Origin of the sequence: Halorhabdus rudnickae (assembly GCF_900880625.1) — an archaeon.
In the GTDB taxonomy this organism is placed as follows: Archaea; Halobacteriota; Halobacteria; order Halobacteriales; family Haloarculaceae; genus Halorhabdus; species Halorhabdus rudnickae.
In genome coordinates this window covers 1,572,993-1,685,151 of the sequence record NZ_CAAHFB010000001.1, presented here as the reverse complement: position 1 = coordinate 1,685,151, position 112,159 = coordinate 1,572,993, and the positions used below count along the sequence as shown (strand labels likewise).

At 62.0% G+C, this 112,159-nt stretch carries 115 protein-coding genes, 1 tRNA gene and 7 pseudogenes (1 of these 123 running past the window's edge); 71 read left to right on the top strand and 52 right to left on the bottom strand.

From position 1 onward, the window contains the following. The 8 genes from BN2694_RS08450 to BN2694_RS08420 all read left to right on the top strand — a co-directional run. Window positions 1-1,971, top strand: the 3' portion of a protein-coding gene (locus BN2694_RS08450; protein ID WP_135663988.1) for a dipeptide ABC transporter ATP-binding protein. The gene continues 339 nt to the left of window position 1, outside the view; 1,971 of the gene's 2,310 nt are visible here — the last part of the coding sequence; its start codon lies off the left edge, out of view; its stop codon occupies window positions 1,969-1,971. Between the two features lie 5 nt (window positions 1,972-1,976). Further along, window positions 1,977-3,533 (top strand): ABC transporter substrate-binding protein, encoded by a 1,557-nt coding sequence (locus BN2694_RS08445; protein ID WP_135663987.1) that lies wholly within the window; start codon window positions 1,977-1,979, stop codon window positions 3,531-3,533. A gap of 271 nt (window positions 3,534-3,804) precedes the next feature. Further along, the gene (locus BN2694_RS08440; protein ID WP_135663986.1) at window positions 3,805-4,473 is read left to right on the top strand and encodes a class I SAM-dependent methyltransferase; all 669 of its coding nucleotides are present in this window, start codon (window positions 3,805-3,807) and stop codon (window positions 4,471-4,473) included. A gap of 493 nt (window positions 4,474-4,966) precedes the next feature. Further along, window positions 4,967-5,737 (top strand): basic amino acid ABC transporter substrate-binding protein, encoded by a 771-nt coding sequence (locus BN2694_RS08435; RefSeq protein ID WP_167879990.1) that lies wholly within the window; start codon window positions 4,967-4,969, stop codon window positions 5,735-5,737. A 9-nt stretch (window positions 5,738-5,746) separates the two neighbouring features. Then, window positions 5,747-6,466 carry an amino acid ABC transporter permease gene (locus BN2694_RS08430; RefSeq protein WP_135663985.1) on the top strand — a complete coding sequence of 240 codons (720 nt, stop codon included), beginning with the start codon at window positions 5,747-5,749 and terminating at the stop codon, window positions 6,464-6,466. After that, window positions 6,463-6,624 (top strand): hypothetical protein, encoded by a 162-nt coding sequence (locus BN2694_RS17070; RefSeq protein ID WP_167879989.1) that lies wholly within the window; start codon window positions 6,463-6,465, stop codon window positions 6,622-6,624. Before BN2694_RS08430 ends, BN2694_RS17070 begins: the two co-directional genes overlap by 4 nt. Next, entirely contained in the window at window positions 6,621-7,355 is a 735-nt protein-coding gene (locus BN2694_RS08425) for an amino acid ABC transporter ATP-binding protein (protein WP_135663984.1), read from the top strand. Before BN2694_RS17070 ends, BN2694_RS08425 begins: the two co-directional genes overlap by 4 nt. Further along, entirely contained in the window at window positions 7,352-8,398 is a 1,047-nt protein-coding gene (locus BN2694_RS08420) for an amino acid ABC transporter permease (RefSeq protein WP_135663983.1), read from the top strand. Before BN2694_RS08425 ends, BN2694_RS08420 begins: the two co-directional genes overlap by 4 nt. A gap of 13 nt (window positions 8,399-8,411) precedes the next feature. On the opposite strand, the gene BN2694_RS08415 is transcribed toward BN2694_RS08420, so the two are convergent. The 9 genes from BN2694_RS08415 to BN2694_RS08380 all read right to left on the bottom strand — a co-directional run bounded on the left by BN2694_RS08415 (window position 8,412) and on the right by BN2694_RS08380 (window position 14,894). Continuing rightward, a complete protein-coding gene (locus tag BN2694_RS08415; protein ID WP_135663982.1) occupies window positions 8,412-9,155 on the bottom strand; it encodes an SIMPL domain-containing protein in 744 nt (247 codons plus the stop codon). A 66-nt stretch (window positions 9,156-9,221) separates the two neighbouring features. Continuing rightward, window positions 9,222-10,505, bottom strand: coding sequence for a TIGR00341 family protein (locus BN2694_RS08410; RefSeq protein ID WP_135663981.1), 1,284 nt, complete (start codon window positions 10,503-10,505; stop codon window positions 9,222-9,224). 107 nt (window positions 10,506-10,612) lie between these two features. Further along, complete coding sequence (locus tag BN2694_RS17065; protein ID WP_167879988.1) at window positions 10,613-10,774, bottom strand: hypothetical protein; 162 nt, start codon at window positions 10,772-10,774, stop codon at window positions 10,613-10,615. Next, entirely contained in the window at window positions 10,774-10,992 is a 219-nt protein-coding gene (locus BN2694_RS08405) for a zinc ribbon domain-containing protein (protein ID WP_135663980.1), read from the bottom strand. The genes BN2694_RS17065 and BN2694_RS08405 overlap by 1 nt, the downstream gene beginning before the upstream one ends. A 110-nt stretch (window positions 10,993-11,102) precedes the next feature. Further along, window positions 11,103-11,564 (bottom strand): hypothetical protein, encoded by a 462-nt coding sequence (locus BN2694_RS08400; protein WP_135663979.1) that lies wholly within the window; start codon window positions 11,562-11,564, stop codon window positions 11,103-11,105. Window positions 11,565-11,918: 354 nt separating this feature from the next. Continuing rightward, a complete protein-coding gene (locus BN2694_RS08395) occupies window positions 11,919-12,293 on the bottom strand; it encodes a hypothetical protein (protein WP_135663978.1) in 375 nt (124 codons plus the stop codon). Window positions 12,294-12,433: 140 nt separating this feature from the next. Then, the gene (locus tag BN2694_RS08390) at window positions 12,434-12,811 is read right to left on the bottom strand and encodes a hypothetical protein (RefSeq protein ID WP_135663977.1); all 378 of its coding nucleotides are present in this window, start codon (window positions 12,809-12,811) and stop codon (window positions 12,434-12,436) included. A 104-nt stretch (window positions 12,812-12,915) separates the two neighbouring features. Beyond that, a complete protein-coding gene (locus BN2694_RS08385) occupies window positions 12,916-14,382 on the bottom strand; it encodes a hypothetical protein (protein WP_167879987.1) in 1,467 nt (488 codons plus the stop codon). Window positions 14,383-14,627: 245 nt separating this feature from the next. Then, window positions 14,628-14,894 carry a hypothetical protein gene (locus BN2694_RS08380; RefSeq protein ID WP_135663975.1) on the bottom strand — a complete coding sequence of 89 codons (267 nt, stop codon included), beginning with the start codon at window positions 14,892-14,894 and terminating at the stop codon, window positions 14,628-14,630. A gap of 82 nt (window positions 14,895-14,976) precedes the next feature. Between BN2694_RS08380 and engB the strand changes: the two genes are divergently transcribed. After that, window positions 14,977-15,603 (top strand): GTP-binding protein EngB, encoded by a 627-nt coding sequence (gene engB, locus BN2694_RS08375; protein WP_135663974.1) that lies wholly within the window; start codon window positions 14,977-14,979, stop codon window positions 15,601-15,603. Window positions 15,604-15,793: 190 nt separating this feature from the next. Beyond that, a complete protein-coding gene (locus tag BN2694_RS08370; RefSeq protein WP_135663973.1) occupies window positions 15,794-16,705 on the top strand; it encodes an NAD(P)/FAD-dependent oxidoreductase in 912 nt (303 codons plus the stop codon). Between the two features lie 24 nt (window positions 16,706-16,729). On the opposite strand, the gene hisG is transcribed toward BN2694_RS08370, so the two are convergent. Next, a complete protein-coding gene (gene hisG / locus BN2694_RS08365) occupies window positions 16,730-17,578 on the bottom strand; it encodes an ATP phosphoribosyltransferase (RefSeq protein WP_135663972.1) in 849 nt (282 codons plus the stop codon). A 153-nt stretch (window positions 17,579-17,731) separates the two neighbouring features. On the opposite strand from hisG, the gene BN2694_RS08360 reads away from it, so the two are divergent. After that, the gene (locus BN2694_RS08360) at window positions 17,732-19,363 is read left to right on the top strand and encodes a sensor histidine kinase (RefSeq protein ID WP_135663971.1); all 1,632 of its coding nucleotides are present in this window, start codon (window positions 17,732-17,734) and stop codon (window positions 19,361-19,363) included. An 84-nt stretch (window positions 19,364-19,447) separates the two neighbouring features. Then, on the top strand, window positions 19,448-19,606 hold the full coding sequence (locus tag BN2694_RS08355; RefSeq protein ID WP_135663970.1) for a ribbon-helix-helix protein, CopG family: 159 nt from the start codon (window positions 19,448-19,450) through the stop codon (window positions 19,604-19,606). Between the two features lie 217 nt (window positions 19,607-19,823). Here the strand turns inward: BN2694_RS08355 and BN2694_RS08350 are convergent, their stop codons facing one another. The 3 genes from BN2694_RS08350 to BN2694_RS08340 form a co-directional block, all read right to left on the bottom strand. Further along, entirely contained in the window at window positions 19,824-21,098 is a 1,275-nt protein-coding gene (locus BN2694_RS08350; protein ID WP_135663969.1) for an RNA-guided endonuclease InsQ/TnpB family protein, read from the bottom strand. Beyond that, window positions 21,095-21,475 carry an IS200/IS605 family transposase gene (gene tnpA / locus BN2694_RS08345; protein WP_135663968.1) on the bottom strand — a complete coding sequence of 127 codons (381 nt, stop codon included), beginning with the start codon at window positions 21,473-21,475 and terminating at the stop codon, window positions 21,095-21,097. Before tnpA ends, BN2694_RS08350 begins: the two co-directional genes overlap by 4 nt. An 89-nt stretch (window positions 21,476-21,564) precedes the next feature. Beyond that, window positions 21,565-21,924, bottom strand: a complete 360-nt coding sequence (locus BN2694_RS08340) for a hypothetical protein (protein WP_135663967.1) — start codon at window positions 21,922-21,924, stop codon at window positions 21,565-21,567. Window positions 21,925-22,138: 214 nt separating this feature from the next. Here BN2694_RS08340 and BN2694_RS08335 point away from each other — a divergent pair, with 214 nt between their 5' ends. The 3 genes from BN2694_RS08335 to BN2694_RS08325 all read left to right on the top strand — a co-directional run bounded on the left by BN2694_RS08335 (window position 22,139) and on the right by BN2694_RS08325 (window position 26,057). Next, complete coding sequence (locus BN2694_RS08335; RefSeq protein ID WP_135663966.1) at window positions 22,139-23,428, top strand: amidohydrolase; 1,290 nt, start codon at window positions 22,139-22,141, stop codon at window positions 23,426-23,428. A 154-nt stretch (window positions 23,429-23,582) separates the two neighbouring features. Further along, window positions 23,583-24,689: a hypothetical protein gene (locus BN2694_RS08330; RefSeq protein ID WP_210408927.1), complete on the top strand. Its 1,107-nt coding sequence runs from the start codon at window positions 23,583-23,585 to the stop codon at window positions 24,687-24,689. A 90-nt stretch (window positions 24,690-24,779) separates the two neighbouring features. Continuing rightward, entirely contained in the window at window positions 24,780-26,057 is a 1,278-nt protein-coding gene (locus BN2694_RS08325) for an adenosylhomocysteinase (RefSeq protein WP_135663965.1), read from the top strand. A gap of 14 nt (window positions 26,058-26,071) precedes the next feature. Here BN2694_RS08325 and rdgB read toward each other — a convergent pair whose 3' ends face one another. Beyond that, window positions 26,072-26,644 carry an RdgB/HAM1 family non-canonical purine NTP pyrophosphatase gene (gene rdgB, locus BN2694_RS08320; protein ID WP_135663964.1) on the bottom strand — a complete coding sequence of 191 codons (573 nt, stop codon included), beginning with the start codon at window positions 26,642-26,644 and terminating at the stop codon, window positions 26,072-26,074. A 49-nt stretch (window positions 26,645-26,693) separates the two neighbouring features. After that, complete coding sequence (locus BN2694_RS08315; RefSeq protein WP_135663963.1) at window positions 26,694-26,990, bottom strand: DUF5808 domain-containing protein; 297 nt, start codon at window positions 26,988-26,990, stop codon at window positions 26,694-26,696. Window positions 26,991-27,177: 187 nt separating this feature from the next. Here BN2694_RS08315 and BN2694_RS08310 point away from each other — a divergent pair, with 187 nt between their 5' ends. The 8 genes from BN2694_RS08310 to BN2694_RS08275 all read left to right on the top strand — a co-directional run bounded on the left by BN2694_RS08310 (window position 27,178) and on the right by BN2694_RS08275 (window position 36,915). Further along, entirely contained in the window at window positions 27,178-28,338 is a 1,161-nt protein-coding gene (locus tag BN2694_RS08310) for an extracellular solute-binding protein (RefSeq protein WP_135663962.1), read from the top strand. Continuing rightward, a complete protein-coding gene (locus tag BN2694_RS08305; protein WP_135663961.1) occupies window positions 28,335-29,972 on the top strand; it encodes an ABC transporter permease in 1,638 nt (545 codons plus the stop codon). The genes BN2694_RS08310 and BN2694_RS08305 overlap by 4 nt, the downstream gene beginning before the upstream one ends. After that, complete coding sequence (locus BN2694_RS08300) at window positions 29,969-31,108, top strand: ABC transporter ATP-binding protein (protein WP_135663960.1); 1,140 nt, start codon at window positions 29,969-29,971, stop codon at window positions 31,106-31,108. Before BN2694_RS08305 ends, BN2694_RS08300 begins: the two co-directional genes overlap by 4 nt. Beyond that, entirely contained in the window at window positions 31,108-33,126 is a 2,019-nt protein-coding gene (locus tag BN2694_RS08295; RefSeq protein ID WP_135663959.1) for an ArnT family glycosyltransferase, read from the top strand. The genes BN2694_RS08300 and BN2694_RS08295 overlap by 1 nt, the downstream gene beginning before the upstream one ends. After that, window positions 33,123-33,668: a gluconate 2-dehydrogenase subunit 3 family protein gene (locus BN2694_RS08290; protein ID WP_135663958.1), complete on the top strand. Its 546-nt coding sequence runs from the start codon at window positions 33,123-33,125 to the stop codon at window positions 33,666-33,668. The genes BN2694_RS08295 and BN2694_RS08290 overlap by 4 nt, the downstream gene beginning before the upstream one ends. Continuing rightward, complete coding sequence (locus tag BN2694_RS08285; protein WP_135663957.1) at window positions 33,665-35,302, top strand: GMC family oxidoreductase; 1,638 nt, start codon at window positions 33,665-33,667, stop codon at window positions 35,300-35,302. The genes BN2694_RS08290 and BN2694_RS08285 overlap by 4 nt, the downstream gene beginning before the upstream one ends. Window positions 35,303-35,344: 42 nt before the next feature. Beyond that, entirely contained in the window at window positions 35,345-36,082 is a 738-nt protein-coding gene (locus BN2694_RS08280; RefSeq protein ID WP_135663956.1) for a dolichyl-phosphate hexose transferase, read from the top strand. 80 nt (window positions 36,083-36,162) lie between these two features. Further along, entirely contained in the window at window positions 36,163-36,915 is a 753-nt protein-coding gene (locus BN2694_RS08275) for a helix-turn-helix domain-containing protein (protein WP_135663955.1), read from the top strand. Window positions 36,916-37,049: 134 nt separating this feature from the next. On the opposite strand, the gene BN2694_RS08270 is transcribed toward BN2694_RS08275, so the two are convergent. The 4 genes from BN2694_RS08270 to BN2694_RS08255 all read right to left on the bottom strand — a co-directional run bounded on the left by BN2694_RS08270 (window position 37,050) and on the right by BN2694_RS08255 (window position 39,187). Further along, window positions 37,050-37,427 (bottom strand): peptide ABC transporter ATP-binding protein, encoded by a 378-nt coding sequence (locus tag BN2694_RS08270; protein ID WP_135663954.1) that lies wholly within the window; start codon window positions 37,425-37,427, stop codon window positions 37,050-37,052. Between the two features lie 2 nt (window positions 37,428-37,429). After that, window positions 37,430-37,654, bottom strand: coding sequence for a hypothetical protein (locus BN2694_RS08265; protein ID WP_135663953.1), 225 nt, complete (start codon window positions 37,652-37,654; stop codon window positions 37,430-37,432). 56 nt (window positions 37,655-37,710) lie between these two features. Further along, window positions 37,711-38,346: an IS6 family transposase gene (locus tag BN2694_RS08260; protein ID WP_135663952.1), complete on the bottom strand. Its 636-nt coding sequence runs from the start codon at window positions 38,344-38,346 to the stop codon at window positions 37,711-37,713. A gap of 442 nt (window positions 38,347-38,788) precedes the next feature. Beyond that, entirely contained in the window at window positions 38,789-39,187 is a 399-nt protein-coding gene (locus tag BN2694_RS08255) for a hypothetical protein (protein WP_135663951.1), read from the bottom strand. A 413-nt stretch (window positions 39,188-39,600) separates the two neighbouring features. Here BN2694_RS08255 and BN2694_RS08250 point away from each other — a divergent pair, with 413 nt between their 5' ends. After that, window positions 39,601-41,988 (top strand): heavy metal translocating P-type ATPase, encoded by a 2,388-nt coding sequence (locus tag BN2694_RS08250; RefSeq protein ID WP_135663950.1) that lies wholly within the window; start codon window positions 39,601-39,603, stop codon window positions 41,986-41,988. Between the two features lie 124 nt (window positions 41,989-42,112). On the opposite strand, the gene BN2694_RS08245 is transcribed toward BN2694_RS08250, so the two are convergent. The 4 genes from BN2694_RS08245 to BN2694_RS08230 form a co-directional block, all read right to left on the bottom strand. Continuing rightward, window positions 42,113-43,747, bottom strand: a complete 1,635-nt coding sequence (locus tag BN2694_RS08245) for a potassium channel family protein (RefSeq protein ID WP_135663949.1) — start codon at window positions 43,745-43,747, stop codon at window positions 42,113-42,115. 100 nt (window positions 43,748-43,847) lie between these two features. Beyond that, window positions 43,848-45,854: a PAS domain S-box protein gene (locus tag BN2694_RS08240; protein ID WP_135663948.1), complete on the bottom strand. Its 2,007-nt coding sequence runs from the start codon at window positions 45,852-45,854 to the stop codon at window positions 43,848-43,850. Between the two features lie 129 nt (window positions 45,855-45,983). Further along, entirely contained in the window at window positions 45,984-46,619 is a 636-nt protein-coding gene (gene thiE / locus BN2694_RS08235; RefSeq protein ID WP_135663947.1) for a thiamine phosphate synthase, read from the bottom strand. 66 nt (window positions 46,620-46,685) lie between these two features. Beyond that, on the bottom strand, window positions 46,686-47,114 hold the full coding sequence (locus BN2694_RS08230; RefSeq protein WP_135663946.1) for a GIY-YIG nuclease family protein: 429 nt from the start codon (window positions 47,112-47,114) through the stop codon (window positions 46,686-46,688). 163 nt (window positions 47,115-47,277) lie between these two features. Between BN2694_RS08230 and BN2694_RS08225 the strand changes: the two genes are divergently transcribed. From BN2694_RS08225 to BN2694_RS08210, 4 genes are all read left to right on the top strand, one after another. Further along, the gene (locus tag BN2694_RS08225; protein WP_135663945.1) at window positions 47,278-47,517 is read left to right on the top strand and encodes a FeoA family protein; all 240 of its coding nucleotides are present in this window, start codon (window positions 47,278-47,280) and stop codon (window positions 47,515-47,517) included. Window positions 47,518-47,519: 2 nt separating this feature from the next. Continuing rightward, the gene (gene feoB, locus BN2694_RS08220; protein WP_135663944.1) at window positions 47,520-49,424 is read left to right on the top strand and encodes a ferrous iron transport protein B; all 1,905 of its coding nucleotides are present in this window, start codon (window positions 47,520-47,522) and stop codon (window positions 49,422-49,424) included. Continuing rightward, the gene (locus BN2694_RS08215) at window positions 49,421-49,603 is read left to right on the top strand and encodes a hypothetical protein (RefSeq protein WP_135663943.1); all 183 of its coding nucleotides are present in this window, start codon (window positions 49,421-49,423) and stop codon (window positions 49,601-49,603) included. The genes feoB and BN2694_RS08215 overlap by 4 nt, the downstream gene beginning before the upstream one ends. A 66-nt stretch (window positions 49,604-49,669) precedes the next feature. After that, entirely contained in the window at window positions 49,670-50,284 is a 615-nt protein-coding gene (locus tag BN2694_RS08210) for a rhomboid family intramembrane serine protease (protein ID WP_135663942.1), read from the top strand. Here the strand turns inward: BN2694_RS08210 and BN2694_RS08205 are convergent, their stop codons facing one another. Both BN2694_RS08205 and BN2694_RS08200 read right to left on the bottom strand, forming a co-directional pair. Further along, on the bottom strand, window positions 50,285-51,040 hold the full coding sequence (locus BN2694_RS08205) for a ribonuclease H-like domain-containing protein (protein ID WP_135663941.1): 756 nt from the start codon (window positions 51,038-51,040) through the stop codon (window positions 50,285-50,287). It abuts the gene before it with no gap. Between the two features lie 216 nt (window positions 51,041-51,256). Further along, window positions 51,257-52,183 (bottom strand): inositol monophosphatase family protein, encoded by a 927-nt coding sequence (locus BN2694_RS08200; RefSeq protein WP_244605389.1) that lies wholly within the window; start codon window positions 52,181-52,183, stop codon window positions 51,257-51,259. Window positions 52,184-52,404: 221 nt separating this feature from the next. Here BN2694_RS08200 and BN2694_RS08195 point away from each other — a divergent pair, with 221 nt between their 5' ends. Both BN2694_RS08195 and BN2694_RS08190 read left to right on the top strand, forming a co-directional pair. After that, window positions 52,405-53,922 (top strand): hypothetical protein, encoded by a 1,518-nt coding sequence (locus BN2694_RS08195; protein ID WP_135663940.1) that lies wholly within the window; start codon window positions 52,405-52,407, stop codon window positions 53,920-53,922. Window positions 53,923-53,961: 39 nt separating this feature from the next. Beyond that, window positions 53,962-54,330 carry a hypothetical protein gene (locus tag BN2694_RS08190; RefSeq protein ID WP_135663939.1) on the top strand — a complete coding sequence of 123 codons (369 nt, stop codon included), beginning with the start codon at window positions 53,962-53,964 and terminating at the stop codon, window positions 54,328-54,330. Window positions 54,331-54,363: 33 nt separating this feature from the next. On the opposite strand, the pseudogene BN2694_RS08185 reads toward BN2694_RS08190, so the two are convergent. The 3 genes and pseudogenes from BN2694_RS08185 to BN2694_RS08175 all read right to left on the bottom strand — a co-directional run bounded on the left by BN2694_RS08185 (window position 54,364) and on the right by BN2694_RS08175 (window position 58,368). After that, a pseudogene (locus BN2694_RS08185) lies at window positions 54,364-54,809 on the bottom strand (TIGR00725 family protein). Window positions 54,810-54,950: 141 nt separating this feature from the next. Continuing rightward, complete coding sequence (gene thsB, locus BN2694_RS08180) at window positions 54,951-56,600, bottom strand: thermosome subunit beta (protein WP_135663938.1); 1,650 nt, start codon at window positions 56,598-56,600, stop codon at window positions 54,951-54,953. 223 nt (window positions 56,601-56,823) lie between these two features. Then, window positions 56,824-58,368, bottom strand: coding sequence for an alkaline phosphatase family protein (locus tag BN2694_RS08175; protein WP_135663937.1), 1,545 nt, complete (start codon window positions 58,366-58,368; stop codon window positions 56,824-56,826). Between the two features lie 128 nt (window positions 58,369-58,496). On the opposite strand from BN2694_RS08175, the gene BN2694_RS08170 reads away from it, so the two are divergent. From BN2694_RS08170 to BN2694_RS17670, 14 genes and pseudogenes are all read left to right on the top strand, one after another. Then, window positions 58,497-59,171 (top strand): glycosyltransferase family 2 protein, encoded by a 675-nt coding sequence (locus BN2694_RS08170; RefSeq protein ID WP_135663936.1) that lies wholly within the window; start codon window positions 58,497-58,499, stop codon window positions 59,169-59,171. Between the two features lie 2 nt (window positions 59,172-59,173). After that, window positions 59,174-59,527 (top strand): DUF2304 domain-containing protein, encoded by a 354-nt coding sequence (locus BN2694_RS08165; protein WP_135663935.1) that lies wholly within the window; start codon window positions 59,174-59,176, stop codon window positions 59,525-59,527. After that, a complete protein-coding gene (locus BN2694_RS08160; protein ID WP_135663934.1) occupies window positions 59,520-60,380 on the top strand; it encodes a polysaccharide deacetylase family protein in 861 nt (286 codons plus the stop codon). Before BN2694_RS08165 ends, BN2694_RS08160 begins: the two co-directional genes overlap by 8 nt. Window position 60,381: 1 nt before the next feature. Then, the gene (locus BN2694_RS08155) at window positions 60,382-61,407 is read left to right on the top strand and encodes a lysylphosphatidylglycerol synthase transmembrane domain-containing protein (RefSeq protein ID WP_135663933.1); all 1,026 of its coding nucleotides are present in this window, start codon (window positions 60,382-60,384) and stop codon (window positions 61,405-61,407) included. Between the two features lie 329 nt (window positions 61,408-61,736). After that, window positions 61,737-62,459 carry a 1-(5-phosphoribosyl)-5-[(5-phosphoribosylamino)methylideneamino]imidazole-4-carboxamide isomerase gene (gene hisA / locus BN2694_RS08150; RefSeq protein WP_135663932.1) on the top strand — a complete coding sequence of 241 codons (723 nt, stop codon included), beginning with the start codon at window positions 61,737-61,739 and terminating at the stop codon, window positions 62,457-62,459. Then, window positions 62,456-63,379, top strand: a complete 924-nt coding sequence (locus tag BN2694_RS08145; protein WP_135663931.1) for an MFS transporter — start codon at window positions 62,456-62,458, stop codon at window positions 63,377-63,379. Before hisA ends, BN2694_RS08145 begins: the two co-directional genes overlap by 4 nt. Window positions 63,380-63,776: 397 nt before the next feature. Next, window positions 63,777-64,084, top strand: a pseudogene (locus tag BN2694_RS08140) (NADH-quinone oxidoreductase subunit D-related protein); the annotation flags it as partial. 72 nt (window positions 64,085-64,156) lie between these two features. After that, a complete protein-coding gene (locus BN2694_RS08135; RefSeq protein WP_135665514.1) occupies window positions 64,157-64,309 on the top strand; it encodes a 50S ribosomal protein L39e in 153 nt (50 codons plus the stop codon). Continuing rightward, window positions 64,306-64,584, top strand: a complete 279-nt coding sequence (locus tag BN2694_RS08130) for a 50S ribosomal protein L31e (RefSeq protein WP_135663930.1) — start codon at window positions 64,306-64,308, stop codon at window positions 64,582-64,584. The genes BN2694_RS08135 and BN2694_RS08130 overlap by 4 nt, the downstream gene beginning before the upstream one ends. A 2-nt stretch (window positions 64,585-64,586) precedes the next feature. After that, window positions 64,587-65,252 (top strand): translation initiation factor IF-6, encoded by a 666-nt coding sequence (locus BN2694_RS08125; protein WP_135663929.1) that lies wholly within the window; start codon window positions 64,587-64,589, stop codon window positions 65,250-65,252. 321 nt (window positions 65,253-65,573) lie between these two features. Then, a complete protein-coding gene (gene rpl18a, locus BN2694_RS08120; RefSeq protein WP_135663928.1) occupies window positions 65,574-65,747 on the top strand; it encodes a 50S ribosomal protein L18Ae in 174 nt (57 codons plus the stop codon). Further along, the gene (gene pfdA, locus BN2694_RS08115) at window positions 65,744-66,214 is read left to right on the top strand and encodes a prefoldin subunit alpha (RefSeq protein ID WP_135663927.1); all 471 of its coding nucleotides are present in this window, start codon (window positions 65,744-65,746) and stop codon (window positions 66,212-66,214) included. Before rpl18a ends, pfdA begins: the two co-directional genes overlap by 4 nt. A 3-nt stretch (window positions 66,215-66,217) precedes the next feature. Beyond that, window positions 66,218-67,351 (top strand): signal recognition particle-docking protein FtsY, encoded by a 1,134-nt coding sequence (ftsY, locus tag BN2694_RS08110; RefSeq protein WP_135663926.1) that lies wholly within the window; start codon window positions 66,218-66,220, stop codon window positions 67,349-67,351. A gap of 250 nt (window positions 67,352-67,601) precedes the next feature. Beyond that, window positions 67,602-68,259, top strand: a pseudogene (locus tag BN2694_RS17670) (Coenzyme F420 hydrogenase/dehydrogenase, beta subunit C-terminal domain). 71 nt (window positions 68,260-68,330) lie between these two features. Here the strand turns inward: BN2694_RS17670 and BN2694_RS17405 are convergent. Next, window positions 68,331-69,152 (bottom strand): DUF4870 domain-containing protein, encoded by an 822-nt coding sequence (locus BN2694_RS17405; RefSeq protein WP_210408926.1) that lies wholly within the window; start codon window positions 69,150-69,152, stop codon window positions 68,331-68,333. Window positions 69,153-69,551: 399 nt separating this feature from the next. Here BN2694_RS17405 and BN2694_RS08090 point away from each other — a divergent pair, with 399 nt between their 5' ends. Next, a complete protein-coding gene (locus tag BN2694_RS08090) occupies window positions 69,552-69,968 on the top strand; it encodes a hypothetical protein (protein WP_135663924.1) in 417 nt (138 codons plus the stop codon). Between the two features lie 4 nt (window positions 69,969-69,972). Here BN2694_RS08090 and BN2694_RS08085 read toward each other — a convergent pair whose 3' ends face one another. Both BN2694_RS08085 and BN2694_RS08080 read right to left on the bottom strand, forming a co-directional pair. Next, window positions 69,973-70,311, bottom strand: a complete 339-nt coding sequence (locus BN2694_RS08085; protein ID WP_135663923.1) for a nuclear transport factor 2 family protein — start codon at window positions 70,309-70,311, stop codon at window positions 69,973-69,975. A gap of 65 nt (window positions 70,312-70,376) precedes the next feature. Further along, a complete protein-coding gene (locus BN2694_RS08080; RefSeq protein ID WP_135663922.1) occupies window positions 70,377-71,816 on the bottom strand; it encodes a redoxin domain-containing protein in 1,440 nt (479 codons plus the stop codon). Between the two features lie 76 nt (window positions 71,817-71,892). Between BN2694_RS08080 and BN2694_RS08075 the strand changes: the two genes are divergently transcribed. Continuing rightward, entirely contained in the window at window positions 71,893-72,393 is a 501-nt protein-coding gene (locus BN2694_RS08075) for a DUF367 family protein (RefSeq protein ID WP_135663921.1), read from the top strand. Between the two features lie 55 nt (window positions 72,394-72,448). On the opposite strand, the gene BN2694_RS08070 is transcribed toward BN2694_RS08075, so the two are convergent. After that, window positions 72,449-73,495 carry a hypothetical protein gene (locus tag BN2694_RS08070; RefSeq protein ID WP_135663920.1) on the bottom strand — a complete coding sequence of 349 codons (1,047 nt, stop codon included), beginning with the start codon at window positions 73,493-73,495 and terminating at the stop codon, window positions 72,449-72,451. A 100-nt stretch (window positions 73,496-73,595) separates the two neighbouring features. Here BN2694_RS08070 and BN2694_RS08065 point away from each other — a divergent pair, with 100 nt between their 5' ends. The 4 genes from BN2694_RS08065 to BN2694_RS08050 all read left to right on the top strand — a co-directional run bounded on the left by BN2694_RS08065 (window position 73,596) and on the right by BN2694_RS08050 (window position 77,748). Next, window positions 73,596-73,745 (top strand): 50S ribosomal protein L40e, encoded by a 150-nt coding sequence (locus BN2694_RS08065; RefSeq protein WP_135663919.1) that lies wholly within the window; start codon window positions 73,596-73,598, stop codon window positions 73,743-73,745. 73 nt (window positions 73,746-73,818) lie between these two features. Beyond that, on the top strand, window positions 73,819-74,721 hold the full coding sequence (locus tag BN2694_RS08060) for an MBL fold metallo-hydrolase (protein WP_135663918.1): 903 nt from the start codon (window positions 73,819-73,821) through the stop codon (window positions 74,719-74,721). A gap of 117 nt (window positions 74,722-74,838) precedes the next feature. Continuing rightward, on the top strand, window positions 74,839-76,683 hold the full coding sequence (locus BN2694_RS08055) for an NAD-binding protein (RefSeq protein ID WP_135665511.1): 1,845 nt from the start codon (window positions 74,839-74,841) through the stop codon (window positions 76,681-76,683). Window positions 76,684-76,722: 39 nt separating this feature from the next. Further along, a complete protein-coding gene (locus BN2694_RS08050) occupies window positions 76,723-77,748 on the top strand; it encodes a sodium:calcium antiporter (RefSeq protein WP_135663917.1) in 1,026 nt (341 codons plus the stop codon). A 26-nt stretch (window positions 77,749-77,774) separates the two neighbouring features. Here BN2694_RS08050 and BN2694_RS08045 read toward each other — a convergent pair whose 3' ends face one another. Next, window positions 77,775-79,199: an MATE family efflux transporter gene (locus BN2694_RS08045; RefSeq protein WP_244605426.1), complete on the bottom strand. Its 1,425-nt coding sequence runs from the start codon at window positions 79,197-79,199 to the stop codon at window positions 77,775-77,777. Between the two features lie 289 nt (window positions 79,200-79,488). On the opposite strand from BN2694_RS08045, the gene cofH reads away from it, so the two are divergent. Next, complete coding sequence (cofH, locus tag BN2694_RS08040; RefSeq protein WP_135663915.1) at window positions 79,489-80,835, top strand: 7,8-didemethyl-8-hydroxy-5-deazariboflavin synthase subunit CofH; 1,347 nt, start codon at window positions 79,489-79,491, stop codon at window positions 80,833-80,835. A 169-nt stretch (window positions 80,836-81,004) separates the two neighbouring features. After that, window positions 81,005-81,376 carry a GH36-type glycosyl hydrolase domain-containing protein gene (locus tag BN2694_RS08035; protein WP_135663914.1) on the top strand — a complete coding sequence of 124 codons (372 nt, stop codon included), beginning with the start codon at window positions 81,005-81,007 and terminating at the stop codon, window positions 81,374-81,376. Between the two features lie 101 nt (window positions 81,377-81,477). On the opposite strand, the pseudogene BN2694_RS08030 reads toward BN2694_RS08035, so the two are convergent. The 4 genes and pseudogenes from BN2694_RS08030 to BN2694_RS17910 all read right to left on the bottom strand — a co-directional run. Continuing rightward, window positions 81,478-81,663, bottom strand: a pseudogene (locus BN2694_RS08030) (hypothetical protein); the annotation flags it as partial. Window positions 81,664-81,786: 123 nt separating this feature from the next. After that, window positions 81,787-83,118: a glutamate-5-semialdehyde dehydrogenase gene (locus tag BN2694_RS08025; RefSeq protein WP_135663913.1), complete on the bottom strand. Its 1,332-nt coding sequence runs from the start codon at window positions 83,116-83,118 to the stop codon at window positions 81,787-81,789. Then, window positions 83,111-83,950 carry a glutamate 5-kinase gene (gene proB, locus BN2694_RS08020; RefSeq protein ID WP_135663912.1) on the bottom strand — a complete coding sequence of 280 codons (840 nt, stop codon included), beginning with the start codon at window positions 83,948-83,950 and terminating at the stop codon, window positions 83,111-83,113. The genes BN2694_RS08025 and proB overlap by 8 nt, the downstream gene beginning before the upstream one ends. Continuing rightward, window positions 83,943-84,068, bottom strand: a complete 126-nt coding sequence (locus tag BN2694_RS17910) for a hypothetical protein (RefSeq protein WP_280176670.1) — start codon at window positions 84,066-84,068, stop codon at window positions 83,943-83,945. The genes proB and BN2694_RS17910 overlap by 8 nt, the downstream gene beginning before the upstream one ends. 559 nt (window positions 84,069-84,627) lie before the next feature. Here BN2694_RS17910 and BN2694_RS18135 point away from each other — a divergent pair. From BN2694_RS18135 to BN2694_RS08005, 3 genes and pseudogenes are all read left to right on the top strand, one after another. Continuing rightward, a complete protein-coding gene (locus BN2694_RS18135) occupies window positions 84,628-85,275 on the top strand; it encodes a halocin C8-like domain-containing protein (RefSeq protein WP_394346583.1) in 648 nt (215 codons plus the stop codon). A 256-nt stretch (window positions 85,276-85,531) separates the two neighbouring features. Then, a pseudogene (locus BN2694_RS08010) lies at window positions 85,532-85,693 on the top strand (IS6 family transposase); the annotation flags it as partial. Between the two features lie 753 nt (window positions 85,694-86,446). After that, window positions 86,447-87,610: pseudogene (locus BN2694_RS08005) on the top strand (ISH3 family transposase). Between the two features lie 506 nt (window positions 87,611-88,116). Here the strand turns inward: BN2694_RS08005 and BN2694_RS08000 are convergent. Further along, on the bottom strand, window positions 88,117-88,878 hold the full coding sequence (locus BN2694_RS08000) for a transcriptional regulator FilR1 domain-containing protein (protein WP_167879985.1): 762 nt from the start codon (window positions 88,876-88,878) through the stop codon (window positions 88,117-88,119). Between the two features lie 275 nt (window positions 88,879-89,153). Here BN2694_RS08000 and BN2694_RS07995 point away from each other — a divergent pair. Further along, window positions 89,154-89,648, top strand: a pseudogene (locus BN2694_RS07995) (IS6 family transposase); the annotation flags it as partial. A gap of 263 nt (window positions 89,649-89,911) precedes the next feature. After that, a complete protein-coding gene (locus BN2694_RS07990; protein ID WP_135663909.1) occupies window positions 89,912-90,949 on the top strand; it encodes a hypothetical protein in 1,038 nt (345 codons plus the stop codon). Between the two features lie 686 nt (window positions 90,950-91,635). On the opposite strand, the gene proC is transcribed toward BN2694_RS07990, so the two are convergent. Next, a complete protein-coding gene (gene proC, locus BN2694_RS07985) occupies window positions 91,636-92,406 on the bottom strand; it encodes a pyrroline-5-carboxylate reductase (protein ID WP_135663908.1) in 771 nt (256 codons plus the stop codon). A 672-nt stretch (window positions 92,407-93,078) separates the two neighbouring features. On the opposite strand from proC, the gene BN2694_RS07980 reads away from it, so the two are divergent. The 3 genes from BN2694_RS07980 (at window position 93,079) to BN2694_RS07970 (ending at window position 94,464) form a co-directional block, all read left to right on the top strand. Beyond that, on the top strand, window positions 93,079-93,420 hold the full coding sequence (locus BN2694_RS07980) for a hypothetical protein (protein ID WP_135663907.1): 342 nt from the start codon (window positions 93,079-93,081) through the stop codon (window positions 93,418-93,420). A gap of 194 nt (window positions 93,421-93,614) precedes the next feature. Beyond that, a complete protein-coding gene (locus BN2694_RS07975) occupies window positions 93,615-93,959 on the top strand; it encodes a halocin C8-like domain-containing protein (RefSeq protein WP_135663906.1) in 345 nt (114 codons plus the stop codon). 31 nt (window positions 93,960-93,990) lie between these two features. After that, window positions 93,991-94,464 carry a hypothetical protein gene (locus tag BN2694_RS07970; RefSeq protein WP_135663905.1) on the top strand — a complete coding sequence of 158 codons (474 nt, stop codon included), beginning with the start codon at window positions 93,991-93,993 and terminating at the stop codon, window positions 94,462-94,464. A gap of 395 nt (window positions 94,465-94,859) precedes the next feature. Here the strand turns inward: BN2694_RS07970 and BN2694_RS07965 are convergent, their stop codons facing one another. Then, a complete protein-coding gene (locus BN2694_RS07965; protein ID WP_135663904.1) occupies window positions 94,860-95,780 on the bottom strand; it encodes a hypothetical protein in 921 nt (306 codons plus the stop codon). A 127-nt stretch (window positions 95,781-95,907) separates the two neighbouring features. Here BN2694_RS07965 and BN2694_RS07960 point away from each other — a divergent pair, with 127 nt between their 5' ends. Together BN2694_RS07960 and BN2694_RS07955 are read left to right on the top strand one after the other, a co-directional pair. Beyond that, entirely contained in the window at window positions 95,908-96,201 is a 294-nt protein-coding gene (locus BN2694_RS07960) for a hypothetical protein (RefSeq protein WP_135663903.1), read from the top strand. After that, the gene (locus tag BN2694_RS07955; protein WP_135663902.1) at window positions 96,198-96,623 is read left to right on the top strand and encodes a type II toxin-antitoxin system VapC family toxin; all 426 of its coding nucleotides are present in this window, start codon (window positions 96,198-96,200) and stop codon (window positions 96,621-96,623) included. The genes BN2694_RS07960 and BN2694_RS07955 overlap by 4 nt, the downstream gene beginning before the upstream one ends. Before the next feature lie 8 nt (window positions 96,624-96,631). On the opposite strand, the gene BN2694_RS07950 is transcribed toward BN2694_RS07955, so the two are convergent. The 5 genes from BN2694_RS07950 to hisB form a co-directional block, all read right to left on the bottom strand. After that, a complete protein-coding gene (locus tag BN2694_RS07950) occupies window positions 96,632-97,924 on the bottom strand; it encodes a glucose-6-phosphate isomerase (protein WP_135663901.1) in 1,293 nt (430 codons plus the stop codon). 183 nt (window positions 97,925-98,107) lie between these two features. Further along, window positions 98,108-98,539 (bottom strand): TM2 domain-containing protein, encoded by a 432-nt coding sequence (locus tag BN2694_RS07945; RefSeq protein WP_135663900.1) that lies wholly within the window; start codon window positions 98,537-98,539, stop codon window positions 98,108-98,110. Window positions 98,540-98,575: 36 nt separating this feature from the next. After that, the gene (locus BN2694_RS07940) at window positions 98,576-99,028 is read right to left on the bottom strand and encodes a DUF2085 domain-containing protein (RefSeq protein WP_135663899.1); all 453 of its coding nucleotides are present in this window, start codon (window positions 99,026-99,028) and stop codon (window positions 98,576-98,578) included. Window positions 99,029-99,145: 117 nt separating this feature from the next. Further along, window positions 99,146-99,667 carry an amino acid-binding protein gene (locus BN2694_RS07935; RefSeq protein WP_135663898.1) on the bottom strand — a complete coding sequence of 174 codons (522 nt, stop codon included), beginning with the start codon at window positions 99,665-99,667 and terminating at the stop codon, window positions 99,146-99,148. After that, entirely contained in the window at window positions 99,664-100,251 is a 588-nt protein-coding gene (gene hisB / locus BN2694_RS07930) for an imidazoleglycerol-phosphate dehydratase HisB (RefSeq protein WP_135663897.1), read from the bottom strand. Before hisB ends, BN2694_RS07935 begins: the two co-directional genes overlap by 4 nt. A 371-nt stretch (window positions 100,252-100,622) precedes the next feature. On the opposite strand from hisB, the gene BN2694_RS17665 reads away from it, so the two are divergent. After that, window positions 100,623-100,754, top strand: a complete 132-nt coding sequence (locus tag BN2694_RS17665; RefSeq protein ID WP_244605387.1) for a helix-turn-helix domain-containing protein — start codon at window positions 100,623-100,625, stop codon at window positions 100,752-100,754. Between the two features lie 352 nt (window positions 100,755-101,106). On the opposite strand, the gene BN2694_RS07920 is transcribed toward BN2694_RS17665, so the two are convergent. Then, on the bottom strand, window positions 101,107-101,910 hold the full coding sequence (locus BN2694_RS07920) for a ZIP family metal transporter (protein ID WP_135663896.1): 804 nt from the start codon (window positions 101,908-101,910) through the stop codon (window positions 101,107-101,109). A gap of 129 nt (window positions 101,911-102,039) precedes the next feature. Next, window positions 102,040-102,597 carry an RNA 2',3'-cyclic phosphodiesterase gene (gene thpR / locus BN2694_RS07915; RefSeq protein ID WP_135663895.1) on the bottom strand — a complete coding sequence of 186 codons (558 nt, stop codon included), beginning with the start codon at window positions 102,595-102,597 and terminating at the stop codon, window positions 102,040-102,042. 54 nt (window positions 102,598-102,651) lie between these two features. Here thpR and BN2694_RS07910 point away from each other — a divergent pair, with 54 nt between their 5' ends. The 3 genes from BN2694_RS07910 to BN2694_RS07900 all read left to right on the top strand — a co-directional run bounded on the left by BN2694_RS07910 (window position 102,652) and on the right by BN2694_RS07900 (window position 104,508). Further along, window positions 102,652-103,404, top strand: coding sequence for a tetratricopeptide repeat protein (locus BN2694_RS07910; RefSeq protein WP_135663894.1), 753 nt, complete (start codon window positions 102,652-102,654; stop codon window positions 103,402-103,404). A gap of 25 nt (window positions 103,405-103,429) precedes the next feature. Beyond that, on the top strand, window positions 103,430-103,720 hold the full coding sequence (locus BN2694_RS07905; protein ID WP_135665509.1) for a DUF424 domain-containing protein: 291 nt from the start codon (window positions 103,430-103,432) through the stop codon (window positions 103,718-103,720). Between the two features lie 242 nt (window positions 103,721-103,962). Next, a complete protein-coding gene (locus BN2694_RS07900) occupies window positions 103,963-104,508 on the top strand; it encodes a type IV pilin (RefSeq protein ID WP_244605386.1) in 546 nt (181 codons plus the stop codon). Between the two features lie 273 nt (window positions 104,509-104,781). Here BN2694_RS07900 and BN2694_RS07895 read toward each other — a convergent pair. Next, a tRNA-Pro gene (locus BN2694_RS07895) sits at window positions 104,782-104,854 on the bottom strand. A 122-nt stretch (window positions 104,855-104,976) separates the two neighbouring features. Here BN2694_RS07895 and BN2694_RS07890 point away from each other — a divergent pair. After that, the gene (locus tag BN2694_RS07890; RefSeq protein ID WP_135663893.1) at window positions 104,977-105,255 is read left to right on the top strand and encodes an amphi-Trp domain-containing protein; all 279 of its coding nucleotides are present in this window, start codon (window positions 104,977-104,979) and stop codon (window positions 105,253-105,255) included. A gap of 18 nt (window positions 105,256-105,273) precedes the next feature. Here BN2694_RS07890 and trmY read toward each other — a convergent pair whose 3' ends face one another. From trmY to BN2694_RS07870, 4 genes are all read right to left on the bottom strand, one after another. Continuing rightward, window positions 105,274-105,870 (bottom strand): tRNA (pseudouridine(54)-N(1))-methyltransferase TrmY, encoded by a 597-nt coding sequence (trmY, locus tag BN2694_RS07885; protein WP_135663892.1) that lies wholly within the window; start codon window positions 105,868-105,870, stop codon window positions 105,274-105,276. An 81-nt stretch (window positions 105,871-105,951) separates the two neighbouring features. Then, window positions 105,952-106,401: an SHOCT domain-containing protein gene (locus tag BN2694_RS17660; protein ID WP_135663891.1), complete on the bottom strand. Its 450-nt coding sequence runs from the start codon at window positions 106,399-106,401 to the stop codon at window positions 105,952-105,954. Next, on the bottom strand, window positions 106,395-106,871 hold the full coding sequence (locus tag BN2694_RS07875) for a hypothetical protein (RefSeq protein WP_135663890.1): 477 nt from the start codon (window positions 106,869-106,871) through the stop codon (window positions 106,395-106,397). The genes BN2694_RS17660 and BN2694_RS07875 overlap by 7 nt, the downstream gene beginning before the upstream one ends. A gap of 166 nt (window positions 106,872-107,037) precedes the next feature. Beyond that, window positions 107,038-107,691 carry a DUF7343 domain-containing protein gene (locus BN2694_RS07870; protein ID WP_135663889.1) on the bottom strand — a complete coding sequence of 218 codons (654 nt, stop codon included), beginning with the start codon at window positions 107,689-107,691 and terminating at the stop codon, window positions 107,038-107,040. 268 nt (window positions 107,692-107,959) lie between these two features. Between BN2694_RS07870 and BN2694_RS07865 the strand changes: the two genes are divergently transcribed. The 4 genes from BN2694_RS07865 to BN2694_RS07850 all read left to right on the top strand — a co-directional run bounded on the left by BN2694_RS07865 (window position 107,960) and on the right by BN2694_RS07850 (window position 112,000). Beyond that, window positions 107,960-108,952, top strand: coding sequence for a rhomboid family intramembrane serine protease (locus tag BN2694_RS07865; RefSeq protein WP_135663888.1), 993 nt, complete (start codon window positions 107,960-107,962; stop codon window positions 108,950-108,952). A gap of 3 nt (window positions 108,953-108,955) precedes the next feature. Further along, window positions 108,956-109,786: an endonuclease V gene (locus BN2694_RS07860; protein WP_135663887.1), complete on the top strand. Its 831-nt coding sequence runs from the start codon at window positions 108,956-108,958 to the stop codon at window positions 109,784-109,786. Window positions 109,787-109,850: 64 nt separating this feature from the next. Further along, on the top strand, window positions 109,851-110,687 hold the full coding sequence (locus BN2694_RS07855; RefSeq protein ID WP_135663886.1) for an SDR family oxidoreductase: 837 nt from the start codon (window positions 109,851-109,853) through the stop codon (window positions 110,685-110,687). Continuing rightward, window positions 110,684-112,000, top strand: coding sequence for a glycerate kinase type-2 family protein (locus tag BN2694_RS07850; protein WP_135663885.1), 1,317 nt, complete (start codon window positions 110,684-110,686; stop codon window positions 111,998-112,000). Before BN2694_RS07855 ends, BN2694_RS07850 begins: the two co-directional genes overlap by 4 nt. The last annotated feature ends 159 nt before the right edge of the window (window positions 112,001-112,159 follow it).

The following is a 112,159-nucleotide window of genomic DNA, read 5'->3' as shown; positions in this document are numbered from 1 at the left end:
GAAGCCGTGCGGATCCGCAAGCAGCCACGCCAACAGTCCCTGCTCGGTGAGATCACGTCCCATCTGTGCCGGCACGGACAGACGAACAACCCCGCGAAGGTTCGACAGGCCATGCAGGCGGCGGGCATCCACCAGCCTGACGAATGGATCGATGCCTACCCACACCAGCTGAGTGACGGTCTCCGCCAGCGTGTCATGATCGCCATGGCGCTGGCACGTCGCCCGTCACTACTTATCGCCGACGAACCGACGACAGCCCTGGATACGACGACACAGGCGGCGATCCACGAGACCCTCCGGACGTTGAATCGCGAGTACGGCATGGGTATGTTGTTCATCACCCATGATCTGGGTCTCGTCTCGGAGCTATGTGATCGCGTCCTCGTCATGTACGACGGATCGATCGTCGAGCGTGGCCAGACCGACGCGGTACTGACGGCCCCGAGTCACCCATACACCAAGTCTCTGCTCGATTGTATTCCACGGCGTTCGGAACCCGGGACCACTCTACCGACGATCGACGGTGACGTCCCCGAGCGGACTACCGCGCCGTCAGGCTGTCCGTTTGCCCACCGCTGTCCGTCCGTGACTGCGGCCTGCCGTGATGGGCCACCTGAGACCGTCGAGGTCGCCCCCAGTCATACCGTCGAGTGTGCCGTTCCGAGCGCGCGAGAACCCCGGACTGTCCAACGAACGGCCCCGGCACTTATCGACGGACAGCACGCTGCTGACGGGGGGACAGCTTCGACGGATCGACAGTCCGCGGGGATCGACTCAGGTGCGCGCCGCGAGAACGACGTGAGCGGTACCCCGGCGGCCGCCGCGAGTGAGACCGACACTACGCCAGACGGATCGGACCCGATCCTCGCTCTGGACGGCCTGAGCAAAACCTTCCGAACGTCGGATGCGATCACGGACCGACTCGTCGGGGCGGCCGAGCGACGAACTGCCCTCGAAAACGTCTCGCTGTCGGTGCAAGCGGGGACGACGATGGGGCTGATTGGCGAGAGCGGGTGTGGGAAATCGACCCTGCTTAAGCTGATCGCCGGGTTGGAGACGCCGACCGCGGGGACCGTTCGCTTACACGGCGAGGCTGTCGGTAGCGTCGACGGACGAACGGCCGACCAGCGTTCGGAGATCGGTGTCGTCTTCCAGAACCCACAGCGCAGTATCAATCCGAAACAGACCGTCCGGGAAGTCATCGCCGAGCCGCTGTACGAAGCCGGATGGGGGCGACAGCGGCGGGACGAACGTGTCGAATCCTTGCTCGACTCGGTCGGGCTACCGGTCGAATACGCCGAGCGACAGCCCCGACAACTCTCGGGCGGACAGATCCAGCGAGTGGCGATCGCTCGGGCCCTCGCGTTGGGTCCGTCGATCGTGTTGCTCGACGAACCGACGGCATCACTGGACGTCTCAGCCCAGGCAACGATTCTCAATCTGCTCGCCTCGCTGCAACGCGACCTCGGACTGACGTATCTTCTGGTCTCACACGATCTGGAAGTCGTCCACCACATGGCTGACCGACTGGCAGTCATGTACTTCGGCCAGCTCGTCGAAGTCGGCCCGGCAACGGCGGTCTTTACCGACCCATCTCATCCCTATACACGGACATTGCTGGACGCGATTCCGGGAATCGATGCCGAGACGGACACAGATACCGGGATGGCACAGACACCGCAACCAGCAACGTCCGGGTGTGCCTTTCGCTCGCGATGTCCGGCTGAGACCGACATCTGTCGGAAGTGCGACCCGTCGTTTGAACCGCTCGGTGCGGTTCACACACGATGTCACCACCCCGAGGAGCCGGACGGAGGGGGGTCCAGAAGCTCTGCCGTCCCGGAGGGACAGCGAGCGCCACCCGACAAGGCCCACGAGTCCAGTACCGAGCAGTCAAACCAGCCGACCAGCGGAGAGTCGCCGGGAGCGAACAGCGAGACATCGAACAGCGGTGCGACTACTGACAATTGATACACATGGCAAACGAAACCAACTCACAGCCGATCAGTCGACGAACAGTGTTGCAAGGTGCAGCTGCAGGCGGGGCACTCGCCGTTGCTGGCTGTCTCTCGTCGGGTGAAGACGAGTCACAGACGCTACGTATCGCCTCGACGTGGGAACCGAAACCCGATCCCCTCGACGGGGGGTTGATATTACAGCGATTTGGCCTTACTGAGTCGCTGGTCGGCGTCAGCCACGATATCGAGCCCGTGCCAGAGCTGGCGACTGACTGGACGAGCGACGATTCGGCCCGCCACTGGGAGTTCTCACTTCGAGAGGGAGTTACCTTCCACGATGGAACGACGATGGACGCCGATGCGGTCGTCAGGTCACTCCAACGTGCGGTCAACTCACCGGCGTTTGCCGAAATCCCGATCGACGACGTTCGTGCGAGCGACCACCTGACGGTGACCGTCGAAACGGCGAGTCCACTGGTCTCGCTGCCGGCCCACCTCACTCGTCCCAAGACAGCCATCCTCTCGCCGGCGGCCTACGAGGACGGCAACGTCTCGGCGGTGATCGGTACCGGGCCACTGAAAGTGCAGTCTTGGGAGGGAGCGACAATCATCAACGCTGTCCGAAACGAGGAGTATTACGGGGCGATCCCGGCCGTCGAGTCCGTCCGGTATGAAACGATCACCGACGACCAGACGCGGCGACTCAAATTAGAGAACGGGGATCTAGAGATGGCTCGCATTCTGTCGCTGAGCGACGTCGATCCACTGGAAACCGCCGCCGATATCGATGTCGAGGCCTATCAGATCCCGCGATGTCGCTTCCTGGTGTTCGATACGACAACGACACCGTTCGACGAGATTCCCGTCCGGCAGGCCATCAACTACGCCATCGATACGAACACGATCGTCGAGACCGTCCTCGAAGGCGTCGGGAAAGCGGCCGTCGGGCCGTTCCCTGACTCCGTCGAGCGCTGGCACAACCCGGACCTCGATGGCTATGCCTACGATCCGGAGACTGCCCGGACGCTACTATCGGAGGCTGGCTGGACGAACGACAGCCAGGGAGACGTTCGTACGCGAGACGGCACAGAACTGTCGATCGAGCTTCTTGCATACAATGAACGCCCGCGTTTGCCACTCATGGGAGAGGTCATCCAGAGCCAGCTCGGAGAGATCGGGATCGACGTCGAGTTGTCGGTCTTCGAGTACGCGACGATGATGGAACAGACCAAACAGGACGCCTTCGATTGTTATCTGATGTCGCTATCGATGCTGTGGTATCCCGATCCCGAACGGCTGAGCGATATGTATCATTCCGAGCAATCGACGCTCGAACACGGCTACGAAAACCAGACTGTCGATACACTGTTGGAGACAGCCAGAGCGACGATGGACTACGAGACTCGCAAGCAAAAATACGACGAGGTCCAGGCGATCACGCTTCGGGAAGCACCCACGGCCTTGCTGACCTACTATACGAACGTCGTGGCGACATCGGCAGGTCTCGATGGCTACCAGCCCCATCCTACCGAGAGCGACTACGGGGTCGAATCGATAACACTCCCTGAGGCGTGATCGCTGTCAGTCTCGGAACTGTCTCCGACATTGCCTCTCAGCATAGCTGCCCGACACGACCCACAGACGAGATTAACACAATGGCACATCACCCCCCAGAACCCCATCCAATGTTCCACACCAATACAGTCCGGCCCAATTCGATAGAATGCGACGGTATCGATCGAGGACAGCCAATGAACGTTCCCACGACAACATACACAGCCCCGATTTCGCCGGAACGATCCAGGCCAACAGCTCACAGAGACGGTCACTGGGAGGTGTCCGCCTAATGGATTCGCCAGATGACGAGCCCAAAGCACTCGTCGAACAGTATTGGAACAGGCGCGCCGAAACCTACGAGAGCGACAGCCAGCACGCCATCCACAGCGAGGCCCAGCACGACGCATGGGTGTCGGTCCTGCGGGAGTGGACTGGCGAGTCAAAGCAGGTTCTCGATGTCGGCTGTGGCCCCGGCGTCGTCTCGCTACTGCTGGCGGAACTGGGCCACGACGTTACCGGCGTCGATTATGCCTCCGAGATGATCGACCGCGCCCGAGCCAACGCCGCCGAAGTCGAGGCTTCCCTCCAGTTCCGGCAGGGTGACGCCGAATCCCTGGAGTTCCCCGCCGATTCGTTCGATGTCGTGACGGCCCGGCATCTCGTCTGGACGCTGCCCAATCCCGTTGTGGCCATCCGGGAGTGGATACGCGTCCTGCGCCCGGGCGGGCGTCTCGTACTCGTCGAAGGCCACTGGGACTTCGATGAGCCCTGGGACGAATACGCGGATATCCACGAGGACCTGCCGCTGTATGACGGCCCGTTCGCGGAGCAGATGGAAGCGTTCCTTCGTGACCGGGGGCTGGCAGACGTAGTCTCGAAACCATTGACTGACGCCGTCTTCTGGGGGAACGACATCGAAAACGAGCGCTATATCGTCCGTGGCGACGTACCGCTCTGAGCATTGAAATAAGTCCCAGAAGCGTCTTGCTGTCCTCGACGCGTGAGTGCATCAGCGCTCGGCGAGTGGCTGTTTGGGTGTCTGTAATATCGTTGCAACCAGAAGACGACGGCGGTAGTCACAAGCGATCCGAAACCGTCCGGCACAATCGTTTCGATCCAACGCGGTCAAGGTCCCAATGGAACCTGGTGAACTGAGTGGGGCCGCCACCACGTCCCCGTCACGTACCAAAACTAACCGAAGCAAATACAGCCCCAGGCGATCGGGGCCAAGTTGCGTGATGATCTTCTCGACGTGGCAGTCGAAGCCGGCGGATATAAGCCGGCACTATCCTTCGAGGAATCGGCCTGTGAGAGCACACTCAACGTGCTGACGCCCACCCGAGTAAAACGATCGATCATCCTCATTTCGTACCACTTGCCTGTGATTTTCCGGGTTTCACGGCTCGACGCGTCCGAAACGCTGAAATAGACGCTGGACAGCGTACACGAACATGAACCGTGAATTCAGTATGGATCGTCGCGCCTACCTCAGGACTGTCGGTGCCGTCGGGACCGCCGGCGTCATCGCCGGTTGTCAGGGCGGTAGCGACGACACGATCACACCCGGTACGAACGCGGCCTTCCCGCCCTTCGAGTACACCCAGGACGGGACGGTCGTCGGCTTCGACATCGACCTCGCCGAGGAAGTGATCGGCCGGGCCGGCTACGAGGTCGGCGAGTGGGTCGACATCGATTTCGGCACGCTGATCCCATCGCTCAAAGAAGCCGATCTCGACCTCATCGCCGCAGGGATGACGATCGAACCCGATCGCCAAGAACAGATCGACTTCTCGAATCCGTACTGGGAGTCCAGCCAGGCCGTCCTCGTCCGTGACGGCGGTGACTTCCAGCCAAGCAGCGTTGGGGACCTCGCGGGTCGGCGGGTCGGTGCCCAGGGCGGGACGACCGGCGAGGGACAGATCGAAGACCTCATCGAGGAGGGGACGATCAGCGAGAGCGACTATCGCCAGTACGACAACTACACGCTTGCCGTCCAGGATCTGGAGAACGGCAACGTCGATGCCGTCGTGATCGACATCCCGGTCGCCGAGACGTTCTCGGCAGAGCGGTCGGTCGCCATCGCCTTCGAGATCGACACCGGCGAACAGTTCGGTCTCGGGATGCGCCAGGACGACGACCGACTCGCCGACATCAACGACGCTCTGGCCGAGATTCGCGAGGACGGCACGTACGATGACCTCGTCTCCGAGTGGTTCGAGTAAGGATTCTCGATGGTCTCGACCGTGCTCCAGACGGGCGACTTGGCGTTCATCGCCGCCAACTGGGAGTGGCTGCTCCTCGGAACGGTTGTGACGGTCCTGCTGACGGCGAGCAGTCTCCTGGTCGGATTACTCGCCGGGTTCCCCGCCGGCGCCATCGAAGCATACGGATCGGGTCGACTCAGAGGGGCCGTCAGCACCATCGGCGTCGTCCTCCGCGGGACGCCCATCGTCGTGTTGATATTCCTCTTTTTCTACGGGCTCCCGATTCCGAGCCTCGGAACGGTCCCGCTGCTTGACGTACGATTGGACGCCTTCGTCGCGGCGACGCTGGCGCTCGGACTTCGGAGTGGGGCCTATCAGAGCCAGGTGTTCCGCGGGTCGATTCAGTCGATCGACGACGGCCAGATGGAAGCAGCACGGTCGGTCGGGCTGACCCGCATGCAGGCCATCAGACACGTCATCTTGCCACAGGCGATCAGGCGTTCGATCCCCGGCTTCCAAAACGAGTTCACGATCGTTCTCAAGGACACCAGCGTCGCCTTTGCGATCGGATTGGTGGAACTGCTCACCCGCGCGGAGAACCTCTATCTCCAGCCGGGGCGAGACAGCGCGATGTTCGAGGTCATTGTCATCATCAGCGTGATCTACTTCGTCTTGACGTTCACGACCAACCGCACGCTGGACTATCTGGGTGACGTTTACGCGATCCCCGAGGGAACCGAACCATGAGCCAGACGAACCTGGGACCGACGGACTGCTCGATTCGGGCGGGCGCTGTGGGCCGGGCGAACCCAGGACCGTCGGACTGCTCGATTCGGGAGAGTGCCATGAGCCGGACGATCCACAAACTGTCGACCTACGTGACCACGGAGGGACCGAACCGATGAGTCTTCTGGAATTCGAACACGTCGAGAAGTCTTTCGAGGAAGAAGACGTACTGCGCGACGTCAGTTTCGCGATGGAACGCGGGGACGTCGAAGTGATCGTCGGTCCGAGCGGGGCTGGTAAGTCCACGCTGTTGCGGTGTGTCAACCGACTCACGGGGATCGACGGAGGGACGATCACTCTCGACAGCGAGTCGATCCACGCGATGGACGAGAATGCCCTCCGGCGGCGCGTTGGGATGGTGTTCCAGGACTTCAATCTTTTTGCCCACCGGACGGCACGAGGTAACATCACCCTCGGCCTCGAAGAGGTACTCGAGCTGGATCACGAGACGGCCGTCGAGCGCGCCGACGCCTATCTCGACCAGGTGGGGCTTTCCGATCAGGCCGACTCCCACCCCGCCGAACTCTCCGGCGGGCAGAAACAGCGCGTCGGGATCGCCCGGGCACTGGCGATGGAGCCCGAACTCATGTTGTTCGACGAGCCGACCAGCGCCTTGGATCCGGAACTCGTCGGCGAAGTCCTCGACGTGATGGCCGACCTCGCCGCCGAGGGAATGACGATGCTATCGGTCACCCACGAGATGGGTTTTGCTCGCTCTGCCGCAGACACGCTCACCGTCCTCGAAGACGGACAGATCGTCGAGCGAGGTCGACCGGAACAGTTGTTCGAGGCCCCCGAGAACGACCGCACCGCCGAGTTCCTTGGCCAACTCACTGACCTCGAGCAATGACCGACGGACCAGCGCAAACGGTGACCGATCCCGCCGACGACCGCGGGTCCCTCGTCGAGGAGTTACCGGCTCGCCGCCGCCTCGCCCTCGGGGCGATCGGCACCGTCTTTTGGGTATGGCTGTTCGCGCGCTGGGCCTATCACAACGCCGTCCTCGACGCGGTGGTCACGGCGCTCGGATTTCCGGATCTCGTCCGCTCGGAGGTTGCTGTCCAGGCACGCGAGGGGTGGGTCCCGGCGGCCCCCTTCGAGGCAGTTGCCAACGCGATCGCGAGCGTCGCGGACCCGCTCGGTCCGGCCAGCGTCCTGCTCGATTGGGCGGTCTGGCTCGCTGATCTGGCCGGGTTCGCGACGACGATCGCCCCCGCATTCGCCGAGGGTGCGTTCGTCACGGTCTACCTGACGATCCTGTCGATCCTGTTCGGGCTGGTCGTTGCGATCCCGGTTGCCGTAGCCCGGACCTACGGTGGCACGCTCTTGCGGGCGATTGCCCTGACGTATACCGAACTCATCCGCGGGACGCCGTTGCTCGCCCAGCTGTTTTTCGTCTACTTCGCGCTCCCGCTTACGGACGTCGCCCGCTGGGTCGGATTCACTGGCGAGCCGCCGATCCCCCGGGCAGCGGCGGCCGTCGCCGTCATCGGGTTCACGATCAACTCCTCGGCCTACCAGGCGGAGTATATTCGATCGGCCCTGGAGTCGGTCGACGCCGGGCAGATGACCGCCGCGCGCGCGGTCGGCCTCTCGAAACGGCAGGCGATTCGTCACGTCGTCCTCCCACAGGGACTGCGACTCGCGATCCCGAGCTGGACCAACGAGTTTATCTACCTGATCAAGTACTCCTCGCTCGCGACGTTCATCACCGTCCCCGAGCTGTTCCAGCGCGCGAGGGACATCGCCTCGGACACGTTCCAGTATACGGATATCTACGTCGTCGTCGGCCTGTTCTATCTCGCGCTCGTGTTGACGACGGCGCTGGCGATGTCTCGCTTCGAGACGGTCGTCTCGATTCCGGGACTCGGACAGTCGGCGGCGAGTGACTGACCGCTTACCCAGCTCAGGCCGTCGTCGCGTTGTAGACGACCTGGACGGACGCCGAGACGTCGACCGGGCCGCTCTCGATCGTCGTCGACGCGCCGGCGTCCCCGGACTCCAACGCGACCATCGATTGCTCGACGCGGTAGGGCCGGACGCTGACGTCGCTTGCGCTGATCGAGGCCGCGCCCTCGATGGTCAGGTCGGCGCTATCAGCCAGCGTCCCGGCCTCCTCGCGAGCGTTGTCCATCGCGTTCCGGAGTGCGTCTTGGCGGAGTTCCTGGCGGCGATCGTCCGAGAGCGTAAAGGAGACGCCCTCTACCCGGTTTGCGCCGCTGTCGACGACGCCGTCGATCACGTCACCGACGCGGTCAATGTCCTCGAGGGTGATTTCGAAGGTGTGGATCGCCTGGTACTCGCTGGTCTGTTCGGATTCGGGACGCTCGCGCACGTCCCGGATGTTGTAGTGGGCCGTTTCGATGCGGTCGTCGGGGATTCCCAGTTCCTCCAGCGTCGATCGCAGGGCAGTCACGTTCTGGGCGACCCGGTCACGGGCGGTCGCCGCGTCGTCGGCGGTCGCGACGACGCCGACGCGCACGAGCGCCTGGTCGGGCTCGGCCGAAACGTCGCCCGACGCTCCGACTTCGATCTGTCTGGCTGGCTGGTCCGTCTGTGCACTCGGCGAGACGGCGGCTGCGACGCCGACCGCCGCCAGTGCCGTCACTGCAACGGCGATTACCACGAGGAGTATGTTGTTCGTACGCATCACTACCAGATTCGACCCGCTACTAAAAGCCCCTATCCCAAGGTCAAACGAACGTTTGAGTCTCGTTCAGGCCGATTCAGTCGTTACGTACCGGAGTTCCGTTGTGACGTCACGCCCCACAACGTCGTCGAGACGGTCGTCGAGTCGGTCGGCCAGATCGGGAGGGCCATTATCCGGCGGGATACCGATCGTGACGACGATCCGCCGCGGTTGCTGGAAGAACAGTCCGCCTGATCGCTCGATCGAGACGTCCTGTACGGTCGTCCCCGGTGTCTCGGCAACCACTTTGGCGACGGCCTCGTCGATCTGGCCGTCGACGGTCGCCCGCGTGTAGGTGTCGTAGGTGACCCCGCCGAGAAACACCGACAGGACGGCGATGGCCGCGGCAAGCGCCAGCACGCGTTTGAGTGTCTGCGAACGGGCGTCGTCTTCCCGGAACCAGTGGGTCGGCCGGTAGCCCAGGTACCAAAGCACCGCTAGCGCGGCGAGGTTGATCGAGAGGACGTTCACCAGCGTCAACACGCCCGATCCGAGGCTGACTGTCGGCAACCCCCAGGCGATGCCGATCCCGACCGTCGCCGCGGGCGGGATCAACGCGACGGCGATCATGACGCCGACCAGCGCCGTCGAGACGCCTGTCGAGAGACTGACCACACCCGCGACACCGGCCCCGAGCGCGACCACCAGCGAGAGGAAGTCCGGCAGGAGACGCTCTCGGACGGCCGGGATCGACGTGACGTCGAGCCCAGGTGGGACGAGAAACAGGTTTCGCACCAGGAAGGCAAAGACGGCGGCGCTAAGTACTGCCAGTCCGAGCCCCGCGATCTGCAGCCCCACGCCCCGCCGGAAGAGATCGTCGTCGTCGACGACTGTCCCGACGCTTGCAGCCATCGCGGGGCCGATCAGCGGTGCGATCACCATCGAGCCGACGATGACCGCCGGCGAGTCCAACAGCAGTCCGGCAGTGGCGATCACCGCGGAGACGACCGTCAGGACAGCATAGCTCCAGGTCGCCGGGGCGAGGTCGGCGGCCTTCGAGGTGAGTTCCTCGCGGGCGATGCGTTCCTCGCTCTTTTCCTCGGCATAGCGATCCTGGAGTTCCTCGAACCGCCGTGAAATGACGGTATTGGCCTCAACTACGACGGTGTAGGCCTGCTCGTCGATGCCGGCCTCGCGGAGCCGTTCGAGCACCGGTTCGACGGCGTTGGTCGGCAGTGGGATGTACGCGACGGCCGTAAACTCCCGGCCGCTGGTCTCGTCAGTCAGGATGTAGTCGACATCTTCGGCGTCCAGGGCGTCCTCGATCGCGTCGCGTTTGCCCGCCGGGATCGACACCTGAACGAGTCGCACACCCGGCTCGTCGGTCGGTACGCCCAAATACCTGTGGTTGGGTGGCCTGCAACGTCAGCCGATGTCGTGTCGTGATTCGTGGACAGAGACCCGCGCTGGCGGCGAACTTACCGCTTCTCGTGGGTGTCCCGTCGCGCGGCCCGTTCGGCATCGTCGCGAGTCATCGTCTCCCGCTTGTCGTGTTCGGCGCGGACGAACCGATAGAGGGCCAGCGGTAGGGCAAGCCCGATCATGACCACCAATAGGACGGCGATCACGCTGGCAACCATTACCCCAGGAACACGTCCACGATGTCGCTCGCTCCGGAGGTCGTGTCCCGGTACAGTTCCGAATAGCCACAGTTGGTACAGGAGACGACCTTGAAGCTGTTCGTCTGGATATCGAACATCTTGCTCAGGCCGCCGCCAGTCGTCGAGATCTCGCCGACATCGGTCTCTTCGTGCCCACACTTTGGACAGCCGCGTTCGGAGTCTGATTCGGGGACCATACAGGGGCGTATTCAATGGCCCACCAAAAACGTTGTTACGAACTCAAGTTCCATATCTACTTCAAGATATCTAGTGAGTCCTCCGGTACGGGAGTCTATCCATTGCTCACTCATTGCACTCTCTCAACCGTAGCGTTGATACCGTCTATGACGCCTCTCGTTTCGTTTTCTGCAATGATACGGTATTGGTTTGTAGTACAGTCTTCATCTAGCGGAAATTCGAGCGTGACAATGGCATACCCCTCATATATTGTACTCTTTCCGTCGTACCCTGTTTCGGATGTATCACTACCGGAAGTGGGTATAGTTTCCACATAGATTCGGTCTATTTTCCGATTATCGAGACGGGGAATCTTATAGTGAAGATCATTTGCCGTGGTAGACACGTATCCCACCGTAGAGAAAACATCCCCTGTCAACGGGGCCGTAAACGAGGCTGAAGCCGCCTTTGGAGTGGGATTTTCGTCTATTGTATGTATTCTCGTCGGAGGTGACTCATTGGCTTCCAGACAGCCGCCCAGCACTGTTACTGCAAGACAAATAGAGACGATCAACCATACTTTATTGTCCATCTTTACCAGTGGTGTCACGTATATTATGTCAATTCGGCTATTAGATCTGCCGAAAACATTTCGGCCCACGATAATGATTGTTTTGTTTACTCTTCAACATGATCTATTGGATTGTCATTCATGTGTTCCTGTATAGCGAGAGATCCGAAAAGACGGCCCCTGTCGTTGGCTTATCGAAGGTGACGTTGTATTGACTCGGTGGGCCGTCGTTTGCGGAGAGTCCCACGCACCCGCTGGTGAAGAGAACGACACAGAGCAACGTCGAGACCAGGAGTGTTCTATAATGAGTTGCCATCATATGGTCCTTAGCCGATCAATAATTGTTCTCGATAAATCCGGTACACTATGCTGGCGCTAGATATCCACAATCGTGACGTTGACTGCATCGATGACAGCGTCCGATTCGTTGAGGGCCTCGATTCGGTATCGGTATTTGTGCGTATCGGGGTAGATAGGGGTTGTTAGACCGAAGCTATAGTCCGAATCCTCGTTCACTTCCATGGTCCACAACGTGTCGTGCATCTGTGTGTCATTTTGCTGAGTCCGGATCAATCTGAGGGACGTGAGGCTTTCCGGGCGCTTTCGCAACTCGAGACTTGCTGTCCCTCCCTCCGCGGACTGGCTTTTGATATACATGCCATCGAAGGCCCCGCCGGTCGTCGGTTCGCCGATGGTGAGATTATAGCCTGACAGTTCCTCCTGTGGTTCTGGTGACGTATCGTATTCCATTTGGACTCCCGAGCAGCCACTGGTGATGAGCACGACACAGAGCAACGTCGAGACCAGGAGTGTTCTATAATGAGTTGCCATCATATGGTCCTTGGACGATCAATAATTGTTCTCGATAAATTCAGTCCACTACGCTGGCCCTAGGTGTCCACGATCGTGACGTTGACCGCATCGATGACGGCGTCCGATTCGTTCAAGGCTTCTACCCGATACCGATATTTGTTCGTATCAGGATAGATTGGGGTTTCCAGTTCGAAGCTATAGCCCCTGTCCGCGTTCATAGGTTCTTTCTGTCCATATTCTTCATGCATCTGTGTGTCATTTTCCTGGATCCGGATCGTTCTGACTGACGTGAGGGCTTCCGGGTGCTCTCGAAGCTCGAGATATGCTGAACCTCCCATATGGGACTGGCTTTGGATAAACATCCCGTCGAAGGCCACGCCAGTCGTCGGTTCGCCGATAGTGAGATTATAGCCTGCCAGTTCCTCCTGTGGTTCTGGTGACGTATCGTATTCCATTTGGACTCCCGAGCACCCACTGAGGGCGATCACACTACAGATCATGGCGGTGATTACCAATCCCTTCCATCCAATTGTGCTCATAGTATCCACGACCTGAATAGTCACTCGTATCGAGGGTGGATCTCTCCAATCAGCCCCATGGAGTACTTCGTCGTTTTCTCGAGGACTTTTTGTGTATCAGTCACTAACGCATTACTGTTTGCCAGTGGATCCTCGCCTTCATGTTCTATAATAATGGTGAGGAAATCAGATGCATAATTTGCAGAGAATGTCGCTAATTGGTGTCCATGTTCTCCCCACTTCGAACCTTCCCATGGGAGAGGATCTGGTACAGGATTATACTGTTCTATATTCTCAATATTTCTCGTCATTATGTGTCCGTCTTCGAGATAGTCCGCAACTTTTCGTTCATATTTAAAGTGAACCCACCTATTACGTAATTGCTCTTCGAACATATTAGTGTGTAATGGGTTTCCGAGATCTTGGAGAAAGTGCATAGCATAGCCGACTTCTTGATACCGTTCGGTACTCTCTTCGGCGTGGTCTACCGCATTGTTCATTCGCTCGTCTAAGAAATGATCAGCATGACCGATCTTTGTTAACGGGTTCCAGGCATGTGCATATGACTGCGCCAAATCTTCGCCCGTGGGCGTTCCATCGAATTTCTGGGGAATCGTTCCCGGTGGGAAATCGTATGGCCAGTCATCCGGCTTTGGGGCATTATTTGATAGTGTCTCTGATAATTCATCGTCAATATTCATATTCTTCCCCGCCCAACGTGATAGATAGTTGTGGCCGTCATAGTTCCCGTCACCGTCACCCCCCTTCCATTGAGGCGATATGTTTTCGGAACCTTCTTCGTTTTCACCAGATGAAGTCGCACCGGACTCGATCACGCTTGATAGGCTTGCCAGAGATTCTGCGTCCTGGCTTGTAGCTACAGAGATATTTCCGGTTTGACGGACTGTTCGTTCGGCATCATCCAACACCGTCTTTGCCTTCTGTTTGTCTCCTTTTAATTTGTACACTGTCGTTTTATCATCACGCCGAATTTGGGGCTTGGCGTTGCCTCCTTTCTGGGACTTCTGTCTCTTCTTGTGGCCTTGCCCTCCTCGTAGGTCGCTGTCGTGTGTTTTCGGTTTGTCCCGTCCCTCTTTTTCACGTTGTTTCTGGATCACATGCCAGGGCTTGGTCTTAGATTTGATCTCAACTTCTGACCAGATGTCTTTTAGAGATTCACGGGCAGTCCGTTTCTGTTCCCGGCTAACTGTGGCATCGTCAACGTAGCCGGTGAGTGCGTCGGCCATCGAATCTCGCTCGTTCCCGAGGAGGATTGGCCAGTTGAACTCCTGCAGGTCCGATGCGATGTAAATCGAGGGCGCAGGTGCAGGTTCGGGATCGGTAACTGGTTGCGGATTCGACCCCTCGGCACCCCGGCCGAGGGATACCAATGAACTCCCCACGCCGGAGAGCCCGGCGATCGAAGCCGCAGTTGTCTTGAGGACCGTGCGTCGACTCGCTTCGCGGGACCAATTCTGTTCAGACATTCTGAACAACCAGTCTTCCATTCTGGAGAATGGTATTTACATTTTGATATTTGGTAGTCCTAAACCTTCGAGATGCTAGTGAAAAATCATCCTTGATTCGTGTGAGTAGTTCGACCTGCACGTTGGTTCGAAATGTCGGAACCAATCCGTATCGAGTTCACACCGGGCACTGTGGGCCACTTCGAAATGCGCGCCAACCGTCTGTCCGATCGCGGGGCGAGACGCTGAAGTCCCAAACGCTCCTCGACAGTCGACGATGCTCACTCTCACGGCCACCAACGCGGCAATCGATCCAGGACGCCGAGGGCCAGACGCGTCGCGGGGAACGGCTGCTCGCCGCGGTGGGCTAGCGTCAGCGCGATCGCGAGTACGGTTCCGGTGACTACACCGAAGACGATCGTGGCGACCAGCACCGCGTCGCTCGCCCACAGAAACGGAACGAGCCACAGCGTAGCGAACCCTGCGAGCAATCCGGCGGCCGTCGCGTCGACTAGTGCGAGCAGCGCCACTCCCACGGCGCGACCGACGTTCATGCCCGGTGGCTGACCCGTCACGCCCAACGGAGTTCTGCCGAGGGATCGCGGCTCCTTTCCGCTCGCGAGCCCTAGACCGGCTATGTTCGAGACGCGGCCGGACCGCGACGCTGAGGTCGTCCTCCTCGGGCGATCCAACGTAGGCAAGTCCACGCTCATGCGGGAGTTGACCGGCCATACCTTCGACACCGGACAGCGACCGGGCGTGACTCGCGAACCCAACCACTACGATTGGACGGGCCAGGATTTCGTCCTGACGGATCTGCCGGGCTTTGGCTACATGGAAGGCGTTCCCGACGAGGCCCGCGAGGAGATCAAGACCGACGTCGTCCGGTACGTCGAGGAATACGCCGAGCAGATTCTGGTCGGCGTGCTCGTCGTCGACGGCAAGAGCGTCATCGACATTATCGATCGCCATTCCGGTTCCGACGAGATCCCCCACGACGTCGAACTGTTTCACTTCCTCCGGGACGTCGGGATCCCGCCGGTCGTCGCGGTCAACAAGATGGACAAGGTCGACGACCGCGACGAGCGACTGAACGAACTGTGTGATCGTCTGGGCCTGCATCCACCATGGAAACAGTGGCAGGACACCATCGCGCCGATCACCGCCAAACGTGGGTCGATCAACGCGATGAACGAAGCCGTCCGGACGCACCTCCACGACGCCGAACGCGATGATCTCTTCCAGTTCTTCTCCGTCGGGTAGGAACCCGTCCTTCGCCTGCTTTCTGCGAGCGGATTGTATTTCGAATATCGTTCACTACTGGCGGGCCGCATCCGTCCGGGTGATGTACTGTTCTGTACCATGTTAGGGTGCGCTATTTCGTGCCACGTTCGGGATATACTCGCGTGGATCGAGTCGTTTATATTCCACAGTATTGTATAGTATGTACACAATGTCTGATGTCGCAATCATCGGTGGCGGGCCAGCCGGACTGGCCGCCGCCGTCTACACCGCACGCGCAGATCAGGAGACGCTCGTCTTCGACAAGGGCGACGGGACGACCAGGGATGTCGACTGGATGGAAAACGTCTATGGCTTCCCGGAGGGCGCCAGCGGCCCGGAACTCGTCGAGGCGGGCCAACAGCAGGCGACGAAGTTCGGCGCGGAGATCGTCCAAGAGGAGGTCGTCCGGGTCGGCGAGGATGGCGACGGCTACGTGATCGAAACCGAACGCAAGGAGTACGAGGTTCGCGGGATCATCCTCGCGACCGGGGCGTCCTACGAGAGCCCGGCGATCAAGGACGTCGACGAGTTCGAGGGCGGCGGCGTCTCCTACTGCGTCGAGTGTGACGCCTTCTTCTATCAGGACGCGCCGGTCGCGGTCGTCGGGGCCGGGAACTACGCCGCCAAGGAGGCCGAGATGCTGCTGGATTACACCGACGACGTACGGGTGCTGACCAACGGTACGGAGCTGGAGATGGACGAGGCATTGATCGAGCGGCTGGCCGAGCAGGGCATCGAGATCATCGAGGAACCGGCCGATCGGATCGTCGGGGATAGCGTCGTCGAGGGCGTCGAATTGAAATCGGGGGACGTCATCGAGGTCAAGGGCGTCTTCGTCGCGCTCGGTGCGGCCGGCGGCACTGACATCGGGGACATGCTCGGGATTCCGCGGGACGGCGATTATCTCGACGTCGACGGCGAGCAGTACACGGGCGTCGATCGTGTCTATGCGGCGGGCGACCTGACCGGTGGCCAGCGGCAGGTTAACGTCTCCGTCGGCGAGGGCACGACGGCGGCGATCAACCTCTTAGAGGACTTTCGGGGCGGCGAGTACGTCGACTACAAGAAAGTCGAGGCCTGAGACGGCCGGAAGACGACCGGCAACTCACTCGACGAGCCGTTCGATCTCGGTGACGAGGATGTCCCTGGCGCCGAGTTCCTTCACCCGGTTGATGGTCTCGAAGACCGACCCTTCCTCGACGACGGCGTGGACGGCCACGTCCTCAGTCCCGGCGATGTCCATCACCGTCGGGCCGCCCATCCCCGGCATGACGTCTTTGACGTCTTCGATGCGGGACTCGGGGACGTTCATCATGAGGTAGCGCTTGTCCTCGGCGGTCAGCACCGATTCGAGTGCCATCCGGATCTGCTTGATCTTCGGGTCGTCGGCGACGTCCTCGCGGGCGACGAGTCGGACGGAGCTCTCGAGGACGTCGTCGATCACTTCGAGGCGGTTCATCCGCAGGGTCGTCCCCGTGGAGGTGATGTCGACGATGCCGTCGGCGATGTCGACGTGCGGCGTGAGTTCCGTCGCGCCCGAAACCTCCGTGATCTCGGCGTCGATCCCCGCCTCGTCGAGATAGGCCCGGGTCACATTCGGGAACTCCGTGGCGATGGTGCCGCCTACGAGATCCCCCGGCGCGTCGACGTCGCCGTCCTCGGGGGCCGCCAGCACGAGCTTGCACTCGCCGAATTCGAGGTCGAGCAGATCGACGAGATTCTCGCGGCCGGCCTCCTGTATCTGATCGAATCCCGTGATACCGATGTCTGCAGCGCCGTCCGAGACGTACTCGGGAATGTCGGCGGCGCGAGCGTATAGCACGGTCACGTCCTCGTCGACGGTCTGTGCGTAGAGCTGGCGATCAGCGCCGTCGACGAGGTGGAGCCCGGCGCGCTCTAAGACGTCGACGCTCGGGTCGTGTAGCCGGCCCTTGTTGGGCAAGGCAATGCGCATACCCTCCTTCCGGGCGAGAGCCGCAATTGTCTTTCGGCACGCTTCGAGATTTCGACACGGCTCGGGGACAGACCGATACTCCCCCGGCAGATGCATTCATTACGTTGGATACGGAACATATCCTATGGACTGGACAGGTGAGTCGAGTCACCGATGATCGACGGAGTTCCGGTACTGGGTGATCGACTCTGGTATCTGGCGATCTTCGGGATCTCGGCTGTCGCCACGTTCGTCAGTGCGGTCCGGGTCAACCGGATCGCCGAGGGCGACACCCGGCGTGGGCTGGTTGCACTCCTGCTCACCAGCGGCGGGTGGGCGCTGGCTACTGTCGGCTACCTGGCGACGGCGAACGAACAACTGGCCGTTGTACTCTACCAGATCGGTCTCGTCGTCGGCCTGAGCACGATCGGCGGATGGCTGTACTTCTGTTCGGCCTACACCGGTCGGTCGTTGCACCGTGATCCGACGATCCGATGGACCGCAGTCGTCGTCTTTCTCGCCATCGTCGCCGTGAAGCTCACGAACGGCTTCCACGGGCTGTACTTCACCAGCGAGGTCGTTTCGACACCGTTTGCCCACGTCGCCATCGAGAGTACTACCTTGCACTGGGCGGTCATGGCCGGGAGTTACGCCCTTGCGACGGTCGGGTACTTCATGCTCTATGAGCGCTTTCGTCAGGTGAGCCACGACACCCGTCCGCTGGTGGTGTTGCTCGCTCTCACGGCGTTGCCAATCTCTTTCGACGTCTTCGGGATGGTCGTCCCCGACCTGATCGAGATTACCTACGAACCGATCGGCGTCGCGGCCTTCGCCGTCGGATTGACGTTCGTCTATTTCGAGCGTTTTCGGACGATCCGGCTGGCCGGCGACCGAGACGATCCGGTGATCGTTCTCGACGACAGCGACCGAATCCGGGACTTCAATCGCGCGGCGGGGCGTCTCGTCCCGGCACTGTCCGACCGGTCGGTTATCGGGGAAGTGTTCGCGTCGATCGCCCCCCGGTGTGCGGAAAAACTCGAAGCGGACGATCCACTCGTGACGGCCCATCGGGACGGCAAGACGCGCTACTACCGCGTGACTGAGCAGCGGTTCTCGGCCTCCCAGGCCTCGCTCGGACGGGCACTCGTTTTCACCGACGAGACCCACCGAGAGCAGTACCGCAATGAACTTGAGCGCCAGAACGACCGGCTGGATTCGTTCGCCAGCATGCTCTCTCACGATCTCCGGAATCCGCTGAACGTCGCCCAGGCGCGACTCGAACTCGCCCGAGACGAGGCCGCCGACAATGAACACCTCGAAACCGCGAGTGAGGCGCTCGACCGCATCGAGGCCCTCATCGAGGATGTCCTTCAGCTGGCCCGCCAGGGACAGCCTATCGAGGAACGCGAACGCATTAGCCTCGAAGTGATCGCACGCGACGCCTGGGAGATGGTCGAGACCGCCGACGCGGCACTGGTTGTCGACGACGACCGTGACATCCTCGGCGATCCGGAGCGCATCCAGCGGCTCTTCGAGAACCTCTTCCGGAATGCAGTCGAGCACGGTGGCAAAGACGTGAGCGTCACGGTCGGGCCGCTCGACGGTGAGAACGGCTTCTTCATCGAAGACGACGGACGTGGCATTCCTGATGAGGAACGCCAGCAGGTCTTCGAGTCGGGATACAGTACGGCCGAGAACGGGACCGGGTTCGGTCTCGCGATCGTCGAGCAGATCGTCGCGGCCCACGAGTGGGAGATCGAACTCGCCGACGTCGAGACGGGGTCGCGTTTCGAGATCCGGACGTGAACGATTGCGAATTCGAATCACACCCCGGCGTCGGACGACTGGCTGACGAACCTATTAGTCGGTGCCGTCCCCCGGTTACGGACAATGAACGACGTCCTTGCGGATCTGGAGGAGGTGACCGTCGCGTTCGACGAGGAGACCCTCGAGGCCCTCGATGCGAAGGCCTTCCGGGACCACCGTGACAACCGCGAGGCGGCGATCCGGGAGTGTCTGGATCAGTGGCTGAAGGGACGGGAGGATTGAGGGGGAGATCGAGGCGTCAGCGCGCATCGCTTGGCCGGGCGCGGGCGGGCAACGTCAAGAAGATAACTGCCGCAAGTACCATCGGGCCGCCAACAGATAGAACGCTTCGTCGAACCGTTCTATCGTCGCGAGGACGCAAACTACTGTCGAGCCCAGCGACCCGATCTTGACATCCTCCCCGCGCTAAAGCGCGAGGATTCCTCCGTTGGGGGTTCGGCTACCGACCCACGGAGGCAACTTGCGGGTTTGTGCGCACTTCTTTGGGACTTTCGTGAGGGTGTGGTTCCCCCGACCAGTCGTGGTCGTCCCACTCGAATCGCACGGGCCGTGCCATCGGCCTGACTTCGCAATCGCTGTTTTCTCGAAGGAACGTCTCTGACGCCGTGAGGTCGGCGTGCCCCTCGAAACCGCACGGACACGTCAACGTATCCCCGTGGCGAACCGTCTTCTCGTGGTCGCCACACTTGGGACACGTCTGACTCGTCCACGCTTCCGACTCGGCTTCGAGAGAGATGTCGTACTCCTCACAAACACACGCGAGACGGTGGATGAACTGCTTGAACGCCCAGAAATTGTGCGTCTTCTCGTTCACCCTGACCGACCAGTGCGTTTCCAGCACGTCGGTCAAGTCGCCCACGTACACCGTCGCCACACCCTCGTCGTACAGCCGTTCAACGAGGTCGCGCACCAGCGCGTTCTGTGCGTGGTCGCGGTGCTTCGTCCGCTGTCGGTACAGCCGTCGAATCCGATTCGAGGAGTAGCGTCCTTCTCGGAGTTTCGACTGTAGGCGGGCGATTTCGTCGGTCGTGTCGCGGAACCGTCCGAACAACTCCCGTCCGTCGTAGAGGTACTGGTTCCCAGCGGTCGTGCAACAGGCGACGAGATTGTTTGCGCCAACGTCGAGGGCGGCTTCTTCCGAAGCCAGTGGTGAATCCAGTCGAGAATCAGGGACGGTGACTGGTTGGAAAGCCCTGAACGTGTCGCTCACCTCGTCATACTCAAGTTCCAGACGACCCTGTTTGCCGTCCCACTTTGGGTTGCCTCGGACTTCGAGGCGGAATCGTTCGTGGTAGCCGAGTCCGTATTCGTCTTTCAGGTCTTGTCCGACAGGGATTTCGAGACGGCTACGCTTGCCCCACTGAATCGTGTACTGGTTGTTTCGGATGTAGGTACGGAGTTCACGTCCGTCCTCCTCGTTTCCCCAGTACGACGGTGGGTTGGCGTCCTCGCCTTTCTCCTTGAGGGCGAAGAACGACCGCCACGCTTCGCTGTTCTTGCGCATGATCTGTTGGACGGTCGCACTTCCGACGACACCGTTGTACTGTCCACGGTACTCGGACGTGTCCCACACGTCACCGTCACCGAAGTAGTTCTGCCGACGTTCGTAGGTCAGTTCGTTCCACAGGGAGGCGGAGGCGTCAAGTAGCCGTAGAAGGCACTCTTTGTCGTTCTCGGTCTGTGGAACCACCTCGAAGGTGTTAACGCGCTTCATTCGTCGCCACCCTCCTGTTCAGCGATGTACTGTTCAACAGCGCCCTTCGAGGTGCTTCCCGCCGTACCGACGTAGTATGAACGAGTCCACTTCACGCGGTCGTCGTACCGCTGGTTATACTTCCGCGCCGAGATGCCCTTGACCCAGTTGACAATGAGTGACGGGGCGTTCTTGGGTGGACTCCCGATGAACAGGTGGACGTAGTCGGGCATAACCTCGGACTCGGCCAGTTCGAGGTCTTTGTCTTCACAGATTTCTGCGAAGATGGTTTCGAGACGTTCATTCGTCTTCCCCGTCAGGTGCGAACGCCGATATTTCGGCACGAACACTATATGGTAATAGAGTTCGTATTTCGCGTGACGGGTACTCTTTACCATCTATGCATACTATCGCTGTCGGACGGCTTAAAGATTGCGTTGGAACCCCGTCTGTGCCATCGACGGCGGTTGAATACTGTTGGTCGGCTTCATCCCCGCCCTGAAGGGCGAGGCTTTCGCCTCGAATTTTTCGTAAAGAAACCGATCCGGAGCAATCCCCAGGCTGCTCCCTCGACATCGTCGGGCAGTGTCCCGACGATGTAGGCGTTGATGAGGGGGCCGACGCTCATCCGGATGCCCGTCAGCGAGCCGACGACTGCCAGTGGGGCCTGTCCGTCGAGATGCGGCAGGGCGACCAGCGGCGGCACGCTGACGCACGCGATCGCCGCCAGAGGACGGGACTGTCCGAGACGGTCGGCGACGAGGCCCCCTCCGGCCTGGGAGAGAGCGCCGACGACGAACAGGCCGCTGAGGACCGCCCCCGCAGTGCCCGTCGAGAGTCCCTTCACATGGTGGAGGTACGTGCGAGAAATGCGGTCAGCGCCTGGAAGCCAAACAGCATCACCGTCGCAACAGTGACTGCGAGGACGATCCGTCGGTCGTGAAACGACGCCACGAGCCGTCGGGCGCTCGTCGCTTTCTCTTCACCATCTCGTCGTCAAAGTGCTGGCGAAGTGGGCCGAACCCGTCACCGACTTAGGCCGGACACGTGAAACGTACGGTATGAGCACGCTGCTGGTCTCCGGTGGCGAGGTATTGCGCCCGGATCTGACTGTCGAACGCGCCGACGTACTGATCGACCAAGCCGACGGCGAAATAAAAGCGGTCGGCGATGTCGGTTCGGCCGACGACGAACTCGACGCGTCGGGCGGGTTGGTCATTCCCGGCCTCGTCAACGCCCACACGCACGTCGCGATGACGTTGCTCCGGGGCCTGGCTGATGACAAGCCCCTCGACGCCTGGCTCAGAGAGGACATCTGGCCGGTCGAGGCCGAACTCACCGCCGAAGATATTCGCATCGGTGCGGAACTGGGGCTGATCGAGATGATCAAGTCCGGGACGACGGCGTTGTCGGACATGTACTTCGAGGTTAAAGAGATCGCTGATGCGATCGAACAGGCCGGCGTTCGGGCCCGCCTCGGCTACACTGCCGTGACTGTTGGCAAAGACGACAAAGCGGCCCGGGCGGAACTTGAAAGGAGTATCGAGGTGGCCAGAGAACTGGACGGCGCGGCAGACGGGCGCATTCAGACGGCCTTCCAGCCACATTCGCTGACCACCGTCGGCGAGGCGTACCTTCAAGAGTTCGTCCCGCAGGCCAACGAGGCGGGGCTTGCGACCCACCTCCACGCCAACGAGACACCCGACGAGGTGGGGCCGATCGTCGACGAACAGGGGATGCGTCCGCTGGCCTACGCGGAAGATATCGGACTGCTTGCGGGAGACACCTACATCGCCCACGGCGTCCACGTCGACGACAGCGAGATCGAATTGCTGGTCGAGACCGACACCGGCGTCGCTCACTGCCCGGCTTCGAACATGAAGTTGGCCAGCGGCATGGCACCGGTCCAGGACATGCTCGACGCCGGCGTTACCGTCGGCATCGGCACCGACGGCGCGGCCTCGAACAACGACCTCGACATGTTCGACGAGATGCGCGACGCAGCCATGCTCGGCAAACTTGCCGCCGACGACGCCAGCGCCGTCGACGCGCCGACAGTCGTCGAGATGGCGACCGCCAACGGCGCGGAGTTGCTCGGATTCGATTCCGGCCGGATCGAGGCCGGCGCGAACGCGGATCTCGCTATCCTCGACCTCGAGGCCCCGCACCTCACGCCCGCTCACGACCTCGTTTCCCATCTGGCGTACGTGGCCCGAGGATCGGATGTCCGTCACACCGTCGCCGACGGCAACGTGTTGATGCGCGACCGCGAGGTCACGGTCTTCGACGAGGCCCGAACGCGTCGGAAGGCCCGGGAGCGTGCCCACGCTCTCGTCGATCGCGCTACGTGATTTATGCGAATGAGATAGACTCTAATAAAACTCCAAAAAACGATTATAAACAGTACGGGCGCCTCTCCGATCGTTTCCTTGATTCTTGAACTGACGTGAACGGGGTGAACGGCTATCGGTGTATATGCCCCCACAGAGTCCACCAACGAGTGCAATGAATCAGAAACTGATCGCAGTCGCCGTGGTCGCACTCCTGGTCGTCTCGACGGCAGCCCCGGCGTTGGCTGCCGAGGACGGCCTCGCGGTCTCGGTGACACAGGCGGGCAACGACGCGGACGTCACGATCAACGTGACGGACAACGGTACTGCCGCGCCCAACGCTTCCGTCGACGTGTCGGTTCTTGGGGTTCTCGAGGACAGTGATAGTAATGAGTCAGATGAGGAGACCGGGACTGTCACCATCGGCGGCACCTACGAGACCGACGCCAACGGCACAGTCACGCTTTCGGCTCCGAGTGAGGACGTCCGTGTCAGTGTGACCGCCACGGTTGACAACCGGACCGCCTCGACGACGACCATCTTCGAAAGCGATGGCGGCGACGAAGTGTTCGGACAGCAAGTGCAGGCGTTCGCCCATCGACTGCTCGCATCGAGTGACAACGGGATCGGACCGTCTGTCTCGGAGTTCGTCACCGAGAACAACCCCGGTGCCAACAACCGACCCGATCACGCCGGTCCGCCGGCCGACGCCGGTCCCGATGAGAACGTAACTGACGGCGGCGAGAACGAGACTGTGGATGACGAGAACGAGCGTGGTCCGCCCGAACACGCGGGACCGGACGGCAACGAGACTGACGACGATGACCGCGGTCCCTTCCAGGCTGGTGACCGGGACACGGATCGTGTTCGAGACCAGGACGAGGATCCGGATCAAGACACGGACCGTGACCGGACCCAGGTCAGAGATCCGGATCAAGACACGGACCGTGACCTGAATGAGAATCCTGGTTCCACGGACGAAGAACCGGATCGCGACCGCAAACATGACGAGCCGGACGGGGACGATGATGACAATGAAGGGGTGGAGCGCGGGCCGCCGGACCACGCCGGGCCCGGTGACGACGATACCAACGGAGACGATGTTGAGCAAGCGAACGACGAGGCCGACGAGGCGTCCGAAGCCGACGATGGATCTGACGACGAAACGGACGACGGTGAAGAAGCTGACGACGGAGTGTCCGAAGCCGACGATGAGGCCGACGACGAAACGGACGCTGACGGTGAGCGCGGGCCGCTGGACCACGCTGGCCCGCCGAATTGACGCTTCCGTACAGTGCTTCGGGAGTACCTGACTGCCCGATCGGACGAACGCTTCGGTAGCGTTTTCCCGACGTGCGCCGATGATCCGGACATGAGTCAACCGATCAGCGAGCGGGTCGACGATCCCGCCGCGAAGGAGGCGTCGGGTCGCCGGAAGATCGACTGGGCACGCGAACACATGCCGATCCTGGCTTCGCTCCGCGAGGAGTTCGAGGCCAACCAGCCCCTCGCGGGTGAAACCGTCGGGATGGCGATGCACGTCGAGGCCACAACGGCGGCCCTTGCCGAGACGATCGCCGCCGCCGGGGCGGAGGTCGCCATCACTGGTTGTAACCCGCTTTCGACGCACGACGACGTCAGCGTCGCCCTGGACGCCCACGAATCGATCACCTCCTACGCCGAGCGCGGCGTCGACGACGAGGGCTATTACGGTGCCATCGACGCGGTCCTCGAACACGACCCGACGATCACCATCGACGACGGCGCGGATCTGGTCTTCCGCGTCCACGAGGAGTATCCCGAACTCATCGACTCGATCATCGGCGGGTGCGAGGAGACGACCACGGGTGTCCATCGCCTGCGGTCGATGGACGACGACGGCGCCCTGGAGTACCCGATGTTCGCGGTCAACGACACACCGATGAAGCGGCTGTTCGACAACGTCCACGGCACGGGCGAGGCCAGTCTGGTCTCGATCGAGTTGACGACGAATCTCTCGATCGCCGGCAAGACGGTCGTCGTCGGCGGGTACGGCCAGTGTGGCAAGGGGATCGCGACGAAGGCCCGGGGAATGAACGCGGACGTGATCGTCACCGAGATCGAGCCCCGGAAGGCCCTGGAAGCCCACATGGAGGGCTTTCGGGTCATGCCGATGGCCGAGGCCGCCGCGGAGGGCGACCTGTTCGTGACGACGACGGGCAACCGCGACGTGATCACCCGGGAAGACTTCGAGAAGATGGATGACGGTGCCGTACTGGCCAACGCCGGTCACTTCGACGTCGAGATCAACCTCGAACACCTTCGAGACATGGCCGAGGAGATCGTTGATGCGCGTGACGGCGTCCGCGGGTACGTCATGCCGGACGGCCGCCAGTTGAACGTCCTTGCGGAGGGGCGTCTGGTCAACCTTGCTTCCCCGGTCGCCGAGGGCCATCCCGTCGAGGTCATGGACCAGAGCTTCGCCATCCAGGCCGTTTCAGCCAGAGAGATGGTCGAAAACGGCGATGACTACGACGCTGGCGTCCACAATGTCCCCGACGCCCTCGACCGGGAGGTCGCCGAAGTCAAACTCGCTGCCGAGGGCGTCGAGTTCGACGAACTGACCGACGAGCAACGCGAGTACCTGGACTCCTGGCAGCACGGAACCTGACGGGGCGGTCCTTTTCAGCGATCGGCACCGTCCCACGCGGCGAAAGCGTCCATGGCTCGCCCGCGGTGTGAGTACTCGTTTTTCTCGTTGGGATCCATCTCCCCGAAGGTGCGGTCGTCGTACTCGAAGATCGGATCGTATCCGAAACCACCGTCACCGCGAGGCGGGACGATTTCCCCCGCCACGCGCCCCTCGAAGATCGCCACCGGTGGGTCACCGTCGCGGACCGTCGGTGCCCCGGCTAATTCGGATCCGTCACAGTACCCGATCAGCGACCGGAACGCGGCGCTGTGATCGTCTTCGGGTTCGACCAGTCGCCAGACACGCTCGATCCCGAGTGTGTCCTCGACGTACGCCGAATAGGGTCCGGGGAATCCATCGAGCGCGCCGACGAACAGCCCGGAATCTTCGACCATGACGGCGCCACCGACCTCGCGGTATGCCTCCCGAGCGCCGTGGGCGGCGATCGCGGCCAGGTCGTCGCTCTGGATTTCGGCGTAGTCGTAGGTGAACTGCTCGACACGAGTGTCCAAGGCCGTCCGGGCCTCGCGGACCTTTCCCTCGTTGCCGGTTACAAACTGGATCATGGGCGGACCTCGCACGCCCCCTCAAAAGATGCGTCGGTGTGATCGCAGGCTACTCGACCATGACCTCAACCGGGCCGTCGTCGTCGGACCCGTCGGTTCGGTCGATACCTCCGTCGCCGTCCTCGTCCTCACCGGACTGCTGTTGCCAGAGGAGCGCGCCGGCGACGCCAAGGACTACCCACGACCGCCAGTTCGCCATGTTGAGCGTGTAGCCGATGCCGAAGGGTTTCTCGACCAGCATACTCTCCCCGGGCTGCCAGTACGAAGATAGCAGGCGCTTCATGCTCGGTCGTTCGAAGTTGTACGGCACGCCGAAGATCTCGCCCGATTGCGGTCGGTCTGTCATACTCCCCCCTACGGCTGGCGTCACTAAGTGGTTTGTCCCCGGCCCGATCGGTCGCCCCGTCGCCCAGGCCGCGGTCCCGCCACCGCTGGCACCACCCTGGGACACGGATCACCCGACGCCTTCGTTCGTTGCCAGTCCGAACCCGATCCATGAGGTTTATATGGATTTAGGCTAACCTAAAACCAGAATGACCGAGCGATCGACGAGTCGACGGCGGTTTCTGGGGGCGGTCAGTGCAGGGACGCTGGCCGGTCTGGCGGGCTGTATGGGTTCCCTCGGCGGCGAGACGACAGATAGCAGCGGGGAGATCTCGATCCCGTCGCTCGCACAGTTCCGCGGATCGGGCGCGCTGGCCGAGGGCCGGCCGGCACCCGGCGGTACTTCGATCGAAGAGTTGCCGGATCTCTCGGGGACGTTGAACCTCTATATCGGGGGCGGCGAGGGCGGCATCTATCAAAAATTCATTACGATGCTCGAGGACATCTATCCGAATTTTTCGGTGTTCAGCAGTCCCTCGCCCTCGGCATCGCTTGCCCAGCAGATCGTCGAGGAGGTCGAGTCCGGAGCCAGCCAGGCGGATCTCTTCTGGTCGATCGATGCCGCATCGCTGGGCTACGTCTCCGAGAACGACGCCTACGAGCCGCTGGCCGAGGAGGCACTCGAGCCCGTCCCGGCGGACTTCCAGGGCGCGGACAGGTCGTGGGTCGGTGTCACCGGCCGCGCCCGGAGCGTCCCGTACAATACGAACGCCATCGACGAGAGCGAGATTCCCGGGAAAGTCGCGCAGTTCCCCGGGACCGACGCCTTACAGGGGGCGATGGGGTGGGCACCGACCTACGGCGCGTTCAAGTCCTTCGTGACCGCGATGCGGTTGCAACAGGGTGCAGACGCGACCCGGGAGTGGCTGACGTCGATGCGCGAGGCGGGAACCGAACGGTACCCAAACGAGTACCTCGTCACGGAGGCGGTCGCCGACGGCGAGTTGACCGCCGGATTCGCCAATCACTACTACGCGATGCGCGTCAAGACCCAGCATCCCGACGCCCCGCTCGATCTGGCCTTCACGAGCGGTGACGCGGGCGGGCTGGTCAACGTCGCCGGTGTCCTCCAGATCGAGGGGACCGAAAAGGACGAGTTGATCACTGACTTCGTCCGTCACCTGCTCTCGGCGGAAGCCCAGGAGTTCTTCGCGACCGTCAGTTTCGCCTACCCGATGATCACCGGCGTCGAGCCGGTCGGCGGCCTGCCCACCGTCGACGAACTGAACCCGCCGGACATCGACCTGGCCGACCTGGCCGACCTCGAGCCGACCCTCGAGTTGATGTCCGAGGCCGGCGTCTCGGGATGAGCCGCGAGAGCGGGACCCACGGACTGGGCGCGCGCCTTCCGGGAGCCGCCGGTTCGGGCCGCCCCTCGGGGCTGACGCTGCTCGCGATCGCCGTCGCCGTCGCGCTGGTCGCGCCCCTGGGGTGGCTGTTCGTCGAGGTGTTCGACCTCGGTCCGCGCGCGTTCGCACTCACGGTCGATCCCCGGACGATCGAGATCCTGATCCGCAGCGTCGCGCTCGTCGCCGTCGTCACGGTGGCGAGCGTGCTCGTCGGCGTCCCGATCGCACTGTTGACCGCCCGGACCGACCTGCCGTTCGCGCGGCTGTTCACGGTCTTGGCGGCGCTTCCCCTGGCGATCCCGAGCTATCTCGGGGCGCTTGCGGTCCTCTCGGCCTTCGGTACCGGCGGGATTCTGACCGGTGTCCTCGCACCGATCGAGATCGAACAGATTCCCGAGATCAGCGGGTTTGCCGGCGCGGCACTCGTCTTGACGCTGTACACCTACCCCTACGTCCTATTGACGACGCGGGCGTCGCTGTTGTCGCTGGATACCTCGCTGCTCGAGGCCGCCCGGACGCTCGACGCCGGACGACTCGAGTCTTTCCGACGGGTGACGCTGCCACAGATCGCACCCGGAATCGCCGCCGGGGCGTTGCTGGTCACGCTGTATGCGCTCGCGGACTTCGGGACGCCGAACTTCATGGGCGTCGAGGTGTTCACCCAGGCGATCTACGCGCGATACAACAATCACATGCGACCGTGGGCCGCCCTGCTGTCGATCCAGTTGCTCGGCGTGACCGCGGCGATCCTCTATCTCGAATCGCAGATCGGGGCCGACGACGAGGGTGCCTATCAGAGCCGAGGGAGCAGTGGCGGCGCGGTCATCGAACTCGGGAACTGGCGGTACGTCGCCGCGCTCTTTCCCGCCGTCGTCGCGGGGCTGGCGGTCGCCCTCCCGGTGATCGTCTTCGGACTGTGGCTCTCGAGTAACGCGGGCGGTTACACCGCGGGCGGGATGGCCTTCTCCTGGACCTACGGTTGGAACTCGGTGTACCTGGCATTGCTGGCCGCCGGGGCGTCGCTTTTGGTCGCCCTGCCGATCGCGGTCGCGGCGGCACGCGGGCGGTCCCGGCTGGCCGCGCTGGCCGATCGACTCTCGTACGTCGGGTACGCGACGCCGGGAGTCGTCCTGGCGATCGCCCTGTTGCTGGCGAGTCTCCACGGCCTCCCAAAGTCGATGACGGAGCTAGTATACAGGACGCTCCCACTGCTCATCTTCGCCTACGTCGTCCGGTTCGTCCCGCAGGCCATCGGGGCGATCCGGGCCTCGACGATGCAGGTTGATCGCCGATTGATCGAAGCTGCCCGGACGCTGGGCCGGACCCGACTCGGTGCCTTCCGGGCGGTGACGCTGCCGCTGATCGCGCCAGGGATCGCGACCGGCGCAGCCCTGGTCTTTTTGACGACGATGAAGGAACTACCGGTAACACAGATGATGCGGCCGTTCACCTTCGACCATACTCTCGTAACCTACATCTGGCGCGTCCGGGAGGCCGGTCTCTACGGCCGGGCCGCCGTTCCCGCGCTTGCGTTGATCGTCATTTCCGGATTCTCGATGGCCGTCATCCTCTCACAGGAGGGATCGAACACGTGACCGCCTCACAACCGTCGACCCGCGTGGAGGCACAACCTCAGGCGACCGACAGAGACGAATCGACCGACGAGAACCGCGAGGCGATCCTGGAACTGGATGGCGTCACCCGGCAGTTCGGGACTGAGACGGCCGTCGCCGACCTCTCGCTGTCGGTCCGTGACGGCGAACTGCTGACGCTGCTTGGCCCCTCGGGTTGTGGGAAGACGACGACGCTACGCCTGCTCGCGGGTCTGGACGAACCCGACGCCGGGGCGATCCGGGTCGCCGGCGAGACCGTCGCGGGCGAAGGCACGTTCGTCAAGCCGGAGAACCGCGACGTCGGCCTGGTCTTCCAGGAGTTCGCTCTCTTCCCACACCTCACTGTCGGGGAGAACGTCGCCTTCGGGCTCCAGGATCGCACGCAGGACGCGATCGACGAGCGCGTCGACAAACTGCTGGAACTGGTCGGGCTCGCCGACTACCGCGAGGCCAGCCCGGAGGATCTCTCCGGGGGCCAGCGCCAGCGGGTCGCTCTCGCCCGCTCGCTCGCGCCCGAACCCGACGTGCTCTTGCTGGACGAGCCATTCTCGAATCTCGACGTCGGGCTCCGCGAGGAGATGCGCCGGGAGGTCCGCCGCATCATCAAGGAGACCGGCGTGACTGCCGTCTCGGTCACCCACGACCAGGAGGAGGCCCTCTCGATTAGCGATCGTGTGGCCGTCATCGACGACGGTCGGGTCGAACAGATCGGCCGCCCGGAAGTCGTCTTCCAGCAACCAGAGTCTCGCTTTGTCGCCGAGTTCCTCGGCCAGGCCGGGTTCGTCTCGGGGACTTTCGCCGAGGGCTGTGTCGAGACGCCGCTTGGCTGTCTCGATGCCGGTCGCATCGAGGGACTCGACACCGAGTACGAGGGAGCCGAGATCGACGTGCTCGTCCGGCCGGACGACATCCGGGCCGTGCCGGCCGATCCCGCGGGTACCAACGGTCGAATCGTCAACCGGCAGTATACCGGCCCCTCGTTCGTCTATACTGTCGAACTCGATTCGGGGGCTGTCCTGCATTGTGAGCACAACCACGCCGAGGAACTCGGGATCGACAAGCGCGTGCGGGTCCGCCTGGCGACCGACCACGCCCTCGCCTGGTTCCCTACCGAGTGATGGATCGACGCCGTTTTCGAATCGTCACGCTCGCGATCGCGTTTGTCGGCGCACTCACGATCTGGCTCGTCTCGACGGAACTCTTTCCGTACCACTCGCTGAATCACGACGAGGGAGTCTACCTCCAGCAGGCCGCGATGCTTCTGGACGGGAAAGTTCACCTTCAGCCGCCCGTCGAGGGCGTCTTCCGGCCGTGGTTCTTCGTCGAGGGGGGCGATAGACTCTATCCCAAATACAACCCAGTCACTGCGGCGATGTTCGCCCTCGGGGAACTCTTCGGTGGCTACCGGCTGGCGCTGCCCGCCATCGCGGCCGGAATTCTCGCGGGCGTCGCGGGCGTCACGAGCGAGGTCTTCGATCGTCGAACCGGCTTGCTTGCGGCCGTCTTCGTGCTGGCTTCACCCTTGTTTGTCCTCGATACGGCGACCTTCCTCCCGTACGCACCGACGACGCTGCTGAACCTCGGGTTCGCGTACGGCTACTTGCGAGCCGACCGAACGGACGACTGGCGGTGGGCAGCGGCGGCGGGCGCGGCGATCGGCCTCGCGTTCTTCGCCCGACCGTACACTGCCGTCCTGTTCGCCGTGCCGTTCGTCGCCCACGCATTCTGGACGCTCACCCGAAACTGGCGGACTGCGCTGCCTCGACAGGCCTCGACCGCGGCGCTCGGGCTTGCCGGCGTCGGGCTGACGCTTGGCTACAACGCCCTCGTCACTGGCTCACCCCTGACCTTTCCCTACGAAGCCTTCGCCCCGCTGGACGGTCTCGGGTTCGGCCACCGACAAATCCTGGATCACTCCGTCGCGTACACGCCTGAACTGGCACTGGCGGCCAACTGGAACGTCCTCGCCGCGTTCGTCGACCGCTGGATTGCCGGCGGAATTCTCGGTGGGGCCCTCGCGCTCACGGGACTGGTCATCGCCGCCCGCCGACAGTGGTCACCGCGGGTTGCCGTCCTCGCCGGTCTCGCCGTCTCGGTCCCCGTCGGGAACCTCTACTTCTGGGGCAACTACAACTTGCTCGGCGACCTCGACGTGGCCGGCGACGGCCTGATCGCCGCACTGGGTCCGTACTACCACTTCGATCTGTTGGTCCCGACTGCTGCGTTCGCCGCGGTCGCCGCGCTTGCTGGCTTCGACACCCTGCGAAACGCGTTCGACGATCGGCTCGACCGCCGGACTGCACTGGCTGGACTGGCTGCGGTCGCCCTCGCAAGTACGCTCGTCCTCGGCGGACTCACGGCCGACCGGGCCGGTGCTCCCGTCGAGCGCAACGCGGGCGTGACCGACACCTACGAGCGGACCTACGCGCCGCTCGAACCCGAACCGCCCGCTAACGCCGTCGTCTTGACGCCGACACCCTACGGCCCCTGGCTCAACCATCCCTTCCAGGTGCTGCGGAACGATCCGAGTTACGACGGCCGGACGGTCTATGCTATGGACGACCGACCGTTCGCCATCGCCGACGCGTTCCCCGACCGGGATCTCTATCGCTTTGGCTATCGCGGGGTCTGGGATCCACTCGGCGGTTCTCCCGAAGCCGCCCGACTGCAGCGCGTCCGCGAACGGACGGGGGAATCAATTGCGCTGAACGCGACCGTCGGACTTCCCGAGCGGGTCACGAGCGCGACCGTCACCGTCGAGACCGACGCCGGGGCAGCCCACTACGTCGCGAGCGGTACCGCCGACGATCTGCAGTTCCGTGTCGTGATCAGCGACGGGACAGTCCGGATTGCTGGTCCGCTCGAACTGACCGGCGGCGATCCACCGGCTGTCGACGGGGGAGCCGTCGACGTGACGGTCTTCGCCGACGACGGCGTCTCCGGATTCGAGTACCGACTATCGGTTCCAGTCGAAATGAGGGGTGGGCAGGTACGTGCGCTGACCCCCAGCGTCGAGTACTGTCTCGATGCCCGGGCCTGCGGGGGCGCAGCGACGTACCTACCGTCGGAATCACCCGATGGGATTTTCGTCCGGACTGCACTGCGAGCGACAACCGCACCGAGAGAGAACCCATGAGCCACGAACTCACCAGACGCGACGCGATCGCAGCGCTGTCGGCCGTCGGGGCGTCGCTGGCCGGCTGTGTCGCACCTTCGGCTGACAGTGGCGGCCAGAGCGACGACCACGACGATCCCCTCACTGACCACGATCGGGAAACGCTGGCTGCCGTCGCCGAGGTGCTCTATCCCGTGGACGTAACGGCGATCCAGCCGTTCGTCGAGCGCTACGCCGCGGGACGGGTGGCCGATCGCCCCGAACACGCTGCCGGGATCGCCGACAGCGTGGCCTATCTCGACGAGTACTGCCGGGCGTGGTTCGACAGCGAGTTCAGGGCGCTGTCGGTCGGCGACCGCGATGGGGCGCTCCGGCGGATGGGGGCCGACGAGGCCGCTTCCGATCCGACCGGCGGCGACGTCGAACGCCTTCGCTACTACGTGATAAACGATCTGTTGTTGGCGCTGTACGCCTCGCCGACCGGCGCCGAATTGGTCGGGATCGAGAACCCGCCGGGCCACCCGGGCGGGCTTGCGAGCTACCAGCGGGGGCCCCAGTCGTGAGCGTCGATCGCACGCCCGGCGACCGCGCGGACGTCTGCGTCGTCGGTGCCGGTCCAGCCGGCGCGCTGATCGCCAATCGGTTGGCTTCCACAGGCCACGCGGTGGTCGTGCTGGAAGCCGGCCCGCGGTTCGACCGCGAGCGACGGATCGAGCGGATGGAGGACGCCCTGCGGCCGGCTCACGGCCGACCCGACGTCTGGGAGATGGGCGGCGATCGCGACGCCTTCACATCGAGTGGCGATCGCGGCTATCCGCTCAATCACACCCGCGTGAAAGGTGTCGGTGGATCGACGTTGCACTGGCAGGGGATGGTGATGCGCCTCCACGAGCGCGATTTCGCAGTCGAGTCCCAGGATGGCGTCGGGGCCGACTGGCCGATCGACTACGACGATCTCCGGCCGTACTACGCGGAGGCGGAGGCGGCGCTGGGCGTCGCTGGCGCCAGTGACAACCCCTTCGCGCCGCCACGTGAGCGACCCCATCCGCTGGCGGCGTTCGAACCCTCATACAGCGACTCGATCTTCGCGGACGCCTGCGAGTCGCTGGGGATCACGACCCACTCGGTGCCCAACGCCCGTAATTCCGAACCCTACGACGATCGCAGTGCCTGTGTCGGGTACGGCACGTGCCAGCCGGTCTGTCCCTCGGGCGCGAAGTACGACGCCACGAGTCACGTCGACAAAGCCGAGGCGGCTGGAGCGCGAGTGATCGATCGGGCACCGGTCCAGCGTCTCGAACACGACGACGCGGGCGAGCGCGTCACGGCGGCCGTCTACGCGACCCCCGAGGGCCAGACCCACCGCCAGGAGGCACGGCAGTTCGTCCTCGCGGCCGGCGGGGTCGAGACGCCGCGGCTGCTCTTGCTCTCGGAGTCGTCGCAGTATCCTGACGGCCTGGCCAACAGCAGTGGGCTCGTGGGCCGGTACTTCACCGAGCACCTCTTTGCCGGGACGGGCGGCGTGGTCGACCGCCCGACCCGCCAGCATCACGTCGGGTTCAACACCACCGAGTCCCACCAGTTCTACGACGAGCCAGCGGCGGGGACCGCGCAGGGAATTCCCGCAGCCGAGGGTGCGAACGACGATTTTGGCGCGATCAAACTCGAATTCCTCAACTACGCCGGCCCCTCGCCAGTCGAGGCGGCGCTTACCGACGGCGGATGGGGCGACGAACTGCGGGATCGCGTCGCCGACGCGTACGGCAACCACCTCACCGTGGGTGCGCTGGTCGAGCAGACCCCGCGCCGGGAGAACCGCGTGACTCTCGATCCCTCCCGCACCGACGACCACGGCAATCCCGTCCCGGAGATCCACTGGAGTCTAGACGAGCGAACCCGACGCACGATCCAGCGGGCCAACGAGATCCAGGCGGCGATTCTCGACGAAGTCGGCGCGGAGATCACCTGGCAGGTCGGTCCCGAGAACACTGGCCCGGCCGCTCACCACATGGGGACGACCCAGATGGGGACCGACCCAGGGGAGAGCGTGGTGAACGCCCAGGGGCGGACTCACGACCTCCCAAACCTCTGGGTCGCCGGCAGCAGCGTCTTCTCGACCGGTGGCGCGATGAACCCGACGCTTTCGATCGCTGCCCTGGCGTTGCGGACGGCCGAGCATATCGAAACTGCGCTTTAGGCAAACCTAAAACCCAAGTAGCCACGGACGAACGGGGGGATAATGGGCGACGACAGCGCGTACACGTTCGGGGACGTCAGCGTCGTGATGGGGACGTACAACGAGCGGGAGGCGATCGGGACCGTCCTGGATGATATTGAGCGGGTGACTGACGGCGAGGCCGAAGTCGTCTGCGTCGACAGTTCGAGCGACGGGACGGCCGAGATTGCCCGCGAGCACGGCGCGCGTGTGATCGAACGGGAGCCCCAGGGCTACGGCGTGGCCGTCCACGAGGCGATCACGACGCCGGATCGGCCAGTGATCGTCACGACAGACTGCGACGACACCTATCCGATGGAGCAACTGCCGGACTTCCTGGCCGCGATCAACGACGGCTACGACGTCGTCAGCGGCGACCGGCTCTCGACGGGGGCCGAGACGATGCCGCGGTTCAATCGCCTGGGGAACCACGTCTTCGCGTGGCTCGCGAGTGCTCTTGTCGGCGAGCGGGTCCACGACACGACCACGGGCATGCGCGCGTACCGCCGTGAAGTAATCGACGCGATCGAGTGGACCGAGAACACTGGATTGTCGGCCGAACTCCTCCTTCGACCGCTGATTCGCGGGTACCGAGTCACGGAGATTCCGATCGCGTACCGCGAACGCGTCGGGGAGACCACGCTTGATCCGCTCTCGGGCGGGGCGGCAATCGCAAAGTCGATCGGCAAAGTCGCGCTTGCAGAGCACCTCGGACGGCACACAGCGACCGACCGGTCCGGCCTCGACGGCGTGGCGGAGTGACGGCGAGCATTGAATGGCAACGGACAGCGTTGCCGATCTCCGCCCGAGAGCGTTTATTCGCCGGGCGGTAACGACTGCTCATGCGCGAACTCGTCTTCGCCCTGGAGTACGATCCAGGGTGTAATGCCGTCGCGGATACCCTCGCCGAGCACCCCGGCGCGCGGATCCGGTCGCTGTCGCTACACGCTACCGACGAGCGACTTTGGCGGGTCGATCATGCCAGCGGGTCGGCCGACGCGCTCGCGGCCATCGAGACGGCCTTCAAATCGACGGATTACTACGCCGACTGCCTGGCGACCGACGACTGCGGGGCGACCCAGACGACTGACGTCCTCGACCGCGACGACGACACGCTCGTCCTCTATTCGTACTGGGAGCGCTCACCCGTCTGTGTCTCCGTGCCACATCTTGCGCTGGATCACCTCGGCGACGGACTGTTGTTCGACACGCGTCACGAGGGCCGCCATTACACCTGGCGGATCATCCATTCGGGGACCGGCAACGTGGCGGCTTTTTTCGACGCACTGGAGACTGCCGTCGGGGACTGCGCCGAAATGGAGATGCTCCGCACGGGGGCGACGGCCGAACCGGGCGGGGATGTCGACCACGAATCGACGACGCTCTCGGCTGAACAGGAGGCCGCGCTCCGGGCCGCCGTCGAACACGGGTACTACGAGAATCCGCGGGAGGTCGACGGCGGCGAGTTGGCCGAGCACCTCGACGTGCCCCGGTCGACGCTGACCTACCGGCTGCGACGTGCCGAGGAGCAACTCGCGAAGGGATACGTTACCGACGAGACGCGTCCGGACACGTCACACACCGGTCGACCGTGAGACCCAGATGCCCGTAGTCTCCATTGGCCGGCCGGTTTGACGTGCCGCCCAAAGACTGCACAAGGCAGGGACTCCCGAGTATCCACTCTCAGCTGTCAGTGCCCGATTGAGACCGGGCCGAACGCGCCCCCGTCTTATCGAAAGCGCACCACTGCGGCAACCAGCGCCTGGGGGCGTACTTCGAGTGGCTCCAGCGACAGGACTCGCCCTAGCCGACCGGGCGTTGCGTCCGCCCCGGCGAGGGCGACCACCGCACTCCCGACCCGTATCTCGGCGGTCAGCGCGGCCTCCGAAAGCACCCGCGAGAGCCGTGGGAGGTGCTCCCGCTGGCCTCGTAGCAGACGAACCCCCGCGCTGACAGAGGGCACCTGTACGCGGATGCGATCTTCGACCGTACTGATCGCGAGGTCGACGTTATCGATGCGTACCGAGAGGTTAGCTGTGACGCTGAGAGCCGGCCTGCTGCGAGCGAGACCTTCGATGGTTGCGACCAGGTCGTCGCTCGCTGCCACGTTCAGTCCCTCTCGTCGGTCGTGATTCGAACGGTTCCATCGACGTGCCAGTGAGCGTGATCGGCGTCTTCCCCGACTTTGCTCGGAACGGCCACGTCCATGTCCTTGAACTCGTAGACGATCTCTGCCCCGCGGCCAGTCAACCGATCGTACAACCCGGCGGCCAGTTCCGGCCAGTTGGTTGTCTCGCCGATGTGGGCGTCGGATTTTTTGCCAGACTCACTCATGTTCTTTCATTATGGTTCTGATGACTTATACTTATGCCATGTTTCACCGGTAGTGTTCAGATAAGCTGGTTCCATGCAAATGCGAAGGATCTGAGCCAATCGTCGGCTGTTTCTGCAGCGGCGTGGCTAAAACAGTTTGAGAACGAAGAGGTACGGCGTTTCACCTCACGAAAGACACGTTCGACGCTGTTCCGATTTCCACGTCTTTCGTATCTGAAATCGAGACCGTGTCGGTTGCAGGCGTCTTTCAACGAATGCGACCCATCGATGAGAAACACCGCGTCGTCAACGTCGTGTTTCTCACGTAGCTCATGAAAGAATGCGTGAGCGATGACCGAATTTGTCGTCGGATCAAGCTTTGTATGGGGTAATTCGTTTGTTTCAGGATCGACGGCAGCGTACAGCCAATATCGCTCGTCATCGAGTCGGATCACGGTTTCGTCAACCGCAATCTGATCCGGGCTTCGTCCAGTTTCAGGCTGTAGATCGGCTTTGTGAACCCAATTATGCACGGTTGACCGAGCGCGTTGGACACCAAATACCTCAAGAATAGAAACAGTATTTGAAAGCGATAGTCCAGCCAGATGCAGTTGAATACTGAGCTTCATCAAAAATCGCGGTGTCGCTTCTCGCTCCACAAACTCTAAGTCGATCTGGTCGATACTACCGCTGAGGCGTGCGTTTTCGGGCATGATCACTTTGAAAACGCCACGCCTCACTTTTTACGCTTAACTAAACACCGCCTCACTATCACAGGAAACATTTATACGTAAAAACAATTATCTGATACGAATGCCCTCTAGCGGTATCACTCGTCGACAGTTACTCGCGGCATCAGGTGCAATTGGAGCTACCGGTTTCGGACTTCTGGGTTATGCGAGTGACAATCCAATACATCGATCGTCGGTTAAGCGGACTGCAACACGGCAGGTCTCGCACACTCCTGATCCTGGCGCACTCTGGGCAGCGGACTTTCAGTTCGGAGATCGTCTGTCGACGATGGATCTCACACAGCTCATCGGCGTTCAATACCGTGGGCGCGCTTCTGGCGATAACCTTCTCTTTGACGTCATCGGGGTCACGATAAAAAAGGACGAGTCGGGTGCTGACGGACAACCACTACACCGACACTGGCTATCTGTCAGCGGATCTGAAGAAGTGGGACTCATCATGTACTTTACTGGTAAGGGGAATAATATCCAGGGAGGTATTCTCGTCCCTCCGGCCGTTCTCGCCGAAAACCTCCCGGTCGAACGTACCCAACTGGACAACTCCTCTGTGGTCCGCGATCTCATCAGGCGTGGGATGTTCACAGGGCGATCCCGTTGGCATCCGAAAGACGATGTGAAAGGAGATTTTAGACTGGTTGATACTCTCTTGAACCGTCGTTCCCCCGAGCGTCACGATCGGTTGACACGGGCAGGTCTCCTCTATGCGCTGTACAAAGAGCAAACGACTGCCTGGCATGGCGGCGAAGATGTAGAGCCCGTCGGAAACCGCTACCGATGGGATCTCGACAATGTGACTGCTCACGTTGTTCGGTATCGAGGTGTCGAAGTTATCCCAGCGGACAATACGTTTCGACTCAATATCGCACAGAGTATCCCACGGCCGAGTATGCTGGGGGACCCGACCGCCAAATCGACGCTCGCTATCGAGATCTCCCCGTAATCACTCTCTTCGATCAGGGTTGAGCGTTCTGTAGGCGAAGAACCCTCACGTACCCGCGGACACGGTGAAGAGTACGGTTGAACTCACTCTCTGTATCGGGTATTTCGATCCAGACAGGTTCCGCGGAGCCTTCGCGGGGGGTGGTGCACACACGGAGCGTATCTTGCACACCTGTTTGCACCGATCCGATCTCTGGGATGCTGTGCAACGAATGAGCAGGCCTCTTGGAATATTCCAACTAAGGCTTATCGAACTGTCTCCCCTACGATGAGGTAATGAGCGACGATGGGACGTCGGGTCAGTCTGATCAGCATTCCAGAGACAGGCAAAGACAGGACGGCGAGACAGTCACGGCACGACTGGCTGTCCCCGAGATGGATTGTCCGTCGTGTGCGAAGAAGGTCGACGGGAGTCTCGAACGCGTCGACGGAATCACGGAGGTGTCCCTCTCGCCCACCAAGGGCACCGCGACGGTCACGTTCGATTCTGAGCGAACGAGCGAAAACGCTGTGGTCGCTGCCATCGAGGGCGCGGGCTATGAAGTCCTCGACGGTACATCCGAAGAGAGCAACGACGAAACGGGCGGGCCGGACGTTGCGCCGCCGACCGAGGTCTGGACGAGCCAGCGGGCGATCAAGACCTGGATCGGCGCGGTCTTTGTGACGCTGGGACTCGCCGTCGAGTTCGTCGTCACTGGGGGAAACGTCGAGGTGGCGACGATCCTGGAGTACCCTATCGCCGTCGCGGATGTCCTCTTTCTCGTGGCGATCGTCGTCAGCGGCGCGCCGGTCGTCCGGAGCGGCTACTACTCCGCGCGCAATCGGAGTCTGGACATCGACCTGCTGATGGGCGTGGCCATCATCGCGGCGACTGGAATCGGCTACGTCGTCGAGGCCGCGACGCTTGCGGTCCTGTTCTCCATCGCCGAACTCTTAGAGGACTACGCGATGGACCGGGCGCGGGATTCTCTGCGGGAGCTGATGGAACTGTCCCCCGACGAGGCCACGGTTCGACGGAACGGCGAGGAGGTGACCGTCCCCGCCGAGGACGTCGCGATCGGCGAGACCGTGCTGGTCCGACCGGGGGAGAAAATCCCGCTGGACGGCGTTGTGATCGAAGGCGAGAGCGCGGTCGACGAGTCGCCGATCACCGGCGAGAGTATGCCCGTCGAGAAGCACGAGGGCGAGGATGTCTTCGCCGGTTCGATCGCTGCCGAGGGCTACTTGGAGGTCGAAGTCACCTCCACGGCGGGCGACTCGACGCTGGCCCGGATCATCGAACTGGTCCAAGACGCCGAGACGAACCGCACCGAAAGCGAGCAGTTCGTCGACCGATTCGCGGGGTATTACACGCCCGCAGTCGTCGTGCTGGCGATCCTGACCGCAGCCATCCCACCTCTGTTGATCGCTGGCAGTGTGACCGTCGGGGTCGCGGGCTTCGAGATCGTTTTGCCCGGCGACTGGCGGACGTGGTTCGTCCGCGGGCTGACGCTGCTGGTGATCGCCTGCCCCTGTGCGTTCGTCATTTCGACGCCCGTATCGGTCGTTTCGGGGATCACCAGCGCCGCCAAAAACGGCGTGCTGATCAAGGGTGGCAACCACCTCGAAGCGATGGGCGCAGTCGACGCTGTCGCCCTGGACAAGACGGGGACGCTCACCAAAGGCGAACTTTCAGTGACCGATATTGTCCCGGTCGGAGGGCGCGACGAAGGCGAGGTACTCCGGCGGGCGGCCGCCCTGGAGCGCCGGAGCGAGCACCCCATCGCGACGGCGATCCTGGAGCGTGCAGATAGCGACGGAGTTGGCGACCCGCCCGAGCCGACCGACTTCGAGAGTCTGACCGGCAAGGGCGTTCGCGCCGAGGTCGCGGGCGAAACCGCCTACGCTGGCACGCCGGCTCTCTTCGACGAGCTGGGTCTCGATCTCTCCAACCTCGGATTCAGCGGTGCTGACGGCCAGCCCCAGACTGACGGCGGCAGCCTCCAGGAGCGGCCGCCCGAGGGATCGGTCCAAGAGCGTGTCGCCGCCCTCGAAGCGGAGGGCAAGACGATCGTCGTCGTCGGCACCGAAAGGGAAGTCTGGGGGCTGGTGGCCATCGCCGACGAGGTCCGGCCGGGTGCTCGTCGGGCGGTCGAACGACTGTCCGACCTCGGCGTCGAGAAGGTGGTGATGCTGACCGGCGACAACGAGGGAACCGCTCGGGCGATCGCCGATACAGTCGGGCTCAGTGAGTACCGCGCGGAACTCCTGCCCGAAGACAAGGTCGATGCCGTCCAGGGGTTACAGGAGACGTATGGCGACGTCGCGATGGTCGGCGACGGCATCAACGACGCGCCCGCCCTGGCGACGGCCGACGTGAGCGTCGCAATGGGCGCGGCAGGGACGGACACCGCACTGGAGACGGCGGATATCGCTTTGCTGGGTGACGACATCCGGAAGTTGCCCTACCTCTACTCGCTGTCGAACGCTGCCAACGGCGTGATCAGACAGAACATCTGGACCAGTCTCGGTGTGAAAGCCCTCCTTGCGGTCGGCGTCCCGCTTGGATACGTCAGCGTCGCGATCGCGGTCGTCGTCGGTGATATGGGGATGAGCCTCGGCGTCACCGGCAACGCGATGCGACTGTCCCGGGTCGCTCCAGACACCGAAACCGGGGCGGACTGATACTGTCGGCTGTAACTGAGACAAGATATTCGCCACCACGGGGTGGCGAAATTCTTGAGAGACTTACAGCCGACAGTATGAACATGGGCTCGTCCCGGCACGGCACGGACATCGGCGAGGTACGTCACCCGAAGCGGTCGTGGAAGGCGGCGATCCCATCGTCAGTCCCGGCGATGACGACCGAATCACCCGCCTCGACGCGGACGTCCGGCCCGACCTCGGTCACCACTTCCCCGGCACGCTTGACCCCGACGACGGTACAGCCCGTCGCCGAACGGACGTCGGCTTCTCCGATGCGTTTGCCGACCAGGCCCGGTGCCGGCGTCCGGATGACCTGGATCTGGCCCTCCAGGGCGAGGACCTCCTCGTCTTCGAGGATGGCCGAGGCGATCATTCGACCGCTGATGGTCGCCAGCGCCAGGACGTAGTCGGCACCGGCGCGATACATCTTCTGGACGTTCTGTGGTTCCTCGACGCGGGCGACGATTTCGGTGTCCGGACTCAGATCCCGGATGACGAGCGTCGCGAACTCGGTCGTCGTGTCGTCGGGGAGCGCGAGAATGACCGACCGAGCGTCGTCGATCTCTGCTTTCTGTAAGGTCTCGGGGTTCTTGGCGTCGCCAGTCACGTCGACGGCGTCCATCTTCTCCCGGTCGACGACCGTATAGGGCAGCCCAGCGACTTCGAGTGCGTCGGCGATGGTCTGGCCGACTTCGCCGTACCCGACCACGATCGTCTCGCCGTCCTCGAACCGGCGGATGTCTGCGCGTGTGAGTTCCCGCAGCCGGTCGATGTCGCGTTCGTGCCCGGCGACGAGCAACACAGTCCCGTTGGTCAGCGTCGCCTCGGGATCCGGTGGCGTCTGGAACTCTCCCCCGAACCATGCACCGATCACGTTCCCACCGGCATCTTCTCGGATCCCACTGTCGGCCAGCGACGATCCGACCAGTGGGCTGCCCCGCTGGAGGGGCAGTTCGACGATCTCGAAATCCTGGCCGATCTCGATGGCGTCACCGAGGTCGGCGTCGAGCGTGGTCGTCACCTTCGCGGCCAGGCTCTCCCCGAGTAACGGCCGCGGCGAAAGTACCTCGTCGGCGCCCGCCAGGCGGTGATACGGCCGGCTGTCTGGCTCTTCGAGGACGCTGATAACGGGCACGTCGTCAGCGACTTCGCCAGCCGCCAGCACGATGCTGGCGTCCACCTCGTCGGAGACGTCCGCGACTAACGCTCGCGCCGACGGCAGGTTCGCCGCCGCCAGCCCCGCAGCCGTCTCCGGGTCCGCGTGAACGACACGATAGCCGTCTTCGGAGAGAGCGATCGCCTGCTCGCGGTCAGGTTCGAGGATGAGATACGGTACGTCCCAAGAGCTCAGTTCTTCGATCAACGCCTCGGCGCGCGTGGTGTACGTACAGATGATGACGTGACCGGCGACCCCCTCGCGAGCACGTTCGGGAACAGTTGTCTCCAGCAGCTCTTCGAGCAGCGGGAACGCAAGCACCGGCAGCGCCGTGATGAGGAGGATCACCCCGGAGAGGTCCATGAAGATGACGAACGCGTTCATCACGGGCGAACTCCAGGGCGAGTCCGACCCGTACCCGGTCGTCGTGAACGTCTCGACGACAATCTGCAGCGACCGCAAGAAAGTGTGGGACTCCCCCTCGTAGACGGCCATCCCGCGTTGATAGAAGACGGTGAACACGAGGATGACAACCGCCAGAATGAACGCATATCCGACGGTACGGCGCTGCCAGGTTTTCATGCTGTGAGCAATCCGCTACAAGGCCAAGAAAGCACCGTGCGATCCTTGGCGCGTGACGCAACTCGCCGTCGACCGCACAGGGTAGCCGCGGGACGCACGTTCACTCGGCCGTCCGCTCGTCGGTCGATCCCTCGCTTGCCGGGAGTCGGATGGTCACGACGCTACCGCGGGGGTCGTTCTCGTCGAAGGCGAGCGTTCCGTCGGAGTACTGGACGACTAGGTGTACCAGCCACAGGCCGATGCCCCGGCCGTGATACAGCGGCTCGATGTCCTGCTCGCCAGTCAAGACCCGTCGCTCCATTTCGGGAATTCCAGGGCCGTCGTCCGCCACCCTGATCTCGACGACGTCGTCTGTCGCTTCGAGTGAAACCTGTATCGACGGTACCTCACGGTCGGAGTGGGTCGCGGCGTTGTCGAGCAGTTCCTCGATCGCCCGGGCGACGTACTCGACGGCGACGATCGGCTGTGCGTCGGGCAGGTCGACCGTCAGATCGGCCTCGGGATAGCGCTCCCGGATGTCGGCGACGATGTTCTCGACGATCACGACCGCGTCACGTTCGACTGTCCGTCGTGATTCGGATAGGAACGTGGTGATCTCCCGCTCCTTTGTGGCAGTTTCCTGGAGTTGCTCTCCCGTCCGGACGATTCGCTCGGCTGACGCCACCGGGTCGTCGATTTCTCTCCTTGCGATCGCCTCGGCGGTTCCCAAGATGACCGTCAGGGCATTGTTGAGGTTGTGCCGGAGGACGCGATCGATCGTCCGGAGCTGTGTTATTCGTGCCTGCCGATCCGAGACGTCTCTGACGAGGCCGATGAATCCGGTGATCTCATCGTCGCTATCGCGCAGGTAGAACACGCTCGTTTCGCCCGGGAAGATCTGTCCGGATTGCTTTTGATACCGGACCGTCTGGACGAACGTTGGATCCTCGATGTGCTGGCCGAGGGATTCCTCCATCGCCTCGAACGCCGCATCACTCTCGAAGACGACGCTCACAGATTCGCCTTCGATCTCGTCGAGTGTGTAGCCAAAGAGGTCGGTAAATGCCAGGTTGCAGTCGACGATGTGTCGGTCGATGTCGACAACCAGGATGGCGTCGCGGATACTGTCGAACAGCGACTCGTAGCGCTCTCGACTTTGCCGGAGTTGTTCGATCATCTCCTTGCGTTTGGTGATGTCGCGCAACGAGGCGCCGACGCCGTGGATCTCCCCGTCGGCGTCGCGCAACGGCCAATACCGGACGGCGAGCACGCGCTCGCCGTGCTCGGCGTGGGCGCGGGTCATCTCGAACTGTACCCGTTCGCCCGAAAGCGCGTCACGAAGCGCCGGTTCGATCCGTTCGAACGCCTCGGATTCCAGGACGCTATCGAGCGTTTCCCCCTGGAGCGTCTCCTGTTCAATACCGTGAAACGTCCGGTAGGCCTCGTTGGCGAACAGGAACCGGAAGTCAGCGTCGACAGCAGTCAGCAGGTCCCGGGAACTCTCGACGGCCTGCTTGTAGTGGGTGATCCGCTCCTCGCGTGCCTTGCGCTCGGAGATGTCGCGAGCGATCGCGATCCGGGAGGACTCACCTCGGACCGTGACCTCCGAGGCGGAGATCTCGACCGGGATCGTGGTCCCGTCGGCACGGACGTGTGCCGTCTCGTAGTACTCCAGGGTCTCCTTTTCCGGTGACTCCAGAAACCCCTGGAAATCGGCCGGATTCTCGAACTCGGGATTGAACTCCGCGATTGACATCCCCAGCAGCGTCGAGCGATCGTACCCGAGGGTCTGACAGGCGGTTTCATTGACGTCTCTGATCCGTCCCGTCTCCGGATCGATGACGTAGACGCTATCGGTGGCCTCGTCGACCTGTCGCTTGAACAGCGTCGCTTCGCGTTCGCGTTCCCGCATCTGCCTGGCCTGTCTGGCCGTGACGAACCCGAAGACGACGAACACGACCATGATGAGCGACCGGATGTACAGCTCGTGGGCAGGCACGTCGGTCACGAGCAGTGCGAGAAACGGCGTCCCGGTGTAGAAGAAGACGGCGTCGAACGCGGCGTCGAGCACCCACACGCAGATCCCAAGCCCGACGGCGAGCGTCAGGATCTGCCGTGGCGTTCGCATGGGAATACTGACAGCTGGTGTGTACTTAATTCGTGCGGCAAGCGATCGCAGACAGGACCGTCCCGAGGTGGTCTTTCTAGCGGGGACGGACGCGAGGACCGCCGCACCTCCTCAGGGTGATCAGGCCCGTCACCGCCCGTCCGCAACGACGGTGCCAAGCTCTCGGGCCGCGACTTCCGGATCGGCGGCGTCCGTGATCTCGGTGATGACGGCCACGCCGTCCGCACCAGCCTGGATCACTTCGGCGGCGTTCTCGCTCGTGACACCGCCGATCCCGACGACCGGAATGTCGACGGCCGCGACGATGTCGGCCAGTCGGTCGGTCCCGATGGCGTACTCCTTGTCGTCGATGTCGTCTTTCGAACCCGTGGCGTAGATCGCGCCGACGCCCAGGTAGTCCACACCGGCTTCGACGGCTGCCTGTGCATCCCCGACGAACGACACGGACCGACCGATGATCGCGTCTTCGCCGAGCAATTCGCGGGCGACCGGGACCGGCAGGTCCTCGTCCCCGAGGTGGACGCCGTCGGCGTCGAGAGCCAGCGCCAGGTCAACCCGATCGTTGACGATCAGTGGCACGTCCGCCTCGCGGGTGATGTCACGGATCTCCAGGCCCATCTCGTAGCGCTCGCGGGCGCTGACGTCTTTCTCCCGGAGCTGAACCACGTCGATCCCGCCGTCGATCGCCCGCTCGACGACCTCGGTGGTCGAGCGATCGCCCGACAACGAGCTTTGCGTGACGAGATAGACGTCCCAGTCTGTCATGGACGTGATTGGGACCGCCGTCAGTGTGTGCGTTGTGGTTCGGTTTCTCCCATCGAGCGGCGCCGGTCAGTCACCCTGGGCCCGCTCGTGAGCGCGATCGACCGTCAACCGAAGGTCCTCGACTTCGGGTGCGTACGCGAGGTGTGTATCGCAGTCACAGTCCGAGGCTCCGATCCCGGCGATCGGCGTCGTCTCGTCGGCGATCGCCCGAGCGACCGGACACTCGACGTCTTCGCCGACGGTCTTTATCACGTCAGTGAACTGCGTGTCGGGATGGCCAAGCAGGTAATCGACGTGCCAGTGGCGGGCGTCCCGTTCGCCGGCTGCGAGTTCACGGTGGCGGTCGATCCGGGCGAACCCGCCCGTCCCGAACGCACTCCCGGTGTAGGCATATGCGCCCGCCGTGAGGCTGCGCTCGCCCGCCGCGCCAAAGGTGATCGTCGCCTGCTCCTCGAGAGCGAGCAGTAACGTGTAGGTTCCCTGATCGGCTGTCACGGATCCTCATCCGGACGCGACGCCGAAACGTCCAGCGATCGACCGTCGCGAGAAGATAGGCCGGCCTAAACCATCACGTTTGTCCACATCTGTTTTCAGGAAGCGGGAACACCCACCCTCTCTTTTTGGGAAACCTAGCTTATTCCTACTTAGGTGAGACTAAATGAGCGAAGTACTGGCCGATGTCGGGGCGGGCGAGTCCGTCAGGTTGGTCGACGTCCCGGACGGGGACACCCGGGCGCGGCTGTTACGGCTGGGCTTTCTGGACGGCACCGTGGAGTGTCGCCATCATATTCGCAAGGGGCCGGTCATTGTCCGACGCAACGGCACGGATCTCGCACTCGGCTCGGATCTCGCTGGGGACATCGAGATCGAACGGCCGACCACGGAGGTCGGTGAGTGACAATGGAGGGGTGTCACGACGCCGGATGTGATCCCGAGGCGATCGACGCCGAGGCGACGCTCGCGCTCGTCGGCTGCCCGAACGTGGGCAAGAGTGTCGTCTTCGGCGAGCTCGCCGAGCAGTACGTCGACGTCTCGAACTATCCCGGCACGACCGTCGACACCACGATCGCTGAGTTCGGCGACTACAAGCTGACGGACACGCCCGGCGTCTACGGTATCTCCTCGTTCTCCGAGGAAGAGCGGGTCACCCGCGACATCGTCCTCGAAGCCGACGCCGTGGTGAACGTCGTCGATGCGACCCACCTCGACCGCGATCTCTTCTTGACGCTGCAGCTACTGGACATGGGCGTCCCGACGGTCGTCGCGCTGAACATGATGGACGAAGCCGAGGCCGACGGCATCGATATCGATGTCGACGCCCTTGAGGAAGCCCTGGGCGTTCCCGTCGTTCCGACAGTGGCGATCGACGGCGAGGGCTTTGACGAACTCCGGGACCGAATCTCCGACGCAAGCGCGCCCGACTCGACGGCCATCGACGAGTACTACGACGAACTCCCCGCAGAACTCGAGGCCGACCGTCCGGAGAAGACGCTACTGGTTGAGGGCGACGAGGAGCTCCCCACGGAGATGGATGTCGGCGGCGTCATGGCCGACGGCGGCTCGCCGGCGCTGGTCGAGTCGGGGCTCCGTGACGAGATCTACGGGCAACGCCGCTCGCGCGTCCAGTCGATCGCTGATTCTGTCCAGCAAGTAACCCGGACTGACGATTCGATCGCCGAGCGACTCAGTGACCTTATGATCAACCCCCTGACCGGGACGCCGATCGCCCTGGCGATGCTTGGGCTGATCTATTATTTCATCGGCGATCTGGTCGCCCAGCGGCTCGTCGACACCCTCGAAGGGGAGATTCTGGGCGTCTACTACATCCCCGCCGTCGAGTCGTTCGTCTCCGGCCTGCTGCCTGATTCTGCCTGGATCGAGCCCCTCGAGTTCCTCTTGATCAACGACAATCTCGGCCTGCTGACGGTCACTGTCCAGTACGTCATTGGCACGCTCTTGCCGCTGGTGATCGCGTTTTACTTCGCGATCAGCATCTTAGAGGACTCCGGCGTCCTCCCGCGGCTGGCCGTGTTGACCGACCGCGGCCTCAACCGAATCGGCCTGAACGGTCGTGCCGTCGTTCCGATGATTGTCGGCGTCGGCTGTGTGACGATGGCCGTCATCACCACCCGGATGGTCGGCTCGAAACGCGAGCGGACCATCTCGACGGCGCTGCTCGGACTGGCGGTGCCGTGTTCGGCCCAACTGGGCGTCATCATGGGATTGATGGCGGGGCTCGGACTGATCTACTGGTTTGGCTACCTCGGCGTCCTCCTCGCGGTGCTCGGGGTCGTCGGCCTCTTCCTCGATCGAACGCTCCCCGGCCAGAGCCAGTCGCTGGTAGCCGAATTGCCACGGATGCGTGCCCCTCGACCGGGGAATATCCTCCGGAAGACGTACAACCGCGCGAAGATGTTCCTCCGTGAAGCGATCCCGCTGTTCGGTGCGACTGCCGTCGTCATTTCGGCACTCGATTACGTCGGTGGGCTGGCAGCCATCCAGAACGGTCTGCGACCGCTGACGTCGCTGGTCGGGATGCCCGCGGACTTCGGGCAGATTCTCGTCCTCGGGTTGATCCGCCGGGACTTCGCCGCCGCTGGCATGACTGACATGGCGCTGTCGAGCGCCCAGGTCTTCGTGGGGCTGGTCGTGATCACGCTGTTCGTCCCCTGCATCCTCGCGATGGTGATGATTTTCAAAGAACAGGACGCAAAAAGTGCCCTGTTGATGTGGGTCGGTTCCTGGGTGACGGCCTTCAGCGTCGGTGGCGTGTTGGCGGCCGCCTTCGGGGTGCTCGGCCTATGAAGTGCCCGACCTGCGAGTACGAGTTCGACCCTGCCGGTGATCTGCAGTGTCCCCGCTGTGGCTCGATGCTTTCCTGCTCGACGGCCACCTGTGCGGAGTGTGACGCCTGCTCCGGTATCGTCGAGCAGTTGCGGCGAAAGGGAGTGGATCGGCTGCGTGCCGACGGCGGCGAAGAGTAGGACGCCGTTCCTCCCAGGCGTCGGTCCGGCCGACTGATTCTTGACCGTTCGGCCCTACGCTCGGATATGGACAGGGCCACGAATCCGACCACGACGTTGATCGGCGTGCTGATCGTGGTCTTCCTGTTGCAGGTACTGGCAGCCGTACTGGGGACACCGCTCGAACTCGCACTCGCCTGGCCGCTGTCCGATCGGCCCTGGACGCTGCTTTCGAGCGTCCTTGCCCATGGCGGCCCGCTGCATCTCGCGACGAACGCCATCGGCCTGTTCGTGATCGGTCTCGTCCTCGAACGGCGCACGTCGACCCTGCGGTTCTACCTGTTCTTCCTCGTCGTCGGGGCCGCCGCCGGGACGATGGAGGTGACCGTGGGGTGGCTCATGGGTGATGCCGTCTCAGTGCTGGGGGCCAGTGGCGCGATATTCGGCCTGCTGGGGTATTTGCTTGCGGCCAACCGCCTCACTGACGCCGTCGCCAGCCGGATCGCCGTCGATCCACGGGTGGCGACCCTCGTCATGATCGGCGTTGCCCTCGCTATCACCTGGCTGACACGGGGTCGACGTGTGGCACTGATCGCACACTTTACCGGGCTGGTGCTCGGTCTGCTCGCCGGTCGAGCGCACGTCCTTCGATCCAGTGTGTCTAATGCGTCCGCAACCAGTACGGAACGACGACGCTTTTGATCACAGGTCACAGTCGTCGGGCACCGTCCGCTCGTGGAGCCGGGTGACGACCCGGTTGGCGACTGTCTCCAGGTGGTCGACGTCCTCGCGATTGTACGAGATGAGCGTGTCAAGCGCTGTCTCGTCCCCACGCTGATACTCGTACCACAGCCTGACGGCGTCTTTTCCAGAGAGGTCTGGGCGATCTCGTTCGATCCCTACGTCTTTCTCGATCTGTTTCAGCCCGCCCGTCAGGTCCAGTCGTCGGCACGGATACATCAGATCGAGATGCGGGCGTTTGAGGACGCCTCCGAGGTCGAAAGAGTGCTCGAGGAAAGGTACGTCGAAACGCTTGCCGTTGAACGAGATCAGCAGGTTGGCGTCGGTGAAGGTCTCCTGGAGGCGCTCGGCGGTGAGATCGCGATCCCGGACGAACGTCTTCGTCTCGCCACCCTGGCGGACGCTGACCGTCGTCACCGCGTCCTGGCGCTTATCGAGGCCTGTCGTCTCGATATCGAAGAAGGCTGCGCCGTCCTGGAAGGACTCGTACAGTCGCCACTGGGCCTCGCTTGGGAACTGTCGGCCGAAGTACTCGGTGTTGCGGTCGTCCAGATGTCGGCGGGCGTCCTCGATGAACGCCTGGATGCGCTCGGCGGTCGTGGGGCCGACGGCGTCGGGGTAGAAGTCGTCCCAGTGGGTGATTCCGTGTTCCCACAGCGACCGCTCGGTCTGCTCGCCGACGCCCCTGACCGGGATGAAACTCTCTTCGACGCGCACGATGGCAATACTCGGCGGCCGACGTTCCTAAAGGTCGCGGTGTGTTGTGATCGCTGCAACGGCTTCAGACAAACGTCTGGACACTCTCACAGTGTACAATGGTCGGCGTGTCTGTGTGGCCGACGCTGTCCTCATGTGGACTGTGCTGATAGAAACGCATCGGCGCTAATCCTCACTCGATCGAAGTTAAGTAGCAGTAATACTTAAAAAGAGGGCCTAGCTCTGTTTCGCGGCTTCGATCTCCTGGGTCGCTTCGAGGACGAGATCGTGTGCGCCACCGTTCGAGGCAACCAGACCCGTACTGTCCGGTCCCCAGGACTTGCCGTTCAGGTCTGTTACTGTGCCACCGGCCCATTCGACCATCGCCGCACCGGCGATCGTGTCCCACGGGTTCGTTTCGAGATTCGTGATCGCAGCTTCGATCTCGCCGGCAGCGACGAGTGCGAGTGCGAGCTGTGTCGAGCCAACCCGCCGAAGGTCACTGAACCGCTCGACGACGGCACGCGCCGCGGCGGCGAACTGTCCACGACTGTCAAAGCCCCAGAAGTACGTGGGAGCAACCATGAACCCCTTCGGGTCGGTACGGTCGCTCACACTGACGGGCTCGCCGTTCCGGCGGACGCCTTCGGGACTTCCGACGTAGGCGTCATCCAGTGCCGGGGCGACGGAGGCGGCTGCAACCGGATCGCCGTCTTCGACTGCAGCGACACTGGCACACCAGAGGCGGTTTCCTCGAGTGAAATTATACGAGCCGTCGAGCGGATCGACGACGAACGACAGTCCCGAGTCAGGTACGTCTTTCGCCGCGTCACCTTCCTCACCGACGATCGTCCCATCGGGCTGGAGTCGCTCAAGCGTGTCCATGATCGCCGCCTGTGCGCCACGATCGGCTTTCGTTACGACATTGGCCTTCGTGTCGTCCTTGTATTCGACTTCGATATCTCGGCGGAAGAGATTGGCCGCAACGGCGCTGCCGGTGACTGCTGCCTGTTCGACGACTGGAGTGTAGTCGGTAGTGCTTGCCATTGGTGTCGTTTGGGTTTCGGTGACTGTGTCGGTGTCCTGGTGGTTCGTCTGGAGGGATTCGGTAGTCTCTTGGCCCGAAGAACAGCCGGCGAGCCCGGTGGCTGCCCCGCTTGCCATGATCCCTTTAATATACGATCTCCGGTTAAGTGACCGCACCATCGCCCGAGTTTACCCCTCCCAGGGTAATATAATTTTTCTTTATGTACTAAACGTGCTAAAAACACCGATCTCTCCTACCACAATGTCGTCTGGGGATCCATCGAGGGACCGACGCGATCATTCGCGCGCTCACTGGCTGACCCATCACGTTCAAGGCACCTGATACGCAAGCGCGAGGTATGTCAGCCTCAGAACTCGCCACGGCGCTCCGTGAGGCGCTGTCGGTCGATCGTGAGGCGTTTCTGGCGCGAGCCGAGGAAGAGGCCGAGGGCCTCAAAGCGGAGGTCCGGGACGGGACGTTCGACAACAGTCAGGCGATCGTCGGCCTGGAGTTCGAACTGTATGCGGCCGACGACCGGACCGACGACCTCCGGCGCGTTCCCAGGCAGTTGCTCGAACGTATCGGCTTCGAGAAGGAACTAGGCCTGCACAACGCCGAGATGCAGACCAGTCCACAGCCACTGAACGACTACGGCCTCGAAGCCCAGGAGCGTGAACTCCAGGCCAACCTCGCGCCGGCCATCGAGCGGACGGGGTCCGAAGACATCCGGTTGATCAGCGACGGCATGTGGACGGTCCCACCTAACGGCGAGACGGCCATCGAGTATCTCTGTGACTCCGTCGAGCAGGATGGGATCCGTATCGGGACGAACATGACCGACAGCGTCCGATACCACGCGATGGCCAACACCGGGTACCCCGCCGGATTCCGGCTCGATGCCCCGCACGTTTCCGTCCAAGCCGACACCGTCATGCCCGAGAGCTTGATCACGTCCATTCAGCCCCACTACCAGGTGCCCCACGCCCCTGATCTCCCGGAGTACTTCCGGTACGCCCTCCGGGTCGCCGGACCACTGCTCGCACTCGGAGTCAATTCTCCTTTCTTCCCGCCGGAGTGTTACGACGACGCCCACGACCGGGAGATCGTCGCCGACGCCCACATGGAACACCGGATCGGCGTCTTCGAGTCCGTTCTGAACCCGCCCGAGGGGAGCGACGCCGAACCCAAAGTCCGCTTCCCCCGCGATTTCGAGTCCGTCGAGCAAGCCATCGACCGGATCGTCGCCGATCCGCTGATCGTCCCGATGGAAGTCGAAACGGGCGGGCGCTTCGACGATCGCTTCGCGCACGTCCGGCACAAACACGGCAGCTACTGGCGGTGGATCCGGCCGGTCTTCGATGGCGCGACCCGCTCTTCGGCCAACGCCCGCATCGAGTTCCGACCGCTGCCCGGCCAGCCGACGATCCGGGACGCCGTGGCTTTCGAGGCTGTCTTCGCCGGGCTACTGGAAAGTCTGCCCCGCAGAGAACATCCGGTCCGGAACCTCGAATGGGAACAGGCCCGCGAGAACTTCTATGCCGCCGGGCACGACGGTCTTCAAGCCGAGATGACCTGGATCACGGGACGTGGCGAGACCACAGCGATCGACGAGATCTATGGCGATCTCTTCGAGCACGCCCGGGACGGCCTGGAGTTGCGCGGTCTCTCGACGGCCCAAGCCCGCCGGTACATCAGGCCTCTCCGTGAACGCCTCGACCGACGGATGACGCCCGCCCGGTTCAAACACGACTTGGTCAGGCGCCAGGTCCGTGAGGGGGTCCCACTCGGTGAAGCGATCTGGGGGATGCAATCGCAGTACATTCGCGAACAACGTGAGACGCTACTCGAAGGGACGTTCGTCGACTGGCTGGCGTGAGGGGAAACGCACTTGCCTTCGCTGGCTGGTAGTGCTCATATGGCAACGGACCGGTTCGGCTTCGATCTGCGGCGGATCGCCGTCAACGGTGGCTTACTGGTCACCCTGATGCTGTTCGGCGGGTTCGTCGTCGGCACCTGGCGAGCGATCACGGATGGCGGCACGCCTGTCACCGAGGTCGTCTTCACGCTGGCAGTCTTCTTCGTCGCCGGGCTGTTCTTCCTCTCGACTGTCGAGAGTCCGGCGAGCAGTGGGACCTACGGTCCGATCGCGGCGGGCGGTGGCCTACTGGGTGCCGGCGTGGGCCTTCTTGGCCCGCCCGCTTGGAGTGATCTCGCCGCAATCCAATTGTTCACGTACCCGTTCGTCCTGCTGTGGATCTTCGCGCTCGTTGCGACTGGCGAGTGATCGTCGGAGCAATCAACAGGCCGGCCCGGGCATTCAGTCTCGTACCATCGTCTCGACGTATTCGACGGCTGCCTCCGGAGACTCGACGGGTTTGACACCTGCAACATCGTACGTGTCGATGCCTGCCACCGGCTTCCCGGCGTCAAGTGCCAGCGCTATCTCCGAGAGCGTGCCCGTCGAGCCGTCGATCGCGATCGCGGCGTCGCCGTTGCCCACGACCAGGGCGTTGCGGGCGTTACCCAGTCCCGTTGCGATCGCCGTCTCGACGTACTGGTTCGCCGCCCCGCGGTCCGATCCCGGAAAGATCCCGATCGTGTGGCCGCCCGTCTCGCGCGCTCCGCGACAGACCGCTTCCATGACGCCCGTGCGACCGCCACAGACGACCTCGTGATCGCGTTCGGCCACCAGTTGACCACTGCCTGGGCCTGGTCGTACAGTCCGTCAGTGACTGTGCTCCCGCCGATGACGCTGACGCGCATGTCCTCGGCCTCGAAAGCGACCGCCCTATTCTTGTCGGCCGCCGGAGCGGCCGGACGTAGTGGATAAGACAATCCTTCAAAAATCGATCGAATCGGTACAGCGATCGGACGGCGAGTAGGGTGGTGTCGTGTCGGCCGTCGTTACATCATGCCGCCCATGCCGCCGCCCATACCGCCAGGGGCACCGCCGGCACCGCCCAGATCGGGGCCGTCGTCGCCGCTGCCCCCGCCCAGACCGGAGGCCTGGATGATGTCGTCGATCTTCAGGACCAGGTTGGCGGCCTCCGCGGCGCTGGAGATCGCCTGGGTCTTGGCGTGGGCCGGTTCGACGACGCCCTCTTCGTAGGTATCGAGGACGTCACCGGTGAAGACGTTCAGTCCGGCGCGCTGCTCGCCGTTCTCATGGGCCGACCGCAGTTCGACAAGCGTGTCGATCGGATCGAGACCGGCGTTCTCCGAGAGTACTCGCGGGACGAGTTCGAACGCGTCTGCGAAGGCTTCGACTGCCAGCTGTTCGCGGCCTTCCACGCTGTCGGCGTAATCCCGTAGACGGGAAGCGAGTTCGACCTCGATCGCACCGCCACCAGCGAGGACGCGCCCGTCGCTGACTGTCGCGGCGACGACGTCCAAGGCGTCGTTGATCCCGCGTTCGAGTTCGTCGCTGACGTGTTCGGTCGACCCGCGGACGAGTAGCGTCACGCCGTGTCCGTCGCTCTCGACGGTGAACCACTCCTCGTCTTCGTCGCGGGCGATGTCGCCGATCCCCAGATCGGCGTCGCTCAGCGAGTCCAGATCGGAGACGATCCGTGCGTCGGTGACTTCACGGAGGAACTCGATGTCGGACTTCTTGGCCCGCTCGACGGCGAGGATACCCTCACGGGCGAGGAGGTGCTCGACCATCTCGTCGATGCCCTTCTGGCAGAAGACCACGTCTGCGCCCGAGTCCGCGATCTGCTGGACCATTTCCCGGAGCTGCTCTTCTTCCTGCTCGATGAACTCCTGGAGCTGACTCGGGTCGTCGACGCTAAGCTGTGCGTCGGCCTCGGTCTCGTCAAGCTCCAGCGCGGTGTCGGTCAGGAGGATCTCGGCGCCCTCGACGTCCGTCGGCATGTCCTCGTGGGTCGGATCTTCGTCGATGACGGCGCCGTGGACGAGCGTCGAGTCGGCGGCGGGCCGGCCCGGCTTGGACTCGATGTCGATAAACTCTAGGTCGACGACCGTCGAGCCGTCTTCGCCCTCGACGGAGACGGCCTGGACGGCACCCACGACCAGATCCGAGAGCAGGTCGAGATTGAGTTCGGCCCCTTTGCCCGTCATGCTCGTCTCGGCGACGGACTTGAGGATCTCCTCGTCGTCCGGCTCGACGCGCTCGGCGATGTCGTCGATCTCCTCGCGGGCCTGCTTGACGGCCATGTCGAACCCGCGAATGATCGCTGTCGGGTGGATGTCCTGCTCTAAGAGGTCCTCGGCGTTCGCGAGGAGTTCTCCCGCGATGGCGACGGCTGTCGTGGTGCCGTCGCCGGCTTCGTCCTCCTGGGCCTCGGCGACTTCGATGATCATCTCGGCCGTCGGGTTCTCGATATCCATCTCCTGTAGGATGGTGACGCCGTCGTTCGTGATGGTCACGTCACCGATCGAGGAGACGAGCATCTTGTCCATGCCCTTCGGCCCGAGGGTCGAACGGACCGACTGAGCGACCGCGCGGGCCGCCGAGATATTGTGGCTCTGGGCGTCCTCGTCTTTCATCCGCTCGGACTCATCGCCGAGTACGATCATCGGCTGTCCCTGCATGCGCTGGCTCATAAGTCGGTAGAATGTTTGTCTGTGGTTCTATATAAGTGTACGGGTTTCCGTCGGCGATCGGTTCCCCTCGACAACCGGGGAGTGCGCCCCGAAACTCCACGACAACGGTCGGTATCGTCCGGTAGTGTGAAGAATTACCACACGACGGGTGGGAGCTTTCAACGGCCGACGCCGCGGGTATTTATATAGCTATTCGTCCCTGGATCGGCAGTTATTCCATGTACCCGAGCTGTTTCAGCCGATCTTCGACGCCGTCGGTGTCGCGCTCGCCCGCCGATCGTCCGGACGAGAGGGGATCGCGCGTCTCCGGGTCCGGGTCGCCAGCGACGATTCCCAACGCCTCGCCGTCGATGTCGGACGGGATCGCACAGCCGTGAGCGAGCAGGACGGTGGGGGCGATGTCGAGGATGCTCACCTGCTCGAGTTCGCCGTCCGCCCGGAAATCGGGACCGCCAGCGAGGAAGATCCCGTTGCGGGTGTTCTCGGCCGCCCAGCGGTCGGGCGCCGCCCGGACCGCGCCGCCGCCGACCCCGTCGTTGACGTGGACGCCATCGCGCTGATCGAGAACGACATCCGGACCCTCGTCGGCGTAGGGGCCGCTGTAGACGTCGTCGCCGGGATAGACACCATCGAACAGGGGGCCGTCCTCGTCTTCGACCGCTCGCAGGTCCTCGATTAGCTCCTCGCGGACTGTTTCGCCATCGAACTCGGGATTGAGATAGATCGGCCCCTGGGCGCTGGCGACGGCCTTCGTGTTCGGGAGATCGATCGCCTCCAGTTTCCGCCCGCGCTTGAGTCCGGCCCGCTGGGGAACCAGTTGCTGGATCCCCTCGGGGACCACCGCCGCGAGCAGGTCGACCATCCCCAGCCGTTTGGCGATCGCAAGGACGTTCTCGCGGTCGAGGCCGACCTTCTGGAAGACGTTGTCGACGCTCGCCGTGCGGGCCTGATAGCCGTTCTCGGCCAGCCACTCGTTGATGTAGAACTCCGTCGTCGTCGGGCCACAGCCGTGATCGGACATGATCACGAGATTGGTGTCCGGACGCTCCCGGAGCCGACCGATCCACTCGTCGATGAGTCGGTAGGCCCGCACGGTCGGCTCGTCGTTCCAGAAGAAGTGCTGGAGGACGTTCAGGTAGAACAGGGTAACGTGGACGAACTCGAGATCCTGCTCCTCCAGCAGCGTCACGGCGACCTCCAGGCGCGTCTCCAGCAGGTCGAGGATGGCATCGACCTCGGCCCCACGCTCGTCGTTGCTCGAGAGCAGCGGTTCGGGATGGACCTGATAGTCGAAGCGCTCCTCGAGTTCGGCTGCCAGTTCCGCGGGCGTCGTGTATCCTTCCTCGATCGAGCGGTACTCCCCCTCGACGGCGTCCGGGCCGCCACAGACGATCGGGCCGTCGATCTCCCGGGGCGGGTACATCGTCGGCATGTTCACTACGCCCGCGCGCTGCCCGTCGTCGTTGAGATAGTCCCACAGCTCCGCGGTCAGGAAGTCCCCGCCGTTGGTCACCTCGATGGTCCCCTCGGCGAGGTCGACGCGCTCGAACCAGTAGACGCCGAACTTTCCAGGGTTCTTTCCCGACGAGTAGCACTTCCAGTTGGGGAAGGTCACGGGCGGCAGACAACTCTCGGTCTCGGCCCAGGCGCTCTCCTCGCGGAAGGCGGCGAAGTTCGGTAACTCGCCCGATTCCAGCCACGGGTCCAGCAGCCGCCAGCTGGCACCGTCAAGCCCGAGGACGACGGTCCGTGTCATCGCTGGAGGGGACGGGCCGGGTCCATTAAGTCCCTTCCATGCGCGTGCGGCCGCTGGAGGGCAGTCACTGTCCGACGCTTCCCGCGGGAACGTCACCTCTAAGTGACTTCCCGGCCGCCTCGGTAGTAGTGCGAACCGTTGCCGTCCTGCCCGCGTACAACGAGGCCGACACGATCGGCCCGGTGATCGAAGGCACGCGCGAGCACGTCGAGGAGATCGTCGTCGTCGACGACGGCTCCAGCGACGGCACCGCCGACCTCGCCCGCGAGCACGGCGCGACGGTGATCGAACACGTCTTCAACACCGGCGTCGGCGGCGCGGTCCGAACCGGCTACCAGTACGCGATCGACCACGACTACGACTTCGTCCTCCAGATCGATGCCGACGGTCAACACGACCCCGGAGCGATCCCGCGGCTGCTGGAGGCGGCCGACGAGGCCGACATGGTGATCGCCAGCCGCTATCGCAACGGGAGCCTCGCGGAGTACTCGCTGGTGCGCCGTGCCGGGATCCGTTTTTTCACGGGCGTGGTCAACGTTCTGGGCGGCGTCGACGTGACCGACGTGACCAGCGGCTTTCGGGTCTACCGCGTCGACGCCCTCGCCGACATCCTGCATCGTTCGGACGACCACTGGGCGGTCGAACAGACCCTCGATGCCGCACGTCGCGACCAGCGTATCGTCGAGGTGTCGGTGGCGATGCCGACCCGCGAGACCGGCGAATCACAGTTCACGTTGGATACGTTCGTCCGCTACCCCTTCCGGATGGCCGACGTCGTCCTCCGGGTACTGCTCTTTCGCTAACTATGGCATACTCCGTCGTCAATCTCGTGGCCGGGCTCGTGGGCGTGCTCTTTCTCGCCAACGGGTACTACCTGGTCCAGCGCGGCCGGGAGGCGATGGCCCTGTTCGTCGCCTCCCTCGCGGTCGGTGCCGGGCTGTTGTTCGTCGCCGCGTTCCCCAACGTTTTCGAGGTGATCGCGACCGTCCTCGGGCTCGAACTCAAGGCCCGGGCGATCCTGGTCATCTCGAACCTGACGCTGTTCGTCCTCGTCATCTACCTGCTGAACCGAATCGGCCGGCTCTACGACCGTGTCTCGCGGCTCAACGAACAGGTCAGCCTACTGGAGGCCGAACTCCGGGACCGCTCCGATGAGTGAGTACGCGGCCCTGACGATCGACGTCGAGCTGTTCTCCCAGACGCCGGCCTACCGGGCCGCTTCCGGATCGACCGATCGCGAGGGGATCGGCCTGGACGGGCTGGCGTTCCTCCGGGACGCCCTGCAAGCAGCAAACGCCACGGCGACCTGTTTCGTTGTTTCCGAGATCGCCGACACCTATCCCGAGGCCGTCCGTTCGCTTGCCGCCGATCACGAGATCGGCTCGCACACTCACACGCACCGACTCCTGACCGATCTGGAACCCGCCGAACGGTACGCGGAACTCCGTCGCTCGAAGGAACGGCTGGAGACGACGACCGGCACAACCGTCGAGGGATTTCGCGCGCCCGCGTTCGACTTCGGTCCCGAGCACTTCCATGCGCTTTCCGCGGTCGGCTACACCTACGACGCGAGCGTCGTTGCCAGCCGGCGGATTCCGGGGTTCTACGGCGGCGAGTATCGCCTGCAGCATCCGGCCCCGGCGACTCACGTCGATCCGACGGCGCCAGACGGGGTCACGGCGATACCCACGAGCGTGATGCCCGGCCTGCGGCTCCCGCTGACCGGCTTCTGGCTCCGGCTGTTCGGCGTCCGCTATACGATTCTCGGCATGAGACTGCTCGCCCGCCGCGGCATCGCGCCTGTCCTGTACGTCCACCCCTGGGAGTTCGTCGATCTGCCTGCTGTCGAGGGGGTACCCCGCCGGGTCACGTTCCGAACAGGTGCCTGGATGCGTCGGGCACTCGAACGGATCCTCGCTCAGCCCTACGCGTTCACGAGCCTGCGGCGGATCCTCGAAGCGACCGACGCGAGAACCGCACCGACGACGGCAGCGGACAACGAGGCGCGATAGCGTGGCTCGACGTTCGCCCAGAGCGATCGCGATCACGCTGGTGCAGTACGCCGTCGCCATTGGCGCGCTGTACTGGTTGCTCACGCAGATCGACCTCGGGGCCGTGTGGTCGCTGCTTGGGCGTCTCGATCCTGCGACTGTCCTCGCGCTGTTGGGTGTAACCGTCGTCGGACTGCTGGGTCGCTTCGACACTTACTACGTCCTGATCGACCGTCTCGGTCCCACCCGGTTCCGTGACGCCGCACGCGTCGATCTCGTCGTCAATTTCGTCAACCAGTTGCTCCCTTCGCGGCTCTCCGGGCGGGTCGCCGCGCCGTTCGTCATCCGAAGCTTCACCGGCATGACTCTCCCGGACGCGACGGCTGTCGCCGCTCTCCACACGGCCATGTTCGCGCTCTGTTATGCCCTGGTCGCGGCGGTCGGCCTGGCGGTCGCACTCCCCCGACTGTCCGTCGGGATCGCTCTCCTGCTCGCGCTTTCGATCGGGCTGTACCTCCTCGCGGGTCTGGCCGTCCTGTTCGGTGGGGCCAACCTCACGGCTTTCGACCGCCTGCTGGCCGTTCTCCGGCGGCTGTTCGCCCGCCTGCCAGTCGTCGGGGACGCCGTGGCCGACCGGATGGAGGGGCTGGTCGGGTTCACGGCGGAGTCGACCGCGACGTTCCGGGAACTGCTCGTCCTGGCGCGCGTCTGGGTCCGGTACGCGGCCGGGTGGGCGATCAAACACGTCCTTGCTTCCGGGGTCCGGGTCTGGCTGCTGTTTGGTGCCTTCGGCGCGAGCGTCGAACCGGCGATTGCCCTCCCGCTGTACCTCGTGGCGGCATACAGCGTCACGCTCCTCCCGGTGACGCCTGGCGGCATCGGGATCACGGAGGCGACGGCGACGGTCGTCTTCGTCGCGCTCGGGGTGCCGGGCGAGGTCGCTGCCTCGGCGATCCTTCTGGATCGCGTTCTCGGGGTATACCTTCCCGCGCTGGCCGGGTGGTATCCGTCGCTGTCACTGGGCCGACCTGAGTCGGCGGCCTCCTGATCCCGTTTACTCCTCGCGGTTCAGCCGTTCGACCGCCTCCCGGATCTGACGGACGTTCGCCGTCTGTTCCTCGTTTGCGCCCGCAGTCGTTCTCACGTCGCCGGCAAGTTACGCACCCTCGACAGTGCGTCGGTTCTGGGCGTCGATGACGCGGTGGTTCGTTGTCTTGGTATTTTCCCGGCCGATTCGACACTCGTTGCCGGCCACGGCAGATGACAGACAGCGACCGCTACGAGTGAAGACACTTCTGCCCTTTGTTGTGTGTCTCCCGGCATCTCGATCGTTCGACGACCGATATTCTTTACGCGTCGGGCGCCCGGGATCGTGATATGTTCCCGGAATTCGAGGTGATCCCGGCCGTCGACATGCAGGACGGTCAGGTCGTTCAGTTGGTGGGCGGCGAGCGCGGCACGGGCAAGACCTACGGCGATCCCGTCGACGCGGCCGGGCGCTGGGTCGCGGCTGGCGCCCAGACCCTGCATCTCGTCGATCTCGACGGGGCTTTCGAGGGCGAACGCGCGAACGCTGACGCCATCGAGGCGATACTCGGGGCCGTCGACGTCGACGTGCAACTGGGCGGCGGCATCCGCACGGCCGAGGATGCCCGGGACCTCCTCGATGCCGGCGTCGACCGGGTCATCCTCGGGACTGCCGCTGTCGAACGCCCCGAGATCGTCGCCGAGATCAGCGAGACCCATTCAGGGAGCGTCCTCGTTAGCCTCGACGCCAGCGACGGCGAGGTCGTCGTCTCGGGGTGGACCGAAGGGACCGGTCTCGACCCCGCCGAGGCAGCGGCTAGATACGCCGACCTCGGTGCCGCCGGCATCCTCTTTACCGACGTCGACGTCGAGGGACGGCTGGAGGGCGTCCGGACCGGTCCCGTCGAGCGCGTCGTCGAGGCGGTTGATATTCCGGTCATCGCCAGTGGCGGCGTTGCCTCGATCGAGGACGTTCGCGCCCTCCAAGACGCAGGCGCGGCAGCCGTCGTCGTCGGGAGTGCGCTCTACGAGGGGGCGTTCACGCTGGGCGAGGCGATCGAAGCCGTCCAGTGAGCGATCGGTGGACTGAACTCGCCCCGACGTTCCTTTCATTCCTCGCTGTTCTGGTCGTTCGCGGCCTGGGGGACGGGATCATCCGTGGGCTTGATCGCCCGATGCTCAGCCACCTCTACCCCGATTCTCGGGGTCGGGCGTTCGGGATGTACGATCTGGCGTGGGCGGTTGGCTCGGCCGCCGGCCCGCTGGTGATGACCGCCGCGATCGCGCTGGGCGACTGGCGGTTGGCTTACTTCGGGCTGGCCGCCGCGCCCGTCCCGGTGGTCGCGTTCGTCTGGCGGTTGGACCTCCCCTTCGAGGAGGGTCGGGAAGCGATCCTCGATCGCGAGGCGCTGGTGGCGCTCCTGGGGACCAAAGAGATCGCCGCGATGGCGCTAGCGATGTTCTTTCACACTGGCCTGGAGGGGGATCTGTTCCTCTGGCTGCCGACGTTCGGGATCGAGGCTGCGGGTCTCGTTCAGTCGGACGCGAACCTGCTGTTGTCGGCGTTCACGATCGCGTACGTCCCCGGTCGGTTCGTGGCGACAGCCATCGTCGAGCGCTACGACTACAGTGTGTTGCTCGTCGGGATAGAGCTCCTTCTGTTGCCCACGTTTTTCATCTCGTTTTTCGTCGTCTCCGGGCTGGCGACGTTCCCAGCGGTGTTCTGTCTGGGGATGCTCGTCTCGGGCGTCTACCCCCTGTTGGTCGCGTTCGGGACCGACGCCGCCCCGGAGTACAGTGCCCCTGTCAACGCCATCGCCGCGGTCTCCTCGTCGATCAGTTTCGCACTGGTCCCCATGGTAATGAGATTCGTTGCCGAAGCACAGGGAATCAGGCCAGCGATGTGGATCCCGCTGGCCCTGGCGGTCGGCGTATTGCCGACGATTCTCGCCGCTCGGCGGTCGATCTCGTTCCGGGACGGAGGTGGTGAGTGATATGCCGGCTGTACCGAACTCACGGAATGCGCCACTACGGTGGTGTCGAATAGCTGTACGAACGTACAGCCGGCAGTATGAGTCCCTCGTTCACCGGTCGGTCCGTGTTGCTGTCCTCCGAGATGTGATCCTGCCGGTGCCGGGTCACCGCTGACTTGCGCGTGGCTGGGGTCCTCTTTACTGATGTCGACGTCGGGGGCGGCTGAAGGAGGTCCGGACTAGCCCCTTTCGGCGCGCAGTCGTCCGATAATCGCCAGCGTCGACGGTTGTCGTCAGCAGTGCGCTTTAGCAGGACCGATTCTCACTTCCCGAGGCGAACGCAGCGCTCTGGTGTGGCGATTTAATATATGCTCTTGAGATCCCATCAACGGTTAGATAAGTAGCTAATCTCAGCTCGGACTTACTGACGCACAACGAGCGTTTCCAGCTCCAGTGTCTCGACACTGGACCGTTGTCGCCGGAGGTGGCGAAGGCCTACGGTGTGACTGGGCCGGTCGCCCGTGGCTCCGGTATCGAGTACGACCTCCGGCGAGACGATCCCTATGGCTCTACGACGAACTCGACTGGTTGCTTGTCACCGAAGACGATGGCGACAACTTCTCGCGCGTCCACGTTCGGCTACAGGACATCGAGGAGTCGGCAGCGATCGTCGAGCAGTGTCTCGACCTGCTGGCTGACTGGCCACGGGCCGATCGGAACCTTCGCGACTGTACGTCGGGCCTCGATGCCACCGAAAAGAACAGTCATATAAACCGCGGCGGCGAACGGATCGACACCATGGGCAAAAAATCCAAGGGCAAGAAGAAGCGGCTGGCGAAACTAGAGCGCCAGAACAGCCGGGTCCCGGCGTGGGTCATCATGAAGACCGACCAGGACGTCCAACGCAACCCCAAGCGGCGTCACTGGCGGCGGAGCGACACCGACGAATGAGTGCCGACGAGTTCGAGGAGCGGGTCCTGACCGTCCCGCTTCGTGACGTCAGTGCGGAGCCGAAAGGCGAACGCGCCGACAGGGCGATGTCGATCATCCGCAGCCACCTCGCCCAGCACTTCTCGGTCGCCGAGGACGCTGTCCGGCTGGACCCCTCGGTCAACGAGGAGATCTGGTCGCAGGGTCGCTCGAACCCACCGAGTAAGGTCCGTATCCGGGCCGCCCGCTTCGACGAGGAAGGCGAGAGCGTCGTCGAAGCAGAGCCCGCCGAGTAACTTTGCTCCGCGCGGCCTTCGCCGGTTCGACGTATGTCGGCGTCTACGCGCGTGCCACCGACGAGTACCTACTCCTGCGGCCGGACGCCGAATCCGATCTGAAAGCGGCTTTCGGTGAGGAACTCGCCGTCCCGACGGTCGAGACGACGATCGGCGGCGCGAGCACCGTCGGCGCGCTCGCGACCGGCAACGACAACGGTCTGCTCGTCACGAGTCGCATCTCAGAACGGGAACGCGACCGACTCGCTGAGGCGATTGACCGTCCCGTTGTGGAACTCCCGGGGCGGATCAACGCCGCCGGGAACGTCGTCCTCGCCAACGACAGCGGGGCGTACGTCCATCCCGACCTCTCCCGGGAGGCCGTCCAGGCAGTCAAAGACGCCCTGGAGGTCCCGGTCGAACGTGGCGACCTGGCCGGTGTCCAGACTGTCGGTACGGCGGCGGTCGCCACGAATCGGGGCGTCCTCGCACACCCACAGGCGACCGACGACGAACTCGACCGGCTGGAGGACGTTCTGGACGTGCCCGCTGACGTGGGGACGATCAATTACGGCGGCCCCCTGATCGGCTCGGGGCTGGTCGCCAACGAGAACGGCTACGTTGTCGGTCAGAACACCACCGGCCCGGAACTCGGCCGTATCGAGAGCGCGCTCGGCTATATCGACTGAGTGCCCGCATTTTGCGAGGGTGTCGGTAACGGTTCAGCAATCGCCGTTGAGCGGACGCCGAGTGTCGCGAGCAGCGAGATCGACCGAGGGAAGATCTCGAAAAGGCGAGCGGTGCAGCCGCGAGCAGCGAGGGCGAACGCAGTGAGACCTCGGAACAAGAGAGCGGTGCAGCCGCGAGCAGCGAGGCGAGTCACCGGACCCGACCGAAGGGAGGGTCCGGATGTTTTTCGCCCACGTTTTTGCAAGGGAGGTCGCTTCAGCGACCCCACAGGAAAAGGTGGATGGGAAGATACTTCCCCGTCGACCACCGCATTCCCGGATATGAGTGAATTCACAGTCACCGGGTCCTTCCAGGCCCGCGACGGCTGGCAGTCCTTCGAGAAGCAGATCGAGGCCGAGAACGAGAACGTCGCCGAAGAGCACATCCTCGCGGAGTTCGGCTCCCGACACGGGCTGAAGCGCACGCAGGTCGACATCGAGGGGGTCGACGCATGAGCCTCGGTGGCGGAGGCGGCGGCCAGCAGCAACTACAGGAACTGGCACAGGCAATCGAGGCCATCGAAGAGGAGCAAGAAGCCCTCGAAGAAGAGATCCAGTCGCTACGCGCAGAGCAGACTGAGATCGACGAGGCCATGGAGGCTATCGAGGCCATCGAGAGCGGCGAGACCGTTCAGGTCCCGCTGGGCGGGGATGCCTACGTCCGCGCCGAAGTGCAGGACATCGACGAGATCATCGTCGGATTCGGCGCGGATTACGCGGCCGAACTGGATCAGGATGATGCCGTCGAGACCCTCGAATCCAAGCAGGATACGATCGACGACCGCATCGAGGAGATCAACGAGGAGATCGCGGAACTCGAATCCGAGAGCGAAGACCTCGAGCAGCGCGCCCAGCAGATGCAACAGCAACAGATGCAACAGCAGATGCAGCAGATGCAACAGCAGGAAGGCGACGACGAGTAGGCGATGTTCGACGGATTGCGCGAGAAACTCGGGAAGTTCAGCGACGACGTCGAGGAAGACGTCGAGACCGAGCCCGAGGCGGACGAGGAAGAAGAGAGCGACAGCTCGGAACCCGTCGACGATGTACCTGCCGAATCAGAGACGGACGATCAGTCATCAACCCAAGAGCAATCCGAAACGGAGCCCGACGATGGTGCTGAGGTAGCTCCGTCCCAAGACGGCTCTGACGAGGACGCCAGGGAAGACGACCGTGGCATCGCCGAGCGGGCGAAGCTGTTTGCCACCGGCAAGACGGTCATCGACGAGGACGACCTTCAGGAACACCTCGACGAACTCGAACTTACGCTGTTGAGCAGCGACGTCGAGATGAGCGTCGCCGGCGAGATTCTCGAGGGTGTCGAGGCGAACCTGGTCGGGGAGACGCGCCGCCGACTGGAGAGTACAGGCAGCCTGGCTCAGGACGCCCTCCGGGAGGCACTGTACGAGGTCATCAGCGTCGGGCAGTTCGACTTCGAAGCGCGAATCGCCGATGATGAGAAACCAGTCGTGATCGTCTTCACGGGCGTCAACGGCGTCGGGAAGACGACCACAATCGCGAAACTCGCCCGCTACCTCGAGGACCGGGGCTACTCCTCGGTGCTGGCCAACGGTGATACCTATCGGGCGGGGGCAAACGAGCAACTCGGCGAGCACGCCGAAGTGCTTTCCGTCCCTTACATCTCTCACGAACAGGGCGGAGATCCGGCGGCCGTCCTCTATGACGCCGTCGAATATGCCGAGGCCCACGACGTGGACGTCGTGCTGGGCGATACGGCCGGACGACTCCACACCAGCGAGGGGTTGATGGATCAACTTTCGAAGATCGATCGCGTCGTCGACCCGGACATGACGCTGTTCGTCGACGAGGCCGTCGCCGGCCAGGACGCCGTCACCCGCGCGACGGAGTTCGACGACGCTGCCGAGATCGACGGGACGATCCTCACGAAGGCCGATACCGATCCCCAGGGTGGTGCGGCGATCTCGATCGCCCACGTGACGGGCAAGCCGATCCTCTTTCTGGGCACCGGCCAGGGCTACGACCACCTCAAGCGCTTCGATCCCGAGGATGTCGTCGATCAACTGACTCTCGGCGAGTGAACACCGCTTCGAACTGTCCTTCCTGCGTCGTAGCTGTCGGCACGCCTCGCCCCTACCCACGAGTGCTGACACGTACCGCCGTGTCAATCACGATTATCCGTGTGGTTCCAGTACCACGTGACAGTCGGATGAACGCCGGTAGACTCACTGCCCACGGCACCGCCGTTCGCTCCGTTCGTAGTCCTTACTGTCGCTTGGAACACGCACCGCTCGTCTATCGATCTCGTGGCTCACACGCGAGATGTTCGCCCTGAATACGGTCGAACAGTGGAAACAGGCGAAACACCCGCTGGGCGTCATCGAGGGCGTCCAGGTGTACGCGAGGGGTGGCCTCTCTTTCGACTAGATCGAGGACCGGGTGGGTGGCGGCGAGTAGGAACTCTTGAAGTGGGTTGGGCTGTACGCCCACGGCGAGCACGACGACTTCTTCATGAAGCGGACAAAGGTGTCAGGCGGGTACCTCACGCCCGAGCAAGCCCAGGTGATCGGCGAGGTGGCGATGGAGTCCGCCACCGCACCCGCCCAATACGGGGGTGAGGAATAGAACGAGATTTGGGAGACCGTCGACGAAGTCGGGTTGACGTGATCCAGGGCTGTGACGAGTCTGCGGATTTCACCGGCTACTGTGCGGATCTGAGGGTAGGCACGGTCGGGTCCAGCGACAACTATTCGTCGGTCATCGTCCGGACCAAAGCCGGGCTGGACGCCCGGAATCTGACGAAAACAATCTGGACTATTACGATCTGGAGGGCCGTTCCGCGATCGGCGGCCTGCAGTTCTGGGACAAGAAGAAGGTCTTCGAGGCTCTTCAGCGGCCCTTCGACCCAGACACGCCGCGGTTCATCGAGCATCTCGAGCACGCCGTACAGTATGAGACGATGATGAACTCCCACGAACAAGGGCATTGAGGAAACGAACTCGGGTGCGGTTGTCGCGGTTCCGAACGGTCATCACACGAAAAACGACGGCTACGAGCGGGTTACTGGTTCTGTGTCGGTCGCTGCTGGTCGTGTTCGCCGGCCTGTGTCCGCTGTCCGGATTGCTGGCCACGTGAGGCGGGCTGATCGGTGGCTGATTGGTTACCGGCGGCTTGCTGATGGCCCGCCACGTGCTGGCCACGCGGTTGTCGCGGCTGGCCGCTGGGACCCTGGTCCGAGATGATGTTATCGGCGATGTCTGCGGCGACCGGCACACGGAACCACCGACCGTCGTAGGCCATGTACATCAATCCGAGCCAGAGCACGACGACCCCGAGCCAGAGGAGCCGCATCAGCTGAAACAGCCCGAACGCTCCGGACGAGAACAGAAGCGACACGAAAACCATCGAGAAAACGAAGTAACCGACCGTCAGCCCGCCGAAGACAACGATACTCTGGGCGGCGTGAAAGCGGACAAAGTCGTCTTCTTCTTCGATAACAAGAAACGCCAGGCCTGACAGCCATATCAAGGCATACGACAGTGCTGCCGCGACGTTCGAATCGAGACTCGTCCCGGTACTGGGCTGATAGTTGCCGGCTGGCTGCCCGCCTGCGGTAGACTGGTGGCCGCTACCCCGTTGCTGTCGACCCTGTGGAGGCTGTTGGCCGCTACCCCGTTGCTGTCGACCCTGTGGAGGCTGTTGGCCGCCGCCCTGTTGCTGACTGTCCACCGACGTTCCCTCACGGCGGGGTGCTTCCGACTGCCCCTGTTCACCGGATGGCTGTGTCTCTGCCTGTCCCTCGCTTGGTGCGGAATCGACGGTTCCGTCTCCCCCACCAGCTTGTGCCTCGTCGTCTCCATTCTCTCGGGTGTTTTCGGTCATGGTATCCCCTGTAACCACCTCACTGCCGTTCGATTTGAGTGGTCTGTCGGCACATCTCGCTCGTGACTCTTATATCATTTGGAAGGGAAGTGGATCTGACCGTATCAAACGACAGATTCACGGCCGGAAGGGACCATCTGCGGAACGTCGATCCCGGCAGCTCACCCCGTCTACGTCTCGACGGACGCAACGCCGTCGTCGCCGGGCATACCCTCACCACGACGACCGTACACAAGGGTTTCTCGACTCGGACGCGCCGCAATTTATCGCGTACACCAAGCACCTCGAACAGTACGGCAAGACGCTGAATCCGCACGACGAGGGCCACTGAAGGGACGGCCCGAAAGCGGACCATCAATATCCGAACACCTATTAGTATCACCCGAAAACAATGTAGTAGTGCCGTCGCTTCAGAACGCGTCGAAGACGGCGGGCGCGATCACCCGGTTTCTCGCCGCCGAGACGGCGGGATACGGCAAACTTCTCGTGATCTGGGCGTCGATAAGCCTGGCCCTCGATGCCGGGGTGGCGGGAGCCGTGGTGGTGGCAGTCGCCCTCGCTGTGATGGAACTCCGTGATCGGCGACCGTCCCTCAGCAGTGCGCTCGCATTCCTGGGCGTGACAGTGTTCCTCCTGCCGGCTGCCTTCGGGTGGGTGTTCGTCCCGGGCTGGTCGTGGCTGTATCTCCCCGCACGGGCCGCCATCCTCGTGGTCAGCTACATGGTCGCGTTCCACTGGGGGATGCTGGAGACAGGCCGATGGCTTCGTGGCGCGCTCGAACGAGTTGTCAAAACCCGGCCACGTGACGGGGACTAATTGATTACCGGGTGTACGTCCGCACTGATTCGATTCCGTCGTCGCCGAGTTCGAAGACGTCCACGAAGGCAGTGATCTCCTCGCCGTCGTCGTGGAGGAGCCGGCCACGGGCGGCGAGTTCACCGTCGCCACTACAGTAGATCGCGTCGATCGGATGGCTGGTATCGGGGTCGGGTCGCTCCTCGCGCATGAACCGGACAAACTGGTCGCGCCCCTGCAGCGTTCGATCCGGCCGGCGCTGGACGAAGGTGGGAGAGAGCAGCGACGCCAGGCAGTCGTAGTCGTGCTCGTCCAGCGCTCGATAGTACGTCCGCACGCGATCCATCCGCTCTTCCGGGGCCATAGTCGATCCACGGTACCCGGACACAAGGATCCCGCGACTCAGCACCCGTCGAGCGAAGCCCTGCTCTATTCGGACCCGTCGCCGGCCTGGGACTGCAGTTCCTCGGCAATCTCTTCGATCTCTGCTTCGGTCACGTCCGCACCGCCTCCGGATTCCTCTTCCGGCGATCCGTCATCGGGTCCGTCGACCCCGTTGTTCGGCTGCGGCGTCGATGAAGAGTCGGTGGCCGTCTCCTGCTCTCGATCCGATACCGCTTCGTCGGCGGACGAGCGGGGGTCCGTCTCGTCTGCCCCGGCTTTGTTTCCGCCGTGAGACGATTCCGAGCGGGCGTCCGCATCGTCTGGTACGGGTCCGTCGTCGGCATCTGCCAGCGCGTCGGCGATCTGGTCGTCCCCGGCTCCGTCGGGATCGCCGATATCCATCCCGACGCCGGCGTACTCGCGGATCCGTTTTGCCGCATCGGTATCGGGTCCGTCGTGACTGGGGAGGTCGTTCTCGTCGTCGTTCAGGGATACTTCCCCGAGTTCCAGTTCCACACCGCCGGCCGCGTCCCCTTCGTCGAACTCCGCCCGGATCGCTTCCATGGCGGAGGCGGTCTCCTCTCCGGCCAGCGCCTCGGCGTCGATCGACACCTCGCCGTCGACGGTGATGTCGTCGGGCTCCAGCGGTTCGGCCAGATCACGGGCCGACTCTAAGGGGGATTGAGCGTCCCTGCGATAGGCGTTGCCCTCCTCACCGTCGCCACTAGAGAAGGCGTCAGCCGCGTCAGCGAGCCAGTCGGCGGCCTGCCAGAGCGCGTTGGCCTTCAGCCGAGCGCGCTCGAAGTGATCGGCGAGTTCGGCGTGGCCGACGAACCGCCCCGCCGTGGCGAACCCCTCGACTGCGGTGGTGAACTCCTCGCGGGCGCGCTGGAAGTCCGATCGGGCGACCATCCACTCGTGTTCCTGGAAGGCGTTCATCGCGCTGGTGAATCCGCGTCGCCCCTCGACGTAGTGGGCGTGGCCGACGCGGTACCGCGAGACGGCCGTCGCATCGCCGCCGATATCCCCGACTGCCCGCTGAATCGCTTCGCTGTCGGGTACCTTCAACGGGTCCGGCGTCGACCAGGCGTACTGGATCACACCGTCCAGATCGACGACGAACACCGCCCGCTGGGGGATAGCCTGGCCGTACTCGTCCTCGTGATCGACCTCGTAGGCCGCCGCGACCTCCCCGGTGGTGTCCGCAGCGAGCGGGATCGCCAGGTCGTAGGCGTCCGCAAACCGGCGGTGGCTGTAGACCGTATCGGGAGCGATACCGATTACCGTCACGTCGGGTTGCATCGTAAAGAGGTCGAGTTCGTCGAGGCCGCTGTCCTCGCCGCAGGCCGGGTTGAAATCACCCGGGTAGAACGCGAGGATGATGATCTGCTCGCCGAGGTACTCCTCGAGGGAGAGAGTTTGGATGTCCCCCTCGAGGACGGCGGGCAACTCGAAGGTCAGCGCGTTTTCGCCCACCTGAAGCATATCCGTTGGTTGCGACCCATCCGTGTTAAGCGTGCCTCTCCGTATTGCTTTTGTCTCGTCGTGAAAATGCTTCTCCGTGGAGCTACACGTCCGCTACGAGGGCGACGACGACCCCGAAAAGTGCACGGCCCGGAAGCTTGCCCGCTTCGACCTGGCGAGACTACACCGCTCGCCCCGGTCCGTCCCACCGGGGATCGTCCTCAACCCTTTCGCCGAGCAAGCGCTCTCACCGGCCGACGCCGACCACGACCGGCTGGTCGCCCTGGACTGCTCGTGGGAGACCGCCGAGACGGAGGCCTTCGACCTGCCGGGCGTCCAGCGCTCGCTGCCGTTCCTCGTGGCGGGAAACCCCGTCAATTACGGGACTCCCTTCCAGCTGTCGACCGTCGAGGCCTTCGCGGGCGCGCTTGTCATCCTCGGCGAGCGCGAGCAGGCCGAGGAGATCCTCTCGAAGTTCACCTGGGGCCATACTTTTCTGGAGCTCAACGCCGAACCGCTCGAACGCTACGCGGCCTGTAAGGACTCGGCGGCCGTCGTCGCGGTACAGGACGATTATCTCGCGGACGAATCTGATTGAAAGACCCAGCCTTGTGATCACGAGGAGACGAGACACAATCCCGGCGTCAGCGGAATCACTCGCTCGCTCCGAATCCGGGCTCGGCTGCGGGAGGCTGGAGTGGACTCGCCGGGAGACCGGGATCGACCTCCGGGTCGTTGAAGCCCTTCGGCGCAACGTCGTTTGGGGCGTCGGGGTAGCAAAGCGACGCCAGCGCTTGTATCTGTTCGCGTCCTACGTCGAGTTCGAACTGGCCACCGCCGTACATCCCGATCCCGTGCTCCTCGCAGTAGGAGACGACGCCACAGAGGTCCTCGATCGTTCCGATCCGGGAGGGCTTGACGTTGATCCAGTGGGGTTCGAACGGCAACACACCCAGCGATTCGACGCCCTCCACGGGGACGTCCCAGGCGAGGCGGTCGACCTGATCGGCCAGCAAGGGACGGGTCGCTTCGGTGACGGCCGGGTCCTCGATGATCACCCCCGGAAAGGTCCTCACGAGCCGTTCGTAGAGGGATGGGTTCGCCGGCTGGTGGACATCGGCGTGGGCGTACTGGCCTTTCAAGTCGAGGGTCCGGACGGCGTCGCGCTCGGCGACTGCCTCGATCAGCTCCGGGGACCACTCGACAGTGGGATCTAGCTTGCATGTCACGTCAGGGTAACTTTCCAGGATCGCGTCCAGTCGATCGGTTGAGGGGGGCTCATCCAGGCGCGTACTCACGACGTACCGGACGGGGTCGAACGATCGATCGAGAGCCTCGGCGAGTGATGTCCCGGCCTGTTTCAACGCCAGGTCGAGAGCGGCGCTCTCGAGGGCCCAGCGCCGATAGCGCCGCGACGGCGGGCGCTGTGGCCCGCTGGGGAAGAGATTCATCTCACCGACGGTCTCCGAGAACGAGTCGATCGTGTACTCACCGGCGAACGATAGCGGCGTACTGGCCGCGAGTGCCCGATGATCCTCCGCGTCGTAGGTGACGTCCTCGCCGCGACCGACTGTACCCTCGCCCCGCAACGTAATCGTCGTCGTGACCCGTTCGAACCCACTCGAAGTCTTGCGCTCGTTGAGCGTCAGGTCGTGTGACTCGATAGAGACCGGGAGATCAGCAATGCGACCGTAGTCCATGTCCCGTGGCCACGGGTGGACGACGTATCAATGGACCGCTGATCCCAGGGCGGGCTGACTCGGAAAAGTTAAACGCGCGCGTCGGTAATCCCGGCTCACAATGGCCAGATTCGAAAAAGCCGAGGGACGACTCCTCGAGAAGCAGATCTGCATGCGGTGTAACGCACGCAACCCCGAACGCGCCAGCCAGTGCCGGAAGTGTGGCTACGGGAAACTCCGTCCGAAGGCCAAGGAACCCCGCTCGGCCTGAACCACCTCCGTCTCGGTGCACCGCAACGATCCCGAGTGGGAACCCTTTTTTCCGCCGCCCTCGCCCTCCAGGTATGGCTATCGGTGACGTGATCCGAGTAACGACCGGCACCTGTAGCGACCTCTACTACGTCGATACGGGGATGTACGATGTCAAGAGGTACGGCTCGGTATACGTCCTCGACGCCGAGCGACCCACGATCGTCGAGACCGGTATCGGCACCAACTACGAGCGGATCCTCGACGCGCTAGAGGACGTGGGGCTGGCTCCCGCGGAGATCGAGGTAATCGCCGTGACACACGTCCACCTCGATCACGCCGGCGGGGCCGGCTTTCTCTCCGAGGCGTGTCCCAACGCGACGATCGTCGTCCACGAGATCGGCGCCGCCCACCTCGTCGATCCCGGGCGGCTCTGGGAGGGAACCAAACAGGCCGTCGGCGACCAGATCAGCCACTATGTCGAGCCGGATCCGGTCCCGGACGATCGCGTCCGGACGATCGCCGACGGCGACGAGGTCGACCTCGGCGATCATGCCCTGGTCGCTCACCACGCGCCGGGACACGCCCCTCACCAGGTCGTCTACGAGGACCCCGAAAACGACGCCGTCTTCACCGGCGACGCGGCAGGGCTGTACGTCCCCGACCGTGACCGGGCGGAGCCGACATCGCCGCCGCCGGACTTCGACCTAGAGCAGGCGCTGCGGGACGTCGAAACGATCCAGAATCTGGCGCCGGAGACGCTGCTGTACTCCCACTTCGGCCCCGCACCGCGGACCCACCAGCTCGATGGATACGCCCGTCGACTCAGCGACTGGGTCCAGGCGGTCGCCGCCGCCCGGAACGAACTCGAAGACGACGATGCCGTGATCGAGCACTTCGCGGGCGAGACTGCCGCGACCGAGATCTGGGGCGAGGAGAAAGGGCGTGGAGAGACAGCGATGAACGTCCGCGGTGTACTGACATATCTGGACGAGTAGTCCTGACGACGACGCCGCCGGAATCGCTCGTTTTATTGGGTCAGGAAAAGTGCGTATCGGTATGGAGGTTTCTCCGTGAGCGCCGGCGGCGCGGACGTAATCGTCCTGCTGGTCGCGATGATCTTCGCGCTGGGCGTCGGCGCGCAGTTGCTGGCCGCACGCTGGCGTCTTCCCAGCATCATCTTCTACATCGCGGCTGGTCTCGCGATCGGCCCGCTGTCGGGGCTCGTTTTGCCCTCCCGGCTCTTCTCGCTTTCAACCTTCGGCGCGGCACCGCTCTCGGCGATCGTCGGGCTCTCGGTGGCGATCATCGTCTTCGAGGGGGCTTTTCACCTTCACCTCGACCGGTTGCGTGAGGCGCCGGCTGCGACCTTCCGGCTGGTCACCCTCGGCGCGGCGATCGCACTGGTCGGGACGGCCGTCGCCGTGAAACTCGCGTTCGAGACAACCACCTGGGGACTGTCGTTCCTGATCGGAGCGTTGCTCGTGGCGACGGGACCGACCGTCATCGCACCGATCCTCAACGTCGTCCCGGTCCGGGATCGCGTCGCCACCGCCCTGGAGACGGAGGGGATCGTCAACGACGTGACGGCGGCAATCACTGCCGTCGTCGTCTTCGAAGTGATCGTCCTCAGTGGCGCGCCGCCCGTCGAGTTACTCAGTGCATTCGCCGAACGGCTCGGCCAGGGGCTGCTCGTCGGGATGGTCGTCGCCGCCGTCGTCTACTACTTGCTTCGATACGTCGACCTCTCGCCGGGGGACGCCCCGCGGAACGCCCGGCTGCTGGTGCTCGCCGGGGCGATCGTCTCCTACGCCGGGGCGAACTATCTCTCGGGCGAAGCCGGTGTCGCCGCTGCCGCGACGGCCGGGATCGTCCTCGGCAACCTGGACATTCCCTACGAGGAAGACATTACTGCCTTCAAAGGCGACGTGACGCTGCTGGTGCTGTCGTTCGTGTTCATCACGCTGGCAGCGATCCTGGAGCTGGATGTCCTCTTTGAGGTCTGGGTGCCTGGACTGGTCGTGGCCGTCGCGGTTGCGGCACTCATCCGTCCTCTTTTGATGTTCGTTTCGACGGTTGGAAACCGCTTTACGTTCGGCGAACGGGCGTTCATGAGTTTCGTCGGGCCGCGCGGGATCATTCCCGCCTCCGTCGCGACGCTGTTCGCCATCGAACTGCAGTCACAGGGCATGGTCGCGGAGGCCAACGTCCTCATCGGAACAGTCTTTCTGGTCATCCTCGCCACGGCCGTCGTCGAAGGCGGCCTGGCACGCTACGTCGCAGAATACTTGGACGTGATACCAATGCGAGTCATCATCGTGGGCGGCGGCCGCGTCGGTCGTGCGCTCGCCACCCGCCTCGAAGAGCGTGGAGAGAACGTCGTCATCATCGAAGACGACGAAACACAGGTCGAAGCCATCCGCAACGACGGGTTCACCGCGATCATCGGCGACGGGACGGACACCGACGTGTTACGGGAGGCCGGCGCGAGCAACGCGAAGACGATCGTCGCAGCGACTGGTGATGACGACACCAACCTCCTGGTTGCCCAGCTCGCAAGTACCAACTTCGAGATCGAGGACATCATCGCCCGGGCAAACAATCCCGACAACGTCGAGGCTTTCGAGGATCTGGGCGTCCGGACGATCTCCTCGTCGATGGCAGTCGCGTGGGCGATCGACAACCAGATCGAACGGCCGGCGATGGCCCGCTGGATGACCGACGTGAACCGCGTCGGCGACGTCCAGGAGATCGAAGTGACCAGTGACAACCTCGTCGGCCGGACGATCCGCGACATCGGGCCGGAGCTGCCCGATTCGTGTCTGATCGCCCTGGTCAGCAAGAACGGCGATACGTTCGTTCCGAACGCCGACTACACCGTCGAGGCGGGCGATAAAGTGACCTTACTCGGCGAGAGCGAGGCGGTCCATGACGGGATGGCCTTCTGCCAGATGGAATGATTTCCTCGTTAACACGTAACACTCCACGATTGTCTCCCGATGAGTACTAGCACACTGCTCACCGACGTCGCCATCATCGTATTGGCTGCCGGAGCCATCTGGTTCGGTAGCGGCTGGCTCGAGGAGGCCAGCGATCGGCTGGCAAGCCATTACGGCCTCCCGCAGGTCGTCCAGGGAGCCGTGATTGCCGCTGTCGGTTCGAGCATGCCGGAACTCGCGACTGTCGTGATCGCCGGTCTGGCCGGCTCGCTGGCGATCGGCGTCGGTGGGATCGTGGGATCGGCAATCTTCAACGTCTTGGTCATCCCCGGGTTCGCCGGGTTGTTGACCGACGACCCGATCGAATCCAACCGGACGCTCGTCTACAAGGAGGCCCAGTTCTACATGCTGGCCGTCTCGGCGCTGTTGATCACCTTCGCGCTGGGCGTCATCTACTACCCCGCCGGGGATGGCCTTTCGGGAACGATCACCCGGCCCCTCGCGCTGCTTCCGCTGGCACTGTACGGCCTGTACGTTTTCATCCAGTACCAAGACACGGCTGATCACGTGCCTGGGGACGACGAGTCGGGGAACGCAGTCGATCCGGGTCGGCAATGGCTTCGGCTGGCGGCCGGGCTGGCCGTCATCCTCCTCGCCGTACACTTCCTCGTCGAGGCCGTCTCCTCGTTGGGTATGATCTTCGGCGTTCCCGAGTTCTTGCTGGGCGTGACGATCGTCGCCGGTGCAACCAGTCTGCCGGACTCGCTGGTCAGCGTCCGGGCCGCACGCGCACGGCGGCCGGTTGCGTCGCTGGCAAACGTCCTCGGATCGAATACGTTCGACCTGCTCGTGGCGATTCCGATCGGTATCCTGCTGGTCGGCGAGGAGACGATCGACTTCGCGATGGCCGTCCCGATGTTCGGCGTGCTCACGACGGCGACAATCGCGCTCTTTACCGTCATGCGAACTGACCTTACGCTGTCCGAGCGGGAAGCAGTCGGCCTGCTGGGGATCTACGCGCTGTTCGTCGGCTGGGTGGTTCTCGAAACGCTCGACGTGGCGGTCGATCTGTTGCCGAATGCGTGAGACGCCCCGTCCATATTCTCCTCGCGTCAGGTTGCGGTCTCCTCGGGTTCGATCGCCGGATCGTCGATGTACCGCTCTTTCCAGGTGCCCCGGAGGAACCACGCGACGCCGACGACTGCACCGACGATGTTGCCAAGCGCCATGCCGACCCAGACGCCCGTCGCCCCCCACTCGAAGACGAAGACCAGGAGGGCGACGCTACCGACTCGCCCGATCCACAGCGTCAGAATCGAGATGATCATCGCCGTTCGAGTGTTGCCCGCCCCGCGGAACGCGCCGAGGATCACCTGTGTGACGCCGATAAAGGCGAACTCGGCCGACCGGATCCGGACGTACTCGACGCCGTTTGCGATCGTCGCGGCAGCGTCTGGGACGTCGCCCATGAACACGGCGACGATTGGCTCGGTGAACAGGACGGCGATCACCGCGACGACCGTCATCACTGCCGCGCCGGTTCCAGCGGCCAGCCAGGTCGCCCGCGAGGCGCGGTCGGCGCGATCGGCGCCGAGATTTTGCCCGACCATGGTGTCGATCGCCCGGCCGAGTCCCATTGCCGGCAGGAACACCAGCGAAATCAGGCGATTGCCCAGGCCGTAGGCGGCGACGACCGGCGGCGTGAACGTGACGATTATCGCCGTCAAGGTAATCATCGCCAGCGCGCTGGTCGACTGCTCGACCATGCTTGGCGTCCCCAACCGGACGATGTCCTCGATGACGCCGAAGTCGGGGCGCAAGTGCGCGAGCGTGACGGCGGGGCCGATCGACGTCCCGAACAGCAACCAGAGACCGATCCCCGTCCCGACGCCACGAGAGAGGATCGTCGCCAGCGCTGCGCCGCCGATCCCGAGACCCGAGAATCCCGTCGCGGCGTGAAGTGACGCCTCCAGGCCACCGAGCCCGAGCCACCCGAACAGTGGGTTGCCGGCGAACCCGAAGATGAAGAATGGGTCCAGGAAGACGTTGAGGGCGACCGAGACAACCATGACGAACATCGGCGTTCGCGTGTCGCCGTAGCCACGCATGAGTGCTGAGAAAATAAAGAATCCGAACATCAGCGGAATACCCATGAAGATGACTTCCATGTAATCGGCCGCGAGCGGGATGACCGTCGCCGATGTCTCGGGATCGCTCGGGAGGAGTTCGAGTGCGGGACGAGTATAGAAGTACCCGACGACGCCGATCACGACCGACAGCAGTCCCACGAACGAAACGGTCTGGCCGGTGACGAGGCCGGCCGAGCGCTCGCCCTTCGCGCCGGTGTACTGGGCGACGAGAATCGCCCCCGCAGTCGTAAAGCCGCCAGCGACGGCGATCAACAGGAAGATCAGCGGGAAGGCGAGGCTGATCGCGCCGACCGCGTCCGCCGAGAGCCGCCCGAGCCACACCGTGTCGGCGATGTTGTAGGTGACCTGCAACAGCTGGATGACGACAATCGGCCAGGCCAGTCCCATCAGCGGTCGGATCAGGCTCCCTTCGGTGATGGAATCCGACTGATCCTCTCGGTCCGGCCCACCTTCAGACCCACCAGTTGGCTCCGTCTGGGGACCGGTCGGTGGCGGGTCGTCATCGCGATCGTCGGGGACCGACGGGTCGGCATCGGCTGGAGGGTCAGTCACGGACTGATCGAGGGGAGGTCGCCAAATCAACGTTGTGTTACCGGTCCAAGACCGGCGTTTTCGACACCGGCGCTTGACGACGCGATCCCCGACGTTAAGATGCCTGATCCCGGGATATAACCCGATGGCTGCCGAAAAGATCGGCGCAAACGTCCCGCGTGGGGACTTCGATTTTGAACGCCGGCCGGAGAGCGACCAGCACTTCGAGAACGCCCTCCGGAAGGCCCGAGACGGTGACCGTCTCTCGGTTGCCGACGCGATCGAACTCTTGACGACGGGGTCTGAACGACCCGGGATCGACCCCGAACGCAAGGAGGCGGTCTTAGAGGCTGCCGATCACCGCCGCCGGGAGGTCGTCGGCGAGGACGTCACCGTCGTCGCCAACCTCAACAACAACGTGACGACCGCCTGCGACACGGGGTGTCTGTTCTGCAACTTCAAGGACAGCGCCGAACAGTTCCGGGCCGACTGTCCGGACGATCATCCGGGCTTTACGAAGACTCCTGCTCAATCTCGCGAAATCGTCACCAAGGCTCTCAAGCGCGGGATCTACGAGGTGACTTCCGTTTCGGGACTGCACCCCGCGTTCGCCCTGGACGACGATCACCGTGCGGTCCTCGAAACAAGCGAGAAAGATGGACTGAACTACCGGTCGCCCGAATCCTATACAACTGATCCAGGGACCTACGTCGAGCAGATTGAGGCGATGGCCGTCGACGGCGTCCACGTTCACTCGCTGACACCGGAAGAAGCCGCTCATGCCCGTCGCGGGACAGACTGGGAGTATCAGACTGTTTACCGACGGCTCGCCGAGGCCGGGTTGGACAGCGTTCCCGGCACCGCGGCGGAGATCCTCGTCGACGAGGTCCGGGACGTGATCTGTCCCGCGAAGATCGACACCGGCGAATGGCTGGCAGCGATGGAGGCCGCCGCCGACGTCGGTCTGGACGTCACCTCGACGATCATGTACGGTCACGTCGAGAACGAGGCCCATCGGGCGCTGCACCTGAAACGCGTCCGCGAGTTGCAAGGCCGGACAGGTGCGATCACGGAGTTCGTCCCGCTCTCGTTCATCCACCCGGACACGCCCCTGGCCGAGAACGGGATGGTCGACAGCGGGGCCTCTCGGGTAGAAGACGAGTTGATGATTGCTGTCTCGCGACTGTTTCTCGATAACGTCAAGCACATCCAGTCGTCGTGGGTCAAGTACGGCGACGAGTTCGGGCTGAAACTGCTTTCCTGTGGCGCGGACGACTTCATGGGGACGATCCTCTCCGAGGAGATCACAGCCCGCGCCGGAGGGGAGTTCGGGCAGTACCGCTCGTTTGCGGACTACAGCGAGTTAATCCGGTCGATCGGACGGACACCAGTCGAACGTTCGACGGACTACCGACAGCGGGAACCGGTCCGCGGTGATCCGCCTGGGCCGCGGCTGGGACCAAACGCCGACGGGACGCCGCTCATCGAGTGAGCGGACGTGACTGCCTCACCCCCGAGAGGGTGAAACTCCTCCGCGTGGGTGATATCATCTAGGGAATGGCACACACGTCGAGGGTCCGACGGATCTCCGCGAACAACTCACAGACACCGAATCTTTCCAGACGGCCGAACACGACGTCCCCGAGGAGCGCGCCGAGTCGATGTTCATCGCCGGGCAGTTCGTCTACGCCCAGACCATCGCCGGCTCGGACGCTCAGACCACCGGCGAGGCCAAGAACTCCTGGCTGGCCGGGACGGCGGCCTGGAACTACGTCGTGCTCACCCGTTACATCCTCGGCGTTGGACCAGATCACGACGGGTTCGTGATCGACCCGTCGATCCCGGCCGACTGGGACGACTTCGAGATGACCCGTGAGTTCCGTGGGACGACCGACGAGATCAGCGTTGAGAACCCCGACGGTGTCGAATCAAGCGTCGAGACTGTCGAGGTCAACGGCGACACCATCGATGGCACCGTCGTGCCCGCCTTCGGGGACGACCAGGCCCACGACGTTCGGGTCGTGATGGCGTGAGTCGAGGGAACCCGGGGCTGTCCTCGCGCGACTCAGAACAGAAACCCGCCGTACCGGAGATACACCATGTCGAGGATCAACAGGAGCTGAAACAGCCCCTGAACGCCGCCGATAACCGGCCCGAGGACCGCACCGATGAACGCGTCGATGCCCGTCCAGAGGACCCCAGCTATCACGTGGACGTAGGTGTGCTGTTGAATCGATGCGATCGTCAGCGCGTAACCCAGTGCCGCGAGCGGGATCGCGACGACGGACACTGCAAACGCTGGGTTCGCCCGCCGAGCCACACCCCAATGGTCCCGCAGATCGTCGCTGCCATACTGGACGGCGGTTCGGTGGCTGCCTGTTAGGCGTACGTCTCCCTGCAACGCCGTCGGTTTACCAACTGGAGTCGCCGATCGACGCTGCCCTCACCACTCGCCGTCGAACTTTTCGTGGGAGAACGGCAGGGCATCCTCGCCGGCGTAGGACGCGACGAGATGGCCGTCCCCCTCCAGGTAGTACTTGTAGGTCGTTAGCCCTTCGAGGCCGACGGGGCCGCGGGCGTGGATCTTGCCCGTCGAGATACCGACCTCCGCGCCCAGCCCGTAGCGATATCCGTCAGCGAACCGGGTCGAGGCGTTGTGGAAGACGCTGGCAGCGTCGATCGCGGTCATGAATGTCCGAGCTTTGTCATCGTCCTCGGTCAGGATCGATTCGGTGTGTTTCGAGCCGTTCGTGTTGACGTGATCGATTGCGTCCACGAGGGAGTCGACGACTTTGATCGAGAGGATCAAGTCGCCGTATTCGGTCCGCCAGTCCTCGTCCGTCGCCTCCAGGATATCGAGGTCGGAATCGGCGAGGATCTCTCGCGTTCGCTCGTCGCCGCGTAGTTCGACGCCAGCCTCGGCATAGCGGTCGGCCATCTCGGGCAGGAACGACTCGGCCACGTCCTCGTGGACCAGCAGCGTCTCGACGGCGTTACAGACGGCAGGGTACTGTACCTTCGCGTCGTAGGCCACCTCGACAGCCTCCTCAAGGTCAGCTTCGCTGTCGACGTAGACGTGACAGACGCCCTCCGTGTGACCCAGGACGGGTATCTGGGTGTTGTCCTGAACGTAGCTGACGAACTCCGAGGAACCACGGGGCATCAGCAGGTCGATGTGGTCGTCCATCGAGAGGACGGCGTCGACGGCCTCGCGGGCCTCGATCAACTGGACCCACCCTTCAGGAATTGCCTCGATTTCCTGGGCGGCTTCTCGGATGATCTCGAACAGTTCGCGGTTGGACTCGCTTGCTTCGCTGCCGCCCTTGAGAATGACCGCGTTGCCCGACTTGAGGGCGAGTGCGGCAATCTGGACGAGTGCGTCCGGCCGCGACTCGAAGACCGTCCCGATCACACCGATGGGGACGGCGACCTTGTAGAGATCCAGATCGTCGTCGAGGTGTCGCGCCGCCAGCGTCTCACCGAGGGGGTCGTCCATCTCGGCGACGCTCTCGACCATCTCGACGATCGAGTCGACCTTGGCGTCGTCGACTTTCAGCCGGTCGACCAACGCCTGGGTGTACTCGCCGGCTTCGAGCAGTTCCTCGGCTGCCGCGACGTCCTCGTCGTTGACCGCGATGATCGACTCGCGGTGTTCATCGATGGCGTCACCGATTGCTTCCAGGGCAGCACTGCGGTCGGCGTCGCTGACGTTCGCAAGCTCGAGAGCCGCTTTCTCGGCGGCCTCGACCTTGCGTTCGGTGTTCGCGTCAGTCATCGTACGCCCCATTGACAGGCAGGAATATTGTGCCCACCGGTTCCGCGCGGGCGATCCGGTCGAGGACGGCAGGTTCGGCCGAGCCCGCGATCACCGCCGGGATGCCGTGCTCGTTGACCGTTCGCGCGCCCTCGACCTTGGTGACGATGCCGCCGAATCCGTCGGTTGCACTCGCCTCGACAGCCTTCTGGACAGCACCGTAGTTGCGCCCGACGGCCTCGATCTTTTGGGCGTCGTCGTCCGCTTTCGGATTGCCGGTGTAGACGCCGTCGACGTCGGTCAGCGTCACCAGCAGATCGGCCTCGACGCCGACCGCGATTGAGGACGAAAGCATGTCGTTGTCACCGATCTGGATCTCCTCGATGGCGACGGCGTCGTTCTCGTTGACGATCGGAACCACGCCCCATTCGAGCAGTGTCTCGATCGTGTTGTGGAAGTTGGTGAACCGCTCGGGGTCGTCCAGGTCGGCCTGGGTCACCAGGATCTGGGCGATCTTCCGGTCGTGGCGTTCGAAACTCTCGGTGTAGCGACGCATCAGAAGGCTCTGGCCGACCGTCGAGAGGGCCTGTGACTCCTCGACAGTCCCCCTTCCGGTGTCAACCCGACCCCGTCCGGCCCCGATCGCACCGGAGGAGACGAGGATGACTTCCTTGCCGCGATCGAGCAGGTCGGTCACGTCGTCGACGAGCTTATCGAGTTTGTCGTCGTCGAGATTGGAATCGTCGTCCGTCAGGGAGTTGGTCCCTGCCTTGACGACGACCCGCTCGGCCCCAGCTGCCGTCTCCCGGACTCGCTCGACCGCGTCGTCGGGCACCGCCTCGCTATCACTCATCGCCGACCTCCGCGGAAATCTCCGCCGAGAGGCCCTCAGCGGCTACGCAGTCGTCAGTGCCGTCCCGTGTGTGGGATGTCCGCCCACATTGGTGATCGATCAGAGTGGCGTGTCTCATTGTAATGAGTTAAAATGGGCGACGGACAAACCTACTACGATCCGTAACGAGTTCGGTCGGTACAGTACAACCATCACCAACGTGGGTTTCGTATATCATTCTCGTTTAGTACGTTGTTGGTGCTCGCTACCGTTCGACTCTATCTATTATCGCGAAGCTTGAAGTGCGCCAGAGAGACATTCAAATCAGAGCTCGTCGGTAACCGCCAGGAGATAATGACGACATCAATAATATAATCCAAAACAATATTTCCCTTTTATATGTCTCAAAAACATAATATATAATCTAAATAAATACATTTTGGACGCAATCATGACTGATCCGAACGAGTCACGGCGATCCGTGTTGAAGTCAATCAGTACAGGCACAGCTATTCTTGGCACCACTGGTCTGGTTGCCGGGAAACCAAACAAAGAGAAAGGACGTGGGAAGGAAAAGAGAAAAGAGACAAAAAAGGAGGAAAGGGCCAAAAGCAAAATTCATTAAGGATCCTTCTTGGACTGATTCCCAATCGAAGAGTAACTTGCAAGCGATTCAGGACAGCTCATATTTTGAGGAAATGAAAGCGACAATCAGTTCCGATGGATTCAGTCCAAAGAAGGAGCGAACGATGACCGCCGATCTCGACACGAAAAATAAACGCTGGAACGAACGAGATCCGCGTCTCGTCGTCCTTCCCTTTTGGCCGAGTGATGGATCAACGTCGAAACAAAATCGCACCAATTTGCCTCGGGGTGGCGCTCTACTATTTTCGATTGTCGCAGACGATGAAAACGGAGATAGAAGATTAGCCTCCACGCTCGGTTTTGGTACCGCTCCGTCCTCTTCCATCTCCAGTATGACTACTGGTCGATCGGTGGGTATCTACGGGAACGATCCAAATACTGGTCGATCGGTGGAGACCCACGAGAATAGTTCGAATACAGCCTTTTCGGCGGAAAGAATTGACGTCCAAAATGTCTCGTCGATTAATACAGCAGGAATGAGTTGCGATTCTTGCAAGGTTATCACCAATGCGGTTTGCGATGCTGGCGGATTGGGGGCCACCATGGCTACATGTAACAAACTCGGTGTTGCCTGTCTCAGTGGTGGACCATGGGGGGCGTTCGGATGCTGGGCAGCGTGTGCCTCTCTTATGGGAACAATATCGTTGTTTGGTTGTTACTATGGGACCCAAGAAATCTGTGATAAGGTAGGATTCTGTTAACGAGAATAGTCGATTATGTCAGTAAAAAATTCAAGGATACTCGGAGCCCTCGTTGTTGCCGCCCTCGTTTCGGTTGGGGGCTACGGGAGTTTAGTCGTTGTGGGTGACGTCCCGGCTAGCCAGTTCACTGGTGAGTCGGGATTTGCCGCCGCTTCTTGTCTCATGGGCGGTGCGATATTCGGAGTCGGGTATTATGTCTAGGGGTATCAAAAACTGCACGGATAGGAGTACGAGTCAAACGGGTTGTAGGGCGAGTCAGATACTCTCACATGGAAATCGGAATGCCATCGAACGTGTCTTTTGGGAGGTAAAACGGCGTACTTTTTCGTTTGCAAATAGTTTCAGCCATGTCGAGCTAGAGACAGCTCAAGAGTGGCTTGAAGCCTTCGCCGTCTACCACAACTCACGCCAAACTTAACGCGATGGCCCACGTTAATATTTCAATCTTAGCCCAGCCGGTATTAACTTTGGTGGATATTTGACTAATTCATGGAAAAAAGAAGTCACCAAGAAAAGATGAATTTACCTATTTCAAAATCATGACATATTTAACATATTTTAATAACCAGCAAATGTGCATTTCACCGGGAGAAATATCTGGATATGGCCACGGAGCTAGATCATGAATCATAGAATTTCAGACATAGTTATTATCATACTCTCCGTGTCGGCTATGGGATAGAGCTTCCTGTTGATTGAGCAACTCTTATTCGGGATTGCGGTCGTTGCTGGTTTGACAACGACATATGCAAAGTGGGGATAAGGAAAGCCCAAGGAGGCAGGGTTACTTGTGGCTCTCTGGAGTTTGATTGTGGTCGCTACTTGGACAAGCAATCTAGGCCTCATCATCGGATCGGTCACAATAGCGGCAGTTGTCTACGTAGCGTGAACATTATGAAGATGCTGGGTGTTTGAGGATGTCCCTGAGTCCCTAGGAACCCATCATTTCACTTATTGCCAACCTCCGCTGTGATCTCCGCCGGGCGAGCCTTGGCAGCTGCGCAGTCGTCAGTTCGTTCCTCGTTTTGAATATCGAGCTGCACGGCAATTGATGAAAGTAAATTTCCTCATTGTATTGACCAAAATGAGCTATGCACACACTTACTCCGGTTCGAACGAATTATCAGTACCTCACAAAGCCGGTTAATGAGAATGTCGGCTTGTTGAGGATGTGCACTCCAAACAACAAGCAGACAGTGAAATCCACGAAGACCAGCTCCTTAACTTCCTCGTCAACCGACTTGACGAGGAAGTTTCTCTGAACCTTGCCAACAACGCTGAAATCATACAGAGGGCCTCTACGAGGTCCTCGTCGGCGCAACCGCCGACGGGACCTCGATCTCGACGCTATGCAACTCCAGTGAAGACTCGCCGTCGGCGAACACGATCCTCTACCACCTGCGGTCGAAGTTCGAGCCGGACCGGCTCTAACGAGTCGCCAACAGCCTTCGACGAGATATCGTCAAACTGCTCCCCAAGCAGGTGGAGGTCTGCGCAGACCTCCACTTGCGGCCCTACTACGGTGACGAAGACGACACAGACGCTCTCTATCACTCGGAAGCGAAACGTGGCACCACTGCGTTCCACGCTTACGCCACACTCTACGCGCGTGTGACGAACAAGCGCTATACGCTGGCGGTGTCGCCGTCTCGAAGACGGCGACACCGCCAGCAGCGTCCTAACCGAGTTTCTTGGCGTTCTCGATGGCCTTGACACCGAGGTCAAGGCCGTCTACCTCGAACGCGGGTTCTACGACAGCAAGTGTCTCACGCTACTACAGGCACACAACTACGCCTACGTGATGCCGATCATCCGGTGGGGTGAGGCGATTCAGCAGGAACTCTCGAAAGGGTGGAGCCGCGTCATCGATCACGACCTGACAGGGAAACTCGACGGTCATAGCGGGACCGTCGAGTTTCTCGTCTACATCAATTGTACGTACCTGAATGGACGGTATGACCAACACGGTGTGGCGCGTCACGGCTACGCCGCTGACGCGCCGTTCATCAAGACTCCCCCCGACGCTCGATACCACTACAGCAAACGCTTCGGTATCGAGTCGAGCTATCGCTTGCTTGGACAAGCGATAGCGACGACAACAACGCGAGATGCGACAGTGAGATTGCTGTACGTCGTGGTGAGTCTCCCCTTGCAGAACGTCTGGCGGTACCTCCACTACGAATATGTGGCGACGCCCCGCCGAGGCGGGCGTCGCCTCTGGTGGTGGCCATACAAGGAGTTCGTCAATATGGTTCGACGGGCTACGTGGACGGCCCTCGCGGTGCGTCGGGCCGTCCCCGCGAATAGACCACCTGACGACCAGTTCCACCGGTAGTTACCGACCGGGCACGCCACCTTGTGAGTGGCTACGCTGTCGCGTCGGCGGCGGTCAGCCGCCGACAGCGACAGCTCCGTCTTCGATCAGCGTTGTTCAACCGCTACCGACGACTCACCACAGCAGAACAGATGACTTAGGTCAGGCTAACTGGCGATGCTTTGTGAGGTACTGATTGTAATTCAATATACTTTATCTGAATGTCCAATCTACTAAATTTCTATATTCATTAGATTTGAATTATATCAGATAAAAGTATATATATATCTTATATGGGTGGTGAGTAATGATATCGCGATATCCTTGTTAAGTGCAGAATATAGTATAATATAGCAATATTACTATTAATAAGAAATTAAGTAGTGAGGGGCCTATCATGATTTATCCACGAAACGTACTGACCGACTGGAGAACGGTAAATATAATATTCAAAAAACATATTAAACGGATAAGGATCAGTCCCGCAAAGAAATACTCAACTAAATTGTGCGGTAATTAAGTGGAATTTACTTGCTAGCTGTGAAATTTGAACTCTCCTCTTTGATTTTAGATATTCTAGACATCGACCATTGAACTGCACTTTGAGTTGTATTCCGGATTATAGAAGAAAGATATCCCTCAGTAGTGAATAGTAATACATATACAATGTCTTTGTCGATATTTAAAATGCCGTAATTCGGGGTTTTGTTTTTCTTGAAGATTTTGTTACCATTGTATAAATATTTTTCAACTACACTTTCGCTATCCATCAATATATCTACTATTCTACTATTGATTATTAAATCAACATTTGAGCTATTTTCTGCACCTTGGGAAAGTACTTGATTAAAATATGAGGGTATATAGACAGGGGACACCAGGACTAGTTCGTTACTCACTTTAAGATCTTCAGAGATTGGATCAATTATTTCATACGGTGCGAAATTGGACGGTCGGAATATAGACCCTCCATGAAAAATATCCTTAACAAGGTTTTCATCTAACGAGAGTGATGAAACCACGTCATTTGTATTTTCGAGTATCGAAAATGCATTCGCAAAATCCATATACAGGTTCCGAGCTAATATCCCTGTATATGTTGGTCTACAAGAACCATTTTCCCGGCAAACAAGATTAAACTCTTCTAGTTCACGGATTGCACGATCAACCGTCGCTCGGGAGTCTGAAACAGCATTAGTTAAGTCCCGCTTGGTTGGATATTCTTCGCAAACAACTTGCAAAATATTGATCCGCTTGTCCACCACCTGAATAAGACTTCGACCACACATTATACTTGATAAGCACTATATGAAGACATAAATATCCTCCATTTCTAAGAAAGGAAATTGAACACTAAGACTACTCTAGCGTTCTTGCGTAGCACATTGTTGATAGTGCGCATTCCCGCGATTTAGTTTGTGACGGCCGGTTATTGATCGGGGCAAAAAGCCGTTTAGATCCCTATTTATGATCTTACGTTAGAGTGCGACGGCAGTATCAATATGCTCTTTTGGAAGAGCGGTACTACATAATTTCGGAACGTAACTGTATGATTTGAGCAGTTATTCTTGAGGTATTTGGTGTCCAACGCGCTCGGTCAACCGTGCATAATTGGGTTCACAAAGCCGATCTACAGCCTGAAACTGGACGAAGCCCGGATTAGATTGCGGTTGACGAAACCGTGATCCGACTCGATGACGAGCGATACTGGCTGTACGCTGTCGTCGATCCTGAAACAAACGAATTACTCCATACAAAGCTTGAGCCGACGACAAATTCGGTCATCGCTCACGCATTCTTTCATGAGCTACGTGAGAAACACGACGTTGACGACGCGGTGTTTCTCATCGATGGATCGCACTCGTTGAAAGACGCGTGTAATCGTCATGGCCTCGATTTCAGATACGAACGCAGCGGAAATCGGAACAGTGTCGAACGTATCTTTCGTGAGGTAAAACGCAGAACGTCTTCGTTTTCAAACTGTTTCAGTCACGCCGCTGCAGAAACAGCTGATGACTGGCTCAAATCATTCGCGTTCGCATGGAACCAGCTTATCTGAACACTACCTGACGAGCAAGTATACGCTTGACAATGACGTGCGTGTAAGATTCCAGTGACAAATTTCGGAAACTTGTTCTAATGGGTATTGTATGCAATAAATAATCTATACATTTATTACGTCCTAATGAAATCTATCTTAAACCCAGATTGGAACAAGATTTCATTTAATGAGTAGCCAATCGTTCTCTGAGTGATACGATTTCATTCCGTTACTAGTCAACAGATAATGTAAACTACATTTCCATTGTAGCCACTATTGCGATGGATCGAAACAACGAATCTAGCAGAGAAGTACAATCACCAAACCAAAGCAGATCTCGTCGATCATTCATTAAAACTGGATCAGTTGCCTTATCCACAATCGGATTAGGACACTCTGTTGCAGCAACTTCTCTTCCGAAAGTTAGTCTTAACGCAGATACAGACCCTGACCAGCAAAAGACTGAGAATAGTGAATTTACCACATGCAGTCCAGATTATTGTGCGTATGGACAAAGTGTTTGGATCAACCACCGAGGGACCTTCGAATACTATGGGATGACCCCACGCCCCAGTCCCACTGGAACAGATAAATGGGGGCATATTTTCCGAATTACCGGCCGTGGCGAGTCTGTCGCGTATAGTAGCGGACAATCAAAGGAAGATGGAGACTACTACCCCTATCTAACCGGCCATGGTATTAATTTCCATGATTGGTCAAGTGGCACAAGCCGATGGGTTCCCGGAGAAGAACAAAATGACGGTAAGATTGCTGCTTCTCCCGCAGAAGGTGAGGACCTCTCTCAACAAGATCGTGCGGAGAGCGCTTTTGAGACTCTTCTTAGTGAAACTCCCGGACTAGGAACCATTCAAACACTCAATTCACTTCTTGATGATCTTTCCATAGATCGCGGTGCCAAAGATGACTTCCACTGGGAACTGGATTCACTTGGAGCAATCGATTACGAACACACCCCAGCAACAGATCACTTCATTGAGTTTGAAGCTCGTGCAAAACCCGGTGCACTCGTTGATATTGAGGTTGATACAAAAACTTACCTCACGTATAAGCTTGAAGCTGAAAGTCCAGTTGGCCTCCGCGGTAGCGCATTGATACAAACAAAAGATGATCCAGTCCCCTCAAGCACTGCCGAAGCTATAGATTATGGTTTTGATTTCAAGCCCAGTCCAAAGGTTGCGAACAAATATGACACGTCTAATAGAGAATATTTGATATCTGCTGATGAAATCGATGTGGAAGATATTATAATTAAACCTCCTGAATTTCAAGTTCTTGATCTGGTTGAACTTTCAGATTGATTAGCCAGAGTTTTTATTTTTCCACACGCGGAACTACTGCCCATCCATACTTCTAGGGACTCCTCGGTTGTAATACGGACCTCAGCATTAATACAATTTGACTCTTGAACAGTCCCTAATTCCGTGTATATCTCTGTATCAGACTCTTTGAGGGTGGCGAAAATATGGTACTCTGCTGGCGTCTTCGAAAACACCTCTCCAAGAACAGCAAGCGATCTACGCCCATCACTTCGAGCCGAAACTTCAATACTTTTATTAACAATTAATTCACCATCACGTTCAATTTCACTCTGAAGAGTATGCGCCGTGTCGTCAAGATTTCGTACAATAACCGAATTCAAAGTGATTTCTGAAATCGATTGTTCATTACTAAGACACCCTGTTGTGATAACACCTGCGCACACTGTGAGCAGGGACCGGCGTGATAACATAGTTAGTTTCACATCGTATACATTCCTTTCTAATACTTCTTCTTTTCGGAGTGATTCAATTTATCCTATGGCCGGAACAATATCATACCCATATATGTATTTTAATGCTATAAATAGTCACGTAAACAAAGGTTCGATACAATAACTCTAGCAGTACTACCATTGTAGTTCTGGAGTTCCGGCCTCAACCATTTCTCTATACCTGAATTATATATTCGGCTCATTTGGACTATCTCATTCGAAAATATCTCGCTATCACTCATCGCCGACCTCCGCGGAAATTTCCGCCGAACGCGTCTCGGTGGCGGCCACCGTCTCGCCGAGGACGGTCTCGACGTCACTGTCCCACAGCACGTCCATGCCCTCGATCGTCGTCCCGCCCTCCGTGGCGACGGCGTCGATCAGTGCCTCGACGCTCTCGTCGCTCTGGAGGACAGTCTCGGCCGCCCCCTTGAAGGTTTGGGCGGCGAGGGTCTGGGCACTCTCGGGGTCAAGTCCACCTTCGACGCCGGCCTCGGCCATCGCGCCGATCAGATAGAAGACGAAGGCCGGCCCGCTGCCGTTGATTGCCGTCGCCAGATCCATGTGGTCCTCTTCGATGGTGACGACCGTCCCGAGAGACGAAAGCAGGGCCGCGACCGCCGCGTCGGGTTCGGGGGCGACGGCCGCCGCCATCTCTCCGTACTCGGCCGCCAGGTTGGGCATCATCCGAACGACCGCGGCCTCGGTTCTGGCGTCGAGATAGTCGATCGAGATCCCCGCCGCCACAGAGACGACAGTCTGATCGGCCGAGAGATCCAGATCGGCCAGGACATCACCGACGGCGTCCGGTCCGACCGCCAGCACGACGATCGGCGCTTCGGCGGCCCGTTCCGGATCGGTCGTCGTTTCGTCGGCAATCCCGGAGATATCCTCCAGCACCGATGTCTCGATGTCGCAGGCGGTCACCCGGTGCTCGCTGTCGGCGAGTCCGCGGACGATCGCCCCGCCCATGTGTCCACAGCCGATGACGCTCGCGTGAACCATTTTCTGTGTCCATCTCCGGGGCTGACGGATATACCAACTGCGATATCCGGTCGTTCCGGGGCAGGAGGTTCAGTTTCAGTCATCGTCGTCCTCTCTGGTGATTTCTGCAGGTCGGGTCCCGGAAGCTGCGCAGTCGTCAGTGCCGCCCTATGTATTGGATGTCCGCTCACATTGGCAACCAACCGGCATGACATGCTTCATTGTAGTGAGTGAAAACGGGCGACGGACAAACCTACTACGATTCGCAACGAGGTTCCAATTCGAAATTACACCTTTCCGACTATCTCACGGAGATGTTTTTCATTCGTTCGCTAATGTTGGTGATAATGCTATTCGCCGGAAAAACAGGCAGCTGCGAAGGAGTTCCTACAAGTGAGCAACAATGAGCTATATCTTTGTCTCTCTTACGAGAGGAAATATCAGCGTCATCGTTGTCCTCATCATACTATTGAAATCTCAGGAACTTATCAGAAAGCTGGTCGAATATATCGGTGAACCAGTTCTATTATTATAATAAATACAATGAAAATTAGATAGAGGAGCATGAAATTTGAGAGAAAGAGACTATCTGAGAGGATGGGACTACAGTATTAGCACACTTCATACCATCTAGTAAATTAATTCTGAAATAGTAAATAATATATGCTATTGAAACGGGGTTTAGATCGAAGTATGGCTGATTCGAACCCATCGCGGCGATCCGTGTTGAAGTCAATCAGTACAGGCACAGCTATTCTTGGCACCACTGGTCTGGTTGCCGGGAAACCAAATATGAAGAAAGGACGTGGGTCAGGAAAAAGGAAGAAACGAGTTCCAAAGAAATATAGAGATATCACAGTGGTTGACTATGATGTTAAATCCAAATCAGAAGCGAAAAATGATTTGCGAGCCGTGAGTGAAGATAAGAAATTCAATGAGCTAGTTGATAAAGTTGATGACGATACTGAACTCGAAATCGATTTCGAAGCAGATTATTTCGCATCTATCGAGCTAATCACGACAAAAAGAAAGTAAATAAGCGCCATCCTGCAATAGTTCATATTCCATTTGAGCCGACCGAAACGCGCATAAGTCCGAACAACGGGGGTGTATTACTGGCCATGACGGCAGAGCATGGGAATAAACGGAAGCCAGTTTGCGCTCTGGGTATTACTCGGGAGCCTAAGTCCGAAGGGGTATCGGCTCAGTCCCGTGAGACAACAGTCGACATGAAGGCGTATGGTAAAACAGAAAACGGCATGGGAACGATAGATACCGTTGTTGACTCATCGATTGAGAATAGCCAGCAGAAAGATGAAGTCACTATTGCAATGCCAGACCTCTCTTGTTATGGTTGCTCTTCCATTGTGGGCATCGCTTGTGCGGGTGCAGCTTCTCTATCTCTGTCCAGCTGTGCGAGTGCAGCGATCTCATCGGGGGTATTCAGCCCATGGGCTGGTGGGGCGGTTGCTGCGTTCTGTACATATATCGTTGCAAATGCTGGTACACTATCATGTGCGGCTGGAACAACGGCAATTTGTGCAGGTGCAGGCTTTTGTGAAATGACCGAATGACTAACAGAGTTGGACAGTCGAACCACCATAAATGAATATTGTTTCATTGTCTAAGAACCGGAAATCAATTATACTCATCACTGTCTCAGCCAAACTCGCGAAGGTACTGTTCGGTCTAGTTCTTGTGGGTGCACTTTATAAATCTGGCAAAAAAACAATCGCATTGGGTATATTATTCGGTGGCGGCGGATACGCTCTCGGACAAGTCATTGATGATTGGCGGAACGGACGAAAGCCGTGGTTTCCAATCGAACGGGTTAGAGCCGACGACTTCCGAAACACCCCGTATCAGCGAGGGGCTAAATCAGCATGGTTCCTCGGTAAACTCAGCGCGGTAATTATAGGGGCCTATTTCGTTTACGTCGTCTATCAGGCAGGGAGTCCAAGGCTTGCGTATGCGTTCACGATTGGCGGTGGCGGATGGGTTCTCGTCAAGATTGTTCTCATGTGGCGACGAGGCCTGAAGCCCTGGCATCCCACCAAACGAATACAGGAATTCGAGTGACTTTCACAGTCACTTAGCTTTGCACGTTAGTTAGAGGAAATGAATCGCCAGACTGCGACCAGTTGCAGGCAAAACGTGACGAGATCGATGGCGTCGTACCGGTCATAATTCGGGTGAACGACAGTGAACCGACCCAATCAAGCACGGCTCGTAATACGTCCGTCCTCGGTTGAGACGACGGAGTCCGATTCATACCCCCATTTCCTCCGCAAAATACGTTAACTCGCCAACGTGCAAAGCTGAGCATAGAAAAGAGTGTAAGCAGATCGCGTAAGGGAGGAACGAAAAAGAAATCCTGATCGCTCAGAACTATCACCAGCTTCCACTCCGTTCCCGTTCTCTTCGTCCGTTATATCGGCCGATAGCCACAGTCCGGCGCCACTCACGTCCGGCGCTCACTCCAGGACGATCCGAACCTCCCGGGTTTCCCGCCCCCCGAGTTGCCGGAGTTTGTACTCCATGTCCGGTTGGCCGTCCCCCATCTCTTCCTCCGGCGGTGCGCGAACGGCGTACGTGTCCGTCACCGTCCAAGAGACGGTCTCGCCGGCCGGGATTGACTTCCTGATGGCCGCCACGGGCATGTAAGCGATCCCGCCGCCGGTCCGGTTCAACGCCGCGACGAACCGGCCGTCGCGTTCGCCCTCGTTCGTGACGGTGAACTCGATGGCCGGCTCCATGCCCGGCGTGACCGTCTCGGGGACCGACCACTCGACCGACAAGGACGGGAACGGCGACGCGAGTCGGGTGCGCAAGTCCGGATCGGGTTGCCATTCACCACCGGGCCAAACCAGAGCCGCGTCGCTCGCGTCGTCGGTCTCGGGGAGTTCGAAGAGAACCCAGCCAGACCCGCGTTTGGCATCGTAGCGCTCCTCGCTGTGATTGTACGCCCGCCAAAGCCGGAAGGGCTGCTCGGCCGGCCGGAGTTCGTGGCGGTCGCCGGCGAGCCGAAACGCTAGGTCCTCCCGCATCGGCGGGTCCCCCTCGGTTACCTCGACCCAGAGGTAGAGATACTGTGTTTTTTCGCCGCCGGTCAGGCCGATGCTGTCGGGGTTGGTCAGTTCGACGACAGCCGGCTGGTGCCGTTCGACGGTGACCGACAGTCGACCATTCCCCTCGCCCGTGGTGGGTTCGGTCGACGTGTCCGTGTCAGTCTCGGTCGATGCATCCGTTTCAGTCCTCGTGGACGTGTCCGTATCTGTCGGTGTCGAGGACGTTGGTTCGGTCGACACCTCGTCACTGGTTCCGGTCGTGTCGAGACAGCCAGCGAGGCCAGCGAGACCGATCCCCCCGAGTGTGAGAAGCGTTCGGCGGTGCATACCCGCCACTTCGCAACCCCGGATAAAGGGCCTTGAGATGACTACAACGGGCATTTGAGTTAATGGATGGGAGATGCCTGGGACAGTAGTAGAAACATATACACTGTAGAAACTACTACCCATGTCCATGGCGACCTCCGTGAAAATCGCGACGGACACGAAGGACAAACTCGAGCAGTTACAGGCCGAGATCAAACTCGAAACTGGCCGGAAGGTAACCCAGCAGGAACTGCTCGATCGGCTCGTCAGCCACGGGTTCGACTCAAAGGAGGCCTTCATCGACTCGTTCCGCGACGACTTCGAGGGGCTCTCAGAGGGGGAAATTGAGCAGTTCTTCTCGGGGACGTTCGCGTCCGGGTCGGCGATCGACGAGGACGACATCGATCGGATCCTCTACGAGCAGGAAGCAGTGAACGAATGAGCGTCATCGTCGACACCGGCGTCCTGTACGCCCACCACGACGTGGATGCACACCGACACGAGATCGCGCGTGCTGCAATGAAACGGATTGTCGCCGGCGAATACGGGCAGCCGTTCATCTCCGATCACATCTACGATGAGACAGTGACGCTCACACGGACACGAACTGGTCGATACGCCGACACAAAACAGGTAAGCAACCACCTGATCGGGCAGCCGAGTCCGTTCGAACTACTCGTCGTCGACAAATCACAGTTCCAACGAGCTATCGAAACGTTCGACCGTTACGACGATCACGCGCTCAGTTTCACGGACGCGACGACAATTTCGCTCCTCGAACAACGCGACATCGATCACGTGCTGGCGTTCGACGACGACTTCGACGGAATCGTTTCGCGACTCTCTCCGGGCGAAATCGCCTGAAAACAGCCTTATTCGATCGTCAGCTCGGTCTTTTCCTGGACTTCGTCGGCCTCTTGGAAGTCGCCGCCGCCCAGCAGGCCGCGGGTGGCCTTCTTGCCCCACTCGACGGCCGGCTGGACGAACGCGTCGACGTTGTAGAGTTCGCCGGCCAGGATCGTCGCCGCTTCCATGCTGTAGAGCAACTCGCCGATCGCCCGCTCGTCGACGCGGTCGATCTCGATGCGGACGTTGGGCAGACCCGCGTTGGCGAGGCTGGCCTCCGTGGCCTCGAACTCGGCGTCGATCAACTCGCCCAGCGTCGATCCGCCCAGGTACGACAGTCCATCGAGGTCCGTTTCGGGGATCGTCGTGTCCGCCCGCTCCTGGGGCCGAATGAACGTGACCATCTTGTCGTGAGGCCCGGCGCGGTACAGCTGCAGTTGGGAGTGCTGGTCGGTCGCACCGAGCGCTCGGACGGGTGTCTGGCCGACGCCGTCCTTGCCGACGCTCTCGGCCCACAGCTGTGAGTACCACTCGGCGTAGGTCTCAAGCGATTCGGCGTACGGAAGCTGGACGTTGATGCCGGCTCCGCGCTGGTCGAGAGCGTAGTTGACCGCGCCGTAGGCGTAGGCCGGCGAATCGAACAGCGACGGCCCCAGCGCATCGTCAGCGTCGCGGGCACCGTCGAGGATCGCCTCGATATCGTGACCCTGCAGTGCTGCGGCCGCGAGCCCCACCGTCGAGAGCACGGAGAAGCGACCCGGAACGCCGTCGGGAACGCGCAGCGACGGCAGATCGTGTTTCTCGGCGAGGTCCCGCAGGTTGCCCTTCGGCCCCGTCGTCACCCACGTCCGCTCGGTCCAGTCGACCCCGGCCGACTCCATGGCCTCCCGAACGACCAGGAAGTTCGAGAGCGTCTCGGCGGTCGTCCCGGACTTGGAAACGACGTTCAGTGCCGTCTTTGAGAGATCAATCTCGTCGATATGATCGGCCACCCATTTCGGGTCGACGTTGTCGAGATAGTAGGCCTCGACGTCGCTGTCCAGGGCGGCAGAGATCGTCGCCGCACCCAGCGCGCTGCCGCCGATGCCGACGTTGATGAGCGTCTCGCAGTCGTCGAACGGTTCGACGGCCTGCTGGATGGCGTCGACGTCGATGTTGTCGGGTTGGTTCAGCGTCGCATACCCATGCTCGTCGTTCGCCCGCCCGGTCTCGATGCGCTCGTGGGCGGCACCGACGCGATCGTCGAGTCGATCGAGTGCGTCGCGGGGGATCCCCGGCGTTGCGACCTCGGCCAGTGCGTTCCCGATGTCTACCTGCATACGCGGACGATCTAGTGGCACCTACCTACTTCTATCGATCCTGCGGTGAACGACGGCGACGCTCAACGTCGAAAAACTGGGCAGGTCCCGACGACGAGCGAGAACGCGAGAGACGATCGGTCGCGAACTGCTGTCACGACTGCCGACGGATCGTGCTCTCCGAGTGGCCCGAGCCTACCGGCCTTATTTCCCGAGGATGGATCCATCAGCGTACTGCTCCTCGTACTCGTCCTCGTCGGCCACGAGCATGAGGATACCCTCGACCAATCCTAGCAGGGCAGGGATCGTGGTCCAGAAGAAACAGAGGTACAGGACGCCGTTGCGCGTATTTCCCTGGTAGAACTTGTGGACGCCGAGCCCACCGAGGAGTATCGCGAGGATGCCGGCGGCGACCTGATCGGTGTCGCCGGAACCGATCGACGGTTGTTCGACGCCGCATTCCGGACAGATCTCGGACTGTTTGTATATCAGTTCGCCACACGAAACGCAATATCGTTCGTCACGGCCCCGATCGCCGTGTGCCCCGTCGAGCGTGGTCGATTGATCGACGCCGCACTCGGTACAGACGTCTGCCTGCTCGGCTATCTCGACCCCACAGTTGATACAGTATTTCATCCGATACGAGAGCGATCACATAGGAAGGATAAATAACTACCCGAGTGACCGACGGCGTTGCACGACGAGAAGAGTACCCGCCAGAACGACGTAGACGATGCCGACGGCGAGCACGCGGAGGTTCCCAGCGAGGAACAACTGACCGAGTCCCACTCCGTACCCGTATCCCAGCAACGCGCCGGTCGTCGTCCGAACGGGATTGTACCCGCGGTAGTTCCCGAGAGCAGTGTGGCTCCAGTCGAGCAGCGCGGGAAACGGAAGAAGCGCCACCGCCAGCAGGCTGGCGAACGGGCCGGGAGCCAGAAAGAACGCGAGAACGCCCAGCACGATCCCAGGATAAACGCCCGAACAGCGCGCACAGACGTCGATCCGGCGGCCGAACGGACGGAGTCGATAACACCGGTGGCGCCGCTCCGGGAGGTGATGAGAGAGGAGGTACGGACGCGCCTCGGCGAGGCCCCGGCGTAGCGCTCTCACGTCCAGGTCCATACTGGGAGTTGGCCCGGACGTAATATCAATCCCGGTTCAGATAGCTCGGGACTCGATGGAAATCTCAGTTCCGGTTGAGAGAACACCGGACTCAAGAGCAAGGCCGGGCCGCCGCCGTCACTGCAACTCGATCTTGTGAACGAACGGCAGGTTCCGGATCTCGTTGAGCAACTCACCCGGCAGTTGCTCGTCGGTGATGACATACAGCCGCGGCTGATCCGTGAACTCGGGATCCTCGGTGATTACCTGCCGGATCGAGATGCCCCGCTTGGCGATCATGTCCGTGACCGTCGCGACGATCCCGGACTCCTCGGCCTCACGAACGGCGACCGTCATCGACGCGAGATCGAGCACCGGCGCCAGGTCCATCAGGCTGGGGATCGCCGAAATATTCTGGAAGATGCGCCGCAACTCCGGATCCGCCAGAATGGCGTCGGTGGTCGCATCGACGACCCGCCGGTCGACATCGATCTCGCGGGCGATCCCGGTGTTGGGGATCTCGATCCCGCCCGAGACGACGCGGCCCTCGTCGTTGACCGAGAAGCCCCGTTCCAGCAGGAGGCGGATGACCCGCTGTTGGCTGGGGCTGTCCTCGAACTTCCCCATGATCGCCTCGAAGGAGGCCGACTCGTCGGTCATAGCGTGCCCTTCGTCGAGGGGGCGTCTGCTCGCCGCTCGTCGATCCGCGTCGCGTCATCCAGTGCCCGCGCCAGTCCCTTGAACAGCGCCTCGATCTCGTGGTGGGCGTTGGTCCCCGCGACCTCGGCGTGCAGCGTCAGCTCTGCGTTCGTCGCCAGCGACCGCAGGAAGTGCCTGGCCAGAGCGGACGTGAACTCACCTACCTCCGCCTGGGAGAACTCACCCTCGAAGGCAAAGAAGGGACGGCCGCTGACGTCCAGCACGATCCCGGCGACGGCCTCGTCTAAGGGGACCCGGCGGTCGGCGAAGCGGACGATCCCGCGGCGTTCACCTAGCGCCTCGTCGATGGCCTCGCCCAAGGCGATCGCGACGTCCTCGACGGTGTGGTGTTCGTCGACCCCCAGATCGCCGTCACAGCGGACGGTGAGGTCGAACAGGCCATGGGTGGCGAAGCTATCGAGCATGTGATCGAGAAAACCCACGCCGGTCTCGACGGTGGCGTCGCCATCGCCGTCGAGGTCGAGCGTGACCTCGATCGACGTTTCGCCGGTCTCGCGGGTGACTGCGGCGGTCCGGTCGGTCATACGAGAGGCAAGTGCACCCTCGTATTTGGCGATTGCGCCTGTACGGTCCCCCACGTCAACAGGAATCTCACCGCTGGCACGGACCGCTGGCTGGCTGTGAGCCAACTCGAGTCGACGGAGATTGTCCGGTGGGGAGTGCAACGACAGCGCGAGTCACTTTTGGTGATTGAGACGCCAATCCGGTTCGCGGTTGACGATCGACTGACAGTGACGTACCTGGGGACGGACGACGTATTCAACAGGCTCTACGAGTACGTTGAGAACGCCGATTACGTGAGCTTGTCGAGACGGGAACATACGAGAGTGATAACTCATCGCTGGCCGGACTGCTCACCACTCGACAGCAAGAAGTTCTCGAAGCAGCAGTCGAGTTGGGGTATTACAGCGAACCCCGACAGGCTTTCCTCGAAGACGTCAGCGGGATTGTCGGGATCGCACCGGTAACGGTCGGTGAACACCTTCGAAAGGTCGAGCAACGCGTGTTTAGCGAACTTGTTCCCTGACGTCCCTGGCGCGATCCTCACCGAGACGGTACTCACCGAAATCCGATCGCGCAGATCGGAGTTGCCGCCGGAACCGACTGCCGAGGAGTGGGGCCTCCACGAGCGGGTTATCGGTGACCTCCGCCGGGACGCCGACGACGGGGTGACCCGAATTGCAGACCCAAACGGGGCCAGCCAGTGCCGCAATCGACGCGAATCGATGACGTCGTCACTGACTACGTTATCGCGACAGCCATCGGCCAAGCAGCGCCGGCGGTCAAACGACGAACAGCCGAACGCTGGAGGGCGTCTGATCCACTTCTTCATCGCCCCTTCGACAGATGGCCCGTTGTACTCGAGTGCTTTCGGCCAGTCAAATCAGCGCGAGCGGAACCATCAGTGTCACCCCGGCGGCCAGACCACCCGCGAGTTCGCGGTGGCCACCCCCTGGTAGTGGGGCCCCCGTCTCCAGGGCCTCGGGGATGAACTCCGTCGCGACGAGGTAGATCATCGCACCGGCGGCAAAGCCAAAGCCGTAGGGCAGGAAGTCCCTGGCCAACCGGACGAACGCGAACGCGAGCACCGCGCCGATCGGCTGGGGAAGACTCGAAAAGACTGCCCACCAGGCCATGCGCCACTCGGAGACCCCCATCGAGCGCAGCGGGATCGAAATCGCGACGCCTTCCGGGATATTGTGGATCGAGATCGCGACCGTCATGAAAACCGCCAGGACCGGAACTGCCACACCAAAGAGCATCGGCCCGTCGGCCCCTTCCAGGCCCAACTCGGCGAAGGAGACACCGACGGCGACGCCCTCCGGAAAGCTATGGACTGTCAGGATCCCGAGAATGAGCACGAGTTTCTTGAAGTCGGCCTCGGCGTACTCCTTGGGATCGATATCGACGTCGTCCAACACGTGATGGGCGGCGATCACGAGGAGGACGCCCGCGCCCATGCCCACCGCAATTTCGAAAGCCGTCCCCTCGGCCAGTCCCTCGAAGATCAGCCCGAACAACGACGCCGCAAGCATGATTCCCGAGGCCAGTCCCCACAGCGCCACGTACCACCGATCGCTGATGTCCTCAACGAGGAAGAAGGGGATCGCACCCAGTCCCGTCGCCAGCGCCGTGATGAACCCCGCGACGAACACCAACGTCAAGTTGGCCAGCAGTGCCATCACCCATCTGTTGGGGCGTGACCCACTTAACAATTATCAATATTTCTACCTATTTTGGTGGGCCTAAGTCGTTTAGTGGGCCTAAATCGTGTTGACATGCGCAGCTCGGCCGGGAGATTATATCAGAATTCAGAGTTCGAACGCTTCGACCGTCGAGTACTCGGGACCGTCGTCGGTCAGGACACTCTCGGTCAGCCTGACAGCCTCGACGTCGAGGGTGCCGACGGTGGGACCGTCTTCCCGGAGCACTTCCTGGACGCGTTCTTTGCCGCCAGCGTGGTTCATGCGCGCCAGCGTCACGTGGGGCATGAAATCGTGTTCCGCTTCGTCGAAGCCCATCGCGACCGTTCGGTCCTCGATCGCCTCGTGAAGGCGACTCAGTCGCTCGCTCCCCTCGCGGACGCCCAGCCAGACAACTCTGATGTAGTCCGTACTCGGGAACGCCCCCAATCCGCCGAACTCCGCCTGGAATGGTTCGACGCCGCTATCCTCGACTGCCGCCGCGAGCTCGTCAGTGAGGGCGGGCAGCCGGTCCGGATCGGTGTCGCCGAGGAACTTCAGCGTGACGTGTGCCTGATGGGGATCGACGAAATCCAGGCCCGATGCCCCCTTCAAGCGGCCCTGGACCGTATCGACCGCCTCGCCGAGATCGTCGAGATCGACGCTGACGAACAGACGTTTGCCCATACATACCCGTCCGGTGACGCAGCCCTTAACCTTCCGCGTTGCCAACTGATGGTAATGACTGACGACTCCGAGGACCACCGCTTCTCCGAGGGCCAAGGGTTCTCCGAGCCCTACGAGGGCTTCGATCTCGAGCCGCCCGAACTCGCCGTCGACCAGGACTCCGTCGACCCGGTCGATTCACGCGTCGTGAGCGACCTGCTCGACGAACGGAATCTGGCGGACGACGATGTCGATGCAGAGAGCCTGCTCGACGTCGGGCTCGAGTACACGCGAATCCAGCGATTCGAGGAAGCAACCGAGTCCCTCGAACGGGCCGCCCGTTTCGCCGACGACGACAGGATCGCCCAGGAGGCCTGGGTGAACAAAGGTGTCGCCCACGCCGAACTCGAAGAGTACGACCAGGCCATCGGTGCCTACCGGGAGGCATTGGACGTCGACGCCGACTCCGAGCACGCCGCGACCGCCGAGACGAATCTCGCGTACGCGTTGTGGGAATCGGGCCAGTCCGAGCAGGCCTTAGAACACGCCGAACGGGCCGTCGAGATCGACCCCCGCTTTGCCCAGGCGTGGTACAACCGCGGCTTCTTCCTGCTGGAACGCGGCCTGGCCGAGGAGGCCATCGACGCCTTCGACAACGCCGTCCGGCTCGGATTCCGGAGTGCTGACCTCTTAGAACAGAAGGCTCGCGCCCACGAACAGGTGGGTGAGGACGAGCGTGCCGAGGAACTCGTCGAGGAGGCCGAGGAGTTGCGCCAGCAGACCGAAGAAGAACTGATCGAGCAGCGCCAGCAGGAGCTACGCGAGTGAGATGACCGAGGAGGGAACTGACGGGCTGTTGCTCACCGAACGCGAGACCGAGGAGGGACTGCTCGTCGCAGTATGTGACGCCGACGTGTTGGGGGAGACCTTCGCCGAGGACGAGATCTCGTTGTCGGTCTCCGAGGAATTCTACGGCGGCGAGCACGCCAGCGCGGAGCGCGTCGCCGATAGCCTCGCCCGCTGTGACACCGCCAACCTCGTGGGCACTACCGCCGTCGGCGTCGCCATCGAGCACGGCTTCGTTGAGGAGGGTAATGTCCTCGAGATCGACGGCACGCGCCACGCCCAGTTGCTCTGGATGTAACGCTGGTGTCGGGTTCCCGGTTCGGGCGTGCTTATCCGACCAGCGACACGAATTCCTCCGTCGAGTTTCGACCGACTGAAAGGCTCTCCAGAAGGGACGGTCGACTGTCGTCTCAATACTGACGGTGTCACTCCGACGGTTGCGCCATCGTTGGGACGAACCAAATACCGTGGCCCTCCTTACGAAGTTCGACTGGAATAATGCAAACAGATTAGTGTCATCGCCCCGTTAAAACGAGCATCGTGAGTTCATGGTCACGGGCCGATTCTCCGGTCATAGCGAACATACTACTGGTCGCTATCGTGGTGATACTCGCCGCGACACTTTCGGTACTTGTACTCGGGTTCACCGACGAAGCCAATCAACCAGGCCCTATCGTCGGACAGTCTACTGGGACACTCGAACCGAATCCGCCTGGATCAGGAAGCGACAATGGGTTTGTTCGTATTAGACATATGGCGGGCGACACGATACGGATGTCTGATACGGAAGTTGTCGTTGACGCGACTGCTGCCTGCGGGAAGCGTAGCCGGATCGTTGATTTACCTATCGAAGACAGCAGACTCTCCAACTCGAATTACGAGGGCGCTGATATATTTGATAACTCGTTTGCCGGTCTGCCAGATGGCAGCGCATTAGAACGTCAAAAGTACGCATCAGGCGATGTAATCAGCTTTCGGATCCCACAAACTGATTGTATAATCACTGGCCGTGAGACAATCACGGTTCGCGTGATTCACACACCCACGAACTCTGTCGTCATCACGAAAACACTAACCGCGACGTAAGCAGCGACAGGTTTCGTTCCCTTCGTTGAATTGCCGTTATGTTTTCCTGTGTGTGGGTACGTTCAAGTTCGACACGTCCTCTCATTCTGACGTAGCCGAATCAAACGTTGGTGACTGCGACTGACTTGCCCACACACTCTTCGCCGACGTGCTGATCCTCATTCGTGTCTGCTCGCTCCGCTCGGGAAAACGAAGAGCCTGGTTGTTCGCCGCCACCGACGAGTAACCCAGTCGCTGTGGCCGCTCTTCAGGGAAGTTGAATTGTGGGAGAAGTGGGCCGGCGCGAATTCGAATCGCGGTTACGGCCACCCGAAGGCCGAAGGATACCAAGCTACCCCACCGGCCCGCATCGAAAATATAGCCGAGGTTCGCCTTTAACTCTTGCGAGACGCGTCCAGTCTGGTGAATTCATCGGCGGCGGTTGTTTGCGCTACAACACTTATCCCCGTCCCGGGCCTATATCGTTGTATGCCCGAAAAAGTGCTCTTCGAGACGGAACGCTCGCTCGCCCGCGCCGAGATCGCGTCGTACCTCCGGACAGTCGCTGACAACTTGGAAGCCGGCGATCCGATCTCGCTATCGGCCGGCGACCAGTCGGTCACGATGGACCCCCCCGAACGGCCGACCTTCGAAGTGAAGGCCGAACGTGAAGGGCCGGCCGACGCCCCCGGTGAACTCAGCGTCGAGTTCGAACTCGAGTGGGACGAGAACGGCGGCGACGATGGCGGCGACCTCCGGATCGAGTGACCGGCTCTCCCGGACCCATCAGTATCGTTCGAACCCGTTCGTATCGAGATAGTTCTGTGCGACGGTGATCGCCTGGTCGGCATGCAGCGCCCGCGGACCGAGACGCACTTGTCGAGCGCCCAGTTCGTCGAGGTGTGTCGCCTCTGCCGCAGTGAAATCTCGGTGGTCTGATAGGACGAAGACGGGATCGTCCGGCGGCTCACCGGTGGTGATCGCTTCTCCATCCTCGTGGAGCTGGATCAGTGTCCCCTCCTCGGCCACCTCCCGGAGCGTCGGTTTCACACCCCGACGAGTGAGAAAGATCCCTGGCGAAGTCTCGACTGCCTGATGGCCGATGGCTTCGTCGCTACGCTCGAGGGCACTCCTGATCCGGGCCGCCGTACTCCGCTCGTCGGGATGGAGACCCCGTACTTCGCTTCCTTCCACCCGGAGGGTGAACGTGTCGCCGAGGACGAGGCGGAGCCGAACGTCCTCACGGATGCCGTGAGAGAGAAACAGCGCGGCGTTGACGCTCCGACAGAGCACGTCGAGTCGCCCGGCCGCACCCGGCAGATCGTCCAGGGGGAAGTCTGGCGTCGTCGGCACCTCGTGACCGATCACGACGAACTGGCGCATGCCTGCCTGTCGTCGTCGATCGACTTACACACGTCGACACAGATCGATCCTTCGGCTAGCGGTTCTCGGCCGGCTCGCTCGTCACGACCGTTCAAGTTCCGCCCGGCGCCGCTCGAACTCCTCGGCTTCGAGTTCCCCACGGGCGTACTGTTCCCGGAGCGTCTCGAGTGCACGATCACGTTTCTCTCGTCTGGTGTCGGTTCCGGCCGACGTCTCCGGCCTGGACCGGGAGCCTCCGCGTGCGTAAGCGACGAGGCCGACGATTCCAAGCGCGAGCACCAGCCAGAACACGAGTCCGAAGCCGGACATTCCGAACGCACCGTAGCCTCCGCTGCCCATCATCCCACCGCTACCGTGCTGGGCGTTCGCACTCCCGGTTGCCACGAGGAGCGTGACCACGAACAGTCCCGTTCGGGCGACTCGCGAGACTGTGCCCCGTCTTCGACCGTTGGTATCTTCGTTCGACCGGGGGCGGACGGATCCGGCCCGGCTCGTCCATCCGTTATCGACGAGACCAGTCGTTTTCAGCATCCGTGTCCCCGACCGTTCATTCCGCGATAGCCCTGTTGGTCGTCGTGGTGGTCGCCGTAGCCGCTCACGCTATCGTCGTGGTACTCGTCGTGATGGGCGTTCTCACCGGCCGGCGCATGAGTGAACGGCCCGACGGAAGCGTTCTCGTCGTCTGTCCACTCGCCGTTCACGCCCATGTGTGCTCTCATCCACTCGCTGTCGTTCATGCCGGTCTGTGCACTCGTCCACCTGTCGCTCATGCCCATATGGACGTCCATCCATTCGGTCGCATTCGCTCCCCAACGAGTCGTCATGTGATCGGCCATCCAGACGGCCCGTTCGTCGATAGTGGTCTGATACGGCCCATCGGTAGCCGTCGCGTTCTCCGGTACTGTTCCGTTCCCGTGGGCGCTGATCGCAGGCACTGCGACCAGAAGCGCGAGTAATGCGAGTCCCACAACCAGCCAGATTACGGCGTTCGTCTCGGTCATTGAATTTCGCCTCAGGGCAACATAGTGGAGTACAGTAGTTACTTATCTGGGTGTGAACACAGACAAGAGATCGTTCGAGACCGTGTATAAACGGTTCTAATCGTTTTTCTCTGTAGAGATCGTTCGTCGCTGACGAATTCGAATGGCGCCAGTCGAGTCGGGTGTGCTATGACGTTCCGCTCCGTTCGAGATCGTCGCTCGGAAAGATCCGGTAGGTCCGTCCCTGGCGTTCCCGGTAGAGCAAGCCCCGCTCTTCGAGGTCGCTCACTGTCTGGCTCACCTTGCTCTTGGAGAACTCGGATCGGTCCCGGAGTTCGATCTGCGTGATCCCGGGCGAGCCGAGGACGGGTTCGAGGACTCGTCGCTCGTCTTCGGGAAGCAGATCCAGGACGCGCTCGGTCGGGTTCGCCTCGGGGGTGGCTGATCGCGCGTTGGCGGTGTCACCATCGTGCTCGGGATCGCTGGGTTCTGCCTGCGTTGGGTCCCGATTCGTCGATGCATCATCATCCTCAGTCGCCGGAGCAGCGTCGGCGGGTTCCGGTCGAGTCAGGTCGTCATCGCTCGTGAACGCCGGCCGAAGCAGGACGTACACTCCGGCGACGACTGCCGCGATCAACAGCGTCCCAACGACGAACCACAGGGGATCCGGTCCGTGCATCGTCCCCATCGAGGAGTCCATCATCGACCCGTCCACCATCGATCCCATCGACCCGTCGAGGGCACGGCGCTGCTGGGAGACTTGCCAGGCCAGTGCGCCGCCGCTCAAGATGATCGCGCCGAGGAGGAGCCCCGCTGCGGCGTCTGCTTGCCGTCGTTTCATGTGTCTCCCCTCGATTCGGCGATTGGGCTGCTCATACCGGCCTTTTGGACGCCGGGAATGAACCGGTTGTGATATCTGGTCTCCGTCGGTTCGGTACCTGGTTCTTGCTCGGGCAGCAGGTCTCGAAGTGTTCTCCCAAGAAGTCCGTCGTACTCGCTGCCGTCCTAGCGTGGAGCACGTAATAGCCGGCCGACGCCATCGAGGTCACCCGTCTCGAGAACCGACCCAAGCACAATATCTTTGCCCTGGGGTCTGTTACGGATCGGCAATGACGACTTGCGACGTGTGCGGCAAACAGACGAACATGCCGTATCACTGCAAACACTGCGGTGGCACTTTCTGTGCGGAACACCGCCTCCCGGAGAACCACGACTGCCCGGGACTGGACGAGTGGGACGACCCCGGCGGCGTCTTCGACAGCGGGTTTGACGACAGTGTCTCGACGGGAGGCAACTCTCGTTCGGCTGGGGGCCTCCTTGAGCGGATCGGGATCGATATCGGTCCCGGCGGCACGTTCGCGTACTTCCGGGGGAACATGACGTACGTCTTCCTGGCGGCGATGTGGCTCACGTTTCTCTTGCAGTTTCTGGTTGCCATCGTGACGGTCGGGACGCCCAGCCTGCAGGCTGCAACGCTGTATTCGGAGTTGTATCGCTCGATCTTCGTCCTGGCTCCACAGCACCCAGAATACGTCTGGACGTGGTTCACGTCGGTTCTCTCACATGGGGGATTCGCACATATCGCATTCAACAGTATCGTGATCTTCTTCTTCGGCCGGCTGGTCGAGGATTACATCGGCTCGCGGGACTTCACGCTCCTTTTCCTCTCTAGTGGGGCGCTTGCCGGGCTCGGACAGGTGCTCATTCAACTCTACCAAGGCGTCCCGTCCGCCGCGGCGCTCGGGTACTTCCCTGGTGGGGTCGTCGGTGCATCGGGTGCAGCCATCGCGATCATGGGGGTGCTGACGATCCTGAATCCCGGACTTCGGGTCTATCTGTACTTCATCATCCCAGTGCCGATCTGGCTTATGACGATCGGACTCGTGGCGATCAACGTCCTCGGGATGTTCGGGACCGGCGGTGGTGGCGTCGCCAACGCCGCACACTTGATCGGCCTGGCGATCGGCCTGGCCTACGGGCAACACGTTCGCAATCGGATCCGGGTCCCCAACCAGCTCCAGCTCGGCGGCGGTCGCGGTCCGGGTGGCCCTGGCGGTCCAGGAGGGCCAGGCGGTCCGGGCCGCGGCCGTGGACCGTTCTGAGCGATGGATCCCGTTCGCCCCGAGTTCGTTCCCGATCCCTCGCTCTCCCGTGCGGAGATGGAAACCCTGCAGCGCGAGATCGCCGACACTGCCACCTTCCGTGACGACTTCGCCTTCGATCCCACGACGATCGCGTTCGATTCACCTGTCGATCTTGGGGCCGACGCCCAGCAGCGACTCAACGCCGACGCCCAGCACCGCCTTACCGACGACGGGCCGATCGTCGCGGGCGTCGATCAGGCCTTTCTCGACGATGGCGATCGCGCCCTCAGCGCCGTCGTCGCCCTGCAGGACGGTGCCATCATCGACCGCGCCTACGCCGCCGTCGACACCGAGATCCCCTACATTCCCGGCTTGTTGAGCTTCCGCGAGGGGGGAGCGATCCTCGCAGCACTGTCAAATCTTTCCGTCGAGCCCGACCTGCTCGTCGTCGACGGCAGCGGACGCATTCACTTCCGGGAGGCCGGGCTGGCAACTCATATCGGCGTGACGCTGGGCGTCCCCGCAATCGGCGTCGCCAAGAACCTGCTCTGTGGGACGCCTGCGAAACCGATCCCGGATCGTCTCCCCGAAGGCGCACGTATCCCCATCGAGGCCGACGGGACAGTCGAGACTGCCGAATCCGGGACCGTCATCGGCCACGCCGTCCAGACCCGCCAGTACGAGTCGGGCTCGACGTCGATCAACCCGCTGTACGTCAGTCCGGGCCATCGCGTGAGTGCCGAAACGACCGCTGACATCGTTGCGCAGTGCGCCGCCGGGTACAAACTCTCGGAACCCACGCGACTCGCTGACCGGGCAGCCGATCAGCGAAAGCGCGAGCTAGAGCGGTAACGGCGCGGCCAGGACCTACGGATCGACCGCCAGGGCTTACTTTTCGGCACTCATCGCGGTCGGTATGGACGACCACATCGCACTCATCACCGGCTGTTCGTCCGGCATCGGCCGGGCGAGCGCCGAACGGTTTCTCGAAGAGGACTGGACGGTCTACGCGAGTGCTCGGGATACCGACGACATCGCCGACCTCGCCGACGCCGGCGCGAAGACGGCCGCCCTGGACGTGACGAACGCCCGAGCAGTCGAGCGGGTCGTCGATCGAATCGTCGACGAGCAGGGCCGGATCGATTGTCTGGTCAACAACGCCGGCTACGGCCAGTTCGGGCCATGCGAGGACGTGCCGACCGACGCCGTCGCCGACCAGTTCGATGTCAACGTCTACGGCCCCCATCGACTGACCCGGGCTGTCCTCCCACATATGCGAGACCGCGAGGAGGGGACGATCGTCAACGTCTCCAGCATCCAGGGCCGCCTGACTGTCCCCGGACAGGGTGTCTACTCGGCCTCGAAATTCGCTCTCGAAGCGATGAGCGACGCCCTTCGGGGCGAGGTCGGTCCCCACGGCGTCGATATCGTAGTGGTCGAACCGGGCGTCGTCGAAACGGAGTTCGCCGACACGGTCGAGGCGTCCCGCAAACGCCTCGAAGAAACCGGTGCCTACGACGCCATCTACGAGGCCCAGGACGACCGCCGGGCGATCGAGTACGACGGCGTCTTCGGAATCCCGCCGGAAGACGTCGCGACGGTGATCTACGACGCGGCGGCGATGACCGACCCCGATCCCCGCTACGCCGTGGGTCACGGCGCAAAACTGCTCTTGGCGCTCAGGTATCTCCCCGACCGCTGGCGCGACACCGCATTCGGGTTGTTCCGGCGGATCGCGGGCTTTGGGCGATGATCGACGACCGCGATCGGCTGGCGGCGACACCGGCCCACGATGTCGCGCTGTCCTGTCTCGAAGCGGGGATCGAGGCGGCGACCCCCGAGCGAGTCCTCCGGGAGTCGCTCTCGGTCGACGGAAGCGTTCTGACCGTCGCCGAAAGCGAGTACGACCTCGCCGCCTACGATTCGGTCGTCGTCCTCGGCGGCGGAAAGGCAGCCGACGTCGTCGCCCGCGACCTCGAAGCCCACCTCGAAGGCTACGTCGATCGAGGACTGATCGTTTCGACGGCCCCTGTCGAGACCGGAACTGTCGAGACGGTCGAAGGGAGCCACCCGGTTCCCGACCGGGACAGTCTGGACGGTGCCCGGCGGGTGTTCCAGCGGGCGAAGGGGCTGGGCGAGGGGACGCTCGTCCTCGCGCCGATCACGGGCGGCGGCAGCGCGTTGCTCGCATTGCCTGCCGGTGAGATCACGCTTGTCGACCTCCAGACGACGACCGAGGCACTGGTCGAAAGCGGTGCGTCGATCAAGGAAATCAATGCTGTCCGCAAGCACTGTTCGGCGATCAAAGGCGGCGGCCTGGCCAGGGCAGCTGCCCCGGCGACAGTCGTCGGTCTCCTGTTCTCGGATGTCGTCGGCGACGATCCCGGCGTGATCGCCAGCGGCCCGACGGCACCCGACGAGACGACCTACGCGGATGCCCTCGAAATCCTGGATCGCTACGATGTGACCGTTCCCGCGGCGGTCCGCGAACACCTCGAAGCGGGGATGGCTGGCGAGCGCGAGGAGACGCCGTCCGATCCGGGGGTCCTCGGCCACGTCGACAACCACGTCCTTGCTGACGCCTGGACCGCACTCGCGGCGGCCCGTGACGCCGCTCGTGAAGCCGGTTACGAGCCTCTGGTGCTGTCCTCGCGCGTTCGCGGGGAGGCGACCGAGGCCGCGCTCTCTCAGCTAGCGATCGCCGAGGAGTCCGGGGCGACGGCGACGCCGGTCGAACCGCCCGCTGTGCTCCTCTCGGGCGGCGAGACGACGGTCACAGTGATGGGAAACGGCGACGGCGGGCCGAACCTGGAGTTCGCGCTCCGGGTCGCCGTCGAGCAGCCCGACGACGTTGTCTGTGCGAGCGTCGACACCGACGGCGAAGACGGTGGAACCGAGGTCGCTGGTGCGATCGTCGACGGCGAGACGCTTTCGAACCCACAGCGCGGGCGGGCGGCGCTGCTGGAGAACGACGCACTCTCCACACTCGAAGCATCTAGCGCAGTGATCGAAACCGGACCGACTGGGACGAACGTTAACGATTTCCGCGTGTTCGTGATCAACTAGTCGCGTCTCTCTTCCCGTTCGTGTTCCTTGACGGCAGCCTCCCGACGGCGGCCTGTTTTGTCGACAAAAGCGAGCGTACTGGGCCACTGTTGTGTGGGCGACTGGCGCTCGATATCTTCCGTGAGCGTTGCCGAAGAGTTCTCTCATGCACCACGCACG

Coding starts and splice junctions, on each gene's coding strand:
- BN2694_RS08445 (WP_135663987.1), top strand. CDS start 1,977: ATGGCAAACGAAACCAACTCACAGCCGATCAGTCGACGAACAGTGTTG.
- BN2694_RS08440 (WP_135663986.1), top strand. CDS start 3,805: ATGGATTCGCCAGATGACGAGCCCAAAGCACTCGTCGAACAGTATTGG.
- BN2694_RS08435 (WP_167879990.1), top strand. CDS start 4,967: ATGAACCGTGAATTCAGTATGGATCGTCGCGCCTACCTCAGGACTGTC.
- BN2694_RS08430 (WP_135663985.1), top strand. CDS start 5,747: ATGGTCTCGACCGTGCTCCAGACGGGCGACTTGGCGTTCATCGCCGCC.
- BN2694_RS17070 (WP_167879989.1), top strand. CDS start 6,463: ATGAGCCAGACGAACCTGGGACCGACGGACTGCTCGATTCGGGCGGGC.
- BN2694_RS08425 (WP_135663984.1), top strand. CDS start 6,621: ATGAGTCTTCTGGAATTCGAACACGTCGAGAAGTCTTTCGAGGAAGAA.
- BN2694_RS08420 (WP_135663983.1), top strand. CDS start 7,352: ATGACCGACGGACCAGCGCAAACGGTGACCGATCCCGCCGACGACCGC.
- BN2694_RS08415 (WP_135663982.1), bottom strand. CDS start 9,155: ATGCGTACGAACAACATACTCCTCGTGGTAATCGCCGTTGCAGTGACG.
- BN2694_RS17065 (WP_167879988.1), bottom strand. CDS start 10,774: ATGGTTGCCAGCGTGATCGCCGTCCTATTGGTGGTCATGATCGGGCTT.
- BN2694_RS08405 (WP_135663980.1), bottom strand. CDS start 10,992: ATGGTCCCCGAATCAGACTCCGAACGCGGCTGTCCAAAGTGTGGGCAC.
- BN2694_RS08400 (WP_135663979.1), bottom strand. CDS start 11,564: ATGGACAATAAAGTATGGTTGATCGTCTCTATTTGTCTTGCAGTAACA.
- BN2694_RS08395 (WP_135663978.1), bottom strand. CDS start 12,293: ATGGAATACGATACGTCACCAGAACCACAGGAGGAACTGTCAGGCTAT.
- BN2694_RS08390 (WP_135663977.1), bottom strand. CDS start 12,811: ATGGAATACGATACGTCACCAGAACCACAGGAGGAACTGGCAGGCTAT.
- BN2694_RS08385 (WP_167879987.1), bottom strand. CDS start 14,382: ATGGAAGACTGGTTGTTCAGAATGTCTGAACAGAATTGGTCCCGCGAA.
- BN2694_RS08380 (WP_135663975.1), bottom strand. CDS start 14,894: ATGAACGTCGGTCGCGCCGTGGGAGTGGCGCTGCTCGCACTAGTCGAC.
- engB (WP_135663974.1), top strand. CDS start 14,977: ATGTTCGAGACGCGGCCGGACCGCGACGCTGAGGTCGTCCTCCTCGGG.
- BN2694_RS08370 (WP_135663973.1), top strand. CDS start 15,794: ATGTCTGATGTCGCAATCATCGGTGGCGGGCCAGCCGGACTGGCCGCC.
- hisG (WP_135663972.1), bottom strand. CDS start 17,578: ATGCGCATTGCCTTGCCCAACAAGGGCCGGCTACACGACCCGAGCGTC.
- BN2694_RS08360 (WP_135663971.1), top strand. CDS start 17,732: ATGATCGACGGAGTTCCGGTACTGGGTGATCGACTCTGGTATCTGGCG.
- BN2694_RS08355 (WP_135663970.1), top strand. CDS start 19,448: ATGAACGACGTCCTTGCGGATCTGGAGGAGGTGACCGTCGCGTTCGAC.
- BN2694_RS08350 (WP_135663969.1), bottom strand. CDS start 21,098: ATGAAGCGCGTTAACACCTTCGAGGTGGTTCCACAGACCGAGAACGAC.
- tnpA (WP_135663968.1), bottom strand. CDS start 21,475: ATGGTAAAGAGTACCCGTCACGCGAAATACGAACTCTATTACCATATA.
- BN2694_RS08335 (WP_135663966.1), top strand. CDS start 22,139: ATGAGCACGCTGCTGGTCTCCGGTGGCGAGGTATTGCGCCCGGATCTG.
- BN2694_RS08330 (WP_210408927.1), top strand. CDS start 23,583: ATGAATCAGAAACTGATCGCAGTCGCCGTGGTCGCACTCCTGGTCGTC.
- BN2694_RS08325 (WP_135663965.1), top strand. CDS start 24,780: ATGAGTCAACCGATCAGCGAGCGGGTCGACGATCCCGCCGCGAAGGAG.
- rdgB (WP_135663964.1), bottom strand. CDS start 26,644: ATGATCCAGTTTGTAACCGGCAACGAGGGAAAGGTCCGCGAGGCCCGG.
- BN2694_RS08315 (WP_135663963.1), bottom strand. CDS start 26,990: ATGACAGACCGACCGCAATCGGGCGAGATCTTCGGCGTGCCGTACAAC.
- BN2694_RS08310 (WP_135663962.1), top strand. CDS start 27,178: ATGACCGAGCGATCGACGAGTCGACGGCGGTTTCTGGGGGCGGTCAGT.
- BN2694_RS08305 (WP_135663961.1), top strand. CDS start 28,335: ATGAGCCGCGAGAGCGGGACCCACGGACTGGGCGCGCGCCTTCCGGGA.
- BN2694_RS08295 (WP_135663959.1), top strand. CDS start 31,108: ATGGATCGACGCCGTTTTCGAATCGTCACGCTCGCGATCGCGTTTGTC.
- BN2694_RS08290 (WP_135663958.1), top strand. CDS start 33,123: ATGAGCCACGAACTCACCAGACGCGACGCGATCGCAGCGCTGTCGGCC.
- BN2694_RS08280 (WP_135663956.1), top strand. CDS start 35,345: ATGGGCGACGACAGCGCGTACACGTTCGGGGACGTCAGCGTCGTGATG.
- BN2694_RS08275 (WP_135663955.1), top strand. CDS start 36,163: ATGCGCGAACTCGTCTTCGCCCTGGAGTACGATCCAGGGTGTAATGCC.
- BN2694_RS08265 (WP_135663953.1), bottom strand. CDS start 37,654: ATGAGTGAGTCTGGCAAAAAATCCGACGCCCACATCGGCGAGACAACC.
- BN2694_RS08260 (WP_135663952.1), bottom strand. CDS start 38,346: ATGCCCGAAAACGCACGCCTCAGCGGTAGTATCGACCAGATCGACTTA.
- BN2694_RS08250 (WP_135663950.1), top strand. CDS start 39,601: ATGAGCGACGATGGGACGTCGGGTCAGTCTGATCAGCATTCCAGAGAC.
- BN2694_RS08245 (WP_135663949.1), bottom strand. CDS start 43,747: ATGAAAACCTGGCAGCGCCGTACCGTCGGATATGCGTTCATTCTGGCG.
- BN2694_RS08240 (WP_135663948.1), bottom strand. CDS start 45,854: ATGCGAACGCCACGGCAGATCCTGACGCTCGCCGTCGGGCTTGGGATC.
- thiE (WP_135663947.1), bottom strand. CDS start 46,619: ATGACAGACTGGGACGTCTATCTCGTCACGCAAAGCTCGTTGTCGGGC.
- BN2694_RS08225 (WP_135663945.1), top strand. CDS start 47,278: ATGAGCGAAGTACTGGCCGATGTCGGGGCGGGCGAGTCCGTCAGGTTG.
- feoB (WP_135663944.1), top strand. CDS start 47,520: ATGGAGGGGTGTCACGACGCCGGATGTGATCCCGAGGCGATCGACGCC.
- BN2694_RS08215 (WP_135663943.1), top strand. CDS start 49,421: ATGAAGTGCCCGACCTGCGAGTACGAGTTCGACCCTGCCGGTGATCTG.
- BN2694_RS08210 (WP_135663942.1), top strand. CDS start 49,670: ATGGACAGGGCCACGAATCCGACCACGACGTTGATCGGCGTGCTGATC.
- BN2694_RS08200 (WP_244605389.1), bottom strand. CDS start 52,183: ATGGCAAGCGGGGCAGCCACCGGGCTCGCCGGCTGTTCTTCGGGCCAA.
- BN2694_RS08195 (WP_135663940.1), top strand. CDS start 52,405: ATGTCAGCCTCAGAACTCGCCACGGCGCTCCGTGAGGCGCTGTCGGTC.
- BN2694_RS08190 (WP_135663939.1), top strand. CDS start 53,962: ATGGCAACGGACCGGTTCGGCTTCGATCTGCGGCGGATCGCCGTCAAC.
- thsB (WP_135663938.1), bottom strand. CDS start 56,600: ATGCAGGGACAGCCGATGATCGTACTCGGCGATGAGTCCGAGCGGATG.
- BN2694_RS08175 (WP_135663937.1), bottom strand. CDS start 58,368: ATGACACGGACCGTCGTCCTCGGGCTTGACGGTGCCAGCTGGCGGCTG.
- BN2694_RS08165 (WP_135663935.1), top strand. CDS start 59,174: ATGGCATACTCCGTCGTCAATCTCGTGGCCGGGCTCGTGGGCGTGCTC.
- BN2694_RS08160 (WP_135663934.1), top strand. CDS start 59,520: ATGAGTGAGTACGCGGCCCTGACGATCGACGTCGAGCTGTTCTCCCAG.
- hisA (WP_135663932.1), top strand. CDS start 61,737: ATGTTCCCGGAATTCGAGGTGATCCCGGCCGTCGACATGCAGGACGGT.
- BN2694_RS08135 (WP_135665514.1), top strand. CDS start 64,157: ATGGGCAAAAAATCCAAGGGCAAGAAGAAGCGGCTGGCGAAACTAGAG.
- BN2694_RS08130 (WP_135663930.1), top strand. CDS start 64,306: ATGAGTGCCGACGAGTTCGAGGAGCGGGTCCTGACCGTCCCGCTTCGT.
- rpl18a (WP_135663928.1), top strand. CDS start 65,574: ATGAGTGAATTCACAGTCACCGGGTCCTTCCAGGCCCGCGACGGCTGG.
- pfdA (WP_135663927.1), top strand. CDS start 65,744: ATGAGCCTCGGTGGCGGAGGCGGCGGCCAGCAGCAACTACAGGAACTG.
- ftsY (WP_135663926.1), top strand. CDS start 66,218: ATGTTCGACGGATTGCGCGAGAAACTCGGGAAGTTCAGCGACGACGTC.
- BN2694_RS17405 (WP_210408926.1), bottom strand. CDS start 69,152: ATGACCGAAAACACCCGAGAGAATGGAGACGACGAGGCACAAGCTGGT.
- BN2694_RS08085 (WP_135663923.1), bottom strand. CDS start 70,311: ATGGCCCCGGAAGAGCGGATGGATCGCGTGCGGACGTACTATCGAGCG.
- BN2694_RS08080 (WP_135663922.1), bottom strand. CDS start 71,816: ATGCTTCAGGTGGGCGAAAACGCGCTGACCTTCGAGTTGCCCGCCGTC.
- BN2694_RS08070 (WP_135663920.1), bottom strand. CDS start 73,495: ATGGACTACGGTCGCATTGCTGATCTCCCGGTCTCTATCGAGTCACAC.
- BN2694_RS08065 (WP_135663919.1), top strand. CDS start 73,596: ATGGCCAGATTCGAAAAAGCCGAGGGACGACTCCTCGAGAAGCAGATC.
- BN2694_RS08060 (WP_135663918.1), top strand. CDS start 73,819: ATGGCTATCGGTGACGTGATCCGAGTAACGACCGGCACCTGTAGCGAC.
- BN2694_RS08055 (WP_135665511.1), top strand. CDS start 74,839: ATGATCTTCGCGCTGGGCGTCGGCGCGCAGTTGCTGGCCGCACGCTGG.
- BN2694_RS08050 (WP_135663917.1), top strand. CDS start 76,723: ATGAGTACTAGCACACTGCTCACCGACGTCGCCATCATCGTATTGGCT.
- BN2694_RS08045 (WP_244605426.1), bottom strand. CDS start 79,199: ATGGGACTGGCCTGGCCGATTGTCGTCATCCAGCTGTTGCAGGTCACC.
- cofH (WP_135663915.1), top strand. CDS start 79,489: ATGGCTGCCGAAAAGATCGGCGCAAACGTCCCGCGTGGGGACTTCGAT.
- BN2694_RS08035 (WP_135663914.1), top strand. CDS start 81,005: ATGTTCATCGCCGGGCAGTTCGTCTACGCCCAGACCATCGCCGGCTCG.
- BN2694_RS08025 (WP_135663913.1), bottom strand. CDS start 83,118: ATGACTGACGCGAACACCGAACGCAAGGTCGAGGCCGCCGAGAAAGCG.
- proB (WP_135663912.1), bottom strand. CDS start 83,950: ATGAGTGATAGCGAGGCGGTGCCCGACGACGCGGTCGAGCGAGTCCGG.
- BN2694_RS17910 (WP_280176670.1), bottom strand. CDS start 84,068: ATGAGACACGCCACTCTGATCGATCACCAATGTGGGCGGACATCCCAC.
- BN2694_RS18135 (WP_394346583.1), top strand. CDS start 84,628: ATGAAAGCGACAATCAGTTCCGATGGATTCAGTCCAAAGAAGGAGCGA.
- BN2694_RS08000 (WP_167879985.1), bottom strand. CDS start 88,878: ATGTGTGGTCGAAGTCTTATTCAGGTGGTGGACAAGCGGATCAATATT.
- BN2694_RS07990 (WP_135663909.1), top strand. CDS start 89,912: ATGGATCGAAACAACGAATCTAGCAGAGAAGTACAATCACCAAACCAA.
- proC (WP_135663908.1), bottom strand. CDS start 92,406: ATGGTTCACGCGAGCGTCATCGGCTGTGGACACATGGGCGGGGCGATC.
- BN2694_RS07980 (WP_135663907.1), top strand. CDS start 93,079: ATGGCTGATTCGAACCCATCGCGGCGATCCGTGTTGAAGTCAATCAGT.
- BN2694_RS07975 (WP_135663906.1), top strand. CDS start 93,615: ATGAAGGCGTATGGTAAAACAGAAAACGGCATGGGAACGATAGATACC.
- BN2694_RS07970 (WP_135663905.1), top strand. CDS start 93,991: ATGAATATTGTTTCATTGTCTAAGAACCGGAAATCAATTATACTCATC.
- BN2694_RS07965 (WP_135663904.1), bottom strand. CDS start 95,780: ATGCACCGCCGAACGCTTCTCACACTCGGGGGGATCGGTCTCGCTGGC.
- BN2694_RS07960 (WP_135663903.1), top strand. CDS start 95,908: ATGGCGACCTCCGTGAAAATCGCGACGGACACGAAGGACAAACTCGAG.
- BN2694_RS07955 (WP_135663902.1), top strand. CDS start 96,198: ATGAGCGTCATCGTCGACACCGGCGTCCTGTACGCCCACCACGACGTG.
- BN2694_RS07950 (WP_135663901.1), bottom strand. CDS start 97,924: ATGCAGGTAGACATCGGGAACGCACTGGCCGAGGTCGCAACGCCGGGG.
- BN2694_RS07945 (WP_135663900.1), bottom strand. CDS start 98,539: ATGAAATACTGTATCAACTGTGGGGTCGAGATAGCCGAGCAGGCAGAC.
- BN2694_RS07940 (WP_135663899.1), bottom strand. CDS start 99,028: ATGGACCTGGACGTGAGAGCGCTACGCCGGGGCCTCGCCGAGGCGCGT.
- BN2694_RS07935 (WP_135663898.1), bottom strand. CDS start 99,667: ATGACCGACGAGTCGGCCTCCTTCGAGGCGATCATGGGGAAGTTCGAG.
- hisB (WP_135663897.1), bottom strand. CDS start 100,251: ATGACCGACCGGACCGCCGCAGTCACCCGCGAGACCGGCGAAACGTCG.
- BN2694_RS07920 (WP_135663896.1), bottom strand. CDS start 101,910: ATGGCACTGCTGGCCAACTTGACGTTGGTGTTCGTCGCGGGGTTCATC.
- thpR (WP_135663895.1), bottom strand. CDS start 102,597: ATGGGCAAACGTCTGTTCGTCAGCGTCGATCTCGACGATCTCGGCGAG.
- BN2694_RS07910 (WP_135663894.1), top strand. CDS start 102,652: ATGACTGACGACTCCGAGGACCACCGCTTCTCCGAGGGCCAAGGGTTC.
- BN2694_RS07890 (WP_135663893.1), top strand. CDS start 104,977: ATGCCCGAAAAAGTGCTCTTCGAGACGGAACGCTCGCTCGCCCGCGCC.
- trmY (WP_135663892.1), bottom strand. CDS start 105,870: ATGCGCCAGTTCGTCGTGATCGGTCACGAGGTGCCGACGACGCCAGAC.
- BN2694_RS17660 (WP_135663891.1), bottom strand. CDS start 106,401: ATGCTGAAAACGACTGGTCTCGTCGATAACGGATGGACGAGCCGGGCC.
- BN2694_RS07875 (WP_135663890.1), bottom strand. CDS start 106,871: ATGACCGAGACGAACGCCGTAATCTGGCTGGTTGTGGGACTCGCATTA.
- BN2694_RS07870 (WP_135663889.1), bottom strand. CDS start 107,691: ATGAAACGACGGCAAGCAGACGCCGCAGCGGGGCTCCTCCTCGGCGCG.
- BN2694_RS07865 (WP_135663888.1), top strand. CDS start 107,960: ATGACGACTTGCGACGTGTGCGGCAAACAGACGAACATGCCGTATCAC.
- BN2694_RS07860 (WP_135663887.1), top strand. CDS start 108,956: ATGGATCCCGTTCGCCCCGAGTTCGTTCCCGATCCCTCGCTCTCCCGT.
- BN2694_RS07855 (WP_135663886.1), top strand. CDS start 109,851: ATGGACGACCACATCGCACTCATCACCGGCTGTTCGTCCGGCATCGGC.
- BN2694_RS07850 (WP_135663885.1), top strand. CDS start 110,684: ATGATCGACGACCGCGATCGGCTGGCGGCGACACCGGCCCACGATGTC.